Annotated in this window: 101 protein-coding genes (2 of these 101 cut by a window edge); 45 read left to right on the forward strand and 56 right to left on the reverse strand. The window is 67.6% G+C overall.

Going from position 1 to position 115,343, the window contains the following annotated elements; all coding sequences use genetic code 11:
* From mgtA to EZ304_RS01600, 4 genes are all read left to right on the forward strand, one after another.
* Positions 1–1,092, forward strand: the end of a protein-coding gene (mgtA, locus tag EZ304_RS01585; RefSeq protein ID WP_142806058.1) for a magnesium-translocating P-type ATPase. The gene continues 1,668 nt to the left of window position 1, outside the view; only the last 1,092 of its 2,760 coding nucleotides appear in the window; its start codon lies beyond the left edge, outside the window; its stop codon occupies positions 1,090–1,092.
* Between the two features lie 31 nt (positions 1,093–1,123).
* Positions 1,124–1,861, forward strand: coding sequence for an MgtC/SapB family protein (locus tag EZ304_RS01590; protein WP_142806059.1), 738 nt, complete (start codon positions 1,124–1,126; stop codon positions 1,859–1,861).
* Between the two features lie 198 nt (positions 1,862–2,059).
* Positions 2,060–3,115: a sensor histidine kinase gene (locus EZ304_RS01595; protein ID WP_142806060.1), complete on the forward strand. Its 1,056-nt coding sequence runs from the start codon at positions 2,060–2,062 to the stop codon at positions 3,113–3,115.
* Complete coding sequence (locus tag EZ304_RS01600; RefSeq protein ID WP_142806061.1) at positions 3,108–3,749, forward strand: response regulator transcription factor; 642 nt, start codon at positions 3,108–3,110, stop codon at positions 3,747–3,749. The genes EZ304_RS01595 and EZ304_RS01600 overlap by 8 nt, the downstream gene beginning before the upstream one ends.
* A gap of 13 nt (positions 3,750–3,762) precedes the next feature.
* Here EZ304_RS01600 and EZ304_RS01605 read toward each other — a convergent pair whose 3' ends face one another.
* From EZ304_RS01605 to EZ304_RS01620, 4 genes are all read right to left on the reverse strand, one after another.
* Positions 3,763–4,155 carry a DUF3224 domain-containing protein gene (locus EZ304_RS01605; RefSeq protein ID WP_099551058.1) on the reverse strand — a complete coding sequence of 131 codons (393 nt, stop codon included), beginning with the start codon at positions 4,153–4,155 and terminating at the stop codon, positions 3,763–3,765.
* Positions 4,156–4,188: 33 nt separating this feature from the next.
* Entirely contained in the window at positions 4,189–4,623 is a 435-nt protein-coding gene (locus EZ304_RS01610; RefSeq protein WP_071305278.1) for an EamA family transporter, read from the reverse strand.
* Between the two features lie 86 nt (positions 4,624–4,709).
* Positions 4,710–5,882 carry a low temperature requirement protein A gene (locus EZ304_RS01615; RefSeq protein ID WP_099551060.1) on the reverse strand — a complete coding sequence of 391 codons (1,173 nt, stop codon included), beginning with the start codon at positions 5,880–5,882 and terminating at the stop codon, positions 4,710–4,712.
* 9 nt (positions 5,883–5,891) lie between these two features.
* Positions 5,892–6,158, reverse strand: coding sequence for a hypothetical protein (locus tag EZ304_RS01620; protein WP_099551061.1), 267 nt, complete (start codon positions 6,156–6,158; stop codon positions 5,892–5,894).
* A gap of 202 nt (positions 6,159–6,360) precedes the next feature.
* Here EZ304_RS01620 and EZ304_RS01625 point away from each other — a divergent pair, with 202 nt between their 5' ends.
* The 4 genes from EZ304_RS01625 (at position 6,361) to blaL1 (ending at position 11,196) form a co-directional block, all read left to right on the forward strand.
* Positions 6,361–6,885, forward strand: a complete 525-nt coding sequence (locus tag EZ304_RS01625) for an RNA polymerase sigma factor (RefSeq protein ID WP_099550930.1) — start codon at positions 6,361–6,363, stop codon at positions 6,883–6,885.
* Complete coding sequence (locus EZ304_RS01630) at positions 6,882–7,730, forward strand: FecR family protein (protein ID WP_142806062.1); 849 nt, start codon at positions 6,882–6,884, stop codon at positions 7,728–7,730. Before EZ304_RS01625 ends, EZ304_RS01630 begins: the two co-directional genes overlap by 4 nt.
* 71 nt (positions 7,731–7,801) lie before the next feature.
* On the forward strand, positions 7,802–10,228 hold the full coding sequence (locus tag EZ304_RS01635; RefSeq protein ID WP_142806063.1) for a TonB-dependent receptor domain-containing protein: 2,427 nt from the start codon (positions 7,802–7,804) through the stop codon (positions 10,226–10,228).
* 95 nt (positions 10,229–10,323) lie between these two features.
* Positions 10,324–11,196 (forward strand): L1 family subclass B3 metallo-beta-lactamase, encoded by an 873-nt coding sequence (gene blaL1 / locus EZ304_RS01640; RefSeq protein ID WP_142806064.1) that lies wholly within the window; start codon positions 10,324–10,326, stop codon positions 11,194–11,196.
* Positions 11,197–11,263: 67 nt separating this feature from the next.
* Here blaL1 and EZ304_RS01645 read toward each other — a convergent pair whose 3' ends face one another.
* Positions 11,264–11,800, reverse strand: a complete 537-nt coding sequence (locus EZ304_RS01645; RefSeq protein WP_099550934.1) for a DUF411 domain-containing protein — start codon at positions 11,798–11,800, stop codon at positions 11,264–11,266.
* Positions 11,801–12,282: 482 nt separating this feature from the next.
* Positions 12,283–14,568 carry an FdhF/YdeP family oxidoreductase gene (locus EZ304_RS01655; protein WP_142806066.1) on the reverse strand — a complete coding sequence of 762 codons (2,286 nt, stop codon included), beginning with the start codon at positions 14,566–14,568 and terminating at the stop codon, positions 12,283–12,285.
* 244 nt (positions 14,569–14,812) lie between these two features.
* Here EZ304_RS01655 and fdhD point away from each other — a divergent pair, with 244 nt between their 5' ends.
* Positions 14,813–15,652: a formate dehydrogenase accessory sulfurtransferase FdhD gene (gene fdhD, locus EZ304_RS01660; RefSeq protein ID WP_142806067.1), complete on the forward strand. Its 840-nt coding sequence runs from the start codon at positions 14,813–14,815 to the stop codon at positions 15,650–15,652.
* Positions 15,653–15,795: 143 nt separating this feature from the next.
* Here fdhD and EZ304_RS01665 read toward each other — a convergent pair whose 3' ends face one another.
* Complete coding sequence (locus tag EZ304_RS01665; protein ID WP_142806068.1) at positions 15,796–16,332, reverse strand: carboxymuconolactone decarboxylase family protein; 537 nt, start codon at positions 16,330–16,332, stop codon at positions 15,796–15,798.
* Positions 16,333–16,444: 112 nt separating this feature from the next.
* On the opposite strand from EZ304_RS01665, the gene EZ304_RS01670 reads away from it, so the two are divergent.
* Positions 16,445–17,320, forward strand: a complete 876-nt coding sequence (locus tag EZ304_RS01670) for an AraC family transcriptional regulator (protein WP_142806069.1) — start codon at positions 16,445–16,447, stop codon at positions 17,318–17,320.
* A 129-nt stretch (positions 17,321–17,449) separates the two neighbouring features.
* On the opposite strand, the gene EZ304_RS01675 is transcribed toward EZ304_RS01670, so the two are convergent.
* The 8 genes from EZ304_RS01675 to EZ304_RS01710 all read right to left on the reverse strand — a co-directional run bounded on the left by EZ304_RS01675 (position 17,450) and on the right by EZ304_RS01710 (position 24,082).
* The gene (locus EZ304_RS01675) at positions 17,450–18,010 is read right to left on the reverse strand and encodes a TetR/AcrR family transcriptional regulator (RefSeq protein WP_099550940.1); all 561 of its coding nucleotides are present in this window, start codon (positions 18,008–18,010) and stop codon (positions 17,450–17,452) included.
* Positions 18,011–18,014: 4 nt separating this feature from the next.
* Entirely contained in the window at positions 18,015–19,547 is a 1,533-nt protein-coding gene (locus EZ304_RS01680; protein ID WP_142806070.1) for an MFS transporter, read from the reverse strand.
* A 153-nt stretch (positions 19,548–19,700) separates the two neighbouring features.
* Positions 19,701–20,447: a hypothetical protein gene (locus EZ304_RS01685; protein ID WP_142806071.1), complete on the reverse strand. Its 747-nt coding sequence runs from the start codon at positions 20,445–20,447 to the stop codon at positions 19,701–19,703.
* Positions 20,447–21,067, reverse strand: coding sequence for a DUF3299 domain-containing protein (locus EZ304_RS01690; protein ID WP_099550943.1), 621 nt, complete (start codon positions 21,065–21,067; stop codon positions 20,447–20,449). Before EZ304_RS01690 ends, EZ304_RS01685 begins: the two co-directional genes overlap by 1 nt.
* The gene (locus EZ304_RS01695) at positions 21,057–21,608 is read right to left on the reverse strand and encodes a DUF3299 domain-containing protein (protein WP_142806072.1); all 552 of its coding nucleotides are present in this window, start codon (positions 21,606–21,608) and stop codon (positions 21,057–21,059) included. The genes EZ304_RS01690 and EZ304_RS01695 overlap by 11 nt, the downstream gene beginning before the upstream one ends.
* A 2-nt stretch (positions 21,609–21,610) precedes the next feature.
* Positions 21,611–22,864 carry an ABC transporter permease gene (locus EZ304_RS01700; protein ID WP_142806073.1) on the reverse strand — a complete coding sequence of 418 codons (1,254 nt, stop codon included), beginning with the start codon at positions 22,862–22,864 and terminating at the stop codon, positions 21,611–21,613.
* Positions 22,857–23,552, reverse strand: a complete 696-nt coding sequence (locus EZ304_RS01705) for an ATP-binding cassette domain-containing protein (protein ID WP_142806074.1) — start codon at positions 23,550–23,552, stop codon at positions 22,857–22,859. Before EZ304_RS01705 ends, EZ304_RS01700 begins: the two co-directional genes overlap by 8 nt.
* A complete protein-coding gene (locus EZ304_RS01710) occupies positions 23,549–24,082 on the reverse strand; it encodes a ZrgA family zinc uptake protein (protein ID WP_142806075.1) in 534 nt (177 codons plus the stop codon). The genes EZ304_RS01705 and EZ304_RS01710 overlap by 4 nt, the downstream gene beginning before the upstream one ends.
* A 32-nt stretch (positions 24,083–24,114) precedes the next feature.
* Here EZ304_RS01710 and EZ304_RS01715 point away from each other — a divergent pair, with 32 nt between their 5' ends.
* Complete coding sequence (locus EZ304_RS01715) at positions 24,115–24,588, forward strand: MerC domain-containing protein (protein WP_142806076.1); 474 nt, start codon at positions 24,115–24,117, stop codon at positions 24,586–24,588.
* Positions 24,589–24,741: 153 nt separating this feature from the next.
* Here the strand turns inward: EZ304_RS01715 and EZ304_RS01720 are convergent, their stop codons facing one another.
* Positions 24,742–25,644, reverse strand: coding sequence for a LysR family transcriptional regulator (locus tag EZ304_RS01720; RefSeq protein ID WP_142806077.1), 903 nt, complete (start codon positions 25,642–25,644; stop codon positions 24,742–24,744).
* Positions 25,645–25,762: 118 nt separating this feature from the next.
* Here EZ304_RS01720 and dkgB point away from each other — a divergent pair, with 118 nt between their 5' ends.
* From dkgB to EZ304_RS01760, 8 genes are all read left to right on the forward strand, one after another.
* Positions 25,763–26,566 carry a 2,5-didehydrogluconate reductase DkgB gene (dkgB, locus tag EZ304_RS01725; protein WP_142806078.1) on the forward strand — a complete coding sequence of 268 codons (804 nt, stop codon included), beginning with the start codon at positions 25,763–25,765 and terminating at the stop codon, positions 26,564–26,566.
* A gap of 11 nt (positions 26,567–26,577) precedes the next feature.
* The gene (locus EZ304_RS01730) at positions 26,578–27,552 is read left to right on the forward strand and encodes a TIGR03571 family LLM class oxidoreductase (protein WP_142806079.1); all 975 of its coding nucleotides are present in this window, start codon (positions 26,578–26,580) and stop codon (positions 27,550–27,552) included.
* Between the two features lie 19 nt (positions 27,553–27,571).
* Positions 27,572–28,510, forward strand: a complete 939-nt coding sequence (locus tag EZ304_RS01735; RefSeq protein ID WP_142806080.1) for a cyclase family protein — start codon at positions 27,572–27,574, stop codon at positions 28,508–28,510.
* A complete protein-coding gene (locus EZ304_RS01740; protein ID WP_142806081.1) occupies positions 28,507–28,830 on the forward strand; it encodes a MoaF-related domain-containing protein in 324 nt (107 codons plus the stop codon). The genes EZ304_RS01735 and EZ304_RS01740 overlap by 4 nt, the downstream gene beginning before the upstream one ends.
* Before the next feature lie 126 nt (positions 28,831–28,956).
* A complete protein-coding gene (gene copC, locus EZ304_RS01745; RefSeq protein WP_099550953.1) occupies positions 28,957–29,334 on the forward strand; it encodes a copper homeostasis periplasmic binding protein CopC in 378 nt (125 codons plus the stop codon).
* A 10-nt stretch (positions 29,335–29,344) separates the two neighbouring features.
* Positions 29,345–30,229 carry a copper homeostasis membrane protein CopD gene (gene copD / locus EZ304_RS01750; RefSeq protein ID WP_142806082.1) on the forward strand — a complete coding sequence of 295 codons (885 nt, stop codon included), beginning with the start codon at positions 29,345–29,347 and terminating at the stop codon, positions 30,227–30,229.
* Positions 30,230–30,274: 45 nt separating this feature from the next.
* The gene (locus tag EZ304_RS01755) at positions 30,275–30,973 is read left to right on the forward strand and encodes a heavy metal response regulator transcription factor (protein WP_099550955.1); all 699 of its coding nucleotides are present in this window, start codon (positions 30,275–30,277) and stop codon (positions 30,971–30,973) included.
* Positions 30,970–32,337, forward strand: coding sequence for a heavy metal sensor histidine kinase (locus EZ304_RS01760; RefSeq protein WP_142806083.1), 1,368 nt, complete (start codon positions 30,970–30,972; stop codon positions 32,335–32,337). Before EZ304_RS01755 ends, EZ304_RS01760 begins: the two co-directional genes overlap by 4 nt.
* Here the strand turns inward: EZ304_RS01760 and EZ304_RS01765 are convergent.
* Positions 32,323–33,249 carry a LysR family transcriptional regulator gene (locus EZ304_RS01765; RefSeq protein WP_142806084.1) on the reverse strand — a complete coding sequence of 309 codons (927 nt, stop codon included), beginning with the start codon at positions 33,247–33,249 and terminating at the stop codon, positions 32,323–32,325. The genes EZ304_RS01760 and EZ304_RS01765 overlap by 15 nt on opposite strands.
* A 106-nt stretch (positions 33,250–33,355) precedes the next feature.
* Between EZ304_RS01765 and EZ304_RS01770 the strand changes: the two genes are divergently transcribed.
* On the forward strand, positions 33,356–34,099 hold the full coding sequence (locus tag EZ304_RS01770; protein WP_142806085.1) for an SDR family oxidoreductase: 744 nt from the start codon (positions 33,356–33,358) through the stop codon (positions 34,097–34,099).
* 132 nt (positions 34,100–34,231) lie between these two features.
* On the opposite strand, the gene EZ304_RS01775 is transcribed toward EZ304_RS01770, so the two are convergent.
* From EZ304_RS01775 to EZ304_RS01785, 3 genes are read right to left on the reverse strand one after another with little or no spacing between them, the layout of a single operon-like run.
* The gene (locus EZ304_RS01775; protein WP_142806086.1) at positions 34,232–37,309 is read right to left on the reverse strand and encodes an efflux RND transporter permease subunit; all 3,078 of its coding nucleotides are present in this window, start codon (positions 37,307–37,309) and stop codon (positions 34,232–34,234) included.
* Positions 37,306–38,478 (reverse strand): efflux RND transporter periplasmic adaptor subunit, encoded by a 1,173-nt coding sequence (locus EZ304_RS01780; protein ID WP_142806087.1) that lies wholly within the window; start codon positions 38,476–38,478, stop codon positions 37,306–37,308. Before EZ304_RS01780 ends, EZ304_RS01775 begins: the two co-directional genes overlap by 4 nt.
* Positions 38,475–39,722 (reverse strand): TolC family protein, encoded by a 1,248-nt coding sequence (locus EZ304_RS01785; protein WP_142806088.1) that lies wholly within the window; start codon positions 39,720–39,722, stop codon positions 38,475–38,477. The genes EZ304_RS01780 and EZ304_RS01785 overlap by 4 nt, the downstream gene beginning before the upstream one ends.
* Before the next feature lie 62 nt (positions 39,723–39,784).
* Between EZ304_RS01785 and EZ304_RS01790 the strand changes: the two genes are divergently transcribed.
* Both EZ304_RS01790 and EZ304_RS01795 read left to right on the forward strand, forming a co-directional pair.
* On the forward strand, positions 39,785–40,459 hold the full coding sequence (locus tag EZ304_RS01790; RefSeq protein WP_099550961.1) for a response regulator: 675 nt from the start codon (positions 39,785–39,787) through the stop codon (positions 40,457–40,459).
* Positions 40,452–41,834 (forward strand): sensor histidine kinase, encoded by a 1,383-nt coding sequence (locus EZ304_RS01795; protein ID WP_142806089.1) that lies wholly within the window; start codon positions 40,452–40,454, stop codon positions 41,832–41,834. Before EZ304_RS01790 ends, EZ304_RS01795 begins: the two co-directional genes overlap by 8 nt.
* A 245-nt stretch (positions 41,835–42,079) precedes the next feature.
* Here EZ304_RS01795 and EZ304_RS01800 read toward each other — a convergent pair whose 3' ends face one another.
* A complete protein-coding gene (locus tag EZ304_RS01800) occupies positions 42,080–44,431 on the reverse strand; it encodes a GH92 family glycosyl hydrolase (protein ID WP_142806090.1) in 2,352 nt (783 codons plus the stop codon).
* 133 nt (positions 44,432–44,564) lie between these two features.
* Between EZ304_RS01800 and EZ304_RS01805 the strand changes: the two genes are divergently transcribed.
* Complete coding sequence (locus EZ304_RS01805) at positions 44,565–47,039, forward strand: autotransporter outer membrane beta-barrel domain-containing protein (protein ID WP_185959210.1); 2,475 nt, start codon at positions 44,565–44,567, stop codon at positions 47,037–47,039.
* On the forward strand, positions 46,964–47,140 hold the full coding sequence (locus EZ304_RS01810) for an autotransporter outer membrane beta-barrel domain-containing protein (protein WP_260678446.1): 177 nt from the start codon (positions 46,964–46,966) through the stop codon (positions 47,138–47,140). Before EZ304_RS01805 ends, EZ304_RS01810 begins: the two co-directional genes overlap by 76 nt.
* Before the next feature lie 160 nt (positions 47,141–47,300).
* Here the strand turns inward: EZ304_RS01810 and EZ304_RS01815 are convergent, their stop codons facing one another.
* A complete protein-coding gene (locus EZ304_RS01815) occupies positions 47,301–47,717 on the reverse strand; it encodes a host attachment protein (protein WP_099550965.1) in 417 nt (138 codons plus the stop codon).
* 188 nt (positions 47,718–47,905) lie between these two features.
* On the opposite strand from EZ304_RS01815, the gene EZ304_RS21065 reads away from it, so the two are divergent.
* Positions 47,906–48,034, forward strand: coding sequence for a hypothetical protein (locus EZ304_RS21065; protein ID WP_254919678.1), 129 nt, complete (start codon positions 47,906–47,908; stop codon positions 48,032–48,034).
* Positions 48,035–48,295: 261 nt separating this feature from the next.
* Positions 48,296–49,783, forward strand: coding sequence for a glycine betaine/L-proline transporter ProP (gene proP, locus EZ304_RS01820; protein WP_142806093.1), 1,488 nt, complete (start codon positions 48,296–48,298; stop codon positions 49,781–49,783).
* Between the two features lie 84 nt (positions 49,784–49,867).
* Here proP and EZ304_RS01825 read toward each other — a convergent pair whose 3' ends face one another.
* The 10 genes from EZ304_RS01825 to EZ304_RS01870 all read right to left on the reverse strand — a co-directional run bounded on the left by EZ304_RS01825 (position 49,868) and on the right by EZ304_RS01870 (position 61,001).
* Entirely contained in the window at positions 49,868–50,485 is a 618-nt protein-coding gene (locus EZ304_RS01825) for a hypothetical protein (protein ID WP_142806094.1), read from the reverse strand.
* Positions 50,486–50,594: 109 nt separating this feature from the next.
* On the reverse strand, positions 50,595–51,221 hold the full coding sequence (locus EZ304_RS01830) for an AAA family ATPase (protein WP_142806095.1): 627 nt from the start codon (positions 51,219–51,221) through the stop codon (positions 50,595–50,597).
* Between the two features lie 3 nt (positions 51,222–51,224).
* The gene (locus tag EZ304_RS01835; protein WP_099553994.1) at positions 51,225–51,566 is read right to left on the reverse strand and encodes a type II toxin-antitoxin system prevent-host-death family antitoxin; all 342 of its coding nucleotides are present in this window, start codon (positions 51,564–51,566) and stop codon (positions 51,225–51,227) included.
* Positions 51,567–51,636: 70 nt separating this feature from the next.
* Entirely contained in the window at positions 51,637–53,232 is a 1,596-nt protein-coding gene (locus EZ304_RS01840; RefSeq protein WP_142806096.1) for a sensor histidine kinase, read from the reverse strand.
* A gap of 9 nt (positions 53,233–53,241) precedes the next feature.
* Positions 53,242–53,646 (reverse strand): response regulator, encoded by a 405-nt coding sequence (locus EZ304_RS01845; RefSeq protein ID WP_099554030.1) that lies wholly within the window; start codon positions 53,644–53,646, stop codon positions 53,242–53,244.
* Positions 53,647–53,790: 144 nt separating this feature from the next.
* On the reverse strand, positions 53,791–55,245 hold the full coding sequence (locus tag EZ304_RS01850) for a surface lipoprotein assembly modifier (RefSeq protein WP_142806097.1): 1,455 nt from the start codon (positions 55,243–55,245) through the stop codon (positions 53,791–53,793).
* A gap of 90 nt (positions 55,246–55,335) precedes the next feature.
* Complete coding sequence (locus tag EZ304_RS01855) at positions 55,336–56,100, reverse strand: Slam-dependent surface lipoprotein (RefSeq protein WP_142806098.1); 765 nt, start codon at positions 56,098–56,100, stop codon at positions 55,336–55,338.
* Between the two features lie 53 nt (positions 56,101–56,153).
* The gene (locus EZ304_RS01860; RefSeq protein ID WP_142806099.1) at positions 56,154–59,276 is read right to left on the reverse strand and encodes a TonB-dependent receptor; all 3,123 of its coding nucleotides are present in this window, start codon (positions 59,274–59,276) and stop codon (positions 56,154–56,156) included.
* A gap of 182 nt (positions 59,277–59,458) precedes the next feature.
* Entirely contained in the window at positions 59,459–60,415 is a 957-nt protein-coding gene (locus tag EZ304_RS01865) for a FecR family protein (protein WP_142806100.1), read from the reverse strand.
* An 82-nt stretch (positions 60,416–60,497) separates the two neighbouring features.
* Complete coding sequence (locus EZ304_RS01870) at positions 60,498–61,001, reverse strand: RNA polymerase sigma factor (RefSeq protein ID WP_099554007.1); 504 nt, start codon at positions 60,999–61,001, stop codon at positions 60,498–60,500.
* A gap of 185 nt (positions 61,002–61,186) precedes the next feature.
* Here EZ304_RS01870 and EZ304_RS01875 point away from each other — a divergent pair, with 185 nt between their 5' ends.
* From EZ304_RS01875 to EZ304_RS01890, 4 genes are read left to right on the forward strand one after another with little or no spacing between them, the layout of a single operon-like run.
* Positions 61,187–63,130 (forward strand): TonB-dependent receptor domain-containing protein, encoded by a 1,944-nt coding sequence (locus EZ304_RS01875; RefSeq protein ID WP_142806101.1) that lies wholly within the window; start codon positions 61,187–61,189, stop codon positions 63,128–63,130.
* Positions 63,131–63,171: 41 nt separating this feature from the next.
* The gene (gene cobN / locus EZ304_RS01880; protein ID WP_428999708.1) at positions 63,172–67,041 is read left to right on the forward strand and encodes a cobaltochelatase subunit CobN; all 3,870 of its coding nucleotides are present in this window, start codon (positions 63,172–63,174) and stop codon (positions 67,039–67,041) included.
* Positions 67,038–67,514, forward strand: a complete 477-nt coding sequence (locus tag EZ304_RS01885) for a MotA/TolQ/ExbB proton channel family protein (RefSeq protein ID WP_099554013.1) — start codon at positions 67,038–67,040, stop codon at positions 67,512–67,514. Before cobN ends, EZ304_RS01885 begins: the two co-directional genes overlap by 4 nt.
* Positions 67,514–67,837: a DUF2149 domain-containing protein gene (locus EZ304_RS01890; RefSeq protein WP_142806103.1), complete on the forward strand. Its 324-nt coding sequence runs from the start codon at positions 67,514–67,516 to the stop codon at positions 67,835–67,837. The genes EZ304_RS01885 and EZ304_RS01890 overlap by 1 nt, the downstream gene beginning before the upstream one ends.
* Before the next feature lie 26 nt (positions 67,838–67,863).
* Here the strand turns inward: EZ304_RS01890 and EZ304_RS01895 are convergent, their stop codons facing one another.
* On the reverse strand, positions 67,864–68,790 hold the full coding sequence (locus EZ304_RS01895) for a LysR family transcriptional regulator (protein WP_142806104.1): 927 nt from the start codon (positions 68,788–68,790) through the stop codon (positions 67,864–67,866).
* A 150-nt stretch (positions 68,791–68,940) separates the two neighbouring features.
* Between EZ304_RS01895 and EZ304_RS01900 the strand changes: the two genes are divergently transcribed.
* The 4 genes from EZ304_RS01900 (at position 68,941) to EZ304_RS01915 (ending at position 71,737) form a co-directional block, all read left to right on the forward strand.
* Positions 68,941–69,807 (forward strand): pirin family protein, encoded by an 867-nt coding sequence (locus EZ304_RS01900; protein WP_142806105.1) that lies wholly within the window; start codon positions 68,941–68,943, stop codon positions 69,805–69,807.
* A 72-nt stretch (positions 69,808–69,879) separates the two neighbouring features.
* Positions 69,880–70,560, forward strand: coding sequence for a hydrolase (locus tag EZ304_RS01905; protein WP_142806106.1), 681 nt, complete (start codon positions 69,880–69,882; stop codon positions 70,558–70,560).
* Between the two features lie 52 nt (positions 70,561–70,612).
* Entirely contained in the window at positions 70,613–71,254 is a 642-nt protein-coding gene (locus EZ304_RS01910; protein WP_099554024.1) for a hydrolase, read from the forward strand.
* A gap of 84 nt (positions 71,255–71,338) precedes the next feature.
* Complete coding sequence (locus EZ304_RS01915) at positions 71,339–71,737, forward strand: OsmC family protein (protein WP_142806107.1); 399 nt, start codon at positions 71,339–71,341, stop codon at positions 71,735–71,737.
* Between the two features lie 34 nt (positions 71,738–71,771).
* Here the strand turns inward: EZ304_RS01915 and EZ304_RS01920 are convergent, their stop codons facing one another.
* The 6 genes from EZ304_RS01920 to EZ304_RS01945 form a co-directional block, all read right to left on the reverse strand.
* On the reverse strand, positions 71,772–72,101 hold the full coding sequence (locus EZ304_RS01920) for a hypothetical protein (protein ID WP_005409871.1): 330 nt from the start codon (positions 72,099–72,101) through the stop codon (positions 71,772–71,774).
* Between the two features lie 98 nt (positions 72,102–72,199).
* Positions 72,200–73,945 (reverse strand): putative porin, encoded by a 1,746-nt coding sequence (locus EZ304_RS01925; RefSeq protein WP_142806108.1) that lies wholly within the window; start codon positions 73,943–73,945, stop codon positions 72,200–72,202.
* A 42-nt stretch (positions 73,946–73,987) separates the two neighbouring features.
* Positions 73,988–74,653 carry a cell envelope integrity protein TolA gene (locus EZ304_RS01930; protein ID WP_142806109.1) on the reverse strand — a complete coding sequence of 222 codons (666 nt, stop codon included), beginning with the start codon at positions 74,651–74,653 and terminating at the stop codon, positions 73,988–73,990.
* A 39-nt stretch (positions 74,654–74,692) separates the two neighbouring features.
* On the reverse strand, positions 74,693–75,106 hold the full coding sequence (locus EZ304_RS01935) for an ExbD/TolR family protein (RefSeq protein ID WP_005409874.1): 414 nt from the start codon (positions 75,104–75,106) through the stop codon (positions 74,693–74,695).
* A gap of 10 nt (positions 75,107–75,116) precedes the next feature.
* Positions 75,117–76,901, reverse strand: a complete 1,785-nt coding sequence (locus tag EZ304_RS01940; protein ID WP_142806110.1) for a DUF2341 domain-containing protein — start codon at positions 76,899–76,901, stop codon at positions 75,117–75,119.
* A gap of 38 nt (positions 76,902–76,939) precedes the next feature.
* A complete protein-coding gene (locus tag EZ304_RS01945; protein ID WP_142806111.1) occupies positions 76,940–78,556 on the reverse strand; it encodes a ShlB/FhaC/HecB family hemolysin secretion/activation protein in 1,617 nt (538 codons plus the stop codon).
* A 201-nt stretch (positions 78,557–78,757) separates the two neighbouring features.
* On the opposite strand from EZ304_RS01945, the gene EZ304_RS01950 reads away from it, so the two are divergent.
* Entirely contained in the window at positions 78,758–79,093 is a 336-nt protein-coding gene (locus EZ304_RS01950; RefSeq protein ID WP_099553499.1) for a hypothetical protein, read from the forward strand.
* A 100-nt stretch (positions 79,094–79,193) separates the two neighbouring features.
* On the opposite strand, the gene EZ304_RS01955 is transcribed toward EZ304_RS01950, so the two are convergent.
* The gene (locus tag EZ304_RS01955) at positions 79,194–79,643 is read right to left on the reverse strand and encodes a general secretion pathway protein (protein WP_142806112.1); all 450 of its coding nucleotides are present in this window, start codon (positions 79,641–79,643) and stop codon (positions 79,194–79,196) included.
* A gap of 115 nt (positions 79,644–79,758) precedes the next feature.
* Here EZ304_RS01955 and gspH point away from each other — a divergent pair, with 115 nt between their 5' ends.
* The 3 genes from gspH to EZ304_RS01970 are packed head-to-tail and all read left to right on the forward strand — an operon-like array spanning position 79,759 to position 81,175.
* The gene (gspH, locus tag EZ304_RS01960; RefSeq protein ID WP_134529343.1) at positions 79,759–80,205 is read left to right on the forward strand and encodes a type II secretion system minor pseudopilin GspH; all 447 of its coding nucleotides are present in this window, start codon (positions 79,759–79,761) and stop codon (positions 80,203–80,205) included.
* Entirely contained in the window at positions 80,202–80,564 is a 363-nt protein-coding gene (gene gspI, locus EZ304_RS01965; protein WP_142806113.1) for a type II secretion system minor pseudopilin GspI, read from the forward strand. The genes gspH and gspI overlap by 4 nt, the downstream gene beginning before the upstream one ends.
* Entirely contained in the window at positions 80,561–81,175 is a 615-nt protein-coding gene (locus EZ304_RS01970; protein WP_142808059.1) for a prepilin-type N-terminal cleavage/methylation domain-containing protein, read from the forward strand. The genes gspI and EZ304_RS01970 overlap by 4 nt, the downstream gene beginning before the upstream one ends.
* Before the next feature lie 310 nt (positions 81,176–81,485).
* Here the strand turns inward: EZ304_RS01970 and EZ304_RS01975 are convergent, their stop codons facing one another.
* From EZ304_RS01975 to EZ304_RS02050, 15 genes are all read right to left on the reverse strand, one after another.
* Positions 81,486–93,878 (reverse strand): filamentous haemagglutinin family protein, encoded by a 12,393-nt coding sequence (locus EZ304_RS01975; protein ID WP_142806114.1) that lies wholly within the window; start codon positions 93,876–93,878, stop codon positions 81,486–81,488.
* Between the two features lie 202 nt (positions 93,879–94,080).
* Positions 94,081–95,313, reverse strand: a complete 1,233-nt coding sequence (locus EZ304_RS01980; RefSeq protein WP_099553491.1) for a substrate-binding domain-containing protein — start codon at positions 95,311–95,313, stop codon at positions 94,081–94,083.
* 271 nt (positions 95,314–95,584) lie between these two features.
* Positions 95,585–96,784, reverse strand: coding sequence for a type II secretion system inner membrane protein GspF (gene gspF / locus EZ304_RS01985; RefSeq protein WP_099553488.1), 1,200 nt, complete (start codon positions 96,782–96,784; stop codon positions 95,585–95,587).
* A 7-nt stretch (positions 96,785–96,791) separates the two neighbouring features.
* Complete coding sequence (gene gspE, locus EZ304_RS01990; RefSeq protein ID WP_099553486.1) at positions 96,792–98,225, reverse strand: type II secretion system ATPase GspE; 1,434 nt, start codon at positions 98,223–98,225, stop codon at positions 96,792–96,794.
* Positions 98,222–100,603 (reverse strand): type II secretion system secretin GspD, encoded by a 2,382-nt coding sequence (gspD, locus tag EZ304_RS01995; RefSeq protein WP_142806115.1) that lies wholly within the window; start codon positions 100,601–100,603, stop codon positions 98,222–98,224. The genes gspE and gspD overlap by 4 nt, the downstream gene beginning before the upstream one ends.
* Entirely contained in the window at positions 100,600–101,127 is a 528-nt protein-coding gene (gene gspM, locus EZ304_RS02000; RefSeq protein WP_099553482.1) for a type II secretion system protein GspM, read from the reverse strand. The genes gspD and gspM overlap by 4 nt, the downstream gene beginning before the upstream one ends.
* Positions 101,124–102,287, reverse strand: a complete 1,164-nt coding sequence (gspL, locus tag EZ304_RS02005; protein WP_099553480.1) for a type II secretion system protein GspL — start codon at positions 102,285–102,287, stop codon at positions 101,124–101,126. The genes gspM and gspL overlap by 4 nt, the downstream gene beginning before the upstream one ends.
* Positions 102,284–103,189, reverse strand: coding sequence for a type II secretion system minor pseudopilin GspK (gspK, locus tag EZ304_RS02010; RefSeq protein WP_099553478.1), 906 nt, complete (start codon positions 103,187–103,189; stop codon positions 102,284–102,286). Before gspK ends, gspL begins: the two co-directional genes overlap by 4 nt.
* Positions 103,190–103,198: 9 nt before the next feature.
* A complete protein-coding gene (gene gspG, locus EZ304_RS02015; protein WP_005409890.1) occupies positions 103,199–103,636 on the reverse strand; it encodes a type II secretion system major pseudopilin GspG in 438 nt (145 codons plus the stop codon).
* A gap of 57 nt (positions 103,637–103,693) precedes the next feature.
* Positions 103,694–104,254, reverse strand: coding sequence for a hypothetical protein (locus EZ304_RS02020; RefSeq protein ID WP_239503792.1), 561 nt, complete (start codon positions 104,252–104,254; stop codon positions 103,694–103,696).
* 144 nt (positions 104,255–104,398) lie between these two features.
* Positions 104,399–104,950 carry a hypothetical protein gene (locus EZ304_RS02025; protein WP_142806116.1) on the reverse strand — a complete coding sequence of 184 codons (552 nt, stop codon included), beginning with the start codon at positions 104,948–104,950 and terminating at the stop codon, positions 104,399–104,401.
* 58 nt (positions 104,951–105,008) lie between these two features.
* Positions 105,009–105,989, reverse strand: coding sequence for a FecR family protein (locus tag EZ304_RS02030; protein WP_099553473.1), 981 nt, complete (start codon positions 105,987–105,989; stop codon positions 105,009–105,011).
* A gap of 69 nt (positions 105,990–106,058) precedes the next feature.
* Positions 106,059–106,589: an RNA polymerase sigma factor gene (locus tag EZ304_RS02035; protein ID WP_099553513.1), complete on the reverse strand. Its 531-nt coding sequence runs from the start codon at positions 106,587–106,589 to the stop codon at positions 106,059–106,061.
* Positions 106,590–106,605: 16 nt separating this feature from the next.
* Complete coding sequence (locus EZ304_RS02040; protein WP_099553470.1) at positions 106,606–107,286, reverse strand: STN domain-containing protein; 681 nt, start codon at positions 107,284–107,286, stop codon at positions 106,606–106,608.
* Between the two features lie 644 nt (positions 107,287–107,930).
* Positions 107,931–108,395 (reverse strand): Lrp/AsnC family transcriptional regulator, encoded by a 465-nt coding sequence (locus EZ304_RS02050; protein WP_005413654.1) that lies wholly within the window; start codon positions 108,393–108,395, stop codon positions 107,931–107,933.
* Positions 108,396–108,523: 128 nt separating this feature from the next.
* Between EZ304_RS02050 and EZ304_RS02055 the strand changes: the two genes are divergently transcribed.
* From EZ304_RS02055 to EZ304_RS02070, 4 genes are all read left to right on the forward strand, one after another.
* Complete coding sequence (locus EZ304_RS02055) at positions 108,524–109,255, forward strand: AzlC family ABC transporter permease (RefSeq protein WP_099553466.1); 732 nt, start codon at positions 108,524–108,526, stop codon at positions 109,253–109,255.
* Positions 109,252–109,566: an AzlD family protein gene (locus tag EZ304_RS02060; RefSeq protein WP_005409898.1), complete on the forward strand. Its 315-nt coding sequence runs from the start codon at positions 109,252–109,254 to the stop codon at positions 109,564–109,566. Before EZ304_RS02055 ends, EZ304_RS02060 begins: the two co-directional genes overlap by 4 nt.
* Positions 109,567–109,718: 152 nt before the next feature.
* Positions 109,719–110,147, forward strand: a complete 429-nt coding sequence (locus EZ304_RS02065) for a PAS domain-containing protein (RefSeq protein WP_010485321.1) — start codon at positions 109,719–109,721, stop codon at positions 110,145–110,147.
* Entirely contained in the window at positions 110,144–111,673 is a 1,530-nt protein-coding gene (locus EZ304_RS02070; RefSeq protein WP_142806118.1) for a diflavin oxidoreductase, read from the forward strand. The genes EZ304_RS02065 and EZ304_RS02070 overlap by 4 nt, the downstream gene beginning before the upstream one ends.
* 87 nt (positions 111,674–111,760) lie before the next feature.
* On the opposite strand, the gene EZ304_RS02075 is transcribed toward EZ304_RS02070, so the two are convergent.
* Complete coding sequence (locus EZ304_RS02075) at positions 111,761–112,567, reverse strand: TOBE domain-containing protein (RefSeq protein ID WP_142806119.1); 807 nt, start codon at positions 112,565–112,567, stop codon at positions 111,761–111,763.
* Positions 112,568–112,750: 183 nt separating this feature from the next.
* Here EZ304_RS02075 and EZ304_RS02080 point away from each other — a divergent pair, with 183 nt between their 5' ends.
* The 3 genes in view from EZ304_RS02080 to EZ304_RS02090 are tightly spaced (at most 2 nt apart) and all read left to right on the forward strand, a layout consistent with a single transcriptional unit that may run on beyond the window.
* Positions 112,751–114,736 (forward strand): TonB-dependent receptor plug domain-containing protein, encoded by a 1,986-nt coding sequence (locus EZ304_RS02080; protein WP_142806120.1) that lies wholly within the window; start codon positions 112,751–112,753, stop codon positions 114,734–114,736.
* A 2-nt stretch (positions 114,737–114,738) separates the two neighbouring features.
* Positions 114,739–115,281 (forward strand): DUF2478 domain-containing protein, encoded by a 543-nt coding sequence (locus EZ304_RS02085; protein WP_185959212.1) that lies wholly within the window; start codon positions 114,739–114,741, stop codon positions 115,279–115,281.
* On the forward strand, positions 115,278–115,343 hold the start of the coding sequence (locus tag EZ304_RS02090) for an ABC transporter substrate-binding protein (RefSeq protein WP_142806122.1). The gene runs 972 nt beyond the window's last position; the window shows 66 of its 1,038 coding nt (coding positions 1–66); it begins with the start codon at positions 115,278–115,280; its stop codon lies beyond the right edge, outside the window. The genes EZ304_RS02085 and EZ304_RS02090 overlap by 4 nt, the downstream gene beginning before the upstream one ends.

The raw sequence follows: 115,343 nt of genomic DNA on the forward strand, positions 1-115,343 counted from the left end.
ACCCTGGTCGGCTACGTGGCCTTCCTGGACCCGCCGAAGGAATCGGCTGCGCAGGCGTTGCAGGCGCTGGCTGCACATGGCGTGGAGGTGAAGGTGTTCACCGGTGACAACGAACTGGTGACCGCCCGTGTCTGCGCGCAGGTCGGACTGGACGCCGACACCATCCTGACCGGCCCGCAGATCGAGCGCATGGATGACGGCGCGCTGTCGCGTGCGCTGCACCACCATCGCGTGTTCGCCCGCCTGACGCCGCTGCACAAGGAACGCCTGGTGCGTGAGCTGCGCGCACAGGGCAAGGTGGTCGGTTTCCTTGGTGATGGCATCAACGATGCCCCGGCACTGCGTGCGGCCGACATCGGCATCAGCGTGGACAGCGCCGTGGACATCGCCAAGGAGGCCGCCGACATCATCCTGCTGGAAAAGAACCTGATGGTGCTGGAAGAAGGCGTCATCCAGGGCCGGCGCACGTTCAACAACATGCTGAAGTACATCCGCATGACCGCCAGTTCCAACTTCGGCAATGTGTTCTCGGTACTGGTGGCCTCGGCCTTCCTGCCGTTCCTGCCGATGCTTCCTCTGCAGCTGCTGGTGCAGAACCTGCTGTACGACATCTCGCAGATCGCCATTCCGTTCGACAACGTGGACGAGGAACTGGTGCGCAAGCCGTTGAAGTGGAACCCGGCGGACATCGGACGCTTCATGGTGTTCTTCGGGCCGATCAGCTCGATCTTCGACCTGACCTGTTTCGCGTTGATGTGGTACGTGTTCGATGCGCGCACCGCCACCGACCAGAGCCTGTTCCAGTCCGGCTGGTTCGTGGTCGGCCTGCTGACCCAGACCCTGATCGTGCACATGATCCGTACGCCGAAGGTACCGTTCCTGCAGAGCATCGCGGCGCCGCCACTGCTGCTGATGACCGGCCTGATCATGGCCATCGGCGTGGCCCTGCCGATGAGCCCGTTGGCCGGCTACTTCAAGCTGCAGGCCCTGCCGGCCGGCTACTGGCCGTTCCTGGTGGCGATCCTGTTCGGCTATGCGGTGCTGACCACTGCGCTGAAGCGGTTCTACATCCGTCGTTACGGCTGGCAGTAAACGTCCGCCGCTTTGTCCAGGGAGAAACACAATGGACATCAATCCCAACCTGCCGGCGTTCAACGCCGGCGCCACGCTCAGCTCGCTGATCAGCCTGTCGGTGGCGTTCGTGCTGGGCACGGTCATCGGCCTGGAGCGGCAGCTGCGCCAGCGCACCGCCGGCCTGCGCACCAATACGCTGGTGGCCGTGGGAGCGGCGGTGTTTGTCGACCTCGCGGTGCGCTTCCATGACCTGTACGGTGGCCCGCCATCGCCGCTGCACGTGGTGGCCTATGTGATCTCCGGCGTCGGCTTTCTCGGCGCCGGCGCGATCATGAAGGACGGGGCCCAGGTATCCGGCTTGAACACGGCGGCCACTCTGTGGGGATCGGCGGCGGTGGGTGCATGTGCCGGTATCAAGCTGCTGCCGGAAGCGGTGCTGGCCGCCATCTTCGTGCTGGCAGCCAACACCCTGCTGCGGCCGGTGGTGAACCGCATCCAGCGGCAACCGCTGCCGGAGGCGTTCAGCGAGGCGACCTATGCGATCAACGTGGTCTGCCAGCGCGAGCAGCAGGCCGAGGTGCTGGACCAGTTGTTGCTGCTGCTTGAGCAGGCACAGTACCCGGTGCGCGCGGTGGACCAGCGCCCGTTCGGCGAACGCGATGTGGAGATCGAAGCCGTGTTGTATGCCACCACGGTGGATGCCGGTGAACTGGATGCGGTACTGGCGACGCTGGCGACCACACCCGGCGTACTGCAGGGGTTCTGGAACGCCAGCCTGGAGGAGTAGTGCCGGCCGCTGGCCGGCAACCTCATGAATTCCGGCAACACCACGCATTTGCCGGCAAGCGGCCGGCACTACCAGGCATCGTTCTGGCTTGTGCCGACCAACGGTCGGCACCCACCCCACGAGAGCACGCCGACCAAGGTCGGCATCTACCGATGATGGCTTTGCTATCCTTTCCCCCCACGCCAGGGAGCTGTCCCGATGCCATCGCTGTCGCCTCGCCGCCCGCTGGTGCTGCTGGCCCTGATCGTCGTGATGGCGGCGATCTTCCTGATCGATACCGTCACCGACTACGCGGTCGCGGCAGCCTGCTTCTACGCCGCGGTCATCCTCGCCGCAGCGCGCGTGCTCAGCGCGCGCGGGTTGATCACGCTTGCCCTGGCCTGCATCGCGCTGACCGGGCTGAGCTTCTTCCTCACCCACTTCGGCACCTACCGCATCGGCCTGGTCAACTCGGTGATCGGCATGCTGGTGATCGGCATCACCACCTACCTTGCCCTGAACATGGAAGCGGCCAAGGCCGCCGTGCAGGAGGCACAGGGCCGCCTGCTGCGGGTGGCGCGCGCTTCCACCGTGGGCGAGCTCACCACCTCCATCGCGCATGAAGTGAATCAGCCGCTGGCGGCCATCGCCAGCAGCGCGGAGGCCTGCCAACGCTGGTTGGCCCAGGACCCACCGAACGTGGACAAGGCCCGCCAGACCGTGGCCCGCATCCTGGCCGACGCGCACCGCGCCGGTGACGTGATCGCCCGCATCCGCGGCCTGACCCAGGGCGCGGCACCAGAACGACGGGCCTTCGACCTGAACCAGGCGGTGGAGGAAATGCTGGCGCTGTCGCGCAGCGAGCTGGACCAGCATGGCGTGGCCGTGGCGCTGCTGCTGGACGCCGACCTGCCGCCGGTGCAGGCCGACCGCGTGCAGGTTCAGCAGGTGATCGGCAATCTGATCCTCAATGCGGTGGACGCAATGGAAGCCGTGCCGCCAGCCGACCGGCGCCTTTCGCTGCTGACCCGGCGTGACGGCCAGCGGGTCAGTCTCAGCGTGCGCGACCGGGGCGTGGGCCTGCCCGCCGATCATCCCGAGCGAGTATTCGATGCCTTCTGGACCACCAAGTCACACGGGCTGGGACTGGGCCTCAGCCTGAGCCGTTCGATGATCGAGGCCAACGACGGCCAGATCCGCGCCGAACGACCGGCAGGCGGCGGCGCCTGCTTCGTCTTCGACCTGCCCATCGCCACGGACGTTCAACATGCGTAAGCCCCCTGCCCCTGCCATCGATCCAGCACCCATCGTCTACGTGATCGACGACGACCCGTCGGTGCGCGCCGCGCTGGAGGACCTGCTGGCCTCGATGGGCCTGCAGGTGCGCGCCTTCGCTTCCACCCAGGCGTTCCTCGAACACGAACTGGAAGATGCACCGGCCTGCCTGGTGCTGGACGTGCGCATGCCAGGCCAGAGCGGCCTCGAGTTCCATCGCACGATGGGCAGCCACGGCCTGCAGCTGCCGGTGGTGTTCATCACCGGCCACGGTGACATCGCCATGGGCGTCAACGCGATCAAGGACGGCGCCATCGAGTTCCTGACCAAGCCCTTCCGCGACCAGGAACTGCTGGATGCCATCCACAAGGGCATCGAGATCGACCGCCAGCGCCGCCGCGACGGCGAGGCACTCGGCGCGCTGCAGCTGCGTTGGGACACCCTCAACGCCGGCGAACGCGAGGTGGTCGACGGCGTGGTACGCGGCCGCCTCAACAAGCAGATCGCCGGCGACCTCGGGGTGAGCGAGATCACGGTGAAGGTGCGCCGCGCGCAGGTGATGCGCAAGATGGGCGCGCGCACCCTGGTCGACCTGGTGCGGATGTATGACCGCCTGCAGGCGGGCAGCGCTTGAACCCGCAAGCAGCCTATTCCGGCTCCGGCAGCGCGTAGACCAACCGGTAATCGTGGCGGCCTTCACTGATGGAGATCTCCAGTGTGCCACTTAAGCCGAGCAGTCCTTCACTGCCCGAATCGGGCACCACCACCACGCTCAGCTCCGGCGTCCCCCGGGTCATCAGACCGTTGTGCTGCAAGGTGAAAGCACCCTGACGCCCAGCCAGCGTGGCCGTTACCCGTTCCATCGCCACATAGCCCGCCGAGCCCTGCACCGGGCTGCGGAATGCCAGCATCTGGCCGACACTGCTGCCCTGCAGGTCACCATGGAAGACCTTGTCGATCGACATCACCCCGATCGGGCCATCGTTGCCACCGATCGGCAGCAGGTTCACTTCAAAGGTACCGCGCGCTTCGCCCTGCATCCTGCTCTCCCTCGTCGATGGGTTTGAACGCTGCTACTTCTTCGTCGCCAGTACGATCACCCCGGCCACCACCAGGCCGATGCCGCTCCACTCCCGCAGGGTCGGACGTTCGCCAAGCAGCAGGTAGGCCAGCACGATCACCAGCACCACACTGAATTTGTCGACCACTGCGACCTTGGCCAGCTCACCACTCTGCAGCGCGCGGAAATAGAACAGCCATGAAGCGCCGGTAGCCAGTGCCGACAGCACCAGGAACAGCTGGGTGCGGCCCGGCAGCAGCAACGGATTGGACCATTTGCCGGTGACCACCACCAGCGGCAGGATCACCGCGGCCACCACCAGGGTGCGGATCGCCATGGCCAGGTCCGAGTCGACGCCCTTGACGCCAACCTTGGCGAACAGCGCGGTCAACGCTGCGAACACGGCAGACAGTCCGGCCCACAACAACCATTGCGGCAGGTTCTGCATGAAGTGCTGCTCCCGGTTCAAAGGGGGGTGCCGACAACGCTACTCCCATTGCCCGCCCGCGCAAGTACGGCAACGGCACGTGCAGATCATGCGCGCTGCAGGCGACGCTTCAACTGTGTATCCATCAGGCCCACCGCCAGCAGCACCGCGCTGGTCAGCCAGCCAGCGGCCAGCAGATGGGTGTGCGGCAAGACTACGCCCAACACCACCAACGCCGTGGCGCCGATCAGATGCGAATACGGTGCGCGCCCGTACACAATGCGCTTGTACAAGGCGCTGCCCAGCAGATAGATCAACGGCCCGGCAACCAGCACCGTGGCGTAGACCGGGGTCACCGCTGCGCCAGGATGGTCCATGACCAGGTCATTGCCCACCGCGGTGGCGATGATGCCGGCGATCAGCAACGCATGCACGTAGTGGAAGTTGGCGCCCATCCGGCCGGGGTCCTCGGAATGGGTGATCGCCGCAGTGGCGTCGCGGCTGGAGATGCCGAAATACAGCCACCACATGGCGATGGTGCCTGCGAAGGTGGCCAGCACCGCCGAGACCACATCGCCGCTCCAGTGCTCGACCTCGCTGAGCACGCCGCCAGTGGCCAGCAGCGTCTCACCCAAGGCGACGATGACGAACAACTGGCAACGCTCGGCCAGGTGCCCGCCTTCGATGGTCCACTCGCGGGTGTGTGAGCGGCCCAACCCAGGAAACGCGAAACCGAACATCGGCGAGATGTACTCGCAGGCCACCGCCACCGCCCACAATGCCAGGCGCAGGTTGCCCTCGGCGGCAGCGCCCGCCAGCCAGAAGCAGGCCGACACGCTCACCCACGCCAGCATGCGGCGGAAATTGGGCGCCAGCGGGTGGCGACGCCCGACCTCCAGCAGCACGAACACCGTGCGCCCGACCTGCATGGTGGCGTAGGCCCCCGCGAAGACCCAGGCGCGATCAGCGAAGGCCTCGGGAATGGACGAGGACATCAGCAGCGCCAGCAGCATGGTGACGAACAGCAGGCTGCGGATGCGTGGCGCCTCCGGATCGAACCAGTTGCTGACCCAGCAGGCGTACTGCCAGCCCAGCCAGACTGCGAACCACAGCACCAGCGTCTGCATCACGCCGACCAGGTCCAGGTGATGCAGCAGATGATGGCTTAGCTGGGTAACCGCAAATACGTAGACGAGGTCGAAGAACAGCTCTTCGTAGGTGACGCGGGCGTGGTGGCCATCGCGCTGGCGCAGGGCGGGCAGTCGCAGTCGTGTGCTCATGGCCGTCCTTCAGCGCGCCAGGCGCCAGTACAGCAGACCGGCCAGCAAGGCCGGCACGGCGAACACCAGCAGCAGGATCGGCAGCTCCTCGCGGACGGCGTAGCCTGCCTTGCTCACGCCCACCCACATGTTGGCCACCGTCACCAGCAGCCAGGTGGCGGTGAACGCAATCAGGGCCGCGGGCAGCTGTGACTGGCCTACGCTCCACAGCCGCCCGAACAGCAGGAATACCCCCAACAGCAGAACCCCACCCACCATCACCAGAAGCACGTGCATGGTCCATCTCCTTGAGCCTGCTGGCAGGCTAGCCGCGGCCGATTCTGCGCTCCAGCCGATGATCGTGGTTTCACCTTCCAGCCCCGACGAACAATCCGGGCCTGCGTGCCGCATGGCAAACGAGAACAGTTCCCATTAGTATTGCGTCATCGCGCAGGGATGCCCTCCCTGTGCCCGCCCTTTACCCCCACTGCCGTTCCGGATGTCCCGCCTGCCCTCTCCCTGCCCGCCTGCGCCGCCGCTGATGTCCTCGCTGGTGCGCCATTACGAGGAACTGGTGGAATATCTCCGCCGCCGTTTCCGCTCGCCGGGACTGGCCCGTGAGGTGGTGCACGATGTCTGCGTGCGCCTGCTGGAGCGCCCGGTCGCGCACGACGCACGCCAACCGGTCGCGCTGCTGCGGCGGATCGCACACGATGCCGCGGTGGACCGCTGCCGCGCCGAGGATCTGCGAAGGCACTGGGTGGAGGCACGTGCCGAGCTGCCCGATGACACCTGCCCGCGCCCCGGGCCGGAGCAGCAGGCGCAGGGACAGCAGGCAATGCAGCGACTGGGCGCGACCATTGAGCGCATGCCCTGCCGCCGCCAGCAGGTCTTCGTCCTGCACAAGATCCATGAACTGCCGCAGGCCGAGGTTGCCCGCCGCATGGGCATCGGCCTCAAGGCGGTGGAGCGCCACCTGCGCCTGGCCATGGCCGATTGCCAACTGTCGGCTGGCCTGCGATGAGTGCACAGCCGCCGCCGACACCGCAACCGCCGGTCCAACCCGCCACCACCGACCAGGTGCTGGACCAGCATCGGGATGCCCTGAAGGAACGCTTCCCCATGCCCAGCGCGGAGGCCCTGCAGCGTCGTCGCGGTGGGCGTGCGGCGAAGATCGTCCTGCCGCTGCTGCTGATCGCGGCCACTGGCGTGTTCATTGCCGACCCGGCATGGCAGGCGCATGACTATCGGACTGCGGTAGGCGAACGCCGCGACATCCGACTGCCCGATGGCAGCCATCTGCTGCTCGACGCCGGCACCCATCTGCAGGTCCGCAGGCACATTCGCTCGCGGCAGGTGTTGCTGGTGCAGGGCCAGGCCCGTTTCCAGGTGCAGCACTCGACCTGGCGCCCGTTCGAGGTCGAGGCCGGGCCGGTGCATGTGCGCAACTACGGCACGGTGTTCGACGTTGACCGGCAGGGCAACCTCAGCGAGGTAACCCTGTGGCGCGGCGAGGTGGGCGTGCGTGTGGATGGCGGGGGTACCGAGCAGCGCCTGAAGCCAGGGCAGCGTGTGCTGGCCCAGCCGGGATCGTTGTCGCCACCCGAGCCGGTCAGCCCGGATCGGGCCGACTGGACCCGTGGTCGCCTGCAGTTCGATCGCCTGCCGCTGGCCGAAGTGCTGCGCATCCTGCAGCGTTATCACGACCGCCCCATCGTGCTGGATGACCCGCAGCTGGGACCGCTGCAGGTCTCGGGCGTGTTCGATGCCGATCACGCCGAGACCGCCGTTGCGCTGCTGCCGGAGATCCTGCCGGTGCAGGTGCATACCGGCGCTGATGGCAGCCTGCATCTGCGCGCCCGCGATTGATTGCTCCCGCGAGGGTGGGTTGCGCGCCGTCCCATCCGGCAGGTGCTTGAACCCTTCCGAAGGACCCTTGCATGACCCGCCCTGTTCCGCCTGCCGCCCTGCGTCGGTTGGCCCCTGCCCTGCTCGCCGCCTGCCTGTGCGCGGCCCTGCCCGCCATGGCGCAGAGCGCTGCATCCGCGCCCGTCGAGCTTCACCTGCCCGCCGGCCCGCTGCATGCGTCGCTCAATGCGCTGGCGCGCCAGAGTGGCATCCAGCTGTTGTTCGCCGCCGACAGTGTGAGTGGCCGCAGCGCACCGGCAGTTGATGGCCGCTACACCCCGCGTGAGGCCCTGCAGCGGCTGCTGGCCGGGCAAGGCCTGGCGATGCAGGAACGTTCGCCGGGTGTGTTCGTGGTGAATGCCGCGCCAGCGCCGGCGAAGCCGCGCACTCCGGCCCGGGCTGCATCATCGGCGCCGTCATCCGCCACGACGACGTCGCTGGCCCGCGTCACTGTGTCGGCCTCGACCGCACGCATGCCGCAGGGCGAGACCGCCATGCCCAACACCATCACGGTGCTGACCCGCGAGGACATCGCCCAGCAGCTGGCGCTGGGTTCGGATGTGTCGCGGGTGCTGTCGTCACAGATCCCGGCGTTCGCCCCGGCGCGCGAGAAGATGTCGAACTATGGCGAAACCATGCGCGGCCGCGGCATCCTGTACATGGTCGACGGCGTGCCGCAGTCGACGCCGCTGCGCGATGGCTCGCGTGATTCGCACACCATCGACCCGGCGATGATCGAACGCATCGAGGTCATCCACGGCGCCAACGCGCTGCAGGGCATCGGCGGTACCGGCGGCATCGTCAACATCATCACCCGCAATGCACCCAGCGAGCCGGGCGCGTTCCTGCTCGATACCAATGTCAGCTACAGCGCTGCCCTGCCCAGCCGCCACGATGACAACGGCCAGCGCGGCTCCGCCCTGGTGGGCGTGCGCGGCGAGCAGTTCGACCTGGTCGCCGGCCTGGCCTATGAGAAGCAGGGCCTGTACCACGACGGCGAGGGCCGATCGATCGGCACCAATGCGCAGGGCGAGCTGATGGACTCGACCTCATCGAACGTGTTCGCCAAGCTGGGCTGGAACATTGCCGAGGGCCACCGCCTGCAGGTGATGGCCAACCGCTACGAACTGCGCGGGCTGGACAACTACCTGGCCATCAATGGTGACTACCGGACCGGTCGCCCGACCATTTCGGTCCCCGGCGATACGCCGCTCGATCCGCCGATGAACCGCTCGCGTTCGCTGACCGTGGACTACAGCGCCGACCTGCTCGGCGGCCGTTTCCAGGCGCAGGCCTTCGCGGTGGATTTCGAAGGACGCTACGGTGCCAGCCAGTGGGACCCGTGGGGCAACACCGGCGCCAATGCCGCCTGGGACCAGACCCAGAACGAATCGGACAAGCGCGGCTTCAAGCTGACCCAGAGCTGGGCCCGCATCGCCGATACCACGCTGGACGTGACCCTGGGCCTGGACGGCCTGCGCGACCGCACCCACCAGGTGCTGCTGGCCAGTGGCATGAACTGGGTGCCGCAGACCACCTACCAGAGCCTGTCACCGCTGCTGCAGCTGCACTGGTGGCCGACCGATCACCTGATGCTGTCCGGCGGCCTGCGTTACGAAAAGGGCGAGCTGGAAGTGGGTGACTACACCACCCTGCCCCGTTACGGCGCACGCAAGGTGGCCGGTGGCAAACCGACGATGAGCGAGACCCTGCCCAACTTCGGCGCGGTCTGGTACATCAACGATCGCCTGAACGCCTATGCCTCGTACTCGGAAGGCTACACCGTGGCCGACGTCGGCCGCGTGCTGCGTGCGATCAACCGCGACGGACAACGCGTGGACAGCCTCATCGACCTGTCACCGGTGGTGTCGGACAACCGCGAGATCGGCCTGGAGTACGACGATGGCCGCTTCAGCGGTGACATTGCCTACTACACCTCCGAATCCAAGCTCGGCTCGGTACTGATCTACGATCCAGGCATCGATGCCTATGCGGTGCAGCGCCAGGCCACCCGTGTGGAAGGCTTTGAAAGCAACCTGCGCCTGCGGTTGGGCGACAGCCGCCTCGGCCTGGGCTATGCACGCGCCAATGGCCGCTACGACGCCGACGTCGACGGTCGCCTCGACAGCGACCTGGCTGGTGTGAACATCGCACCGAACCGGCTGACCGCGTTCTGGGAACAGAGCTGGACGCCACAGCTGAGCACCCGCCTGCAGGCCAGCCATGCGTTCGACCGCGACTTCGACCTGCGTGGCGTGCAGGTGGCCGAGTTCAAGGGTTACACCACCGTGGATCTGGTCGCGCGCTACACGCTGGACAAGCATGCCTTCACGCTGGGCGTGCAGAACCTGGCAGACAAGCAGTACATCAGCTACTACTCGCAGACCACGCCGTCGAACCCGAGCTATTTCTCCGGCCGCGGCCGGGTGCTGACGCTGGGGTGGCAGTACCGGTACTGATCCATGGCGTCCTTATGGGAGCCATGAAATCTATGCGAGACGCGATGAAGGAGGCCCATGCTAGTTTCTGGGCCTCCTTCAAGCGGACGTGAATCATGCGTTCTACCCTGCTCGCCTTCGCCCTGGCCGTCGCTCTTCCGGCCGCCCACGCCAGCGCCGCCGAGGCACCGCTGCCACAACTGCGCGCCTATACCGTGGATGCATCCTGGCTGCAGCCGATGGCACCACTACAGATCGCCGACCACACCTGGCAGATCGGCACCGAGGACCTGACTGCGCTGCTGGTGCAGACCGCCGCGGGGGCTGTATTGCTGGATGGCGGCATGCCACAGATGGCCGGTCACCTGCTGGACAACATGACGTTGCGCGGCGTGGCTCCGCAGGACCTGCGATTGATCCTGCTCAGCCATGCGCATGCCGACCACGCCGGCCCGGTCGCCGAGCTCAAGCGTCGCACCGGCGCGCATGTGGCGGCCAACGCCGAATCGGCGGTACTGCTGGCACGCGGCGGCAGCGATGACCTGCACTTTGGCGACGGCATCACCTATCCGCCCACCAACGTCGACCGCATCATCATGGATGGCGAAGCGGTCACGGTGGGCGGCATCACATTCACCGCGCACTTCATGCCAGGGCATACCCCGGGCAGCACCGCCTGGACCTGGACCGACACCCGCGATGGCAAGCCGGTGCGCATCGCCTACGCCGACAGCCTGAGTGCACCGGGTTACCAGCTGAAGGGCAATCCCCGTTATCCGCGCCTGATCGAGGACTACAAGCGCAGCTTCGCAACGGTGCGGGCGCTGCCGTGCGATCTGCTGCTGACCCCGCATCCAGGCGCCAGCAACTGGAACTATGCCGCCGGCAGCAAGGCCAGCGCCAAGGCACTGACCTGCAACGCCTACGCGGATGCGGCCGAGAAGAAGTTCGACGCGCAGCTGGCCAAGGAAACGGCCGGGGCCCGCTGATTCTCTACAAAGAGCAAGTCGGCCGCGTGGAAAGGTGCCGGTCAGACCGACCGGCACCCACCGCCTATCAGCCACCCTGCCCGTGCTGGGCAAACGGCTCGGTGCTGCCGTCGGTGCGCACCAGCTCGACGGTATACGGCTGCACGTAGCCGTCAGGCATTTCCATTCCCGGCGAACCGGCCGGCATGCCGGGCAGCACCAGCCCGCGCGCCGCCGGTCGTTCGGCCAGCAGGCGCTTGATGTCCTCAGCCGGAATATGGCCCTCGACCACATAACCGCCGATCTCGGCGGTATGGCAGGACGCCTTGCCGACCGGTACACCCAGGCGGACCTTGATCGGGTTCATGTCATCGGTGTCGCGCACATCGACCTGGAAGCCGGCGGCCTTCAGGTGGTCGACCCAGATGCCGCAGCAACCGCAGCTGGCGGTCTTGTGCACGATGGCCACCGGCAAGGCCGGGTCGACCTTGGCCGGGCTGGCCTGGGCCTGGGCCGGTGCCTCGCTGGCGACCGGCGCCGCAGAGGATTCTTCGGCGGCACGAGCGCAGGCGGTGGTGGCCAGCACGGTGCCCAGCAGCAGGCCGAGGGAGAGAGTACGGTTCATTGAGTGATTCCTTTGCAGAGGCGGGGAACGTAGCCCGCCGCCCGCGCATCGAAGGCGCGGGCAGAGTCGAGAAGAAGGCGAGCAGCTACGGCAGGCGCGTGAGGCCTGCAGGAAATCACACGATCGGGGGCCGCATCGGGTCCGGCATCGGCGGCGGAGCGCGTTGCTGGGTACTGGCCGGAACGGGCGCCTCGCGCCATGGCGAGGCCGGCATTCCGTTCAATGTCGCCAGCATGCCCAGGCAGGCCGGTGGGCATTCGCACTCACCGCTCTGGCAGGCTGCCGGGACCGCATCATCGCAGCAGCCCGCCACAGCCATCGCGGCCGAGTGCGGCGCAGCGCAATGGTCCTGGCTGGCTGGACCGCTGTACGAAGACGCCGCGAGTGCCAGCGCTGGTGCATTCAGCACCAGGGCGACAAGCAACATCCATCGCAGCAGCAGGCCAGGCAGGTTCACCCGCCGATGATAGCCGATGCGCGCGTCACGCAGTCGCCGTCGCCATCGCACTCATCCGCACCGGGATCGACTTGGCGGCGGGCGTGCCGCTGATGCGGTCGTAATAGTCCAGCGGCAGCAACGGGTTCAGTTCGGGGTAGTAGCCGGCCAGCGCGCCGCGCGGCATCGGGTAGTCCAGCACGGTCAGGCCTTCGATGCGCCGCTGCACGCCATCGCCGCTGATCGTCTCCAGGCTGACCAGCGCTTCCTTGTCCAGCCCGCGCGCCAGCCGGTCCTCGATGTTCATGAACAGCACCATGCGATCGTTGTACACGCCGCGATAGCGGTCGTTGTAGCTGTAAATGGTGGTGTTGTACTGGTCATGCGAGCGCACCGTGGCCAACCGCAGCATGTCCGGATCATGCACGGGATCGTCCACGTCCAGGCCAGGCATCACCAGGATGTTGGCCTTGCCGTTTGGTGTGGGCCAGACGCGGCGGCGCGGCGGGATGTCCAGATGAAAACCATGCGGCTGCTGGATGCGCTCGTTGAAACCGGTGTAGATCTCCGGGTACACGGCCGCGATCAGTTCACGGATGGGTGCGTAGTCGTGCATGCAGCCTGCCCAGTCGACCTTGCTGCGTGGCAACGCGGCCATCGCCATGCGGCAGACGATCTCGACCTCGGGCAACACATCGGCACTGACCGGCTCGAGCACGCCGCGTGAGGCGGTCACATTGGACATCGCGTCTTCGATGGTGACGAACTGCTCGCCGGCCGGCGTAATGATGCGCTCCGAGCGCGCCACCACCGGCAGGATCAGCGCATCGCGGCCATGAACCAGATGACCGCGGTTGAGCTTGGTGGCGATGCCCACGGTCAGGTCCAGACCACGCATTGCCTCGTACGCGCGCGGCGTATCGGGCACCGCATGGATGAAGTTGCCGCCCAGGCCGATGAACACCTTGGCGCTGCCGTCCAGCATCGCCTCGATCGACTCGACCACGTGATGGCCGTGCTCGCGCGGCGGATCGAAACCGAACACCTGCTGCACGCGGTCCAGGTAGGCCGGCTTGGGCTTCTCGTCGATGCCGACGGTGCGGTCACCCTGCACATTGGAATGGCCACGGATCGGCCCGATGCCAGCACCGGGCTTGCCGAAGTTGCCACGGAGCAACAGCAGGTTGGCGACCTGCTGCAGCAGGCGTGAGCCGTACTGATGCTGGGTCAGCCCCATGCCGTAGCAGATCACGGTGGCATTGGAGCGGAGGTAGATCTCCGCACAGCGACGGATCTGCACCTGCGAAATGCCGGACACCTGCACGATCTGTTCCCAGTCCTGCGCCATCACGTCGTCGCGCAGCGCCTCCAGGCCCACCGTGTGTTCTGACAGGAACGCATGGTCGAGCACGCGCTCACCCTGCGCCTCGCGCTCGAACATCACCTTCATCATGCCCTTGATCAGGGCCAGGTCGCCGCCGATACGGATGTGCACGAACTCACTGGTGATTTCGGTCGAACCAAACGTGGCCATCTGCACCATGTCCTGCGGTTCGGCAAAGCGGATCAGCGCACGCTCGGGCATCGGATTGACGGCCACGATGGGAATGCCGCGTTTACGCGCCTCGACCAGGTTGCTCATCATCCGTGGCGAGTTGGTGCCGGTGTTCTGGCCGATCACGAAGATCGCCTCGGCGTGCTCGAAATCCTGCAGCACGATGGTGCCCTTGCCCACCCCGATGGCCGGTGGCAGGCCACGACTGGTCGGCTCATGGCACATGTTCGAGCAGTCCGGGAAGTTGTTGGTGCCGAACTCGCGCACGAAGATCGAATACAGGAACGCGGCTTCGTTGGGCGTGCGGCCGGACGTGTAGAACTCGGCCCGGTGCGGGCTGTCCAGCGCCTGCAGATGGCGGCCGATCAGCGCGAAGGCATCGTCCCAGCTGCACGGCACATAGTGGTCAGTCGCCGCGTCGTAGCGCATCGGCTCGGTCAGCCGGCCCTGCATCTCCAGCCAGTAATCGGTCTGCGCCATCAGTTCGGTCACGGTGTGCTGGGCGAACAGCTCACGACCGGCACGGAACTGCGTGGCTTCCCAGGCCAGTGCCTTCGCGCCGTTCTCGCAGAACTCCAGCTTCCTGCGTTCGTCGGCGTCGGGGAACGCGCAGCTGGGGCACTTGAAGCCGCCGGGCTGGTTCATCGCCAGCAATGCCTTCGACCCCTTGCCGATCACGCTCTGCTGCAGCAGCACCCTGGCCGTGGCGCCGGCGGCACCCCAGCCACCGGCGGGCTGGTTGTAGGGCTTGTAACGCGGCGGCTTCTGCTCGGACATGTTCGGGAACCTGGCGGGAGGAACGCGGCAACAATGGGCACAACGCGGTCCGGCGGCGCTTTCAATCGCACGGCCAGCCCCACAGTCAAACACGGCCTGCGTGGCTTCGCCAGTGGGTGCACGCTGTTTTCAGCGCAGCCTGCCATGACAACGGTTACACCTGCGTCAGCGCATGGCCACTGCGCTATTCTCGATGCCGTGGGTGGTCCACCACCTGCGTATCTCTCTTGTCCGGACGCGCTGCATGCCTGATTCGACCCCACCGCACACCCCGCCTGCCGGCACGGCCCAGCGCCCGTTGCAGCGCTGGCGCAGCGAGGGGCAACAGCCGCAGGTCGACGTGGTGGCCGAGGAAGTGCCGGTGGCGCTGCGCTACAACGGCGCCGCCTTCGCAGTGATGATGGCCACGCCCTGCGACCTGGAGGACTTTGCGCTGGGCTTTTCACTCAGCGAGGGACTGATCGCTACGCCCTCGCAGTTGCTGTCGATCGACATCCGCCCGCAGCTGGAGGGCATCGAACTGCAGATGACGGTGACCGACGACGCGCCCGGCGCCGACCTGGATCCGGCCAATGGGCGCCTGCTGCCCGGCCGCGGTGGCTGCGGCCTGTGTGGCACGCGGCAGCTGGAGGAAGTACTGCGACCGCTGCCCGAGGTGCGCGAACGGCGGACCTATCCGCCGGCGGCGCTGCAACGGGCGCTGGCCACGCTGGCGCAGCATCAGCCGATGAACGCGGTGAGTGGTTCGACCCATGCCGCGGCCTGGGCCGACGCCAGCGGTCGCATCGGCTGGGTGCGCGAAGACGTCGGCCGCCACAACGCGCTGGACAAGCTGATCGGCGCCCTGCATCACAATGAACACACGATCGAGGGTGGGCTACTGGTGATTTCCAGCCGCGCCAGCTACGAAATGGTCAGCAAGGCCGTGCGGGCCGGGGTCAGCGTGCTGGCTGCTGTCTCGGCACCGACCGCGCTGGCTATCGACCTGGCCCGCAGTGCAGGCCTGTGCCTGGTCGGGTTCGCGCGGGAGAGCGGGTTCAATGTGTATACCCATCCCGAGCGGCTGCAGGCGGACGACACGTAGAGTCGACTGTCAGTCGACTGCTCTTCGTTCAGCCCCCCGAGAACCCCACGCTGCGCGCGATGGATGACTGACAGTCGAGTCTACCCGGTCGGCTCCATTCAGACCGGCCCGGGCGGCCACTGCCACCCGGGCCAGGCCGCATCTCAGCGCAGCGCGACCTTCGGGAAGTCCACCGGCACGTCAAACGCTACGTTGACGTAGTTGGTGAACAGGTTGAGCGCCACGTGGGCGAGGATCTCGACGATCTGCTCATCATCGAAGCCGGCCGCACGCAGCGCTTGCACATCGCCGTCGGCGACCTGCGCACGCTGTTCGACCACCTTCAGCGCGAAGTCCAATGCCGCCGAGGTGGCCGGATCGCTGGACTGGCCGATCTGCGCGGCAGCCATCTGCTCGCTGCTGGCACCGGCCTTGCGGCCCAACGCGGTGTGCGCGGCCAGGCAGTATTCGCAGGCATTGCGGTTGGCGATGGCCACGGCGATCTGCTCGCCCAGCAGCGGCGACAGGCGACCGCCGCCCAGCGCGCCGAACGAACCCCACATGCTCTGCAGGGCGGCCGGCGAGTTGGCCACGGCACGGAACATGGCGGGGGTGGCGCCAAAGGCGGCGTGGACCTGGCCCAGCAGAGCCTGGCGGTCGGCGGTGGTGTTGGTGGCATCGATCAGGGGGACACGGGACATGGTGGATCTCCTTGGGAAAGCGCCCGGGATTGGACGACCCGCTCATCCTAGGTAGACTCTCCGGACGCATCACACGCAATCAGCCGAACATATTGTCCATTCGTCCACGAACATGCCCGCCGACACCTCCGCACCCGACCGCCTCTCCTCCCTGCTGGAACGCTTCCGGGTGCAGGCCGCGCTGTTTCACAGCGGTCCGCTGTGCGGGCGCCACGTCTTCGAACCGCAGCCCGGTCGTGCGTTCCTGCACATCCTGCGCCAGGGTGAAATGGAGGTCCGTCATCCCGGGGGTGATATTGCGCTGCCCCGGTTGAAGATCGACACACCCAGCCTGCTGCTGTATCCGCAGCCGCTGCACCATGTGTTCTTCAACGCACCGCTGGATGGCCCGGATTTCACCTGCGCCACGCTGGACTTCGATGGCGGCGCGCGCAATCCGATCGTGCAGTCGCTGCCGCCAGTGATGGTGGTGCCGCTGGCAGCGATCGGCGAACTGGATGACACCCTGCACCTGCTGTTTGCCGAGGCCGATCGCCAGCGCTGCGGGTCACGGCTGCTGACCAACCGGCTGTTCGAGGTGGCGCTGATCCAGATCCTGCGCTGGGTGGTCGATCACCCGGATGCGGCCGGCGTCAGCCATGGGTTGATGCGGGGGCTGTCCGATGCGCGGCTGGCCCGTACGCTGGTGGCGATGCACCAGGCGCCACAGGACGAATGGACGCTGCCGCGCATGGCTGCGACTGCCGGCATGTCGCGCAGCGCGTTCGCGGCAGTGTTCAAGGAGGTGATGCAGGCGACGCCGGCCGCTTATCTGCTGGACTGGCGGCTGAGCCTGGCCTGCGCGCAGCTGCGGGCCGGCGTGGCGGTCAAGCAGGTGGCGATCGAGGTGGGGTTTGCCGATACCGCCTCGCTGTCGAAGGCGTTCCGCAAGCGGTTGGGGGCATCGCCGAGGGCGTGGTTGGCCGCGAGCGCAGCGCAGGCTGGGTAAATAGGTGAGGGGTAGAGTCGACCGCTGGTCGACTATCGCGCGAAGCGCGGGGGTTTCGTTGTCTGACCGAAGGGCAGCCGACCAGCGGTCGGCTCTACCACGGCCGATGTCTGCGCGCCGGCTGGCCGCTCAACTGGACGTTCCGTCAGGCTTCGCCAACAACCCGGCGATGCGCTCGGCCACACGGGCGCGCACGCCTTCATCCAGCTGGCCTTCGTACATCGCTTCGTAGATCCACAGGCCATCGGCGGCCAGCCGCGCCACGAAATTGTCGAGCGCGGCGCTGTCTTCCGCTGCACCCGCCTCCGGCGGCAGCGGTGCCCAGCGACGTACGGCCGGCCCCCACGGGCGCTCATCGGCGTCCGGGTCGGCCGACTCGAGCATGAACATCAGCTCGGCACGGGTGGCACTCTGCGCCGAGACACGCACGAAGGTCTGGTAGCGCTCCAGTGCCGTCGCTTCGTCCGCGCGCTTGCCCAGCAGCGTTTCCATCGACGTTTCCCAGGCCTGCACCAGGTGCTCGTCGATGCCGCGCAGCAGCGCTTCGCGCGACGGAAAGTGGTACAGCAGGCCGCCGCGGGTCAGCTTGGCCTCGGCCGCCACCGACTCGAAGGTCACCGCACGCACGCCGTCACGATTGATCACGTTGACGGCGGCGTCGAGGATGCGGTCGCGCTTGCTGGTTCTCATCGCTTCATGTTACGCGATCGGCCGCGCCCTCGCGGCTGCCAACGCGGCCACGCAGCAGGCGCGCCAGGATCGTCGCGCCCATCGCCAGCACTGCGGTGATCACCAGCAGCACGATCTGGTAGCCACGGTCATACGCGGCCGCGGCCAGTGCGAACCACTCACCCTGCCCGCTCTCGCGCGCGGCATGCAGCGCCTGGGTGAAACCCTCGCGGGCAAGCGCGGGCATGTCGGCCGAGACCGGCAGGAACGCGCTGTACATCGCGGCGCTCAGGCTGCCCAGCATCGCCACCGCCAGCAGGCCGCCGAACTCATAGGACACTTCTTCCACCGACGAGGCCATGCCCGCACGGTGCGCCGGCACGTTGTTGAGGATGGCAGTGGACGCCACCGAGATGGCCGAACCCATGCCGAAGCCGGTGATGGCCATGCCGGCGACCACCCAGCCCAGGCCGTGCGGGAAGCCGAACGCCACCACGCCGACACCCAGCGCGCCTGCGGCCAGGCCACCGCAGATCAGCGGGCGCAGGCCCACCCGGTGCAGGATGCTGCCGCCCAGCAGCGCGCTGGGCAGGCTGCTCAGTGCCGCCACCGAGACCAGCAGGCCCGCCTGCAGCGGCGTGAAACCTGCCACCAGCTGGAAGCGCTGGGTGGTGACCAGCTGCAGGCCGGCCATCGCGAACAGGGTGAATACTGCCGACAGCGTGCCGGCCAGGAACGCCGGATTGCGGAAGATCGCGAAATCCAGCAGCGGGTACGGCAGCTGCTGCTGGCGGCGTGCGAACGCCGCACCGCTGACGACGGCCAGCAGCAGCGCGCCTGCGCCCAGCGCATACGACGGCGGCGTAGCGATCAACGACTTGATCGCCAGCACCAGGCCGGACAGTGCAGCCAATGCCAGAACTGAAGACACCAGGTCCCACGGCCGCGAGGTGTCGCGCTGGCCTTCCGGCGCCAGCAGCAGCGTGGCCACGAAGGCGACCACCACCACCGGCACGTTGATCAGGAACACCGAGCCCCACCAGAAGTGCTGCAGCAGCCAGCCGCCAATGATCGGGCCGAGCGCCGCACCGACGATGGCCACCGAACCCCAGATCGCGATGGCGATGTTGCGTTCGCGCTCTTCGTGGAAGCTCAGGCCGATCAGCGCCAGCGTGGCCGGCATCATCGCTGCGGCACCGATCGCCAGGAACGCGCGTGCGGCAATCAGCTGCGCTGCGGTGTCGGCGAACGCCGCTGCCAGCGAGGCGACGCCGAACACCACCAGGCCGATCAGGAACATGCGGCGGTGGCCGATGCGGTCGCCCAGCGTGCCCGCACCCAGCAGCAGGCCGGCCATCACCAGCGGATACGCGTTGATGATCCACAGCGCCTGGCCGGCACTGGCCGAGAGTTCCTCGGTCAGGGTGGGCAGTGCGGTGTAGAGCACGGAGTTGTCGAGCGTGACCAGCAGCAGGCCAGCGGCGACGGTGAACAACAGTGCCCAGCGACGGGCACGCGACAGGGCCGGAGCACCGGCCAAGGGCTGGGACAAAGCCATGGGAGAACCTGATGGGGGATGGAGTACGGCCATAACTATACAGGATGTCCTGTATAGTTATGGCCGTCGGAGCCAGCCGGTTCAGCTTTTGTAGAGGCTGCCTTGCTCGGCTGAACCGCCAGCCAGGCATGGCCTGGCTCTACTGTTGAACGCCTACCGGCAGTCTTCCGGCAGCGCGGCAATCGCCGACACCACCGCCGCCTGCATGCCCTGCCCCACGGCCATGTCCAGCTCCCCGCCCGTTGCCCCATGCTGGCGCCGCAGTTCGTCCTCGCACAGGCCGCGCACCCGCGCCCGGGCGTTCGCGCGCAGGCTGCTGCACCGCCAATCGGTGCCGCCCAACGGCAGCACCGAATACACCACGCTGTTGCAGGCGTTGCCGGCGCGCTGCTGCAACGACAGTCCGCCGAAATCCCGCGGTTCACTGCTGCGTTGCGGGTCGAAATAGCTGTCGGGGAAGGTGCGCGCGTACTGCTCGATGTCCACCGCCATGCTGCCTCCACCGGCCAACGGCATCTGCAGCGGCTGCCCGCACGACGTCGCATCGGCGCGGTGCTGGATGTACTGATAGATCGGCCGGTCCAGCGAAGGATCCTGCTGGGTCACCGCGCTGACCGCCGCCAGCACCGGCAGCGACGCACGATTGGCCATGCGCGCCAGCAGTCCCGCCTGCGCCGGCTGGCAACGGTCGCGCAATGTTGCTGCGAGCAGGAGCAGCACATCGTTGCGGAACGCGTGGTCGTCACCCAGGCGCTGTTCGATACGCTGGCTGGCATCGGACGCCGGTGCCGGAAACGCGACCGCCGGCGGCGCGATCGGTGCGCGCTGCCGCTGCCACCACACCAGCAGTACCACCGCGCCCAGCAGCACGCCGGCAGCCATGATCCATCGCCTGCGCATCAGTTGCGGATCGCCGTCAGCGTGGCTGCCGCGGCATCGTAGGACGCGCTGGCGATATCTGCATCGAAGCGTTTCACCTGCAGACGGCCGGCAAGCCGGTACGGATCCCACAGATCGCCCAGCGCGATCGGCGTGGCCAGGGTCACGTGGATGATCTGGTTTGGCGGCGGTGGTGGCACATGGATGCAGGCGCCGTAGAACGGCACGAACAGCAGTTCATCCACCAATCCTGCATCGTTGGTACCGAGCGGCACCACGTAGCCATCCAGATCCACCGCGCGACCATCGACAGCATCGACCACGCGCGAAGAGCCGAACTGCTTGGCGCGGTCCGGGCTGGAATGGTCGATCTCCAACCCCGGTGGCGTGCCCGAGCCGGTGTCGTCGATCAGGCCACCCACGCCGTCCATGCCATTGCGTGACAACCCGATCTGCGGAGGTGGACGCTGGTAGGTCACTTCGTCCGGCCGCAAGGCGTCCCAGCGATCAATGGCGGCTTCGGCCGTGGCAGAGGACGCCGGTTTGTCCTGCGGCGTTACCACCACCGCATCGCCGCCCGGCGCCGTACAGCCCGCCAACCACAGGCATCCCAACGCCAGTAACAGGTGACTACGGTTCATAGGGCCTCAGCTGTGCGTCACGCATGGTGTAGGCCGAACCGGCCAGATCGTCGTCCAAGCGTTCGGCCCGCAGGGTGCCGGCCAGGAAGAACGGCGAATACATGTCCGGCATCTCGATCGGGCGCGGCAGCACCACGTGCACGATCTGGTTCGGCGGCGGTGGTGGCACGTGGATGCAGGCGCCGTAGTACGGCACGAACAGGAACTCGGTCAACCGCCCGTCCTGCGCGTTGGCCAGTGGTACCACGTAGCCCGGCAGGCGCACCGGCCGCTGCAGTACCGTGTCCACGGTGCGGAAGGTGCCGAACTGCGGCATGCGCCGGTTGCCGTTGTGCTCGACTTCCGGGCCCTCGCCCCGCTCCAGCGCGGCCAGCTCGTCCCTCGGCATCATCTGCAGCCAATCCAGCTCCTGCTCCGCAGCAATTGCCGGGTCATCACGGTCGACCACCGGCGCGGGCGGCAAGGCCTGCACGCCGGTGTCCACCGGCCGCTCGCAGGCAACCAGGGCAAGCACCATCGGCAGCGACAGCATCCAGCGCATGCTCAGCCTCCGGGCGACAGGCCATCGGCCAGCGTTCGCCGGTAGGCCAGCCATGCCGGCACCAGCCCGGCCACGGCGCTGATCAGCAGCACGCCTGCCACCCACGCCAGCTCGCGGCCATCCGGCCAGACATGGGTGATCGACAGCCCGAAGGTGGCCAGCACCCAGCCGCGCCCGGCAATGCTGGCGACCACCAGCAGCGACAGGGCCAACACGCAGGCCACGGCACTGGTCGCCACCGCCTCCACCACCAGCAGGCCAGCGATGTAACCCGGTCGCGCGCCGGTGGCACGCAGGATGGCCATCTCGCGCCGCCGCTCCTGCAGGGTCGAGACCAGCAACGCCACCAGCGACACCATGCCCAGCAGCACCACCATCGCGCTGATCAGCTGCAGGGCGTGCTCGGCGGTGCCCAGCGACTGCCACAGTTGCTGCAGGGTCACGCCGGGCAGGATCGCCAGCATCGCCTCGTCCGGATACTCGTTGATCCTGCGCTGTACCGAGAACGTGGCGATGCGCGAGTTCAGGCCGAGCATGAAGGCGGTGATGCTGGTCGGGGTCAGGTCCAGGTGGCGCGCCTGCTCGGCGCTGACGCTCTGGCTGCGCAGCTGCACGCCCGATCGCCAGTCGACATGGATCGCCTCGATGGCTGGCAGCGAGACCAGCAGCGACGAATCCACCGGCGTGCCGGTGCGCTGCAGGATGCCGGCAACACGGAACGGCTTGTCGGCATGCGTGGCCAGGGTGACCGCGCCGGTGCCGTGCGCCAGCACGATCTCATCGCCGAGGCCGACCTTCTGCGCGCGCGCTACCTCCGCGCCGATTACCGCGTCGTACAGATCATCAAAGGGCCGCCCCTGTGCAAAGGCCAGCTCGTGGCCGGAACCATAGCGATAGTGTTCAAAGTAGCCGCCCGTGGTACCCACTACACGGTAGCCGCGCCAGGAATCGCCCAGCGACAGTGGCACCGACCACTTCACCTGCGGCAATGCGGACAGCTCCTGGTAGGACTGCCAGGACACGTTGTTGGTCGGGTCGCCGATATGGAACACCGAGTACAGCAGCAGGTTCACCGGCCCCGAGCGCGCGCCGACGATCAGGTCGGTGCCCGATACGGTGCTGGCGAACCCCTCGTGGGCCTGCGTGCGTACACGCTCGACGCCCAGCAGCAGCACCACGCTGAGAGTGATGACCAGCACGGTCAGGCCGACACTCAACGCACGGCTGCGCAGGCTGGCCCAGGCAAGCTCAAGCATGGCCGGCACCTGCCTGGTTGATCTCGGACAGTGAAATGGTGCGGTCGAACAAGGGCTGCAGGCTGTCGTCATGGCTGACCACCAGCACCGTGGTGCCGGCCGCCTCGCACTGCGCGGACATCAGCTTCAGGAAGGCGGTTGCCGCTTCGCGGTCGAGCGCGGAGGTGGGCTCATCGGCCAGCAGCAATGCCGGACGACCGATCAGGGCGCGTGCTGCAGCCACGCGTTGTTGCTGGCCAACACTGAGCGCACCCGCGGGCCGCTGCATAAGCTCAGGGTTGAGCTGCAGGGCCTGCAGCAGGCGGGCGATCTCGGCATCCAACGGCCCACTGATGCGCGCGCTGCGCAGGCGCGAGAAGCGCAGGCCCAGCGCAATGTTGTCGCGCACGCTGAGGAACGGCAGCAGATTGAACTGCTGGAAAATCACGCCCAGCTGGTCGGCACGGAAACGATCCCGCGCCGCGCCTCCCATGTCCTGCAGCGCCTGGCCGGCCACCTCGACACGGCCCTTGCCGGGCAGCAGTACGCCCGCCAGCAGGCCCAGCAAGGTACTTTTGCCGCCACCACTGATTCCGCGCAGCAGCACGCTGCTGCCCTGCTCGATCCACAACCGCGGGATGTCCAGCACCAGCTGCATGCCGTAGCCGAACTGCACGTCTTCCAGGGCGATCACCGGTGCCGCGCTCACGGTGCCAGCACCACGCGCAGGTTGTCGGGCGTCAGCACACTGCGGTTCTGGCCATTGGCGGTTGCACTGTTGACGATGACTTCGTGCAGGCCCGGGAACAGCACGGGCAGGCGTACGACAATGGCGCGCAGCTCGACCGGTTTGGCACAGTGGTACTGCAGCGTTGCGCTGAAACCTGCGTGCCGGTGCTGTCCCGGCGGCGGCGCGGCGGCTGTGGCGTCGAAGCCCTCTGCATCGGCTTTACTGATGGCCAGACGGCAGTCTGCAGCGGTGGGCAAGGTGACCCAGCTGCCGCCCTTCAGCACTGTGGTAGCCCGTGCCAGCGCGGCCTGCTCGGCTGCATTGGCCGGCGGTCGCTCGTAATCGAGGATGCCGATGCCGGGGGCCTGAAGGGCGAATTCCAGCGTTTGCTGGTCAAGCGCAACATCGACGGTCGCCTGGCCGTGCACGTGCGGTGCGTGCTGGCGGATGTCATGGGCCTGCGCGGCGCTGGCAGCCAGCAGCAGGAAAAGAGCAGCAGAAAGCTTCATGGGGGAGGCTCCAATTGTTACTATGTAACATTATGGACCACATCCCCACGACGCCCGCAAGGGCCCTGGCCCAGCCGCCAACTTCGGCACGCTGGCACCCCCGCTTCGATCTTGCCGGTGCCTGGCTGTCCCTCGCCTGCGCCGTCCATTGCATCGCCCTGCCCCTGCTGCTGGCCTTCGTGCCGGCAGCGATGATGGCGCTGCGCTCGTTCCAGCACCCCGGCCATGGCGCGATGACGGTGCTGCTGATGATGTCGCGCTGGGAGTGGCTGTTCGCGCTGCTGGCCTCGTCGCTGGCCCTGGCGAGTACCTCGGCCGGGGTGCACCGGCATGGGCGCTGGCGGCCTGTGCAGCTGGCCTGCGCCGGCGCCATCCTGCTGCTGTCGGCCTCGCTGTATCTGCCGCTGAAGGAATCGCTGCTCTGGCATGGCGTGGCGACAGCCAGTGGTGGCGTGCTGCTGGCATGCGCGCACATCGGCAACCGGCGCGCGCTGCGCACCCGGTAACACCTGCCGCGGGGCGGTTGGCACGCGCCATCCACGCATGGCGTGGATCTACTGAAACGTTCAACGCAGCCAGTGGTAGTGCCGGCCGCTGGCCGGCAGCTCCGGTGATCCCGCAGATGGGCAAAGCCGGCCATCGGCCGGCTCTACCGATCTCTATTCGTCGAACGGTCGCTGCCCCAGCGTCTGCGTCACGTGGTCGACGAAACAGGTGATGCGCGCGGCCAGCGCGGTGTTGCGGTAGTACACCGCGTTGATCGGCTGCCGCACCTCCTGCGTCTGCCTGGCGAACAGCTGCACCAGATGGCCGTCACGCCGGTCCTGGCGGGTCAGGAAATCAGACAGGCAGGCGATGCCCAGCCCGGCCACCGCCATCTGCCGCAGTGTCTCGCCACTGGATGAAGCGATGGCCGGCTCGATCACGAAAGGCCCGCCATCGGTATCGTGCAGCGGCCATTCGTTCAACGAACTGGGCTGGGTGAAGCCCAGCAGGTCATGCTCGCGCAGCTGCTCCACCCGAGTCGGCGTGCCATGCCGGCGCAGATACTCGGGGCTGGCTACCACGCGGATACGGCTGTGGCCGATCGGTCGCGCATGCAGGGTCGAATCGCGCAGCACACCGATGCGGAATGCTACGTCGGTGCGCTTCTCGATCAGGTCGGTGATGCCTTCATTGGAATTCAGCTCCAGCTCCACCTGCGGGTAGCGCTCACGGAACCCCTCAAGCAGCGGCACGATCACGTGCAGCATGAATGGCGTGGCCGCATCCACGCGCAGGCGCCCGACCGGCTGCAGCCGCCGCGCGGCCATCTGTTCTTCGGCCTCGTCCACCGTGGCCAGGATCGTGCGCGCGTACTCCAGGAACGCCGCGCCTTCCTCGGTCAGCTCCAGCCGCCGCGTGGTCCGCCGCAGCAGCGTGGTCTGCAGCTTGTCCTCCAGCCGCGCCAGGGTGCGGCTGGTGGCCGAGATGGTCAGATCCAGCGCCTCGGCCGCCGCCGTGATCGAACCACTGTCGACCACGGCCACGAAGGCCTTCAGCTCATCCAGGGTGGTTTTCATTTTTTACCTCGGCGCAAAAGCGTTTCCCGTATACACGGCTTAATCAACAAATGTAAAGCGCCCACACTTCGCCCTGTCCCGAGCCCACCGGCTCTCAACGAAGTCCCTGGAGTCCATCATGAGCGTTCCTTCCTTTGGCGTCGGCACCTTCCGCCTGACCGGCCAGACCGTCATCGACTCGGTGCGCAACGCCCTCGAGGTTGGCTACCGTGCAGTCGATACCGCGCAGATCTATGGCAACGAAGCCGAAGTCGGCCAGGCCATCGCCGAATCCGGCGTCCCGCGCGACCAGCTGTTCCTGACCACCAAGATCTGGGTGGACAACTACGCTGCCGACAAACTGATCCCGAGCCTGCGCGACAGCCTGGCCAAACTGCGCACCGACTACGTCGACCTGCTGCTGATCCACTGGCCGGCGCCGGGCAATGGCATTGAACTGCGCGAGTACATGACCGCGCTGGCCGAAGCCAAGACGCTGGGCCTGACCCGCCAGATCGGTGTGTCCAACTTCAACATCGAGCTGACCCGGCAGGCCATGGAGGTGGTCGGCGCCGGCGAGATCGTCACCAACCAGATCGAACTGAGCCCCTACCTGCAGAACCCGGCACTGACCGCCTTCCTGCAGGACCAGGGCATCACCGTCACCTCCTACATGACCCTGGCCTACGGCAAGGTGCTGAAGGATCCGGTGCTGGCCGCCATCGCCGACAAGCACCAGGCCACCGTGGCCCAGGTCGCGCTGGCGTGGGCACTGCAACTGGGTTACTCGGTCATCCCGTCCTCGACCAAGCGCGAGAACCTGGCCAGCAACCTGCTCGCCCAGGACCTGCACCTGGATGCCGATGACATGGCCGCGATCGCTGCGCTTGACCGCAACGGCCGCGAAGTCGATCCGCCGGGCCTGGCCCCGGCCTGGGACTGAGGAGCCTCGCCATGGGCAATGCGTTGGCGCGGCTGCACGCCGGTGGTTTCAGCATCGGCATCGAAGCACCGCTGGACAATGACTGGACGCCGCTGGGCGAACAGGCACCACGCGCCGCGCGACGCCTGCCCGGCGAACCGGACCTGCAGCGCCATGCAGAACTGGCACGGTTGGCCGACCGCCTCGGCTTCCGTGCGCTGTGGGTACGCGACGTGCCGGTGTACGACCCGGCCTTCGGCGATGCGGCGCAGGTGTTCGAGGTATTCAGTTACCTCGGCTACCTGGCCGGCATCACCGAGGACATCCTGCTGGGCACCGGTGCGGTGGTGCTGCCGATCCGTGAGCCGTTGCTGACGCTGAAGTCGGCGCGCAGCGTGCAGCACCTCAGCGGCGACCGCCTGTTGCTGGGCGTAGCCAGTGGCGACCGCCCGGTGGAATACCCGCTGTTCGGCCGCGACTTCGACAGCCGTGGCAGCCGTTTCCGCGAGCAGATCGCATTGCTGCGCGAAGGCGCCACCGCGCACCTGCCGCAGGGGTTGGACGTGCTGCCCGCGGATGGCCCGGCCTTGCCGCTGTTCGTGGCCGGCCTGGCCCAGCAGCAACCGGCATGGATCGGCCAGCACATGGATGGCTGCCTGGCCTACCCGGGCACGCCGCAGGACCATGTACAACGCGTGGCGGCCTGGCGCGCCGTGGCCGGCAACAAGCCGTATGCCAGCTTCATCCACCTGGACCTGGTGGCCGATGCCGATGCCCCCCTGCAGCGCTGGCGCTTCGGCCTGCGCGGCGGCCGCAACGCCCTGCTCGCCGAGCTGCACGCCATGCAGGCGGCCGGTGTCGACCACATCGGCCTGCAGTTCCGCCGCAACGAACGGTCGCTGGCCGAAACCTTCCACGAAATCGCCGAGTACGTGCTGCCGCACTTCCCGGCCCATGCCGGCGCCGCCGCGTCGCATGCCCCGATTGCCGCCCCCGCGACGGCCTGACAGTTACCGGAGCTTTGCCATGAAAATGAAGACCCTGGCCGCGCTTGCGCTGGCCACCCTGCCGCTGTCCTTCCAGGCCACCGCCGAGGACTGGTATCCCGCTGCCTACGGTGCCAACGACGAGATCGGCGCGGCCAACCTGCTCACCGCGGACGTGGTCAAGCACGCGGTATCGCTGGTCAGGACCGGCAAGACCTATCCGCTGGCGGTGCCGGTGGACAAGAACCTGCCCGCGTTCCGTCACCGCAGCTTCCGCCTGTACAACGTGCAGGTCGGCCAGCAGGCCGGCAAGTCGCTGGGCCCCAACACGTTCACCTTCAACGATGAACTGGTGAACGCCTGGACCGGCGTTGGCACCCAGCTCAACGGCATCGGCCATATCGGCATCGACAACGTCTACTACAACGGCAACAAGGCCGCCGACTTCGTCACCGTGGACGGCGTACGCAAGCTCGGCGTCGAGAAGGTGCCGCCGATGGTTACCCGCGGCGTCGTGCTGGACATGACCGCGTACTACGGCAAGGCGATCGTGCCCGGCGGCACCGAGTTCACCGTGGCCGACATCCAGGCCGTGCTGAAGAAGCAGGGCCTGAGCCTGCGCAAGGGCGACGTGGTGCTGTTCAACACCGGTTGGCTGGAACTGATCGGCAAGGACAACACGCAGTTCTTGGAAGTGGAGCCGGGTATCGGCATGGAGGCCGCGAAGTGGCTGGCCGACCAGGGCATCGTCGCCTTCGGTGGCGACACCTGGGCCTCGGAGGTCTACCCGAATCCGAACGGTGCCGAGGAGTTCCCGATCAACCAGTACATGCTGGCCAAGCGCGGCATCTACAACCTGGAGCTGATCGACAGCCGTGCCCTGGTGCGCGACAAGGCCTGGGAATTCCTGTTCGTGCTCGGCCAGCCGCTGTACGTCGGCTCGACCCAGGTCAACATCAACCCGGTGGCGATCCGATGAACACTGCCCCCGCCTTGCCGTTGTTCGCTGGCCGCCGCTTCCGCGTCAGCTATGACGACCTGGCCGCCGACAACGTCTACAGCGCCGATGGCCGCCATGTGCAGTACGCCATCGTCTCCGGCGCCTATGCCGGTGCGCAGGGCGAAGCCGCCTGCGAGTGGCAGCAGATCAGCGAAGGGGTCTATGCCATTTCGTGGCAGGAAGCCGATGGCGCAACGGTCGTGCATGTCGATGACTTCGTCGGCGGGCGTTCGCTGGCCTGGTTCACCGCCACCGATGGCAGTTTCCATCGCATGCAGGGGCCGTTGGCAGCACTGTGATGCCGGCCAGCGGCCGGCACCACCGGTGAGTGGACGGAACATTACAGATCGGTAATGTTCGGGTCAGGGCAGCGAAAGGCGCTGCCCTCCACCCTGTGGGCCACGTCTTCTACAGGTGTCCCGCGCATGACCCGTTCCCTGCTCCGCTCCGCTTCCCTTGCTCTTCTCCTGTCCGGCCTCGCGGTTGCGCCGCTGGCCCTGGCCCATCCCAGCCTGGTGCGTTCGACGCCGGCCGCCGACGCCACCATAGCTCCGGCGACCGAGATCACGCTGCAGTTCAGTGAGAAGGTGATGCCGCGCGCCACCCGTATCGAACTGAGCATGGACCATGGCCGCATGAAGATGGCCGTGCCCACCGCCGCGCAGGACCTCTCCGAAGATGGTCACACGCTGCGTGCGCGCTTCGCCAAGCCGCTGCCCGCCGGCAGTTACGCACTGCAATGGCGCGCGGTCGGCCAGGACAGTCATCCGATGACCGGCAACTACCGCTTCACCGTGAAGTAAGGCCGCCGCCATGGCCGAGCTCTCGCCGTATGCGTCGCGGCTGGCGCTGTACCTGGTGCTGATGCTGCTGTTCGGGCGGCTGCTGTTCGTCCGCCCCGGACTGCCACGCAGCATCTCGCTGACGCTCGCCGTGGTTGCGCTCATCCTGATCGTCATCGATGCCGTGAACCGGTTGTCCGGCGTGCTTGGCATCCCGGCAGCCGACATCGACCCAGCAACGGCGCACTGGTTCCTCACCGGCACGCCGGTGGGTAAGGCCGGCCTGCTGCGCACCGTGGCGGTGCTGGCAATGCTGCCCCTGCTGGCATCCGTTACGCCGCTGCGGGGCCTGCGCCGCCTGGCGCTGCTCGCGTTGTCCGCCATCGCCCTGGCCAGCCTGTCCTGGAACGGCCATGCCGCCGCCGGGGATGGCTTCGGTGGCACCTTGCGGCTGGTGGCCGGCATCGTGCACCTGCTGGCCGCCGGCGCCTGGGTCGGCGCGATCGCCGCCATCCTGCAGTTGGCGGCGCGACCGCAGGGCCTGCGCCTGCGCGAGCGCACCCACGAGCTGTGGCAGGCCGCCCACGGCTTCGCCCTGCCCGGCACGATCATCGTCGCCACCCTGACGATGACCGGGACCTACACCTATGTCGATCTTGGCGGTTCCGTGCAGACCCTCATCGGCACCGCGCACGGACGCTGGCTGCTGCTCAAACTCGCCCTGGTCGGTGGCATGCTGGGGCTGGCCGCCCTGCATCGCTGGCGGCTGGTACCGGCGCTGGCCAGCTCCATCCGCGGCGGCTGGCAACCACGGCCGCTGCGCTCACTGCGCCACAGCCTGGCCTTCGAATCGGTACTGGCCGTGCTGGTGCTGGCCTGCGTGGCCGTGCTCGGTACGCTGGATCCGCTGACATGAGCCTGCGCAGCCGGCCCACGCGCAAGCTGCGATGATGGGTGCATCATGAAACTGCTGATCGTCGAAGACGAACCCAAGACCGGCAACTACCTGCGCCAGGGCCTGATCGAGGCCGGCTACGTGGTCGATCTCGCCTGCAACGGTGTCGACGGGCTGCACCTGGCCGGCAGCGGCGAGTACCAGCTGGTCATCCTCGACGTGATGCTGCCCGGCCTGGATGGCTGGAACGTGCTGTCGCGGCTGCGCGAGGCCGGCTGGCAGGTGCCGGTGCTGTTCCTGACCGCGCGCAGCAGCATCGCCGACCGCGTGCAGGGCCTTGAGCTGGGTGCCGACGACTACCTGGCCAAGCCGTTCGCCTTCGCCGAGCTGCTGGCGCGCGTGCGCACCCTGCTGCGTCGCGGCCAGGCGCTGCCACAGACCGAGCGCATCGTCATCGCCGACCTGGTGGTGGACACTCTGCGCCGCCGGGTCGAACGCGGCGGCCAGCGCATCCCCCTCAGCCAGAAGGAATACACCCTGCTGGAACTGCTGGCGCGCCGTCGCGGCGAAGTGCTGCCGCGCTCGTTGATCGCCTCGCAGGTGTGGGACATGAACTTCGACAGCGACACCAATGTGATCGACGTGGCGATCCGCCGCCTGCGCGCCAAGATCGACGACGACTTCGATGCCAAGCTGATCGTCACCGTGCGCGGCATGGGCTATGTACTGGAGGCGCCGGACGACGGTGCAGCGCACAGCGGATGAGCCTGCGTCGTTCCATCGCGGTACGGCTGACGCTGCTGTTCGCCATCGTGGCCACGCTGGTGCTGGCCGCGTTGGGCGTAGCGATCTATGTCAGTGCCCGCCACGACCTTGTCGCCCAGGACTTCGTCGAACTGGAGAACAAGGTCGCGTTGATCCGTGACCTGGCCGATAACGGACCTGCGTCCGCACGCGGGCAGCGGTTGGCAGAGGCGCTGGGCCATCATCCGGATATCGCCTTCCACATTGTTGAAGGGCGTGGCGCGGTGCTGTTCTCGACCGCACCGGCACTGCTGCGCGAGCATGCACGCAGCCAGCCCATCGACGACGCGCCACGGCGACACGACTGGATCCTCGCCGATGGCCGCTGCATGCATGCCCTGCACCTGCGCCAGACCCTGGCCGACGGCAGCCACCTGGTCATCCTGCTGGCCATCGATGACGACCGCCATGCCGATTTCCTGCAGCGCTTCCGCCACCTGCTGGCGATCGCCATCATCGGCGCCGCCGTGGCCAGCAGCCTGCTCGGCGGCTATGTGGTGCGGCGCACGCTGCGGCCGCTGCGCACGCTGGCCGATGAGGCCCGGCAGATCACCGCCGGTCGGTTGCAGCGACGTCTGAGCGCGCGTGCTGCACCGGCCGAACTGGAGCAGCTGGCGCAGACGCTCAACGGCATGCTGGCGCGCCTGCAGCAGGATTTCGCGCGACTGACCGAGTTCTCCGGTGACCTTGCCCACGAGCTGCGCACCCCGATCACCAACATGCTGACCCAGGTGCAGGTGGTGCTGGCGCACCCGCGCAGCAACGAGGCCTACCGCGAGACGCTGGCGTCGTGTGCCGAGGAACTGCAGCAGCTGGCGCAGACCGTGGGCGACCTGCTGTACCTGGCGCAGGCCGAGTCGCCGGGCGCGCTGCCATCGCGCGAGCCGGTGGCGCTGGAGGGAGTGGTGGATTCGCTGCTCGAGTTCTACGACCTGCTGGCCGAGGACCGGCAGTTGACCCTGCGCCGCGAAGGCACCGCACGCGTCGAGGGCAACCGCTTGATGCTGCATCGGGCGATCGCCAACCTGCTGTCCAACGCGTTGAAGCACGCCACTGCCGGTAGCGAGGTGCGGGTGCGGCTGGCCGAGGCCGATGGCGTGTGCAGGGTCAGCGTGCACAACCTTGGCACGCCGATTGCCGCCGAAGCGCTGCCGCGCCTGTTCGATCGCTTCTACCGCGGCGAACGTGGCCGCCTCGAAGGTGCCGGGCTGGGCCTGGCGATTGCCCGCGCGATTGCACAGGCGCATGGCGGCAGCGTGAGTGTTGTGTCGGATGACACCGGCACCGTGTTCGAGCTGGTGCTGCCGGGCTCAGCCGCCCGGTAGTGCCGGCCGCTGGCCGGCAACCCCGGTCTGGTCGAACACCCCGGCCACCCAGTCGATGAACACCCGCAACCGCGGCGACGGCGTGCGGTTGCGAGGGTAGACCAGGCTCAACGGGCTCGGCGTCGGCGGCGCCTCAGGCAACAGCTCGACCAGCTGCCCGCGCGCGATATAGGGGTCCATCCGGTAGCGCGGCGCCTGGATGATGCCCAGGCCCGCCAGCGCGGCGCCAAGGAACGCATCCGCGCCTGAAACACGCACCCGCGCCGGCAGCGGCACATAGCGCACCTGTCCAGCCTGTTGGAACTCCAGGGGAATCAGCTGGCCGGTGGCGCCGGAGCGGTAGCCGACCATCTGGTGGCCTTCCTCCAGCGATTCGATGGTATCGGGCAGGCCATGCGCCTCCACATAACCCGGCGAGGCCACCGTGACCTCGCGCAGCATCGCCAACCGGCGCGCAGCCAGATCGCTGTCGGCCAGCGTCCCCACCCGCAACGCCGCATCCACGCCTTCGCGCAGCAGGTCGACATAGCGGTCGCCTTCGCTGACGTCCAGCTCGATCTCCGGGTAGCGCTGCAGGAACTCCGGCAGGTGCGGAAACAGCAGGTGCCGGCCCAGTGTGCCATGCACTTCAATGCGCAACGGACCGCGTGGCGGCACGTCACGGAACGCGGCCTCGGCATCGTCCATGTCGGCGATCAGGCGCAGGCAACGCCCATAGAACGCCTCGCCTTCCAGGGTGGGCACCACCAGCCGCGTGGTCCGGTGCAGCAGGCGCACGCCCAGCCGCTGTTCCAGCGCCTTGATCGCGTCGGTCACCGTGGCCCGCGGCAGGCCCAGGTCCTCGGAGGCACGGGTGAAGCTGCGGCGCTCGACGATACGGACGAAGGCGCGCATGGCCGTGAAGCGATCCATTGTTCGGCTATCCGGATGATGTTGGCGGATTATGCGGGATTATCCGGACCATCGATGTGGCGAAGATGGCTCTGCGCCACTCCGGCGTGCCCTGCTGGAAGCCACCATGACCCTCTCCCCCGCCCGCTCTGTCGCCCTGGTCACCGGAGGCTCCCGTGGCATCGGCGCCGCCATCTCCCGCCGGCTCGCCGCCGATGGCCACGCGATCGCCATCAACTATGCGGGGCGCCGCGACGACGCCGAAGCCTTGGCGGCCGAACTCAACGCGGCCGGTGCGCAGGCCATCGCGCTGCAGGCCGATGTCTCCGATCCGCAGGCGGTGCGGCAGTTGTTCGATGCCATCGAAGCCCGTTTCGGCGGCATCGACGTGGTGGTCAACAGCGCCGGCGTATTGCAGCTGGCGCCGCTGGCCGACACCGACGACGCATTGTTCGAGCGGGTGATCGGCATCAACCTCAAGGGGGCCTTCAACGTGCTGCGCGAAAGCGCGCGACGGGTGCGCGACGGCGGCCGGCTGATCACCCTGTCCACCAGCGTGGTCGGCATCAGGCTTGAGAACTACAGCGTTTACGCAGCCAGCAAGGCGGCGGTGGAGACGATGGGCGCGATCCTCAGCAAGGAGCTGCGCGGGCGCAACATCACCGTGAACGCGGTGGCACCCGGCCCCACCGCCACCGACCTTTTCCTGGACGGCAAGTCACCGGAACTCATCGAGCGGCTGGCGAAGATGAACCCCCTGGAGCGGCTGGGTACGCCGGACGACATCGCCGGTGCGGTTGCGTTCCTGGCAGGCACCGATGGCGGGTGGATCAATGGCCAGGTGCTGCGCGCCAATGGCGGGATGGTGTAGAACGCGCGAACGGCATCCACGCATGGCGTGGATCTACTGATCGCATCTCCGCGGAGCGCGGGAACTCGGTAGCGCCGGGTCATGCCCGGCGGCGGGGTCGCATCCACGCATGGCGTGGATCTACCGTGCGGATCATCCGGCGCGCGCCTCGCGGCGGCGATGTACCCAGTAGTACAGCGTGGGCAGTACCAGCAGGGTCAGCAGCATCGCCGACAGTAGGCCACCGATCACCACCACCGCCAGCGGTTTCTGGGTCTCGGCACCAATCGCATGCGAGGTGGCCATCGGCAGCAGGCCGAACATCGCCAGCAGCGCGGTCATCAGGACCGTGCGCAGGCGCTGCAGCGAGCCCTGTACCACCGACTGCAGCAGGTCCATGCCCTGCTCTCGCAGCTGCGCGAAGCGACTGAGCATCACCACCCCGTTCAGCACCGCTTGCCCGAACAATGCAATGAAGCCGATCGCCGCAGACACCGACAGTGGAATGCCGGTCAGCCACAGGGCGAGGATGCCGCCGATCATCGCCAGTGGCACGTTGGCCAGGATCAGCGCGGCGCTGCTGATGTCCTTGAAGGCATCGAACAGCAGCACGAAGATGATCAGCACCGACAGTGGAATCACCCAGCCCAGACGCTTCATCGCACGCTGCTGGTTCTCGAACTCGCCGGACCACTCCAGGCGGTAGCCTTCCGGCAGCTGCACGCTGGCGTCCACGCGCTTGCGCATGTCGGCCACCACGCTGCCCATGTCGCGGCCGGCGATGAAGATGCTGACCGCCTTGACCCGCTGCGCGTTCTCGCGCGAGATGTTGATCGCACCGCTGGCCATGCGGAAATCGGCCACGTCGGACAGTGTCACCGTGTGGCCATCGCCGATGCCCACCGGCACCGTGCGCAGCCGTTGCAGGTCCCGGTCGGCGTCGTCCAGGCGCAGCGTGATCGGGAACTTGCGGTCGCCCTCCCACAGTTCGCCTACCTGGCGCCCGCCCAGCGCGGTCTCGATCACCTCGTCGATGTCGCGCACATTGAGCCCATAGCGCGCAGCACGGTCGCGGTCGATCTCGATCTGCAGCTGCGGCAATGAGCCGTCGCGGTCGATGAAGGCGCTCTCTACGCCCTCCACGCCACGTACCTGCCCCAGGATCGCCTGTGCCTGCTGGTTGAGCACGTCCAGATCCGAGCCGCTGACCTTGATCACCACCTGGCCCTTGATCTGCGAGATGCTCTCCAGGATATTGTCGCGCACCGGCTGCGAGATCGAGAACTCCGGCCCGGGAATGCGCTGCTCCAGCGTGCGCTGCAGATCGCTCACCAGCTGTCGCTTGTCCACACCCTTCGGCCACTCCTTCTCCGGCTTCAACGCCACCAGCGCCTCGATCTGGTTGGCGCCCTTGGCATCGGAGCCGTCTTCCGGGCGCCCAAGCTTGGCCACGACCGTCGACACCTGCGGGAAGGTGCCGACCAGCTCACGGATGCGCCGCGACTGCTGCTGCGCCTCAGCCAGGCTGGTGCTGGGATCCAGCGTGGCGGTCAACCAGATCGAGCCTTCGTCCAGCTCGGGCAGGAACTCCGACCCCAGCCGGGTGCCCAGCGCCAGCGTGCCGACCAGCAGCGCAACCGCGGTCAGTACCACCGCACGCGGACGGGCCAATGCGCGCTCCAGGATCGGCCGGTACCAGCCGGTCAGGCGGTCCATCAACGGATTGCCGTCGCGCATGCGGTCGCGCCGCAGCCACCAGTAGCAGAACAGCGGCACCACGGTCAGCGCCAGGATCAAGGCACCGATCAATGCCGAGGTCACCGAGTACGCCATGGGCGCGAACATGCGGCCTTCCTGGCGCTGCAGGGTGAAGATCGGGATATGTGCGGCGATGATGATCAGCATCGAGAAGAACGTCGGTCGCCCTACTTCCGACGCTGCCGAAAGAATGGTCGAGAACCGTGTCTTCCGGTCGGCCGCAGGGGGCAGCTTCGACAATCGCGAGACGATGTGCTCGGTGACGATCACCGCGCCATCGATGATGATGCCGAAGTCCATCGCACCCAACGACAGCAGGTTGGCCGGCACGCCCCACAGATGCAGGCCCAGGAAGGTCGACAGCAGCGCCAGCGGCATCATCGCCGCCACGATCAGCGCGGCACGGGCGTTGTACAGGAACAGCCACAGCACCAGGAACACCAGCACCGCACCTTCCAGCAGGTTGCGGAAGACGGTTTTCAGCGTGGTCGAGACCAGCCACGAGCGGTCATAGAACGGCTCGATGCTGACCCCTGCCGGTAACTGATTGGCCTCGATCTCGGCGATGCGTGCATGCAGAGCGTCCAGCACGTCGGACGGATTTTCGCCCTTGCGCATCAGCACCATGCCGAACACTGCATCGTCGTTGTCGTCCTGGCCGACCAGGCCCTGACGCGGCAGGCCGGTGTCGGCGATGCCGGCCAGGTCGCGCACCAGGATCGGCGTGCCCCCGCGCTGCGCCACCACCACATTGCCGATGTCGGCCGGCGAACGCATCAGGCCCACACCGCGGATCAGGAACTGCTGCTGGCCACGCTCCACGTAGCCGCCGCCCGCATTCGAGCTGCCCTTTTCCAGCGCCTCGGCGAACTCACCCAGGCTGATGCCGCGGTCACGCAGCTTGTCCAGGTCCGGCTTGACCTGGAAGGTGCGCGCGAAGCCGCCGAAGCTGATCACATCAGCCACCCCGGGTACGGTGCGCAGACTGCGCTCCATCGTCCATTCCTGAACGGTGCGCAGCTGGGTTGGCGTCATGTGCGGGCCTTTCAGCACATAACGGTAGATCTCACCTACCGCCGAGCTCATCGCCTCCAGTTCCGGAGTCACCCCTTCCGGCAGCTCCACGCCCTGCAGGCGCTCCAGCACCTGCTGGCGCGCGAAGTAGTCATCGGCCTTGTCGTCGAAGGTCAGGATGATCATCGACAGCCCGAACTGCGTATGCGAGAACACCCGCACCGAATGCGGGATGCCGGACAACGCCACTTCCAGCGGCATCGTCACCTCGCGCTCCACCTCTTCGGCGGCCCGGCCCGGGTGCAGCGATACCACTGTCACCTGGGTGTCGGACACATCCGGGAAGGCTTCCACCGGCAGCACGCGGAACGCGGCAATGCCAGCGCCAACGAACAGCAGCAGTGCCAGCATCACCATCAATGGCTGGCGCAGGCAGTAGGCAATCAGGCGATCGATCATGGGGCGGCGTGCCCCGTGCCGGTGCTGGCGGCGGCCGGCGCGTTGTCCGCCAGCTGCTGCAGCAGCAGGCCGCCCTCGACCACTACCCTGGCGCCTGCTGCCAGGCCCTCACGCACCCACAGCCGGCCATCGCCCAGTTCCTCGGCATGCACGGCGTGGCGAACGAAGCGGCCCTTGCCCTCCTCGACGAACACCACCTGCTTGCCGTCGATCAACAGCACCGCGGCATCGGGCAGCGAGACACCGCCCTCGGCCGGCAATGCAACCCGCGCACGCACGTACTGGCCAGCCTTGAAACCCCGTGCACGGTTGTCCAGCTCGGCACGCGCCTGCACCACCCGGCGTTCGCTGTCGACGAAGTCATCCACGTGCTGCAGGGTCGCCTGAAGCGGCTGTCCATCGGTACCGGGCACGCTCACCTGCATCCCCGCCTTCAAGCGCCCGGCCAGGCTCTCAGGAACATCCAGCAGCAGCCACAAGCGGTCCGGATCGCCAATCACCGCCAACGGCTGTTCGCTGTCGGGGCTGACTGCCATGCCCGGGCTCATCCGCCGCTCCACCAGCACGCCGTCGATAGGCGCGCGCAGCGGCAGGCGCTGGTCGACGTGCTGGCCATTGCCATACGCCTTGGCGAAGGCGGTTGCACGCGCATGATCGGCCTGGCTGCCGGCGAAGTTGGCCTCGGCCTCGTCCAGTTCGCGGCCCGACGCCACACCCGCCGCATGCAACTCGCGGGTGCGCTCCAGCTCCTTGCGCGCCTGCTGCAGCTCGGCGCGGCCACGCACGCCGTCGGCCTGTGCCTGGCCGAACTCGGGCGAGGTGATCCAGGCGATCACCTGCCCAGCCTTCACCTTCTGCCCTGGCTGCGCCTCGATGCGCGCCACCTGCCCCGCCAACGGCGTGTGCAGTGCACTGGATCGGGTCTCGTCCCACACCACCCGGCCCGGCAGCTGCAGGCTGGCGCTGGCGCCGACGGTCACCGTCTCGCTGCGCAGCACGTCCAGCTGCCGGCTGCCGGCAGGAAACTGGATCTGGTCGACACGGACCTGCGGCGCATCCTCGGTGTAGGACGCCGGCTCACGGCCACAGCCGCCCAGCAGGGCCAGCGCCAGCAAGGCCGGCAGCACGGCGTGTCGCGCCCGCGGGCGATGGGCGACGGTGGACTTCATCGGGACTCTCCTTCAGCAACGGATGTGGCCGCTTCCCAGCGCGCCAGGGCAATGGCATGGTCGGCTCGCGCTTCAATCAACGCAGCCTCGAACTCGCGCCAGCTGCGGCGCGCATCCAGCAGATCGGTCAGGCTGGCGGCGCCGCGGCGGTAAGCCAGTTCGATGCCCTGCACTGCCTTGCGTGCAGCGTCGGACTGCAGTCCTTCGTATTCGCTGCGGCGCTGCGCGGCAGCCTGTGCGCTGGCCTGCAGCTGGTCCAGTTCGGCGCGTGCTTCGCGCTGCCGCGCCTGCAGCTCCAGCGCGGCGTTGTCGCGGTCGGCCTCGGCACGCTGGATCGCGCCGCGTGCACGCGACGGGCCGCCCAAGGGGATGGTCAATGACACACCCCAGGTGACGCCGCTGATGTCGGTCGGCTCGCGCTCGGCCTCCACGCCCAGCTGGATGTCGCGGTGGCGCTCACTGCGCGCCAGCGCCACACCGGCGTCGGCTGCGGCCAGGCGCGAACGTGCCGCGCGCAGATCGGCACGCTGCTGCGGATCGAACGGGCGCGCATCGGCCCTGCCCGCGGGGTCTGGCCACGGATCATCGGCACTGAGGCCATGGCTGTCGTCGCGGCCGAGCAGCAGGCCCAGTGCATGCCGCGCATCGCGCAGATCCAGCGCCGCCTCGCGCGCCGCGTCGGCCACCGCCAGGTCGTCCACCGCCAGTCGGGCACGATCAACCGGCGCCATCGCCCCTGTCGCAACCTGCTTCTCCGCCGCCGCCATCTGCTCGGTCGAACTCTGGCGGTTGGCATCGGCAATCTGCGCCCGCTCCTGGGCGCCCTTCAGGCCGAAATAGGCTTCATGCAGTGCCACCTGCTGTCGGCGTCTGGCATCGAGCATGTCCAGCCCGGCGACCTCCAGCAGCGCGTCGGCCTGGCGGATGCGCAGTGCGCGCTTGCCGCCGCGTTCCCAGGTCCAGCCCAGGCCAACGGTGCTGTCCACCCGCTTGTCCTGCCAGCGCCCAGGGCCGATACCATGCTTGGGGCTGATCTTGCTGGTGCCGATCGACAGTTCGGTGGCCGGGCGCAATGCCGCCGTCTGCGCATCGCCCTGTACACCGCGCAGCTCCAGTGCCGCCACACGCAGGTCCGGGTTGTGCGCTTCCATTGCGCGCTGCGCTTCCTGCAGGGACAGCGCCGAAGCCGCAGGCGCGCACAGAAGGGTGGCCACTACGGCCGCAAGGCGAGAGGAGAAATTCATGCACGTCACGGTAAGGTGATGCACTTGCGCCAAACTTGCCCCAACCTTGCACGAAGCTTGCAATGCGAATCCTGCTGATCGAAGACGATGCCGCTCTGGCTGATGGACTGATCCGCGCCCTGCAGGGTGCCGGTCATCTGTGCGACCACCTCTCGCGTGGACTGCACGCGCCGGCGGCACTGGCCAGCGCACCGTATGACGTGATGGTGCTGGACCTTTCATTGCCCGACGTCGATGGCCTCGATCTGCTCTCACGCCTGCGCAACGACGGCGCCACCCTGCCGGTGCTGATCCTGACCGCACGCGATGGTGTGGAGGACCGCATCCTCGGCCTCGACCGCGGTGGCGACGATTACCTGGCCAAGCCGTTCGCACTCGGTGAGCTGGAAGCCCGCCTGCGTGCACTGTCGCGCCGCCGCAGCGATGCACCGGCGCAGAAGCGGCTGGGTCGGTTGTGCTTCGACAGCATCCGCAATGAAGTGCAGGTTGAAGGCCTGCGCATCGAGCTGACCGCGCGCGAGCTGTCCCTGGTCGAGGCACTGATGCAGCATCCGGGCCGCACGGTTACCAAGCAGCGCCTGTTCGACGCGCTGTACAGCTGGGACCACGAGGCCAACCTGTCGGTGATCGAAGTGCATGTCAGCCGCCTGCGACGCAAGCTGGAACAGGCGCATGCCGGCGTCGGCATCCGCATGCTGCGCGGGCTTGGATACCGCCTGGAGGCCGTGGGTGACTGAGCGCGTGCACAGCCTGCGCGGCCTGCTGCTTAGGCGCCTTTGGCTGCCGCTGCTGGTACTGTTGCTGTGCAGCGCAGTGGGTTCATTTGCGCTGGCCCGGTTCTATGCCGGCCAGGTCTACGACCGCTGGCTGCTGGATTCGGCGATGTCGTTGTCCGAACTGGTGACGGTGCAGGATGGTCGCGCTTCGATCGAGATTACCCCAGCGGTCTCGCGCATGTTCACCTGGGACACCGCCGACGAAGTGCATGGCGAGGTGGTCGACGCTGCGGGTGGGCGTTTGTATGGTGACCTGCCTGAAGCCCTGCCACGCCCCACAATCGCTGCAGGAAATGATGACGACGCCGTGTACTACGATGCACGGGTGCGTGGTCAACCGGTGCGCATGGTCGAGGTGGTGGTCAGCGCAGGGCCGGGCCATGACATCCGGTTGCGCGTGGCTGAGACGCTTCGCAAGCGCCACCGGCTGGAGCGCAAGCTGCTGCTGACCAGCGTTCCCTTCCAGGCCGCGATCCTGGCACTGGCGGCGTGGCTGGCCTGGTCCGGTACAGGCGCTGCCGCTCGCCATGCCAACCTGGTTGCGCGGAAGCTGGCCAGCCCGCGGCCGGATCCGTTGGCACCGCTGGATCCGGCGCAGGAGGCACCGCGCGAACTGTGGCCGGCGGTGGAGGCCTACAACGCGTTGCTGCAGCGCCTGGACGCGATGCAGGCAGCGCAACGGCGCTTTGTCAGCAATGCCGCGCACCAGCTGCGCACGCCCTTGGCGGCAATGCAGGTGGAGCTGGAGAGTTCATTGCGCCAGCACGACCCGCAGGCCCAGCAGCTGGCGCTGTCCGGCACGCTGGCCGGGCTGGCCCGCTTGCAGCACCTGGTCAACCAGCTGCTGATGCTCAGCCGCTCGGAGGATCCGAATGGCAGTGCACTGCCACTGCAACCGGTGGATCTGGCTGCGTTGGCACGCGGCGTGGTGGAGCGCTATGCCGACCGCGCACTGGTGGTGGGCGTGGACCTGGGTTACGACGGGCCCGACGACGGCGTGCAGGTACAGGGCGATCCGCAGCTGCTGCGCGAGGCGTTGGGCAACCTGCTGGACAACGCACTGCGCTACGGTGCCGTGCCCGGTGTGATCACCCTCGGCGTTCGGCAGGGGGCCGATGGCGTGCAGGCATGGGTGGACGATGACGGCGCCGGCATTGCCGAAGCCGAGCGCACGCGCGTCACCGAACGCTTCTACCGGGCCTGCAGCGAGGGCGATGGCTGCGGGCTGGGCCTGGCGATCGTGGCCGAGATCGCGCAGCGGCATGGCGCGACCCTGATGATTGATACCGCCCCGATCGGTGGCGCGCGGGTGGGGTTGCGGTTTCGTTCCCGCTGATCTGCCGCGTGCCAACCGAGGTTGGCACCTGCCAAAGGCGCCCCGGCCGGCAGATTCCGGTAGACGCCCACCCTGGTGGGCACCGTTGATGTCCCCCGTGCCAACCAAGGTTGGCACCTACCAAAGGCGTGCCGACCCACGGATTCCGGTAGTCGCCCACCTTGGTGGGCGCCCTTGACGTCCCCCGTGTCAACCAAGGTTGGCACCTACCAGAAGCGGGACCCCGTACGCCAACCAACAACCCGTCACCGGCTCATCGAGTACGGCGCCTGCGCGCCCTGCCCCGGCCAGTCCTTGTTCGGCTCGGCCTGCATGCTGAAGCGCAGCTCGCCGCCGGCCAGGATCTCGTCGTGGCGCAGGAAGGTGCGCTGCAGCGGCTTGCCGTTGAGGCTCACGCTGCCCACATAGGTGTGCTTGTCATCCAGCCCATCGGCCACGATGGTGAACGTCTTGCCGTTGGGCAGGCGCATCGCGGTCTTCGGCAGGAACGGGCGGCCGAGGATGTACTCGCCCGAGCCCGGTGCCACCGGGTAGAAGCCCAGCGCGGTGAACACGTACCACGCTGACATCTGGCCGACATCATCGTTGCCGGCCAGGCCATCCGGACGGTCGGCGTACTGGGTGTCCATGATCTGCTTCAGGCGCGCCTGGGTGCGCCACGGCTGGCCGGCATACGAATACAGGTAGGCCACGTGGTGGCTGGGCTCGTTGCCATGTGCATACCAGCCGATCAGCCCGGTGATGTCTTCCATGTGCTCGAAGATGGACGGATCCACCTTGGCGTTGAACACCTCGTCCAGCCGCGCCAGCAGTCTGTCACTGCCACCATGCGCTGCCGCCAGGCCGGCCACGTCCTGCGGCACGTACCACGAATACTGCCACGCGTTGCCCTCGGTGTAGTCGGTACCGTAGCCGCTGGCGCTGGGGTCGAACGGAGTGCGGAAGCTGCCGTCGCGCTTGCGTGCGCGCATGAAGCCGGTGTCCTTGTCGAACGCGTTGCGCCAGTTGCCCGCGCGCTTGTCGAAGGTCGCCGTGATATCGCCCTTGCCCATCGCCTGCGCCATGCGTGCGATGGTCCAGTCGTCGAAGGCGTATTCCAGCGTCTTGCTGGCCGCTTCACCTTCCTCGTCAATCGGCACATAGCCCAGCTCGCGGTACTGCGCGATGCCGTCATAGGGGCCGTAGTTGGCGGTCTCGACCATTGCCTTCAGCGCCTTGTCGGCATCGAAGCCACGGATGCCCTTTACGTAGGCGTCGGCGATCACCGGCACGGCGTGGTAGCCGATCATGCACCAGTCCTCCAGTCCATGGAACGACCACACCGGCAGCATGCCGTAGGGGCTGTGCTCATGGTGCGCCAGCATCGAATTGACGAAGTCGCTGTTGCGCTTCTCCGGCTGCACCAGCGTCAGCAACGGATGCAGCGCACGGTAGGTGTCCCACAGCGAGAACGTGGAGTAGTTCGTGTACCCGTCTGCCTTGTGCACCGCGTTGTCCGAACCGCGGTACTGGCCATCGGCATCCATGAACAGCGTCGGCCCCAGCATCGTGTGGTACAGCGCGGTATAGGCACTGCGGCGAGCGTGCTCGGGTGCATCGATATCGAGCACCGACAGCGCCTGCGTCCATTCCTGCTTCGCCTGGGCACGTACCCGCTCGAAATCGAAGTCCGGCACTTCGGCATCGAGGTTGGCGATGGCGCCAGCCTCGCTGACGGGTGAGATGGCGACCTTGACCACCAGCGGTGCGTCCAGCTTGCCGAATGCGAAGGTACCGACCAGCTGACGGCCCTCGATCTGTGCACGCTGCGCCGGATCCTTCTCGCCCGGCGGCGGGAAGCCCTTGTAGACAATGTCCTTCTCGGTGCTGTGCAGCTCGTGGCTGGCCAGCGGCCGCGAGAAACGCATGGCGAAGAACACCTGGCGGCCCGGCGCCCAGCCACGGGTTTCACGGAAGCCGGTGATCGTGCCGTCAGCACGCACCCGCACCCTCGACCACAGCACCTTGCCCGGGTAGTCGTACATGCTGGTGCGCATGTCCAGCAACACCTTGGCGTCGATGCCCTTCGGGAAGGCGTAGCGATGCACACCCACGCGGGCACTGGTGGTCAGCTCGGCGCGCACCTTGTAATCGTCCAGGGTGACGGCGTAGTAGCCCGGCTCGGCTTTCTCGTCGTCATGGCGGAACCGGGAGGCATAGCCGCTGCCCGGCTTCTCCGGATCTCCGCGCTCGAGCCCGGGATTGCCGGTGAACGGCATGACCAGGATGTCACCCAGGTCCGAATGGCCGGTGCCGGAGAAATGGGTGTGCGAGAAGCCGACAATGCTGCTGTCGTCGTAGCGGTAGCCGGCCGCCCAACCGTAGGCCTTTTCGCGCGGCTGGATGCGCGTATCCGGGCTGAGCTGGACCATGCCGAACGGCACCGTTGCACCCGGATAGGTGTGGCCTTCCCCACCGGTGCCGATGAACGGGTCGACCGAGGCGTAGGCCTTGTCGGCGGCGGTTTTCGGCGTGGCAGCCAGAGCGGCACCGGAAGCAAGCATGGCGGTGGCGGCGAAGGCGATCAGGAGGCGACGGTCCAGCGTGGGCATCGGCATTTGGATCGATTCATATGATGGCCGGATGCTAGCACCCGGCTACCGGCACCGCATGTTGCGGCGCAGCTGAATGGATCCAAAGGCGACAAAAGTTGTCCTGTCTTATCTGCAACTAATTGCATGTTCCCGCGCCTTGGCGATCACCAGACTCTGCGCAAGCCCAATGCGGCACAAAAGAGGCGTCTTGCAAGATGCCCGTTTGCGATGTGACGGCTATCGCAATACGCCTCGCGCGGGCCAGGAACAGCACCTTATTCACTTCACTTTCACACCATGTGAGCGTTTGATTCACGCCGACGAAGTGAATGCGGTTTCTGTCCTGAAGTTCGATACCCACAGGAGTCCGGTCATGAAGATCGCCGTTCGTCGTTCCCTTGCGCTGGCTGTCGCCAGTTCCCTTGCCCTCGGACTTCCGGCTTACGCGGGTATCCTCACGCCGGGGCAGTCCGCCACCGTGCAACCCGGGGATACTGCCGAGACGTGGAGCCTGTCTGGTGCCCGCATTGATGTGCGCCCCGGCGGGCAGACGTTGTCGATCTTTGCACGCGACTCGTCCAGCGTGATCCTGGATGGGGCGCAGGTTTCTTTCTCAGGGTCCGACGCTGCTGTTCGGCTGACCAACAGCCATGCTGAAATCAGTGATACCTCGATCGCCAGCAGCGGGGAACGAGCACTGTTGCTGGCCACGGGGGTGACGGGCGACACCGGCCCAGCTTCCACAGCGATGGTTCGCCGCAGTACGCTGCAAGGACTTGGGGTGGGTGTCAGTGTCGCCACCAGCGGTCCGAGCCAGCGAGCGTCGCTGGTGCTGGACGCAACGCGTGTCGAGGCACTGGCTGATGTCGGCAACGTTGAGCCACTGGCCGGCAACGGGCTGCTTCTGATCGGAACCGCCGATGTGTCCATCGAGAACGGCAGCACCGTCATCGGTGCACAGAACGGCATCTACGCCATTGATACGGACGTGGGTGGCCCTTCGGAAGTGAATATTGACAGCTCCCGCGTGGAGGGCCGTACCGCAGCCGCCATCCGGGTCGCTCCCTCGCTTGATCCAGCGAGCCCCCGATCCAACGTCGTCTTCAACGTGCGCAACAACAGCCAGATTGTCGGCGGTGACGGCAATCTCCTCTTCGTCGAGGCACCCGATGCGACGGTCGGCTTCAATGTCGACAACAGCCAGCTGACTGGCAGCATTCTCAACACCGTCGGCAGCACGCTTGACGTTGCCTTGCGCAATGGTGCCAGCCTGAAAGGCACCACGCGCGACATCACTTCAATGGCGCTCGACAATGCCCGTTGGCAGCTGAGCGGCGACAGCAGCACTGGCACGCTGGCGCTGGGCAGCAACAGTGAGATTTCCCTGGGCGACGGCTCCGCCTTCCACACCCTCAACGTGGCCGGCAACTTCACCGGCAATGGCGGCACCCTCGCCTTCAACACCGTACTGGCCGGCGACGATGCCGCCACCGACAAGCTGATCATCGGCGGCGACACCAGTGGCAGTGCCAACGTGCGCGTCAACAACGTCGGCGGTGCCGGGGCGCAGACCAGCCAGGGCATCCAGTTGATCCAGGTTGGCGGCGCGTCCAATGGCCAGTTCAACCTGGCCGGCCGCGCGGTGGGCGGCCAGTACGAGTACTTCCTGCACAAAGGCACCGGCGCCGACGGCAACTGGTACCTGCGTTCGCAGCTACCGACCGTGCCGGACCCGTGCGTGGTCAATCCTAGCCTGCCCGAGTGCAAGCCGGTTGATCCTGTTGATCCGGTCGATCCGGTCGATCCGGAGCCGGTGCTGCGCCCCGAACCCGGCGCCTACCTGGCCAACCTGCAGGCTGCGCAGAGCATGTTCCGCGTGGGCTACCACGACCGCCATGCCGGCCAGAATTCCGGCCGCGCCTGGGCCCGCGTGGATGGTTCGCGCAACGGCTTTGATGCCATCAGCCGCCAGCTCGACATCCACGGCAACAGCCAGGCACTGACCGTCGGCGCCGACGTGTGGCGTCACGAATCGGGCAGCGGCGTGGGCGTGACGCTGTCCAGCGGCAATGCCACCAGCACCTCCACCAATGAACTGACCGGCTACTACGCGCGCGGCAAGGTGAAGGGCGAGGCGCTCGGCGTCTACGGCACCTGGCGCGGCGGCAACGGCGCCGATCCGTATGCCGGCTTCTATGTGGATGGCTCGGTGCAGCGTGCGCAGTTCCGCAACCGGGTGGAAGGTATCGGCCTGGACACGGAACGCTACGACAGCCGCGCTTGGCAGGGCGCAGTGGAAACCGGCTATGCGTTCCGCGTGGGCGGTGCCAGCAACGGTGGCATCTACCTGGAGCCGCAGTTGCAGGTGGGCTACAGCCGCTGGGACAGCAACCGCCACACCGAGGCCAACGGCACGGTGGTCAGCGCCGAGAATGCCAATGGTGTGTTCGGGCGCGCGGGCCTGCGCCTGTCCGGTGTGACCCGCTGGGGAACGGTGCCGCCGAGGTGCAGCCGTACCTCGCCGCCAACTGGCTGCATACCCGCGCCGAGTCGCAGATCCGCGTGGATGACGAGATCGCCGATGCGCGCGTGCCGCGCAGCCGTGGCGAGTTCAGTGGCGGTGCGTCGGTGAAGTTCGGCAACGGCCTCGGCGCCTGGGGCGGCCTGTCGCTGCAGAGGGCCAGTGGCTATCACCAGACCCGTGCGCAGGTAGGTGTCAGTTACAGCTGGTAGTCGGTCGCCTTTTCCTGGGCTTCCCTGGAGTGGAACCGCGCAAGGTGAACGCCGACAGGGCAGCGTCGGCTACGCCTTGCGCGGCGCAGAGATCCCACGCTTCCCACGATGGCCGAGCATGCGCTCGGCTCTGGCCTCTGGAGGAGATCGATCGGTCTTTCTACGCCGCCAGCACCTTCTGGATATCGGCCAACGGTGCGTTGGTCAGGTCCTTGGCGATGTCGCCCAGCAGGCGGGCCTGCGTTTCCTTGTGCAGCAGCGGGCGGATGCGCCCCAGCGTGGTCGGATCGGCCACCAGCACCAGGTGTGCGTAGCGGTTGTTCAGCGCATCCTCGTTCAACTGCTCGGCAACCTGCTTGGCGAAGGTCGCTTCGTTGAGCTGGGAAATGGACATGTCCTTCGGCACTGCCCCCGACGGCCCCTGTCCCGACACGCCCTGCTCGCTGATGTCCTGCAGGCGCAGTTCGCCTTCCTGCTTCAGCGTCAGCTGATGATCGCTGCCGACGTTGGTGAACACGCGGGCCGAACCACCATCGGCGACAATGATCAGCGTACCTTCGGGAATGCGACGGGTCATGCGATGCTCCTTCTCGATTGCGTTATTGCGTTCACCACCACCGTAGACAGGACCATGTGAGCGCTACGGCCAGAGTTCGTTCAATGCACGTCATCGCGTTCAGTGCAGATGAACAGGCGTGATGGAACACAGCGTGCAGATCAGTCCGCTTCGCTGCACGCTCACGCCGATGCCGTTATGATGAATCGATGATCGACAAGACCCACTACGTGACGGGCGCACCTGTTACGTGGGAAGCACTGCCGACCGGCGCTTCGCTTGCCACGAATGCTCCCGCCCTGCATTTCCATCGCCTTGCGCTGGATCCCGGCGGATGACGCCCGCAGGCCCTCTTGCCTGCACCCCTACGCTGATGTGATACCCGGCCGCTGACTGCGCGGTCGTTGTGATCCCGTTGTCGCGTCTCCGCCCCTGCGGCGGTGCTTTGCCGTGCGCGTGGCGTTGCGCCTGCACACACTCCCCGGCCCCCACGCCACCCATCGATGCCCCCGCGCCACTTGCGCCTGCATCGCCGTTTCCGATTTCCGGGACACACCACACCGCTCATTCCCCTATTCCATACCTACAAGGGAGACCCCATGCAGGACACGCCCGAGGCACATGCCCATTTCGGCTGGTTCAAACGCCGCCGCCACCTGAAGGTCGATGAGATCACCGTCGTCGACAAGCCCATGCTCAAGCGCGCCGTGGGCGCCGCCGCACTGGGCAATGCCATGGAGTGGTTCGACTTTGGTGTCTATGGCTATCTCGCCGTCACCATCGGCCAGGTGTTCTTCCCGTCCAGCAACCCCACCGCGCAGGTGATCGCTGCCTTCGCCACCTTCACCGTGGCGTTCCTGGTGCGGCCGCTCGGCGGCCTGGTGTTCGGCCCGCTCGGCGACCGTTATGGGCGCCAGAAAGTACTGGCGTTCACCATGATCCTGATGGCGCTGGGCACGTTTGCGATCGGCCTGATTCCTTCCTATGAGCGCATCGGCATCTGGGCGCCGGTGCTGTTGCTGCTGGCGCGCGTGGTGCAGGGCTTCTCCACCGGTGGCGAGTATGGCGGTGCGGCCACCTTCATCGCCGAGTATTCCACCGACCGCAACCGTGGGTTGATGGGCAGCTGGCTGGAGTTCGGCACGCTGGGCGGCTACATCGCAGGCGCCGGTACCGTGACCGCGCTGCACATGCTGCTGAGCAGCGGGCAGATGCTGGACTGGGGCTGGCGCATTCCGTTCCTGGTGGCCGGCCCACTCGGCCTGCTTGGCCTGTACATGCGCATGAAACTGGAGGAAACGCCGGCCTTCCGCGCCTTCGCCGAGGAAGCCGAGAAGCGCGAGCACGATCGTCCGGGGCTGGGCGCGCTGTTCCAGGTGCACGGCCGCCAGCTGCTGGTATGCATGGGCCTGGTGCTGGTGTTCAACGTCACCGACTACATGCTGCTGACCTACATGCCCAGCTACCTCAGCGTCACCATGGGCTATGCCGAGAGCAAGGGGCTGTTGCTCATCATCATCGTGATGCTGGTGATGATGCCGCTGAACATCGTCGGTGGATTGTTCAGTGACAGGCTGGGCCGCCGCCCGATGATCATCGGCGCGTGCATCGCACTGCTGGTGCTTGCCATTCCGTGCCTGCTGCTGGTCGGCAGCGGCAACGACTGGATGATCTTCCTTGGCCTGATGCTGCTCGGCCTGGCACTGGTGTGCTTCACCAGCTCGATGCCATCCACGCTGCCGGCGCTGTTCTACACCCCGGTGCGCTACAGCGCGCTGTCGATCGCCTTCAATGTTTCGGTATCGCTGTTCGGCGGCACCACCCCGCTGGTGACCGCGTGGCTGGTGGAACGCACCGGTGACCCGCTGGTGCCGGCCTACTACCTGATGGGCGCGGCGGTGATCGGCCTGGTGACCATGCTGTTCGTGAAGGAGACCGCCGGCCTGCCGCTGCGTGGTTCACCGCCGGCCGTGGGCAGCGACAGGGAAGCGGCTGCGTTGTTGAAGAGCGATGTGCCGGTAACGGTGGACCCGAGTCTGCCGCCACTGCCGGACGCTGCGGAGCCCGAGCAGGTGAAGCCGGCCTGAGGCCGGGCGCAGAACGCGATCCACACATGGCGTGGATCTACGGGGCCAGAGGCGCCGGGTGGATACGCCCGGCGCTGCCTGGCGCTACGTCTTGATGCGGGCCAGCTTCCCCGGCGTCCAATGCAGCGTCCAGGTGTAGTTTCCGTCCGGCGGACAGACGTGGCGGTTCGGGCTCTTCCATTCGCAGACGGTCGCCCCGGCACTGACGGTGAAATCGACAATGATGCGATCACCCTGGATGCGAATGGCACGGATGGCGCCTGGAATCTGTTCAGCCGCGTCGTCACCGTAGCCATACCGGCGGATGGCGGCATAGTCTTCTGCTTCCACCGGCGACAGGCTGTTCGGGTTCTCCTGGCCGCGCGGATCGTTTGCCGTCAGCGCCGTCATCACCGCCACCACATTGCGTTGCGCGAAGCTGCCGCCGGTGTAGGTGGACGTGTAGAAGTACACGACCTCGGCACGGCCATCACCATCGAGGTCGGCAACAGCGGTCCACACCGGACGGAAATCGGATTCAATGTCGTCGCCGGGAATCAGCCGCAGGTTGGCTTCGGCGGCCCGGTAGGCCTGTACCAGGCTGGGCGGCAGCACCACCCGCTTGGACGCGGCAGGCGCGGCCGTCGCCGTCAGGCTGGGCAGCGCCAGCGCAACAAGCACCAGGCAGATCGAAGTGGAGCGAAACGTCGCAGGTCCGTGCATGTCGTCCTCCATGATTGTGCGGTCAGTCTAACCGCAGCTCCGGTGGCGCCCAGTCGTGCACGGCACGGGTTCGCGCAATGTGTGGAAGGCGTCCATGCATGGGATGGATCTACTGCGGCCTGTCCAACTCCATCGCACGCATTACGATGGGTTTGGCCCAGTCCGGCGTATGCAGCAGTTCGGCCACCGAGACCGGGTACTGCAGCTGGCCATGCGCCATCGCCAACACCGGCAGCGGCTCAACGCAGCCGTCGGCGTCGGCCGGCGCGCTGTTGTCGTAGACATGCAGCTCGGCCAGGTGTGGCAGCAGTTCCAGCAGGTTCTCGCGCGCCGAATCGAAGCGGGCGTGGATCTTCTCCACCGGAATATCATGACCGCCGGCGGCCACCCGCGCTGCAACGCGGGCAATGTGCAGGTCCACCGTGGCCAGCCCGCAGAACCAGATCGCAACATGATGGTGTTCGCAGGCCCCGCGCAGCAGGCGCGGAATAGTGTTGCCGCCCAGCGTGGTCTCGAAGGCGAAGTCCGTGCCATCGGCCATGGCCTGGCGCAGGCGGCGGGTGCCTTCCAGCCAGGCCTCGGCATTGGCGTCGGGCAGCGGCCAGCCGGCCTCCACCAGGCGGCGGGTGAACGAATCGGGATTGAACCAGCTCAGCCCTTCGGCTTCCAGCCAGGTGCCCAGCAGCGAACTTTTGCCGGCGCCATTGACGCCGGCCAGCACCAGGATCCGCCCCATCGGTCAGAGCGGACGGCCGAGGGTGACCTTGCGGCCGCGGCGGATCGGCTGGCCCAGCACCTTGCCCAGCCCCTCACCGCGCTGCAGGCTGGCCAGGGTCTGGTCGAACTCACCGCGCAGGCGCAGCAGTTCTTCGCTGCGCTCACCGGCATCGCTGCCAGCGGCCTTGGCCAGCAGTTCCTGATACGTGCGGATATCCACGATCACCGCTTCGGGGTGGTTGTGGTTGGTGATGACCAGCGCCTGCTTCTCGCGCACGGTGCGCATCAGGCTCGGCCAGCCACGGGTCTTCACCGACGACGCGGGGGCCTTTTCGAGGCCAGGCAGATCCAGCGGCAGGGTCATGGCACGGCTCCAGACGTGGACAGTTGAGGCCATTATGCCCAATTTGGCCCAATTGGGGATAAATGGACCTTTACCTGCCGGAACCGTCCGCCGCCGCGCCCGGAGCATCGGTCTGCAGCAGGCTGTCCCGCTCGCGCAGCGGGAAGCGGATCCAGGCATCCAGGCCTTGCGGCGCGAAGCGCAGTTCGCCACTGCCGGCCAGTTCGTAGGGGACGCGCTGCTCGATCAGGGCCCGGCCCAGGCCGCGCTGGTGGGGTACCTCCCAATCCTGCACCTCGGCATGCCGCTCGCACCAATGCAGCCCCAGCCATGGCTGCCCCTGCTGGATCTGCAGGTTCCAGGACACCACGATCCGGCCGTCCTCATGGGTCAGCGCGCCATGCCGCAGCGCATTGCTGGCCAGCTCGTGGATCGCCAGTGACAGCACTTCGGCAGCCTTGGGTGGCAGCAGCACGTCCTCACCCTGCAGGTGATAGACCGCGGCAGCCGGTGTCTGCGCTGCAATCTCCTCATCCAGCATGCCGCGCAGGCAGACCCCTGCATTGGCGCCACGGGTCAGCAGGCTCTGCGTGCGTGCCAGCGACATCAGTCGCCCGCATAACCGTTCAGCGTATTCATCCACGCTGCTGACCGACTCGCGGGTCCGCCAGGCAATGGCATGGATGGTCGACATGATGTTGCGCACCCGGTGCTGCAGTTCGGCCAGCAGGACCGCCTGGCGCTCGGCGGCACGCTTGAGATCGTCGATGTCCACGGCGATGGCGAACACCCCGCTGACCCCTCCATCGGCGTCACGCAGCGGCGCTGCGGCAACCCGCGTCCAGCGCACCCGGCCATCGTCGTGCAGGTACTGGAACTCCAGCCCCGGCACCACGGTTTCGCCGCGCATCGCACGGGCAATGGCGAAGTCCTCGGGCCCGATGATGGAGCCATCCGGATGCCACCCCCGCCAACGATGCTGGTTCTCCGCATCGGTCGAAGGCACCTTGCCACTGGGCAGGTACGCACGCATCTGGTCATTGGACAACACCATGCTGCCCTCCAGATCGACGATGCACAGACCCACCGGCAGCACCTTGAAGGCCAGCTCCAGACGCCGCTCGCTTTCACGCCGGCGTTGCTCCTCGCGTTCGCGCGCGGCCTGGGCCACGTGCGCAGGGGTGGTCTCGAACATCGTCACCAGCACGCCATTGATGCGCCCTTCCTCGCCCCGGATCGGGCTGTAGGTGATGGTGAACCAGATGTCTTCCAGGCGACCCTGCCGCGCCAGCGGGTACAGCTTGTCCTCGAAGGTGAGGGTCTCTCCCTGCCAGACGCGGGCATAGAGCGGGCCGTTGATGTGCCAGACCTCGGGCCAGCACTCGCGGGTCGGCTGACCGAGCCCCCCGGGGTGCCTGTCGGCCAGGATCTCGGCGTAGCCATCGTTGTAGAGCTGCACCAGCTGCTCGCCCCACAGCACGATCATCGGGAAGCCATGGGCCAGCATCAGGTCGACGGTAGCGCGCAGGTGCGGCGGCCAGCGCTCGATCGCGCCCAATGGCGTGGACGACCACTCGTGGCGGGCGATGCGCGCGGCCATGCCATCGTGCCGGGCATGCATGCGCAGTGCAGGAGGCGCGGACCCACGCATGTCGGCAGCGTGGAGACCTTCAGTCGGGCGGGCCATGCCGCGCAATCAGGCGGCGCCCGCAGAGGCCCGTGGGACCGCCACCAATCCGGCCAGTTGCTGGACCAGGGCCTCGATGTGGTAAGGCTTGGTGCAGCGAGGAGCCGCAGCAAAGCGGCTGGGCAGGTTCTCATCGTAGCCGGAGGTGAGCAGGAAGGGCGTGCCCGCCTCGGCCAGACGATCGGCCAGCGGATAGACCTGCTCACCGCCCAGGTTGATGTCCAGCAGTGCCACATCGATGGGATGGGTATCGACCAGCTGCCCCAGCGCCTGCAGGTCACCGGCAGGCCCCACCACCTGTGCGCCTTTCAGTTCCAGATAGTCGACCAGGAACATCGCGATGGCGAATTCGTCTTCTGCCACCAGTACGCGCAGCCCATTCAGGCCATCCGGTTTGCTACCTGCCTCCAGCACGCCCTGCACTCCTCGGTACACGCGGCCTGCTTGGCCGCAATGCTGGCAGGATGCGCGATCCGGGCTACAAGGGCGCGTGACGACCGATGAAGAACGCTGCCACGTCGCATTCACTCCGATGATGCAGGCGTCGCGGGCGGCGATTCAGAAGGCGCGCTCCCATTTGAGGCTGAGCAGGCTGCGGTCGTGGCTGTACAACCAGCCAACGTTGCTGTCGATGCGCGCGTAGCGCAGGCTCAGGCTGGGTACCAGCCCGGCCACCGCGAGGCGCTCGCTGCGGACGACGGCGATCAGGTTCTGTTCGCTGTCCTCACGCCGCGCCTCCAGCAGCGGGCTCCACGCGTCGTAGTCGCGCTCGCGCAACGACACGAATACGGTGGCGGTGGTGCCCGTCCACTGGCGTGCCGCCCCCAGGCGCAGGCCACGCTGGCGGTAACCGTTGGCCGGATTGGCAGCACTGCTGTCACTCAGGTCCAGCCCGGCAAAGAGGGTCCAGCGCGGGTTGAGCGCATGGAACCAGGTGGCATACACCGCGGCCAGCTCACCGTCGTAATTGCTGGCCAGGCCGCGCTGACGATAGCGCTGGCGCTTCCAGTCGGCCTCCAGCTTGAGCAGGCTGCGCGCGTCCAAGGCATATTGCCATTCGCCATGCAGCCCGCTGCCGCCCTGCAGGGCCCGGTTGCCCAGGCCCTGGTAGTCATAGCTCGGCGCGATCTGCAGGGCATGCCGTGCGCTGCGCCAGCTATAGCCCGCCTGCACGCTCGCATTGAGCTCGTTGTAGGCGCTGTGCCCGCGCCATGCCTGGCCGAACGCAAGCCCGCGCACATAGACGCCGTGATGTCCGGCCAATGCCCAGCGACGTTCGAGGTTGCCGTCGTAGTCCAGGCCCATGGCGCGCTGGGCATCGGGAAGATTGCGCTGGATGATGCAGGTGTCGCCCACTCCGAACAGGCAGGTGCGGCTGGCCGAGCTGCGGTTGATGTTGTCGCTCCATGCCGGGCCGGCTGCCAGCGCTCCTTTCCAGCGTTTGCGGGCCTGCAGCGCAGCCAGGTAGGCGTCCACCCGGCCGCGCACACCTGCGGTGGCGGGGTCGTCGGCATTGATGCCACCGGCGATGGCCGTGAACAACACCACGGCATCGCGGTCGCGCTGGTCCTCGGCATAGACACGTGCAAGCTCAAGGCGGGCCGGCAGGAAATCCGGCTGCGCCGCCAGCAGTGCTTCGTACTCGTTGGCCGCGCGGTGGTGATTGCCGGCCACCCGCGCCAGGCCGCCCTGCGCGTAGTGGCGCAGCAACGGGTCGTGGCCGGGCAGTTCGATGTATTCGTCCAGGAAGCGCTGCGCTGCGCCCCATTGCTGATGCTGCAGCGACAGGTACAGCGCCTGGCCCAGATCGTCGACCGTGCGCTCCACGCGCAGGGTCTGGCCGTCGATGGTGATGGTCGGTCGCGCCGACTCGGCCTGCTGCAGGCGCTGCTGGTCCTGCTGCTGGTGGCGCAGCTCGCTGCCCTGCTCCAGCACACGACGAAGATCATCCTGCTGGGCGCGCACATCGGCAGCCGCCAGCAACAGGATCACAAGGAAGATGGGATGGCGCATGGTCGATCCGTGGTGATGCATGCAGCGGGCCGAAGCAGGGACTGGCGGATCGCGGCTTGTCCCTGCCCTGCCCCGTCAGGGGCGTGGCAATCAGTTCTTGCTGCCGCCGAAGGCGGTGTCGTACTGGCTGTTGCCGGCGAAGGTGGCGATGCCGGCCAGGGTGGCGGCGTTGGCGCCGAAGAACTGGCCCTGGGTGGTGCCGTTGACGCTGCCATTGGCGTTGGCCGAACCGGCGAACGATGCATCGGCACTGTTGATGTTGGCAACGATGGCCAGGGTCAGGCCATTGCCGGACAGCGCACCGTCCAGGGTGCCGGCGCCGAAGTCGGCGTCGAAGGTGCCGCTCAGCAGGTTGCTGCCGTTGAACTTGTTCAGGCCGGCCACGGTGTAGGACGCCACGCCGGCGGGCAGCGTGGTGCCGGCGCGGTCACCAACGAAGTAGACCTGGCGGTTGTTGAAGCCACCGGCGGCGCCATCCTTGGACCACTCACCGAACCAGACATCGCCACTGCCGACCTTGACGAAGTTGAAGTGGCCCATGCCGGCGTGGCTGCCCGGTGCGCCGGTGATCGGCATGGCCAGGGTGCGAACCGTCACGCCATTGACGGTGGTGGGTGCCGAGTAGGCGCTCAGGCCCTGGAAGTCCACCGGCTTGGCCTGGGACACGGTGCCGACACCGACACCGGCCTTGCCAGCGCGGTGCGGGCCGCCATTGACCTGCGATTCGCCAACCGCGACGTACAGCTCGGCATCGGTCCTGGCACTGGCGGCACCAACGATATCGGCAGCATGCGCGGCACCGACCAGAGCCAGCGAGGCGGCAACGGCGAGCACCGAACGGGAGATCATTTTCATGGTATTGCTCCTTGGTTGAGGGAACTACGGGTACAACGCTTGAAGGTGGGAGATCAGAAGCGCGCGGTGACGCCGAGCTTCAGGGTGCGACCCGGGGCCGGCAGCGTGGACCGCGTGGCTGGATCGACGTAGTAGCGGTTGCCGAGGTTGCTGCCGACCAGCTCGACGCTGGCATGCTCGTTGAAGCGCCAGCGCGCATAGGCATCGACGGTGGTGATGTTTCCCCAGGTGAACGGCACGTTCTGCCAGAGCAGGCCGCTGCCACCGCTCAGCAGGCGGTCACGGTAGGCCTGCAGATCAGGGTTCTCGTGCCGCTGGTAGTGCACGATGCGGCTGCCCAGTTCCAGGCGCTCATCGAACAGGCGCGTGCCCAGCGACCAGTTGATCGACAGCTTGGGAATGGCCTGGGTCAGCAGGTAACCACCGACGAAACCATCCTGCACGCAGTTCGGGACCAGGCCGCGGTTCGCGTCCAGGAGGACCGCCATGCTCTCGTCACACACCTCGTTTTCCAGCGTGCGGGTGATGCCCAGATCGGTGAAGAAGCGCCGGTTGTCGAAGCGCGCCTGCAGCTCGATGCCACGGATGGTCTGCTTGTCGATGTTGTCGAACAGGAAGTTGCCATCGCGCTCGATCACGTCACGGGTCTTGTGCACGTAGTACGCCAGCTTGACGTCGGCATCGGCGGTGTTGCCGAACAGGGCTGACAGGTTGTGCACGTAGCCCACCTCGTAGTTGTAGGCGTGCTCGGGCTTGAGCGCATGCAGCGGATTGAGGCTGCCGGAGAAGGCGATGGTGCTTTCGAACATGCTCGGGAAGCGCACCGCTTCGCTGTAACGCACGTAGGCACGGGCGGCCGGGGACAGGTGTGCAGTGGCCGAGAAGGTCGGCAGCCAGGCGTGGTCGCGGCGACGGCTGTTGCGACCATCGACCCGCTGCGACTGTACGCTGTTGCCGATGCTGCAGACCTGGTCGCTGCCGGCAAACACCGGCTGCACGCCGGGAATGGCCGCCACTTCGCCATTGAGGCAGGGATTGCCGGCGCGGGTGTAGTTGCCATCGGCATCGGGCAGCCAGGGCCGCGTGTACCTGACCGGACGCGGCGTCTCGTACGGCGCCAGCAACGCACGGATGCTGTCATCGATGAACCAGCCCATGCCGCGCTTTTCCCATACGGCGCGACGTGCTTCCAGAGCGTCGATGCGGGCCTGCAGATTGGCCGGACGCGGCGGCAACTCGTTTACGGTGTACTGCGCTTCCTTGCCACCTACGCCCTTGGTCAGCAGCTCGGGGTGCGCCTCGAGGAAATCGTCGAAGGCCCAGTAGCGGCTGTAGCGCACGCCTGCATTGAGGGTGAGGAAGTCGACCGGCCGCCACTCCAGGGTGAGGTAGCCTTCGCCCTCCTGGCGGCGCCCGGCACGCGGGAACATGCGCCAGCCATCGGTGGTGCCGAAGTACGGATCGCCGGACCCCAGTTTCTCGTACTGCCAGTTGCCGCCCACGGTCAGGTCCAGGGTCGAATGCAGCGCGAAGCGGTTGCTCAGGATCAGGCCGGTGCGGTCGTTGCGTGCATTGGCCAGTGCGGTGTTGCGCAGGATCGGGCTGGCGTCCGGATTCCATGCCGGATTACCCACCGCGAAGTTGGGAAAGCCGCCGGCGGTGTAGGTATCGCTTGCCGTTTCCGTGCGCCACAGGTTGGCGTACAGGTCCAGCCAACGACTGCCGGCGGGCTGGAAACGGTACTCCAGGTTCCACGCGTCCGAATCGACCCGGCTGAGCGGCCACTGGATGCGACCGTAGTCCGGGGCCGACAGGATGCGCGACGGCATGATCTCGCCGTAGTGCGACAGCGTGCGCCGCCAGGTCGCCTTCAACTGCTGGTCATCGTTGATCTGCCAGCTGCCCTTGACCAGCCAGGACTCCTGTTCGCTGGAGGTGTTGGGCACTTCATCGCCGGGCTTGAAGTAGCGCGCCAGCGTGGTGATGTAGTCGATGCCCTGGTACTCGAACTGCTCGCGCCGGTCCTGTTCGTAGTAGCCGCTGCCCTTGGTCCCGGAGAAGTAGTTGCCGCGCTTGCGCCACGCGTAGGCAGCCATCAGGTCGACGTTGTCACCACGCACGCCCAGCGCCAGGCGCCAGGCCTGGTCCTCGCCATCGAAGGGATTGTTGCCACTGCGCGACTTCACGGGCACCACCAGGGTGCGGTCGTCGTAGGGTGAGTTCGGCGAGCCCTGCGGGAAGCCCGGCACGGTGCGGTAATCCTCGCCGGTGTGCAGCCGCGGCAGGCGCGGCGCCACCGCGTTGCTGCTGCCTTCGATCTTCAGCTCCCCGCCGAAGCGCTCGCCGGCAGCGACGATGTCATCGACGTCGATGGTCTTGATCACCAGCGCGCCACCGATCCCGCTGTGCACATCGCGCACCAGCCCTGGCCCCTTGATGACCTGGATGCCACCAATCAGGTTGGGATCGATGTAATTGCGGTTGCTGACGCCGTTGTAGCCGCGCCAGACCGTGAGCGCCTGTTCGCCGCCGTCGATGCTGACCGGCACCCGCCCGGGCCCCTGGATACCACGGATGTTGACGTCCAGCGCGCCGCTGTTGCGCGCATCGCCACTGAACACACCGACCAGATCCTTGACCACGTCGGCCGGATTGGAGCCACGGTAGCGCTCCACCCGGTCGCGCCCCGAATACGCCGTGGTCAGGTCCAGCGCGAACACATCGTCGTAGCCACGCCGATCGCGGGCCTCACCCCCTTCCGACTGAAGGCGACCGGCCACGTCCAGTGTTTCGGTCACCCGCACCCCTTCCCCCTCACCCGCCTCCGCTGCGGCCCGCAGGCTCCAGGTACCGTCCATGCCGCGCTGGGCACGCACGCCGCTGCCGCGCAACAGCTGCTGCAGCGCCTGCATCTGGCTGTACTCGCCTTTCACTGCACTGGAGCGGCGGCCTTCCACCAGGTCGCTGCGGAACACCACCTGCACATCGGCCTGGCGGCCAAAGGCGCGTACGGCATCAGCCAGTGGCTGCTCCGGAATGGTGTACTGGCGCACCGGCGCGACGATCGCCGGTTGCGCCTGTACGGCCGGCACCCAGGCCAGCGGCAGCAGAGCGGTGGAAACAGCCAGGGCCAGAACGGTGGCGCGACGATGACAGGCGGATGCCGTGGACGGCATGGACAGGAACTCCTCAAGCGTGGCGGAACCACGGGCACATCCGGTGCCGGTGGCATGTCTGGCTTGAGGAGAAACGGTGTTTCGCTCTGGCTATACCTCTATAGACAGCGGGGCACTGCGGGTGCCCACGGTTTTTTCATGTTTTTTTCATCTGGCGGGCCGTGCGCTGCGCCGCAGGCACCTCACCACACCACCAGCACGCCACCGGGCAAGTGCTGCACGCGCAGTCCCGCCTGTGCGGCCACCGCTTCAATAGCCGTCTCCGGCTGCTGCAGATGGAACAGGCCACTGACCCGTACGTCCGCGCCCTGCCCGCCCAGTACCCACACCGGTGCACGGCGGTAGCGCGCCAGATCGGCGATGGCCTGCGCGGCCGACCGGTCGTCGATCACTATCTCGCCACGCCGCCACGGCGCCAGGGTCTCGGGATCTTCCAGCTGCACCGGCTGCAGCCAGCGACCGTCACGGAACGTCCGTGCCTGCCCGGCATGCAGGCGCTGCACGCTGCCATCGCCGGGGCGCACGTCCACTGCGCCTTCGCTGACCCGGGTCATGACCGTGGTGTCCTGCATCGACACGCTGAAGGCGGTGCCGATGTCACGGACCAGGCCGCCCGCCACCTCGACCTGGAACGGCCGCTGCTCATGCGCCACCTGGAACCAGGCCTGGCCGCGCAGCAGGCGCAGGTGCCGCTGCTGGCCATCGAACTCAACCGCCAATGCGGTGCCCGCATCGAGTACGGCGGTGCTGCCGTCCTCCAGCTGCACCACGCGCGGTGCATCGCTGCTGCGCAGGTCACTGCGTGCCAGCAGCAGCGCGTGTGGCGCAGCGGCAACCATCAGCACCACTGCGGCGGCACTGGCCAGCAGCCACGGCAGGCGCCGACGCGGTGCGATCGGGCGCAACCCTTGGCAATCAGCCGTCAACCCGGGCAGCGCGGCCAGCACGTCGGGCCCGGCGGCATCCAACCCTTGCCAGAAGGCCTGCTGCTGGCGCCAGGCCAGCGCATGGCGGGGATCGGCCTGCAGCCAGCGCTGCAGGGTTCGTTGCTGGCGTTCCGGCAGCGGGCCTGCACTGCACTGGATCACCCAGCGCAACGCCTGCCTGGCCTGACGCGGCGAGGGTTCGGACGTGGTCATGGTTGTGGCCTGCCGCACCACGAACGGGTGCGCCTTCCTGTTGTGACAACGGCGGGCGTGATCTGCCCACGGCAATCGCCGCTCATCGATGCATTCCCTGCTGGTGCTGCTGGATCAACAGCGCCGCGCGCAGCACATGCTTGCCCACCAGGCTCTTGGAAATACCCAGCCGGGCGGCGATTTCGCGCTCACTCAGGCCCAGGTAGCGGTTGAGCACGAAGCACTCGCGCACCTGGGCCGGCAGCGCGAGGATGGTCTGGGTGATCTCGCGCAGCTGCGCCTGGTCCAGCGCCTGCGCCTCGCCATCGCGACTGGCCTCGGCCATGTCGAGGGCGTACTCGGCCATCGCACGCCGCTCGCGGGCGTCGGACTGGCTGCGGTTGAGCGCGTGGTGGTAAGCCATCCGGTACAGATAGCCGCGCGGCTCCAGGATGGGCGGATCGCCGGGCACGCTGCTGGCCTTCAGGTACAGGTTCTGCAGGGTGTCCTCGGTACTGGCCGGGTCGAGATAGCGCGCGATGAAGCGAGACAACGCACGGCGCTCGCGGATCAGCAGCTCGACCAGCGCCAGGGCATTGGGAGACATAGGTGCCAAGGCCGGACCGGGGAATGATGGGCGTGATGGCGACGGTCCGAGCCGGAATTGTAGGCGTCCGGCCGCGATACCGCACCCCCGTTCAGCGACGTCGCCACAGGCAGGACCTTCGGCCTATGAAGATTTCGTGAAGGCGATGCTATGTTATATCGTCACATTCGTAGCGACCCCTTCCCATGTCCCGTTCCCTCCCCGCCCGCTGCCTGTCCGGCGCGATCCTCCTTGCCCTGGCGCCCGCACTGGCAGCGGCGGCCGAAGCCCCTTCGCAGCTGGATCCGATCGTGGTGACCGCCACTGCCACCGATCGCCTGGCCAGCGACGCGCCCGCCTCCATCAGCGTGATCACCCGCGAGCAGATCCAGCTGCGGCCGGTGCTGGACCTGGCCGACGCACTACGCGGCAGCCCGGGCGTGACCGTGGCCGGGGTCGGCTTCGGTCGCCGCGGCATCCGCATCCGCGGCATGGATCCGGGCTATACGCTGGTGCTGCTGGACGGCCAGCGCGTCAGTGCGTCGGCCGATGCCATCGCCCACTCGGATTTCGATCTGGGCTGGCTGCCTGCCGCCGCGATCGAACGCATCGAAGTGGTACGCGGCCCGATGTCCTCGCTGTACGGATCGGAGGCACTGGGCGGCGTGATCAACGTGATCAGCCGCCGCGCCACCGACGATTGGCAGGGCAACCTGGTCTACAACGCCGGTGTGGTTGGCGGTGACCGCGGCGGCAATACCGCACAGGCCGGCTTCTATGCCGGCGGCGCGCTGCTGCCGGGCACGCTGGGCCTGAGCGTGTTTGCCGAACACCGGCAGAAAGACGCCACCCGCGATCCGACCGACGACCGGCTGGACGAACAGGAGGGCCGGCGGGTCAATACTGGCCGCGCGGTGCTTACCTGGACCCCGGACGCGCACCAGCGCATCGACCTGTCACACCTGCAGGGCAGCGAGGAGCGCCGCCGCCATGCGCTGCAGGCCGGCGCCGCACCCTACGTCTACGAGACCATCGACGACATCCGTCGCCGCCAGACCACGTTGAGCCACCAGGGCGAGTGGGACTGGGGGCAAACCCGGGCAAGTGCCTACCGTGCCACGCTGGACCGCGACAACCGTCGCGACCGCGGCGAGGCCTCGCGGCCGCAGCAGCTGACCGACCAGATCGTCGATGCACGCGCGACGGTTGCACTGGGTGCACGCCACCGCGTCAGCATCGGCGGCGAATGGCGGCGCCAGGAACTGGACGATGCTGCGGGTGCGCGCTCCGGCCATCTGCAGTCCGACCAGAGCGCGGTGTTCGTGCAGGACGAGATCCAGGTCAGCGACGCACTGTCACTGGTGTTCGGCAGCCGCGGCGACCGCCATCCCGAGTTCGGCTGGCACCACAGTCCGCGCGCCTATGCGGTGTGGCACGCCAGCGAAGCACTGACGATCAAGGGCGGCATCGGCAGCGGCTTCAAGGCGCCGAGCCTGAAGCAGCTGTCGCCGGAATACTCCGCGGTAGGCGGCGGTGGGCGTTTCACCATTGTCGGCAACCCGCAGTTGAAGCCGGAGCAGAACACCAGCGCCGAGCTGTCGGTAGCCTGGCAGCAGCAACGCTGGTCGCTGCAGGCCACCGCCTTCCAGAACGACCTCAAGGACCTGATCCAGACCACCTGCGTGCGTGCCTGCGGCGTGCGCGGCCGTGAACTGCGCAACTACACCAATGTGGCCCGTGCCCGAATCCGTGGCCTCGAGCTGGCCGGTACCGCGCCGATCAGTGAGCACCTGTCTTTCGAGGCGAACTGGAGCTGGCTCGACCCACGCGACCGTCAGACCGACCAATGGCTGCCGGAGCGTCCGCGCCGTAGCGGTGCAACTGCGCTGAACTGGCAGCGCGGACCGCTGCAGGCTGCGGTACGTGGCGAGTACATCGGCCCACAGCAGCAGGTGGCCGGCAGCAGCCAGGTGACCCTGCCCGACTACTGGCTGTGGTCGCTGGACGCGCGCTGGCGCGTGACCGCGGCGGTGAGCGTGGTGGCCGGCATCGACAACCTTGCCGACAAGCGGCTGGACGAAACCGGCGCGCTGTACCCGTACCCGGAAACCGGCCGCTACGTGCATGCCGGCATCGAACTGGCCTTCTGACCATGCGCAGCGGGTGGACATGGCTGCTGCTCGGGTGGCTGATGCTTGCCGCATCGGCCCGTGCCGAGCCCGAACCCTTGCGGGTGGAGGTGGTCAGCAGCAGCTTCGTGTTGCCTGGCAGGATCGCCCGCCTGGATGCGCTGGGCGCGCCCGCAGGGGTGCGCTTCCAGCAGCGCGTGGTGGACCCGGCGGCCACGCTGCCCGCTGACTGGCCGGCAGGCGCCGACCTGGTACTGCTGGATACGCCGCGACCGACCGATGTCGAACAGGTCATGGCGGTGGTCGACGGCCCCCTGCAGAAGGGCAAGGTGCCGTGGCTGCGCGTGGGCGGCGGTGCACCGGCCTCCGGCCACCTGCCCGCCGAGGTGGCGCGCAGGATCGCCGGTTACTACGGCAACGGTGGCGAGGCCAACATCCGCACGCTGGCGGCCTACCTGCAGGCGTGGCGCAGCGGTGCCGGGACCGACGCACTGCCACTGCCCCAAGTGCTGCCGGTCACCGGCTACAGCACGGGCGGCAGCCAGTGGTTGGACACCCCGCAGGCGTTGCAGGCGCAGTGGCAGCACCGCGATCAGGCGACATGGCCGAAGGTGGCCGTGCTGATCTCCGGCAGCATGCTCAGTGGCATGCAGACCCAGGTGCTGGACGCGCTGATCGAGGCAGGACGCGCGCGCAGGATTGCGCTGTTCGGGGTCTGGTTCGACGCCGCCGCCGACAACGGCCTGCAGCAGGCGCTGCGCGGCATCGAGGTGGATGCGCTGGTCAATCTGACCCATCTGCAGAACGGCAGCGCGCGTGCCACCGAGTTTTCCGCGCTGGACGTGCCGGTACTGCAGACACTGAACCATCGGCAAAGTGATGCCGATGACTGGCGCGCGGCGAACACCGGCATCCCGATGGCCACGCTGGCGACCTTCGTCGCCGTGCCCGAAGCCTGGGGCGCCAGTGATCCAATCGTGGTCTCGGCCAATGCGCGCGGTGAACTGCAGCCGATTCCCGAACAGATCGATGCGCTGGCTGCCAAACTGCAGCGGCTGGCCGCGCTGCGCCACACCGCCGCGGCCGACAAGCGCCTGGCACTGCTGTTCTGGAATGCGCCGGATGGCGAACGCAACCTGTCCGCCTCGCATCTCAACGTGCCGCGCAGCATCGAGGCGCTGCTGCCACGGCTGGTACAGGCCGGGTATTCGACGCAGCCGGTGGATGAGACGACCCTGATCGAACAGCTGCAGGCGCTGCTCGGTGGTTACTACCATCCGGAGCGATTGGACGCGCTGCTCGATGCCGGGTTGGCCGATACCCTGCCGGTGGCGGACTACCGCCGCTGGCTGGCCACCCTGCCCGCTTCGCGCCGCAACGAACTGCGCGCACAGTGGGGCGATCCTGCACACCACCCCGCGGTACGCCAGCGGCACGGACAGGCCGTGTTCGTGCTGCCGCGCCTGCGCCTGGGCAACCTGCTGCTGATGCCGCAGCCGCCACGCGCGGGCCGCGTGGGCGAGGCCACCCACGATACGGCGTCGGTGCCGAGCCACTACTACCTGGCGGCGTACCTGTACCTGCGCCAGCAGTGGAAGGCCGACGCGCTGATCCACTTCGGCACCCACGGCACGCAGGAATGGACCCCGGGCAAGGATCGCGGCCTGTGGGCCGCCGATTATCCGTGGCTGGCGGTGGGCGAGCTGCCGGTGTTCTATCCGTACATCCAGGACAACGTCGGCGAGGCGATCCAGGCCAAGCGCCGTGGCCGTGCCGTGGTGGTCAGCCACCAGACTCCGCCGTTCGCACCGTCCGGGCTGTACGACGAACTGCGCGACCTGCACGCGGTGGTGCACGAACTGCAGCAGCTGGACCAGGGGCCAGTGCGTGATGCCACCGCCGCACGCCTGCGCACCCTGGCCACCGATAGTGGCATCGCCGCCGACCTGGGCTGGAGCGCGGTGGACATGCAGGCGCGCTTCGACAGCTTCCTGCCGGTGCTGCACGACCATCTGCATGAACTCGCCCGGCGCAACCTGCCACTGGGGCTGCATACCTTCGGCCAGCCGGCCTCGCCCGAGCACCGCCTGCTGATGGTGATGCAGCAGCTGGGTCCGGACTATCTGAAAGCGCTGGGCGAGGATCCGATGGAGGCCACTGCGGTGGACTACCGGCAGATCCAACAGGGCCTCGGCTATCGCACGCTGCTGCACCATCTGCGCGAAGGTGCGCCGATCAGCAGCGTCGCCAACCCCGATCTGCGCGCAGCGCTGCAGCATGCCGTGCAATTGGATGCTGCTCTGGCCGATACGCAGGAGATCGAATCACTGCTGCACGGCCTCGCTGGCGGCTTCGTGCGGCCCGGCGCCGGCGGCGATCCGATCCGCACGCCGGAACTGCGCAGCGGCCGCAACCTGTTTGCGTTCGAGCCGGACCGCATTCCCACCCGCGCAGCGTTCGACACTGGCGAGCTGGCCCTGCAGCAGCTGCTGCAGGCCTATCGTGATGATCACGATGGCCAGCTGCCACGCAAGCTCGCCATCAGCCTGTGGTCGAGCGAGGCGATCCGCCATCTCGGCGTGCTGGAGGCACAGGTGCTGCACGCGCTGGGCCTGCGCCCACGCTGGGACAGTGGTGGCAAGGTGATCGCGCTGGACATCGTGCCCGACGCGGAACTACAACGCCCGCGCATCGATGTGGTGATCCAGGCCACCAGCGTCTACCGCGACCAGTTCGATCCGTTCCTGCGACTGCTGGCTGGCGCCATCGAGCAGCTGGCGGCGATGCCGGCCTCGCCCGGCAACCCGATTGCCGGCAATGCACGGGACGTGCAGCAGCGCCTGCAGCGCGACGGCGTCCCTGCGGAGCAGGCGCAACGGCTGTCGCGCCTGCGCATCTTCAGCAATGCGCCGGGCGAATATGGCAGCGGCCTCAATCATGCCGTGCTGGCGCGCGGCGGCACGGCGGGCAAGGACGATGCGGCGCTGGCCAGCGGTTTCCTCGATCGCCTGCAGCACGGCTACGGCAGTGACGGTCAGGCCACCACCCTGCCCGGCGGCAACCTGTTCGCCGAACAGCTGCGCGGTGTGCAGGCGGCGGTGCTGTCGCGCTCCTCCAACACCCATGGTCTGCTCAGCACCGACCACCCCTTCGAGTATCTGGGCGGGCTGGCGCTGGCCGTGCGCCACCTCGACGGCGCCAGCCCGGCACTCTACGTCTCCGACCTGCGCGAACCGGCACCGCGCACGCGTAGCACCGCACGCTTCCTTGCCGATGAGCTGCGCGCGCAGACGCTCAACCCGCAATGGATCGGTGCGATGCAGGCCGAAGGCTATGCCGGCACGCTGGAGGTACTGAAGAACGTCGACAACCTGTTCGGCTGGCAGGTGACCGCGCCAGACACCGTCCGTGCCGACAAGTGGCAGGCGGTGCATGACACCTTCGTGCGCGACAGCCGGCAGCTCGGGCTGGCGCAGTGGTTCGAGCAGCACAACGCCAGCGCGCAGGTGCAGATGATCGAGCGCCTGCAGGAAGCGATCACACGCGGCTACTGGCAACCCGATGATCGCACCCGTGCGGAGCTGCAGGCGCGGCTGCAACAGCTGCAGGCCTCGTCAGCGCCGGAACCGGCACCGCCGCAGGCACATGCCGGCTATGGGCTCGGCCGCGCGGCGGCCGCCACACCGGCATCCGCTGCTGCCGCCACCGCTGCCCAACAACCCGCCACCGTCGAACCGGCCGCCACCCCAGCGCCCAAAGTGCGAGGCCAGGTGATGCGGCGGGTACCGCCGCCGACGCCGCACTCGCCTGCCACGCACTGGGCACTCGCCGTGCTGCTGGGCCTGCTTGGCGCAGGCGCCGCGCTGCAGGCACGCCGCAACGCTCGGCGCGCCAGCCCTTCCCATTCCCCTTCCAACACGGCTTCCGCATGAACGCGCTTGAATCCACGCTCTACGATCTCTCCCACCTGTTCCTCGCTCCGGTCCTGCTGCTCATCCTGCTGTCGCTGGCCTACGCCTTCCTCAGCTTCGGCGCCTTCCTTTGGGAAGGCCTGCAGCGCCGGCGCGGCCGCCACCGGCCCGAGCTGCTGGCCTGGCAGGCCCGCCACGGTGGCAGCAGTGACGACCTGGAACTGCATATCCTCAAGCGCCTGGAAGGCCTGCGCATCGTCTCGCGCACTGCGCCGATGCTGGGCCTGGTGGCAACCATGATCCCGATGGGCCCGGCGCTGCTGGCGCTGACCCGCAGCGACGCGCAGGGCGTGGGTGAGAACATGGTGGTGGCCTTCTCGTCGGTGATCCTGGCCCTGGTGGCTGCCAGCCTGACCTATCTGGTGCTGACCGTGCGCCGGCGCTGGCTGCTGCAGGAACTGCGCATGTTCGAGCGCTTGCAGGAGGCGAACTGATGCGCTTCCTGGATGACGACGAAGCCGACGACCCGATCCTGTCGGTGGTGAACCTGATCGACCTGTTCCTGGTGGTCACCGGCATCCTGATGATCGTGATCGTGCGCAATCCGCTCAATCCATTCACCAGCCAGGACGTGACCGTGATCGAGAACCCCGGGCAGGCCAACATGCGCATCACCGTCAAGCAGGGTGAGGAACTGACCCGCTACCAGTCCACCGGCGAGATCGGCGAGGGTGGTGGGCTCAAGGCCGGCGTGACCTATCGGTTGCCGGACGGACGCATGGTGTACGTGCCCGAGGGTGCTACCCCGGTCCAGTAGATCCACGCCATGCGTGGATGGAAAACCTAGGGTTCCTCCAGCGCCTCGAAGCGTTCGGCGAGGTAATCGATCAGTGCACGCACCGCCGGCAACAGGCCGCGTCGCGACGGGAACACCGCGTGCACGATCCCGTACTTCGGTTGCCACTCCGGCAGCACGGGCACCAGCGCGCCACTGGCCAATTCGTCGCTGATCATCATCCGCGGCAGCATCAGCAGGCCCACCCCGGCCACCGCGGCGGTGCGCAGCGCGATCATGTCATCGCTGACCAGTCGCGGGCGATGGTGCACGCTGGCCAGCACGTCGTCCGGTCCGGTGTATTCCCAGACATGCTGCTGGCTGGGCGATGCCAGATCTACGGTGGGCATCATCGCCAGGTCGGCCGGCACCTGCGGCGTGCCCAGCCGCTGCAGCAGCGCCGGACTGGCACTGGTACACCAGACCCGGCGCGCCAGCACGCGCACCACCAGGTCGCTGTCCTCCAGTGGCGGCGGCCGCACCCGGATCGCCACGTCCACGCCCTCGCCCACCACGTCCACGCGTCGGTTGGTGGCGTCCAGCTGCACCGTCACCTGCGGGTGCAGGGCGAGGAAGTCGGCCAGCATCGTGCCGATGCGTGCATGCAGGATCGCGATCGGGCACGCCAGGCGGATCGTGCCGCGCGGCTCCGCACGTGACATCGCAATCGCTTCTTCGGCCGCCTCGGCCTCGACCAGCATTGCCTTGCAATGGCGGTAGTAGTCCTGGCCGACCTCGGTGACCGAAAAACGCCGGGTCGAGCGCTGGATCAGGCGCACGCCCAGTCGTTCCTCCAGCAGCGCGATGCGCCGGCTCAGTTTCGACTTCGGCATGGCCAGCGCCCGGCCGGCCTGCGAGAAGCCGCCGTGCTCGACCACCATGGCGAAGTAGAACAGGTCGTTGAGGTCACAACGGCGGATATCTGCGATGAACACGGGGCGATCTCCTGCGGCCCATGGCCTGCGACCATTGTTCACCAGATAGGACTATGACGGCAAATACTGGCGTCTACCGGCCTTATTGTCGCGGCGATATCGTCTTCCCAACGAAGAACAGCGGTCGGCAGCCCCGGCCAGGAGATCGCCATGAAGCGTGTCACCGGTACCTACAGCGCCCCCCGCCCGCACTGGGTGGGTGACGGATTCCCCGCCCGCTCGATGTTTTCCTACAACACCCACGGCCAGCACCTGAGCCCGTTCCTGCTGCTGGACTATGCCGGCCCTTATAACTTCCCCCCCAGCGACACCCCGCGTGGCGTCGGCCAGCATCCGCATCGCGGATTCGAGACCGTCACCATCGTCTATGAGGGCGAGGTTGCCCACCGCGATTCAACCGGCGCCGGCGGCACCATCGGCCCGGGTGACGTGCAGTGGATGACCGCGGCCTCCGGCATCCTCCACGAGGAGTTCCACACACCGGAGTTCAGCAAGCGGGGCGGCACGCTGGACATGGTCCAGCTGTGGGTGAACCTGCCGGCGCAGGACAAGATGGGTGCACCGGGCTACCAGACCCTGCTCGACGCACAGATCCCCTCGGTTGAACTGCCTGATGGCGCCGGCCGCGTACGGGTCATCGCCGGCCGCTTCGACAGCCACGCCGGTCCGGCGCGTACCCACACGCCGATGGATGTCTGGGACATCCGCCTGCGGCAGGGCCACCATGCCGAACTGCCGGTGGCCGATGGCCGCACGCTGGCGCTGGTGGTGCTGAAGGGCACGGTGCGGATCAACGGCGGCCAGCCGGTCGGCGAAGCACAGCTGGTCACCTTCGACCGCAGCGGCGAGGACGTGTTCGTCGACGCCGACAGCGACGCCACCGTGCTGCTGCTCAGCGGTGAACCGATCGACGAGCCGGTGGTGGGCTATGGACCGTTCGTGATGAACAGCCAGGCCGAGATCGCGCAGGCGGTCAACGACTTCAACAGCGGCCGTTTCGGCCAGATCGCGCACTGATCGTTTCAATGCGGCGGGCACCGGCCCGCCGCACCTTCCGGGCCATCGCCCACCTTCTCCAGGAGACTGACCATGAGTACCCCCGCCAACTTCAACGGTGCCCGCCCGGTGATCGATCCGGACAACGCCGCGATGCTGCTGATCGACCATCAGAGCGGCCTGTTCCAGACCATCGGTGACATGCCGTTCACCAGCGTGCGCGCCCACGCCACCGCACTTGCCAGGATGGCCACGCTGGCAAAGATGCCGGTGATCACCACCGCCTCTGTTCCGCAGGGCCCGAACGGCCCGTTGATCCCGGAGATCCACGATGCGGCCCCGCATGCCCAGTATGTGGCGCGCAAGGGTGAGATCAACGCCTGGGACAACCCGGAATTCGTTGCCGCGGTGAAGGCCACCGGCCGCAAGCAGCTGATCATTGCCGGCACCATCACCAGCGTGTGCATGGCCTTCCCGTCGATCGCCGCCGTTGCCGATGGCTACCAGGTGTTCGCGGTCATCGACGCGTCGGGTACCTACTCGAAGATGGCCGAAGAGATCACCCTGGCCCGCGTGGTCCAGGCCGGCGTGGTGCCGATGGACACCGCCGCAGTGGCCTCGGAGATCCAGCGCACCTGGAACCGCGACGATGCCCAGCAGTGGGCCGAGGTCTACACGAAGATCTTCCCGAACTACCAGCTGCTGATCGAAAGCTACCTGAAGGCGCAGGACGTGCAGAAGAACCACGAACAGCTGGATTCGCAGCGCAGCTGAGCTGCCCCGGTTGCCAGCCGATCCTCGGCACTCCCCGAACAGGAGACCCACCATGTCCAGTGAACCGATCCGCGACCCGGCCAGCGATCATCTGCTGACCCCGCAGAATTCCGCCTTCATCATCATCGACTACCAGCCGGTGCAGGTGAACTCCATCGCCTCGATGGACCGCCAGCTGCTGGTCAACAACATCGTCGGCACCGCCAAGGCCGCGGTGGCCTATGGTCTGCCAATCGTGCATTCGACGGTGAACGTCAAAACCGGCCTGAACAAGCCGCCGATTCCGCAGCTGCGCAAGGTGCTGGGTGACTACCCCACCTACGACCGCACCACCATCAACGCCTGGGAGGACGTCGAGTTCCGCAGGGCGGTGGAAGCCACCGGGCGCCGCAAGCTGATCATGACCGCGCTGTGGACCGAGGCCTGCCTGACCTTCCCGGCCCTGGATGCGTTGAAGGAAGGCTATGAGGTGTATGTGGTGGTTGACGCCGTCGGCGGCACTTCGCTGGCGGCGCACGATGCAGCACTGCGCCGCATCGAACAGGCTGGCGGCCAGCTGATCAGCGTGCCGCAGCTGTTCTGCGAACTGCAGCGCGACTGGGCCCGTTCGGAAACGGTGCCGGCCTTCATGAACCTCTTCATCGAAACCGGTGGTACGGCAGGTATCCAGTTCTCGTACGATCGTACCGAGTGATTGCGTGGCGGCGTCGGCCCTGGCTGGCGCCGCCGTTGGGATTGGTCGAGCATGGCTCGACACTACAGACAGATGGAGAACGCGATGGCCTACGCACGCATTGTTTCGACCGCCGACAACTACCTGCACCACGTCAGCAATGGCACATTCGCTGTGGCTGCGGACGAGCCCGCCTCGCTGGGCGGCCAGGGCAAGGGTTTCGCACCGTTCGACCTGTACCTGGCCTCGCTGGCGGCGTGCACCACCATTACCCTGCGCATGTATGCGCAGCGCAAGGGTTGGGAACTGGGCGAGTTCCATGCCGAGCTGCGCTCGGAACGTGACGCGGACGGTCGCTTCCATGTGCACCGCGTACTGCATGCCAGCGCCGAGCTGAGCGATGCGCAGTGGCAGCGGTTGCTGGAGGTGGTGGAAAAGACCCCGGTGACCCTGGTGATGCGCGAAGGTGCGCGCATCACCAGTGAACGTGGGAGTGCAGCGTAACCCCATCCACGCATGGCGTGGATCTACATAAGGCTCAGCGCCGTGAATGCAGCACGGTGCGCTGGCGCATCGCGTTGAACTCCTGCTCCACCTGCTGGATATCCTCGGCCTGGAAACCGGCCGCATCCAGCAGCTGGTCGGCGGCGGCGGCCGCCAGCGGATCATCGTCACGCTGGCGCCAGCAGCGCGCCGGCAGGAAATAGCCCACTTCGCTGCGCCCGCGCATGATCACCACCGGCCGGCCTGCATACAGCAGGAATTCGGCCAGGTGCTGGCGCAGGCCTTCCACGGAAACATAGGCCGGTCCAACGCCCAGCATCTGGCTGGACGGTTCGGGACTCTCGAACAGCTTGCGACGGCTCATCCATTCCTCCTTTTGAACAACGCATGGTCTCCTTTCCTTAGACGGGCGCATCGCTGCGCCCCCGCCACGCACTACGTGATCCGCATCACGCCCGCCACTCAGAACCCGGTGTTGAACTCCAGCTGGAAGACATCGATCGACAGCGGCGCACCGGACACTTCCCTGGCCGCCATCCACTTGCCGCTGATCCAGCTGCGTGCGTCCAGCGCGTAGGCGCCGCCCACGTAGTAGCCGCGGGCGTTGGTGCCACCGAGGTGGAAGTTCGGATCGTTGTAGGCATCCGGCAGCGCATCGGCCTCGATGTGCTTGTAGCCCAGCAGCGCCTGCCACTGGCCCTTCTCCTTCAGGTCGGTGGCACCGAAGGTGGCCTGCACCATCCATGCGGTGTCGCCGCTGCGGAAGGTATCGATGCCGACGGAATCGCCGGCGCCGTAGTTGTTGACGATGCCGTTCTGGGCGCGACTGAACATGGCCTGCTTGTCGTAGGCCAGGTTGCGGATGTAATCGCCGTCCAGGCGCAGACCGATGCCCTGCGCCAACTGTGTATCCCAGCGCAGGTTGAGCGTGGCCAGGCGGAATGCCGAAGCCAGGCCAACATACTGCGGCGTCGGCGTACCGGCCGGGTCCTCCGGATTGCGCGCGATGTTGCGGATCAGCATCAGCGTGTTGCCCTTCTGCATGAACGCCGGGCGCGACCAGTCGGTGTCGCAGCCTACCGCGCCCGAATACAACGAGCACGTTGAGGACAGGCGGCCGCTGATGTTCTTGAAGTCGTAGTAGCCCAGCGCGGCACGCAGCGCGTTGTCGTCATTGAAGCGCCAGTTCACGCCCACCTGGGCACCGGACAGCCACTTGTTCTCGTTCGGGGTCTTGACCTTGCTCTGGCTGGGCGAGCTGTCGGAGGTGTACTCCAGCGGCACAACCGCGAGGTTGCCGAACAGGTCGAGGTTCCCCCCGTTGAAGTCGTACTTCAGGTTGGCGGCCAGGCCATCGAAGTTGAGGTCGTTGGAGAACAGCGTGTCGCTGGTCCAGAACGGATTGCCGAAGCGGCCACCACGCACCGTCACCCAGTCGGCCGGGCTGTAGGCCAGCCAGGCCTGGTCCAGCCACACGTCCTTCTTGCTCAGGCCGCCGCCCAACTGTTCGGTGGTCGACACCGGGCCATTGCTGCTGCCGCTGGCCAGGCGCACGCCGGCCGTGGTGTGCTGGCCAATGGTGGCCTCGATGCCCAGGCGCGCGCGGATGCGCCACAGGTTGCGGCGGTCCTGGCGGGTGTTCAGCAGCGGCGGCAACTGCAGGTTGGTGTTGGTGTTGGTGTCGAAGCCGTTGCCGGAATTGATCGACGCCCAGTTGCTGACGATGTCGCTGTTGCGTTCGGAGAAGAAGCGCGACTCGCTGCGCACGCGCATGTCACCGGTGACCTTGATGCGTTTGGTCCATTCGGCCACTTCGTTCGGTGCCGCCCAGCCCTCGGCCTTGGCCTGCGCCATCACGTCCTGGCGCACTTCGTCACGGATGCCGTCGCGCACGCTCTGCGGCACGTAGGGCACACGCACGTCTCCGGCTTCCAGGGCCACGCCACCACTGGCGGTCGAGGGCGCGGCGGCTGTACTGCGCTGGGCGGCCGCTGCTTCGGCCTCGGCCTGCACCAGCAATGCCTGGCCGTCTTCGGGTTTCAGTGCACCGCTGGCGATCAGGCCCTTGATCAGCTTGACCATGGTGGTTTCGGCGGCCATCGCACCGGCCGGGGCGGCCAGGCTGAGCAGCACGGCGCAGCACAGCAGCGCCCGTCGGGCCGGCCGCGGGCGGCGGGAGTCGGTTCGTGCGCGGACGTGGTCGTTCATCACGGTTCTCATCGAAAGAAGGGAAATCACGGAGGTCGGGAATCAGGCCCCGGGCCGGCGGCCCTGGATCAGCAAGCGAGCGGGAAAATCGAGCGACGGCGGCGGTGCCTGGTCGACCTTGCCGATGCGACGCAATGCATCGAGCACGGCCGCGTCGGCCTCCTCGTTGCCACTGCCGCGCACCAGCTCGACCTTTTCCAGGCGGCCATCGTTGGACAGCCACACATTCACCTGCAGCTGGAACGCCAGGCGCTTGACCTTGTCGTCGCGCGAGATCGCCTGCTGCATCAGGTAGCCCAGGTAGCGGCCGTAGGTAGCGTTGCCGGCGCCACCACGGCCAACGCCGGACGAACCGCCACCACTGCCGGACTGGATGCCGAAGTTGTCACCACCGGCCTGCGCATCGGCGTTCATCGTCACCGGATCGGCATTGTCCGGCGTCGGCGTCGGCTCTTCGGCCGGCGTCGGCTGATCCAGCGGCTCCGGTTCGGGCATCGTCTCTTCAGGCGGTGTTTCCGGTTCCGGCGGCTTCTCCGGCGGCGGCGGTGGCGGCGGAGGGGGCGGCGGCAGTGCCAGCATCGGCGGCTGCACCACCGGCCGACGGGTGCTGGCGGTGTCCTTGAACAGCATCCACCACACGGCGATGCCGAGCACCAGCAACGCGGCCAGCACCAGCGCGACGGTCACCAGCAACGGGCGACCGCGCATGCCGGGCTCCGGCCGAGGGGGTTGATGGGCCGTCATGCCTCAGCCCTGCGCCTTGCCGGTGACCAGGCCGACCTGGGCCAGCTCCAGCCGCCGCAGCAGGTCCAGCACCTCGACCACGCGGGCGTACTGCACCTGCGCATCACCGCGCACGATCACCGGGAAATCCGGCGTGGTCGCGCGTTCGGTGCGCAGGCGGTCTTCCAGTTCGGCCATCGTCACCGGGTAGGCATCCAGGAACACCTGTCCACTGGGGTCGATGGTGATCGCCTTGGTCTTCGGCTTCTCCAGCGCGACGCTGTTGCTGGCCTTCGGCAGGTTGACCTCGATGCCGGGGATGGAGGCGTTGCTGGTCAGGATGAAGATCACCAGCACCACCAGCAGCACGTCGACGAAGGGCGTCACGTTGATGCCCTTCTCGCGCTTCTTGATGCCGAACTTCGCCTTCTGGCCCATGGCGCGCCCCTCAGCCCTGGACCGCGGCCGGGCCGCGCCCGTCCTGTTCTTCGGCCAGGCGCGCGGCGAACTCGTCGATGAACACCGCCATGTCCGCGCCGATCGCTTCGGCGCGTGCGCCCAGGTAGTTGTAGCCGAACAGCGCCGGGATCGCGACGCCGAGGCCGGCTGCGGTACACAGCAGCGCCGCGGCCATGCCCGGCGCCACCGAGTTGATGTCCACCGCGCCAGCCATCGCCGCCACCACGAACACCAGCATGATGCCGATCACGGTACCGAACAGGCCCACGTACGGCGCGCCTTCGATGGTGGTCGACAGCCAGTTCATCCGCCGCGCCATCGCTTCCTGCTCGCGCACCATCACCGCATCCATCGAAGCGCGGATCGCCGCAATGGTGGCGCCACTGAGATAACCACTATTGCCGTCGCGCTGGTGGCGCTGCTGCATTTCATCGATCGCCACCTGGTAGATGCGCCACAACGAGCCGTCATGCATCGCGGTCGGTGCCTTGCCCTGGCGGTCCATGTCGGACAGGGTGCGCAGCGGCACACCAGACAGCTTGCCGAAACTCTCGGTGAACACTGCATTGGCCTTGCTGGTACGGCCGAAGTGCCGCCCCTTGGCAATCATGATCGCCCACGACAGCAGCATCATCAGGCCGAGGATGGCGACCACCACCCAGGCGTCGAACGGCATCGCCTTGAGGATGAAGGCGAAGTGGCTCTGCCCGGCGGATTGCTCGTCCGCGCCGTAGCTGATCAGGCGCGAGTCGGCGCCCTGGGCGGTGGCATCGGCCAGCAACAGTGCCGCCGGTCGTGCCACGCGCGAGATACGCAGCTCGTCCAGCGCGCCCTCGAAATTGGCGAGCGGCTGTACCGCGCCAGGAGCATCGGCGCCCACCACCGGGGCGGTGCCCAGCGCCGGCAGCTCGCCGCTCAGCTGGGCGACCACGCGGCCATTGAGGTACAGCTGCAGCGCGCCCTTCTCCGCGGTCAGTGCCACGTGCGCCCACTGCCCTTCCGGAATCGGCTGCGCCGGCGTGCTGCGCTGGCCATTGAGCTGCACGAACGGCACCCGGTTCTCGATGCCCAGCACCAGTTCGGACGCACCGTCACGACGCGCATAGATGGCCTGTGCGGCGTTGTTGCTGCCCGGCTTGATCCAGGCCGAAACGGTGAGCGGCGCGCCCGCCTCCTGTGCAAGCGATGCACTGGCCGGCAGCGGCAGCGGGCCTGCACCCAACTGAACGCCGCGGCCGATCACCGAACCTTCAGACGGCGGCGCCACGGCACCGGCGTTGTTGCCATAGGCGGTGGTGTCGCGTGCCGGCGCATTGGCCTCGGCGAAGTGGTAGACCAGCGTGTAGTCCGGATCGAACACCTGCTGGCCGTTGCCGCTGGCCGGGGCCTTTTCGTTGCCGTAGTACATCCAGATCAACTGCGGTGCCGCAGCGCTGACCGCCGGCACGTCCACCCAGACCAGCGCGAGGCCAAGCTTGGGATCAAACTGTTCGATCTGGTGGGCCAGCACGGTGCGACCATCACCCGAGACAAAGCGCAGGTCGTTGCCCGCGTCCTGGGTACCGTCGAAACCGAAGTTGCCGGTATGCAGGCGCAGCAGCAGCGGCGTGCGGCCGGGGTCACCGGCCAGGCCCGCGCCCTGCGGGCCGGCATCGACGGTGATCGGCTTGCGGTACTTCCATTCGGCCTGCCACCAATTGGCATCGGCCGCAGCCGCCGGCAGCGCAACCAGCGCGGCCAGCAGCAACAACACTCGGGAAAGCAAACGGTCCATGCGAAGGGTCTCCGGAGAACGCATGTTCAAGGGAAGGGTCAGTAACTGGTGCTGATGTTGAAGTGCAGGCGCGGGTCGTCCTTGCGCGTGACCGGGCCATCGGCATAGGGCCAGGCGTAGTCCAGGCGCAGTTGCAGGTGTTCGCCCAGGCGCAGCTGCGCGCCCAGGCCGACCGAGGCCAGGTTGTACTTGTCACGCTGCTCGGGCAGCGGCTGACGCAGGCGCAGGTAGGCTGCGTCGGCAAAGCTGTAGACACGCAGGTCGGTGCCGCTCCACAGCGACCATGCCGGGGTGCGCCATTCCAGGCTGGCCAGGCCGCCGTAGTCGCCGATCGCTTCGGCCGACAGATAGCCGCGCACGGTATACATGCCACCGGCGGCGAACTGCTCGGCCGACACCAGCGGCGCATCGGTCAGCTGCAGCGAGCCACGCGCATACCACTGCCAGTCATTGCCAAAGGTGTGGGTGTTGGCCACGTCGGCCTTGAACGCCACGAAGCTCGGATCGGCCCAGAAGCGCTTCTGGCCGAAGGCGGTCGCGTTGCTGCCGTAACCGAACAGGCGGCGGGTACCGGCCACCAGCTGGGTGTTGATGCTCAACTGATCCTGCTCACCCTGGCGCACACCGACGAAGGCAAGCGTGATCGGCGCGTACTTCAGCGGCGTCTTCAGGTTGTCCTTGCCCATCCAGGTGTCCTCCTCGGTGTCCTTGAAATCCACACCGAGGCTGAACTGGCGCCACCATTGGCTGCTGCCGGCCACGCGATAATTCAGCTTGACGCCGATCGAATGGCCGTTGCCGATCACGTTGGTGCCGCCGCCGGCGCCGCCCTGCCCGCCCGCGTTCAGCACTCGGCTGTCGGACTTGTAGCCGGAGGCTTCCAGGCTCCACGGCGTGCCTTCGAACGGCATCGTGTACGAGGCCGAGAACACCTTGGCCTGCTTTGTATCTTCGGGCGCCAGGTACACGCCGATGTTGGCGCTGTGCCCGCGCTTCCACAGGTTGTCGTAGGCCAGCGATGCACTCAGGCGCAGCTTCTCGGTGTCGGCGCTGTGGTCGTTGTTGAGTGACGCGCTGGCACGCCACGGCGACTTCTCTTCGACCTGCAGGTCCACATCCATGGTGCCCGGCACCTGACCCTCCCGCACCAGCGGCATGACCTGGCGTCGTCCGCCCTCATTCAGCGCGGTCAGTTCCTTCTGCGCCTGGTCGAAGTCCGGCACCTTGCCCTCGGCAAGTGCCGGTACGCGTTCGCGGATGCGTTCGGGCGATTCGTGCTTCGTGCCCACGACCCGCAGCTGTCCGATCGGCGTCTGCTGCACCTTCAGCAGCACCACGCCACCACTGACCTGCTGCTCGGGCAGCTCGACGTAGACCGACTGGTAGCCGGCCTGCTGGTACAGCGCATTGACAGCATCGCGTGCCTTCTCGACGTCGGCCAGGGTCTTGCCCGGGCCCAGGAAGGGCTCCACCGCGCGTTCGATCTGGCGCGGATCGAGCACGGTGTTGCCGCGCACGATGTATTCATTGATGTTCACGCTGGGCGCAGGCGCCGCCTCCTGCGCGAACAGCGGCAGCGGCAGCGCCACCAGGGCCAGCACCAGCGGATGCAGGCGCAGCGGAAGGCAGACGGCTCGGCACGGAACAGGAGTCATCGAAGGCATCGCGTCGTATCGAAGGGAATGGCCAGGGAGCGGCGCGTGGGTCTACCAACAGGACGTGTACGTCGCGTCAAAGCCGCCAACAGTTTTGTGACAGCACTGTCATCTTTTGACAGCGCCGCAACGCCAGCAGGCGGACCCTGCCTTCGCCACACGTCTTCATTGCAGAACGTCGATTGCTGCGGGAGATTCAAGATGCGTGAATCCTTGCGGGCGGGCCTGCGCGCCGCCCTCGCGCTTGCGCCACTACTGGCGTTGTTCCCGGTTCGTGCCGACGAGGCGAAGAAACAGGAGGACGCCGCGCCCTGCATCGAAGTACAGGTCAATGGCGAGCGCATTCCGGCCTGGGACTGCCTGCAGCGCAAGTTGGCGCCGGCATCGAAAGCGGCGAAGTCACCGGCATTGCCGGAGGCCGAACGGCTGATGCGGCAACCGGGCAACCAGCTGATGCAGTACAACCTGGAAGGCACGCGACAGCGCATGGGCGATGCCTTTGGTCGTTCGGTGGTACCGCAGCGACCGGCGCGATGAGCCTGCGCGACCGTAGAGCCGAGCCCGCGCTCGGCAGGATTCCATAGCGTCGAGTCATGCTCGACTGTTCTTCCAGATGCAGCCGAGCGTCGGCGCGGCTCTACGGGGCAGCCGGCACGATGCCATCGGTCGGCACCGGTGGCAGCTCGGGCACCGGCAGGCTGCGCGATTGCCCGGCCTGGTTCAGTTCCACCGCACTGGCACTGATGCTGGCCAGCACAGTGCATGGTCCGAGGCGTTGGCCTGGCGCATACGCCTCCGCGGGCCGGCCGTCTACCGACAGCAACGCCAGCGGCGCGTGTTCACCGGCCATCACACCGAGCACCACCACCTCGGTCTGCACCGCCCCGGGGGACAGCAGCCGTACCAGCGGCAGGCTGGCCACTGCATCGAACATCGGCCGTACCGGCGCCTCGGCTTTCGCCTCGCTGGCCGCGGCCGCTGGCGCCACCGCAGACAGGGTGACACCCCAGTAGGTCACCACGGCCAGCAGCAGCGTCGCCGCCAGCAGGGTCAACATTCGATTGCGATCCCAGCGCCTGCCATCCATGTTCCGCACCACCGCCACGTTCGTGTCCGCCTACGCTAGCAGCTGTGGCTGACGCTTTTGTTTCATCATGCCGGCCTACGCTGGCAGGTATCGACCCGGACAGGAGGCAACGTCGATGCAGCGCGTACCGCGTGGTTTCACCCTGCTGGAACTGATGGTGGTGCTGGTGATCATCGGCATCTGCACGGCCGGGATCGGGCTGGGCCTGGGCAGCCTGCTCGACCCGAGCCGGCAGCTGCGACAGGAAGCCGAGCGGTTGGCGCAGCGCCTGCAGGTGGCGCGCGATGAGGCGCGCATCGATGGTCGCACCCTGCGTTGGCAGGCCGACGCCAACGGCTATCGTTTCAGCCGCCGCGAGGGCAACCGCTGGGTGGCCGTTGAACGCGATGATCTGCTACGTCCGCAGAAGTGGCAGGCAACGGGCATCGCGGTGCAGCCCGCCAACCCCATCGAGCTGAGCCCGGAGTGGATCGGTATCGCCTGGGAGCTTGGATTGTCGCTGGATGGCCGCAAACTGCGTCTTCGTGATGATGGCAGCGGACAGTTGCAGGTCGTGCAATGAAGCAGGCGGCACGCGGGTTCACCCTGATCGAAGTGCTCATCGCGCTGGCGATCGTGTCGATTGCACTGGCGGCGGTGATGCGCTCGGTGGCGGTGGCGACCGACGATCAGTCGCGGCTGCGGGATCGCCGCCTGGCATTGATGTGTGCGCAGGACCGATGGCAGGAACTGCGCCTGAGCGGACAGGCACCGCAGGATGCGCGGCAGCGCTGCGTGCAGGGGCGCAGCAGCTTCCTGGTGCTTCAGCATCTGGGCACAGGCAACGACGGGCAGCCACAGCTGGAACTGAGCGTGGTTGCCGAGGACGCGCCGCGGCAGTCACTCGCGCGAATGCAGCTGCCGTGGACAGCGACGCGATGAGACGCGCAGCGAGAGGCTTCACCCTCATCGAGGTGATGATTGCGATCACCATCATGGGCGTACTGGCACTGATCTGCTGGCGGGCGCTCGACAGCGTGGCCAGCAGCGACCAGCGCCTGCGCCGGGCAGATGCCGAGACCACGACGGCGCTGCGCGTGCTGCAGCAGTTCCAGCGCGATATCGAAATGCGCGCAGACGATGCGCTGATGAATGGCGCAGTACGCCCCGCGGACCAGCCTCAGCGCCTGCTCCCCCCTTCACTGGTGAGCGAACGGCATACGGATGGAAGCTTCGCGCTGGAGATCACCCGCAGCGTGGGCAGTGATGGCCTGCGCTGGCAACGGGTTCGCTGGTGGCGGCAAGGCAATACGCTGTGGCGGGCCAGTGGTGCGGCCACGGACCGGTATCCGCTGCCGGCGCCGGATCTGTCGAAGGGAATTGCGGTTGCGCGCGATGTGCAGCGGTTCGACGTGCGGGCGTGGCAGCCGGGTGCCGGGTGGGCGGTGTTGCCCAGCGACGACGACGTGCTGCCGGCCACCGGACTTGAGCTGCGGCTGGGGTTGCGCGATGGGCGCGGGCCCTTGAGTTACCGGCGGGTGCTGGAGCTTTAGGCATCGTTCGTGGCACCACATCCACGCATGGCGTGGATCTACTGCCGACCAGGGTCGGCACCTGCCGGGGCGCGTTGGCATGACCCGGCGCCCCCTCCTGCCGCCGGGCGCCCTCCTGCACCCGGCGGCGCCGTGTCGGTGATCCTCACCGCTGATGGCCGCTCCCTGCCCTCCGTGCCGTCCTGGCTGGGGCCGCCACCGTTCCGTGGCGGCTGGCCCGATGCTGTTCGTTCTTCCCGCCCGATCGCATCCACGCATGGCGTGGATCTACGGTGGGTGCCGACCGTTGCTCGGCACGGCTGCAAGAGGCCTACCGGCGCTGCTTGCCCTCGTCGCGGCTCGCCTGCGGGAACTGGAAGGCACTGTTGGCGTCGTAGCCGCTGTTGGCGGTGTCGCCACGCGCCGGTGGCGCGATGCTGCTGGTGCCACTGCCGAAGCCGAGGATCTGCACGCTGATCACCGAGGGCTGGTTGCGCCGTGCGTCGTCCTGGCTCTTGCGCATCACGTCCTGGGCGGCCTGGCTGGCACTGTTGGCCGCCGCACTGGCCGATGCCAGTGCGTTGACATTGACGGTGGCCAGCACCGGCAGGCCCTTGCTTTCGCCCTGCACCTGGATGTTCGCGGCATTGAGCACCTGCAGCGCGGCCAGATTGATGTTGCCCGACACCCGGATGCCAGCCTCGCCGGCATCGATGGTACCCAGCGGAGCAACCAGATCGACGTCGCCCGGCGGCACCTCGGCGATCGGGTTCAATGTCGCGATACCCGCACCGCTGGCCGGTGCCTGCGGCGAAAGGATCACATTGCCCCAGGTGTCGTACAGGCGGCGCGGCGGCGTGTACAGCAGGCTGGTGCGCGAACCGCGGCCAGCATTGATGTCGCCCTGCTCCGACCACGCCAGGATGTCACCACCAAAGGTGGTCATCACCCGCGACAAGCCCAGCAGCACGCTGTCCTGGCTGAACAAGCGGACGTCGCCCTGCCCCTGGGTGACCAGGCCGGCGCTGGCCGGTGGCACCACGCCCTGAACGCCTACAACGATCCGTCCACCCGGTGCCATCAGTTCGATGTTGCCGCCGGCCTCGGTGCGTACGCCGGAACCGCCGTACATCAGGATATCGCCGGTACGGTCAATGGTCGCCCCACTGGCGTCCTTGTCCGGCATCAGCGTGGCGATGGCTTCACGCCCGCGCAGGTACGAACCGAATCGCGGGCCCTGCGCATCGGTGTACTCGCGGCCACCTTCGCGCAGCTCGGCGTAGTAGACCTGGCGCAGGAAGATGCGTTGCTGTTCCTTCGGCAGCGCGTCGAACAGGGCCAACGCCTCTGCACCGTCGGCAGTCCTGCCGAAGCGCTGCTGGAGCCACTGCTTGAGTTCCCTATCGTAGATCTTCACCGCCTTGCCCGGCTGCGAGGCCAGCGACTGCTCCGGGTCGGCCTGGTTGGCCGGATCCAGGTAGCGCGTCCGCACTGCATCGAAGTCGATGTGCTGGTTGCCGGCGGTCAACGCGATGCTCGCGCCCGGGCGGGTGTCACCCTGCACGATGCCGCCCAGGCTGACGATGCTGCCGGCCTCTTCCTGCCGCAACTGGCGGCCCGCACTGACCTCGGCGTTGCCCGGGCCGGCCACGGTCATGCTGCTGCGGACGATATCGCGGCCAGCGCTGATCATGCTGATGTCGGTGCCGGTGGTATTGAGCGATGTGACGTCCGATTCGAGCACATCGCGACCGGCGCGCAGCTGCACCGGCGCGCCGGCTTCGTACCAGTTGACCACCGAGCGCCCAGCACCCGCCGAAGAAAGGTCCAACGTGCGCTGGCTGCCCACCGTCAGGGAGCTGATGTCCCCTGCAGCCGCATAGAAGCGGCTGATTGCCGTCGGCTGCCACACCAGGCTACCCGCCAGCGGCGTGTTGGGCCCGAAGGCGAACAGGGGCAGTGATGCCTGCACCGAAGCACCGGTCGCATCGACCGACACGTTGCTCCGCACCGTCGCACCCGACGCATCCATTGCGATGAACGCCGGATCGAAGGGGCCCGGCAGGCGCACGTCGGCACCCGATCGGGTGACCTGCAGGCCATGCTTGGTGGAGAAGATCGACCCGCCAGCCAGAATGTCGAGGCGGCCACTGGCCGAGGGGGCCAGCAGCAGCACGTCCTGGGTGGTCCTGTCGGTCTCCTGAACGCCTTCCAGCCGCGGCAGCGAAATGTCACCACTGGCCGCGACGGCGCTGAAGCGGGACGGATACAGCCAGTAGTTCAGCCGGTCCATGGCACCGGTCACCCTGACCTGTTCCGCCCTCAGGTTGCTTCCGGTGAAGTGCATCGTCCCGGCCAGCGAAGGCGCCAGGCCTCCCCCTGCCGAGAACAGGTCCAGAGCAGTATTGGCCGTCCACAGCGAGAACCAGCTGGTACCGGACGCATGTCGCCCATTGTCCAGCAGCATATCGGTGTAATTGGCCACCGGTACACGACCCGGATCGGCCGCCCCGCCCAGCACCAGATCACCACGCGCCTGCAACTGCGCGGTGGCATCGCCCAGCAGGACCACCGGCCCACCCATCGCAACCGCGGAGCTGACCTTGTACGGTTCCAGCGAGGAATAGCTGTTCAGGGTGGCAGTGAGTCCGCCGATGCGCGCCGCATCCACCCGGGCACTGCCACGCAGGTTGACCAGCGCACCGTTCAGATCCAGGTCCTGCTGGTAGTCGCTCGGCTGCAAGCTGCTGGCACGCAGGCCCGGATTCAATGCCCCTCCTGTGCGCACGCTCAGGTCGCCACCACCAGTGAGGTGCAACTCGCCGTCACTGACCCGCCCCGTAGAGCCGACCGCCGCCACCACCGCACTGGAATGTGGCGCCGCGAAGAAGCCCAGGGCATTGCCCATCGGATCACGCACACCGGCATCGCGCCCCGCCTCGATCGCCAGGTTGCCACCACCCAGCGTGCCGAAGCCGGTGAAGCCAACCATGCGTGGCGACTTGTTCGGCCCCCCCTGCACCGCGCTGTAGGTGCCGAAATTGATCCACCAGCTGGTTGCCGTCGGCTGTACGCCGGCCGCAGCGGACGTACCCTGCCGCCACAACCAGTTGCCGACTGCGGCACTGGCATGGTCGGCCGGGTCGCGGTCCGGCGTTCCCGATTCCGCGCGCGCACTCCACACGTCGCCGATGATGTCGCGGCCCGCTTCGATGCGAAGGTTGCCACCATGATCGGGATACCAGGCCTGGTAGTTCGCCAGCGCGGCATCATAGGCGCCGGGGACCAGATTCGGGCCCAGCAACGAGGCACTGCCGGGCGCCGCCGAGCGGCCCGGGTTGAACGCCGCGTCCTTGCCGTCGCCGAGCGCGGTGGGCGCACCGGCGGTGTAGACGCCGAACGCAGAGCGCATGTGTACGTCCCGCGCGGCCAGCAGTTCCAGATCGCCCTTGCCGGTACGCAGAACACTCCAGGCCGGTGTGCCCAGGCGCTTGCCATAGGTGGTCACTTCGGTCAGCGTGCCGCCGCCATAACAGTAGCCGACGGTGGCGCAGAACGCCTCCTCGGTCATGCCCATCATCTCGGCGAAATCCTTGGCCGACGTCCCCACATAGGTCTCGTCACCCCAGAAGTCCATCGACCCCTGCTTGTCGACCAGACGCGGCGCGGGACCACAGTAGGGACCAGCGGCGCAGAAATCGTCCTCGCTCATGCCGAAGAATTCGGCCACCTCCTTGGCCGGCTTGCCCACCAGGCTGTCATCGCCAGCCCAATCCATCGACCCGTCCACCGAGACTACGCGGTCGCCCTTCCATTCGGTCGTCGTGGTAGCCGTACCGATCGTGGCGTAGTGGCTGTCGGCCAGCACGATGCTGCCCTCACCACCCCAGCGCCGCGTGCGTGGATCGGCCGCGTCAGCGTCGGCACCTGCCACTGCGGTCAGGTCCCATGAGGTGGTGCCCTCCGGCAGCATCGATGCCAATGCCCAGTTGCGCCCCTGGTTGCCCGCGGCGTCCGCCGGCCGCAGTTTGACCGGCTCCCCCCCGGCCAGCACCACCTTGGTCATCGTGGGAATGAGCGACCCGGCGCGCAGGTTCAGGGCAGTGGCGAGGGTCAGTCTTGCCGGCAGCGGAACGTTGGCCGGCCAGAGCTGCGCCGCCATCGGCGCCTCGCTGCGCAGGCGGAAGCCCGCACCCAGCTGGTCTCCGGTCCCCAGGGTGATCGGTTGCGCCAGCACCGTACCCGCCGCAATCACCTGGCCGCCGTGGATGACTGCCGCACCCAGCACGGTCCCTGCAGGCAGCAGCAGTTCGCCGGACAGCACCATCGCTGCCGGCAGCACCGTGCCTGCCGGCAGGCTGATGGCGCGGAACGGCAGGTCATAGTTGAGACGGGCACCCTGCTGGAACTCGGTGCCCGGCTGCAGCTGCACACCTTCGCCCGGCACCACCAGGTCGCCGCCGAATGCCGTGTTCGCCGAGTTGAGGCTGCGGCCCTGCACCAGGACCCAGCCACTTTCGTCCGGATTCGCAGGCGGCGGCGCGAAACCGTCATTGATGCTGCCGTAGACGTTTATGTCGCCCTCGGCACGCAGCACCAGCGCCGCAGACTCGCCGAAGCCACGTCGTGCCGGATCATTCCGGTTGGACTGCGGCCCATAGCGATAGCCAGACAGGTCGATGTCACCGGCCACGACCAGGTCGCCGCGTGGATTGTCGGCGCCCTTGCGGGCGACGACCTGCACGCCCGGGCGCAGGTGATGCTCGCCCAGCGCGGCGATGCGCTGCTGCAGGTCCGTGTTGGCGAATGCGGCGTTGAACCACGCGCTGCTGTCCGGATCGACCACGGTATCCAGCCAGCGCTGGTTGATCATCTGCGGACGGTAGCCATGGACATCCGGTGCGCTGGTCTGCGGCGCGTTGTCGTAAGTGCGGAAGCCGTTGACCTGGATATCCCCCGCACCGGCAATGCGCACGCCGGCCGCCACATTGATGGCCGCATCGTCGCCTCCGACCCGCGGCACGTTGAGCTTGATCGTGCCGCGCGCACGCCCATCGTTCTGGCCGGCCGCCTTGCCCAGCGCTACGCCGCTGCCCGCACGCAGATCCATGCCTGCCGCGTTGCCCAGCACCAGTTCACCCTGCGTGGAGGTCAGTTCGATCATCGCCCGGTTCGGGCTGTCGATGATCTTGCCGTAGCTGTCCACGCGCAGGCCGCTGCCATGTGCGTCCAGCGTTCCGTCCACCCGCAGCCCATCCCGTGCGGACAGACGGATGCTGCCCACCTGTTCGCCACTGGCGTCTATACGGCCATCCACCCGCAGGCTGCCGCGATCGACACTGATGTCGACATTGCGCGCCTTCACTTCATCGCCCACCCGCAGATCGCCTTCGGCAAGCTGGAAGGTACGGCCACCGGTGACGCCACCTGCAGTCAGGCGCATGTTGAGGCCGGTGAAATCCTGCAGCTGGCGCGCGCGGATGACCGCCTCGCCAGCGTCGAACGGCACCATCGTGCCACCCGCATCGTATCGGCCACTGGCGCTGCCCAGCACGCTGCCGGCCAGGTCGACGCGGCCGCCCAGCTCGCCCAGCGCCGTCACTGTCAGGCGACCACCACGGTTGTCCCGTGCAGACAGGTCGATGCGCGAGGCCGCGTCGGTGTGGATGTCACCGGCGGCCGAAGACAGCAGTACGTCGCCACCCCAGCTGTACTTGTCCACGTCGAACAGGCTGACCTTGCGCCCGGCCAGGTCCAGCAGCGCATTGGCGCCCACCGTCAGCCCGTTCTGCGCCGCCGCGTCCAGCCGTCCGGACGCCAGCGCAATGCGGCTGTCCAGTACGATCCGGTCGGCCTTCAGGCTCAGCTCCGCGCCCAGCGCATCGCTGCCCGGGGTTGCACCCGCGCCCTGCACGCGCAGCGTTGCGCCACTGCGCACAGCCAACCGCGCCGCCGCATCGCCGGTCAACAACGGCGTGTTGATATCCAGCGCACCGCCGCTGTACTGCCAGCCCTGCCCGGTGACGTAGCCACCCTGCGACTGGTAGACATCCAGGCTGCCCTTGGCGGAAAACACCATGCGCTCGGAGGCGCTCAGGTTCACCCCGGCAAAGCCAAGTACCTGGCGGTCGGCAGCCACTTCGGAACTCGGGCGGGTGAACGGCGCGCGCCCCAGGGTCAGCGTGCGGGTGACCATGTCCAGCTGGCCGCTGCCGAGGCGGCCCACCATGGCCTCGCCCGGCCCCTGTGCCTGGCTGCTGCCCGGCACCTGGTCGACCGCCAGGGTACCGTCCCACACCAGCGTGTCGGCGAAGATGCGCGCACGGTCATCCGCGCTGCCATAGCCATGAATGGCCGGTGCACCCAGCACCAGGCTGCGCAGGCTGCTGCGCCCGGTGACCGCATCGCGCGTATCCAGATCGACGCTGCCGAACACATTGATGGAATCGCGGGCGGACAGGCTGAGCGTATCCATCGCCGGCGCGCCGATCGCCGTATTGCCGCGCAGCAGCTGCTGCAGCACCTGCTGGTTCATGGTCATGCCCTGCGGCAGGCCACCCGTCGCAGCTGCCGCAGCGATGGCCTCGGCCGTGCCCAGGTTCAGCGCAGACATGCCCAGGCCGAGTTGCCGCGTGCCATAGCTCACGCCGTCGCGGATGTTCAGCGCGCCATCGGTGGCGATGGTGATGCTGCCATCGGACACCAGACGAGCCTGACCGGTGCAGTCCTGCTGGCAACCTCCCAGGTCGATCGCAACCGGTCCTGCCGATGAAGAGTCTGACGTGGTAACAACGTTCAGGCGCCGATTGGAGACCGCCAGCAGACCACCTCGGGCGAAGTAAGGCTCGACCGTTTCGCCCGCCCGCGACACCGTCGCTGCGGACAGAGTGTCGATCGACGCGCCCTGTTCCAGCAGGATGCCGCTGCCCCCGAACGCAGCAGAAACCAGCACCTCCTGCGCGGCCAGCGTCACACCCGAGCGCAGCACCACACTCCTTGCATTGCCGGTAATCGAGCTGCTCGCCAGAGCGGCGCGGCTGAAACTGCCACCGATCAGCAACGTGGCAGGACGGAACGCATTCAGTGCTGCATCGGTGATGGTCGCGCCAGGGCCGGTGGCTGCCGCGCCGTCCTTTCCGATGACTTCCAGGTCCCTGCCTATCGCAGTGGTCAGGTTGACCGACAGGATGCCGTCGCGGCCCTGCGCGCTACCGGGATTGAACCGTGCAAGCCCGGCGAACGCGACGGCCGCCGTGCCGGTGCGTCCCGCGCCGTCACCCAGCACAAGATTGACATTGCCGGCGTCCAGCGGACGCCAACGCATCGGCTCGCCGCGCCGTTCCGCCGTTCCCTGTACGAAGGCGTTGTAGCTGGTTTCGTTGTAGCCCGAGTGGCGCCGTACCACCTCGGCCGGGGTCACCACCATGTCGGTCAGCAGTGGCGAGGTACTCCCCCCTAGGCCCTGGCCCTGATGCCCGGACAGCCGCCAGGAACCGGTTCCCGTCGACAGCGGCTGGCCCACGCCAGTCGCGCCGGTCGCGCCCACTTCCACCCGGAACGCGCCTGACTGCAGCGCATAGCTGGCCGGAAGCAGGGTGTAGGTCCCGGCCGGAAGGCCCGGCACGCCGGCCGGCACCGTGATCTGTTGACCGATGCGGGGGTCGGCCGTGCCATCGGCCATGCCCGCTGGTGCCGGTACCTGTGCCCGGCCCGGCATGATCGCGTACACGGCGCTGCCCGATTGGCTGAAGCCATAGCGTGGATTGGCATCGGCGAGCGCCGCACGCAGCACATCCACCGAACCACCACGGCCGGCAACGAAGGCGCCACCATTCAGTTCACCGCCGCCGGAAACATCCAGCACACTGCCCGGTGCAGCATCGACCACGTTGGCGGTGATCGTGACGCCAATCGGATTGCTGATGCCGCCGGGCCCCGACAGGTCGAAATCGGCGCCACTGAAGCGCCAGGTGACACCGTCGACCGTGCCGCCAAACGGCAGGCTCAGGCCCGCACCGCTGATCGAGGTCACACTGCCCGGCAGCAACTCCACCCGGCCGGCACTGCTGCGGCCCGACTGGCTGCCGCCGATCAGGATCTGGCCCCAGGGCGCCTGCACGGTGCCTCCCTGTTGCACTGTTGCGCCCAGCAGGGCAAGGCTGCCGAAGGCCGAGTCCGGCGGTGGCAGTGCGGCGCCGCCACTGTTGCTGATGCGTAGCACCGCATCCGGGTTGACCCAGCCAGAGAGGCGCGTACCAAGGTCGGTGGCCGACGCGCCGGCCATCAGCCGTCCGTTGGCACGCAGCGTGGGATACAGGCGTGCCGCGTGCACATCCATCGAGCCCGGCACCAGCACCGACGATTCCTGCGCGCGCACGGCACCGGGCGCCAGGAAGCGGATATCGCCGCTGCTGTGCAGGCTGGCCTGATCGAAACCGGCCAACCAGTTCACGTCACGGATATCGAGCAGGTCCGCCTGCACGGAGAGCGCGTGCCCTCGGCCGATGGCCATCGCCGCCACCCCGGGCAACGACAATCTGTCGGCACTCACCTGTGGGCCGGTGCCCTGCGCCAGGCGCAGATACGGTGCTGCCAGTGACACGCGGCTGCCCTGCGCCGCATCAGGCAGCAGGCCCAGCGCGTTGGCCTGGATGCCGTGCAGGCGCAGGCTCTGCCCCATGCGCAGGTCGACATCGCCGCTGGCACGGATATCACCCAGCAGCGACAGGTGTTCGAAACCACCGGCCTGGATCTGCTGCACGGACAGCGGCGCATGCCCGTACTCGAGGCGCCCGCCCTGCCGGCTGGGATCTGCCGTCTGCTGACTGAGCAGGATCGCGCGGCTGGCCAGCACGTCCTTCTTGTCCTTGTCGACGTTCTCGCCGTAGACACCGCCGACGAAGGCGACGCCCAGAGTGCCGCCGCGTGCGCCTTGGCCTCCGGCCCTGGCATCCAGAACTCCCTCCAGGTACAGGCCGTTGGCCGAGCGCAGCGCGATGCTGCCACCGTCGCTGTCGACCTGCGTGCGACCTTGTCCATCCACATCCAGCGTGGCCGACGTACCGGTGGCCAGTAGGCGTGCCCCCTGCTCCACGACCACGAACGCATCGGGCGCACGCACGACGGCATTGGCGGCCTCCCAGTCCAACGGGCCACCTATCTCGATGCGGCCGCCGCCCTGCACCTTGCCCTGCAGCCGCCCGCTGGCGTCCGCCAACGCAACGGAGGTGCCGCGCACGTCCAGCTCGGCGCCCTCGGAAATCCGCCAGGTGCGGCCATTCGGCTGGCCGGCGTACAACCCGATCGGGGTGAATGCCTCGTTCAAGGTGATGCGTCCACCCAGCGCACGAACGGTACCCCGCACGTCGATGCTGCTGTTGCCCAGCAACGCGACGGACTGGCCCGGATCGACCGCGACCAGCGCGCCTTTGCCGATCTGCACATCACCGCCCTCGGCATTGCGGCCCGAACGCAGGGTCACACTGGCACCTGCGCGCTGGCTGACCCGCCCGCTGATCGGGTCGGCTGTGTACAGCGGCGCATCCCAGGCCTCCAGTGCCTCTGCGGCACTGCCGGCCCGGCGCGCCGCATCGGTCATGCGCAACCCGGGTGCCGCCACCACCAGCTGAGTGCCATCGGCGACGGTCAGGCCCTGATGGCCATTGATGTCGTAGCTTCCGAAGCCACTGCTGAACAACGAGGCCTGCAGCTTCAGCGCCGCATCATCCGCCCCACCCTCGCCGATCTGCACGCGTCCGCCGCTGGCGAGACTGAAACTGCCACGACCACTGCCGCCACGGCCACTGAAGTGGCTACCCTCGCCAAGTACGACCCGGCCACTGCCATCAGCGCTGACCTTCGCGCTGCTGGCCGTCAGGCTTGCACTGCCGCCCTTGCCGATCTGCCCCTTGCCCTTGGCGTCGATCAAGCCGCCGGCGTCGGCCAGGATGGCGGCGCCGTCACCCAGCACCACGTCGTGGCTGTTCTGAAGCTCTACGCTGCCGCCGTCGATCCACGCCTGACGCGCACCTTCGCCGGGCTGGGTGAGGGCATTGCTCCAGCCCCCGCCCACGTCGATACGTGCGCCTTCGCCGATCCGCACCGCGCTGCGGCCTTGGACCAACAGTGCCGTCGTCGTTGCCAGCACATCCAGCAGGTTGCCTGCGCGCACCTGGCCACCGGCGATGCGCACGTCGCCAGCGAAGTTCACCTGGCTGCCGAGCAAGGCAAGCTGGCCGCCGTCCTGCAACTGCAGCATGCCCTGCAGATCCACGGTTGCCGACGTCGCCAGGTCGAGCCGGCCCCATTGCTGTGCGCTCAGGCGCGAACCATCCAGCCACACCGTGTTGCGGCGTGCCTCGTCGATCGGCGCCTGCAGTGTCCAGTCGGTCGCGGTCGCCGCTGGCGTACCCACACGGATCTGCGAGTCGAACAGGCCGGTGCGGCCGGTGCGGCCGGTGCTGTCATAGCGTCCCACCCACAGCTGCGCGTTGCGCGCCACGGCAGTCTGCGCCTGCGCGTAGCCATCCAGCGCCTGATCGGGGCGACGCACCTGCTGCGCGCCCTGGAAGGTCTGGGTATCGACCTGGCCGTCCAGCACGGCCGTGGGTGCCGACACCAGCAGCCGGCCCGCATCACGGCCGACCGTGTAGCCATTGTCCACGCGCTGGTCGGGAGCAATGAGCGGGTTGCGGAATGACTCGGTGACACCCCAGCGTTCCTGCTTGACCTCGAAGCCCTTGTACAGACCGTCGTAGAGCATCTCCGCCGGCGCATCATCAAGGCGATACAGCTGCCCGTCGCGCCCGCGCAACCAGCTCTGCTGGATGGCGCCGGACTGCACGTCCAGGCTGCCGCCGGCCAGGTTGATGCGCGAACCAGCGTGGCTGACCACGTCCTTGCCTGCCAGCTGCACGGTGCCACCCTGGGCCGCCCATTCGCCGATTGAATGGCCCTGGTTGTCGAGGTAGCCACCCACCTCCAGCAGCCCGCCACCGGCATACCAGCGCTCGCCTTCATGGCCTCCCGTTCCCGCGGCCACGTGGGTCAGCAGGCGACGATCGATCCAGACCTCGCTGCTGATCAGCTTGCCGCTGTCACGGTTGTCCGGCGAATCGCGCAGTTCGTTGCCCTGCACTTTCACCTTGACGTTGTTGCTTTCCATCGCCACCTGCACGCCCACCGCGCCGGAGACATCGACGCGGGCGCCATCGCCGACATAGCTGCGCCGCGCCGCGTCCGCGATCACCTGGCCGCCGGTCGCCACCGCCAGCGAGCCGGCCTGGAAATCCACGTCGCCACCGGAGACAACCTCGATACGCGACTGGTCCCGACGGTCCTGCAGCCGCGACAGGTTGTCGAAGGTACCGCTGTTGCTCCTGCCGCGCAGCGCGTCCTGTTCAGCCGATTCCTTGATCACGGCGTCGCGCTGGCTGTCCAGCACCGTGCTCTTGCCATCGTCCTCGATCAGCACCGCGGTCGTGGAGCCCGTCGCCAGGGTGACGCTGCCCTTCGTATCGGAGGCCGAGTTCAGCAGATGCACGGTGCCGCGCTGATTCAAGGTGGTCGTGGCCACCGCCACGCCCGCCTGCTCGACCGCGCGCCCGGCCAGGGTGATATCGCCTTCGCGCGCCTGGATCAGGCCGCTGTTGCGCACGCTGCCGGCACTGCTGTCGGCAATGAAACGCGGCGCGACTTCGTTGCCTCGGGTAGTGGAGGCGGTGTTCTGCGCGGTGCCCACGCCGCGCCGGATCACGAAACTGTCACCGGCCGCCAGCTGGGCCTGGCCCTTGCGGGTCTCGATCTGGCCAGCGTTCTCCACGCTGTGGCCAGCCAGCAGCACGTAGCCGCCGCCACGGGTGGCGGTGGTGGGCTCGTGGGTACTGATGCGCGCGCCCTGCTCGACCATCACCTTGCCGAAGGCATCGGTCAGTGAGGCCGTGCTGGCATCGGCGCTGTACAGGCCGTTGTCGCGGAACTGCGCATCACTGATGCGTGTTGCCGCCGCGACCAGATTGCGCACGTTGACCTGGCTGTTGTTGCCGAACACCACGCCGTTGCGGTTGGCCACGAACACCGTGCCACTGGCCTTGAGCTGGCCGAGGATCTGGCTGGGCCGGGCGTTGGGATCATTGACCCGGTTCAGCACCGCCCAGTCGGGGTTCTGCAGGAAGTTCAGCGTGGTATTGCCGCCCACGTTGAAAGTCTCCCAGTTGAGGATCGCCTTGTCCGCGGTCTGCTCGATGCTGACCTGGACCCGGCCATCGGCCCCTTGCGACTGGATGGCTTCACGCGCGTTGATCCAGCCGCGCGTGAGTGGGTTCTCGTCCGCCTTCAGGCCGTCCTTGCCCAGGCCGTCGGCGATCACCAAGCCACCGTCGCGGCGCACCTGCCGGGCCTGCTCCTGCAGGCGCTGCTGCAGGGCGATCGCCTGCGCTGCGGTGCCGAGGTTGTCGATCGATTGCTGCAGCTTCTGCCGCGCCGCGTCCTGCTGCTGTGCCGGCAGCTGGAACTGGATCGGCACGCCATTGGGCATGCGCCCGCTCTGTGCCGCTGCCCCCTGGGCCGCACCGCGATCGGCGAACCATGCCGGGCTGAATGCCTGCTGCGCCTGGCTGGCCGGAGCAACGACAGAGCCCAACGCCACCGCAATGGCCCAAGCCATCGGGTGATTGCGGCGCAGCAGCGCGGCCGGACGAACAGCGGACGTGAGCGGGTGCGACATCGGGACCTCGGCAATCGGGTGGGCCGCGGCGGCGGCAGCAATCGGAAGGCACGTGCAACGCGTGCCCTGCCCTTGATAGACGGTCTACGTGACGTGAAGCCGACAGGAATCTGCGGTCCCCACAGGCGACTGACCAGGGAAACGAAGACGCCGGCCCAAAGGGCCGGCGTCGGGTCAAACAGATATCAGCAAGCGGTCGCGATTACAGCGGGCGACCGATGTTGGCGCAGGTGCTCGGGTTGTTCAGCGCTGCAGCGTTGCCGGCCAGCACGAAGCGGGCACGGATGGCTTCACGCCAGGTCTTGGTCAGCGGGATGAAGCCGTGGGCACGGACGGCGGCATCGTTGGTGCCGTTGGTGCCGGCGTTGTAGTGGTTCATCAGGAAACCACGCAGGCTGTTGGCAACCGCGGTGGCCTTGTAGCACTGGCCGAACACCAGGTTGGTGTAACCGGCGATCGGGTAGCCATTGGCCGGATTGCCGAACACCGGCACCCACTTGGCCGGGTCGCTGGCGTCGGCACCGGACGGCGGAGCTGCGGATTCCAGGGTAGCCTGCACGTCCACTTCGTTCGGCGAATAGCCCTTCACCTTGGCGACCTTGGTCGCATCGCTCAGGGCAGCCTGGCGAGCAGCTTCGGTGTTGTCGGCAGCCGGGATGGCGTCCGGGCTGACGTAGCCGATGCGGCCCACGGCAGCCTGCACGGTGCTGTACAGCGCGCTGCCGCCGGTGGCGCTGGCCGGGATGAAGTTGGCCGGCGCGGTGTTGTTGACGAACAGGTTCTTGAAGGTCGACTGCACCGCGAACTTCGGAGCGGCGGTTTCGCCCGTTGCCCAGGCAACCTGCTTCAGGGTGGTGCCTTCGACGTCGGCCTTGGTGCAGGCGGTGGTCAGGAAGCGGGTCAGCAGTTCGCTGGTGCCGCTGCTTTCGTCGCGGTAGACGACAACGAGGTCACCGCTACGGCCCGACCCGGCAATGTCTTCCCACTTGGTGATCTTGCCCGAGAACACGCCGCAGATCTGGGTCACGTTCAGGTTCAGGGCGCCACCGGCCTTGTTGAACGGAACGGTGACGGAGGTCGCGACCGACGGCACCTGGATCAGCGCGCCGTAACGGTTGGCATCGCCAGCAACGTTGTAGGTGGTGTTGTAGGTGGTCAGTTCGGTGCCGCTCAGCACCGAGTCGCTACCGGCGAAATGCACGGTGCCAGTCGCCTGGAACAGCGCCGAGTTGTTTTCAAGGAAGGCCTTCTTGCCGGTGCCCGAGCCGGTCACGGCGTAGCTGAAGCTGGCCGGCAGGATGCTGTCCGGCTTGCCCTTGTACAGGTCGGCCGGCAGCGAAGCGCCGCCGCCGGTGACAGTCTGCGCCGAAGCGGCACCGGCGGTGGCCAGCAGCGCGGTGGCAACCAGCGCGGCCAGGGTCTTGTACTTGTTCATGATCTTCTCCTGAAGGGTTTACTGCGAAGGGAAACGCCAAGGGAGGAACGGTCACTACACGCCTGCTGCCGCCGAGGGCCTCCCAGCCCACTCTGCGGCGACGTGTCCATGCTGGTCCGTGCCGATGACAGGCCGCTTAAGAAACCTGTGGAAGATCGAAAAAAGGTATGGAGGATTGTGTGGAGAAATCCAGGTCTCAGTAGATCCACGCCATGCGTGGATGCGCCGCCCAGGGTGCGCGTCGGTTGATCCATCCACGCATGGCGTGGATCTACTGCACCAGCTGATTCATTTCCATGATCGGCATCAGCACCGCCAGCACGATCGTCAGCACTACGCCGCCCATCACCAGGATCATGGTCGGCTCCAGCAACGCAGTCAGTGCCATCGCGCGACGCTCGAGCTCGCGCGAGATCGTCTGTGCGGCGCGATCCAGCAGCGGTGCCAGCGAACCGGTCTTCTCGCCACTGGCCACCAGATGCACCAGGATCGGCGGATACACCTTCTGCACCTTCAGCGCAGAGCCAAGCGCGGCACCTTCGCGCACGCGCGCGGACACATCGTCGGCACAGCGCGCCAGCAGCGCATTGCCCAGGGTCTGCCGCGCCGCCTCCAGTGCACGCAGCAGCGGCACACCGGCATCCAGCAGGATCGCCAGTGTCGAGGCGAAGCGCGCACTGTTCACACCCAGCACGAATCGCCCGACCATCGGCACCCGCAGGAGCATCGCGTCCCATCGCAGGCGCAGCTCGGGCTTGCGCAGGGCCAACCGCCAGGCCACCACCAGCGCAGCGATACCGAGCCCCATCCACATGCCCCAGCTGCGCACGAACGCGCTGGCGGCCAGCATCACCTGCGTGAGCATCGGCAGCGTCTGGCGTGCCTGCACGAACGCGGTCACCACCTGCGGCACCACGTAGCTGAGCAGGAAGATCACGATCGCCACCGACACCAGGCTGATCGCCGCCGGGTAGATGAAGGCGGTCAGTACCTTGGCCTGCAGCGCATTGCGCTCTTCGATGTAGTCGGCCAGGCGCTCCATCACCCGTGCGAGGTCGCCGGAGTCTTCACCTGCACCCACCAGCGCCCGATAGATCGGTGGAAAATCGCGTGGCCGCGCTGCCAGCGCCACGGTCAGTCGCTGGCCGGCACGAACGTCGGCGCGTACCGCGGTGAGTGCCTGGGCCACGTGCGGGCGCTCGGCCTGCTCGATCACCGCGCTCAATGCGCCTTCCAACGGCAGGCTGGCAGCCAGCAGGCTTGCCAGCTGACGCGTGGCCCAGGCCAGCTCGCTGGCAGACAGCCTGCGGGCGCCCCAGCCACTGCCCGCACTGCGCGCCGCACTCACCTGCACCGGTGTCAGCCCGCGACCACGCAGCAGCTGGCGCGCACCGCGCGGGCTGTCGGCATCCAATTGGCCCTTCTCGATGCGGCCCTGCGCGTTGGCAGCCTGGTAGTCGAACAGTGCCATGCAGGCCTCAATCGTCGCCGGTGACGCGCAGGATCTCTTCCAGCGTGGTCACCCCGCTGTCGACCCAACGCTGGCCATCCTGCCGCAACGTCCGCATGCCGGCGCGCCGTGCGGCCTCGCGCAGCGCGGGCTCACCCTGCCCTTCATGGATCAACGCACGTACCCGGTCGTCGACCACGAACAGCTCATGGATGCCGGTTCGCCCCCGGTAGCCGCTGTTGGCGCAGGCTGCGCAGCCCACCGCGCGCCATACGGTGCGACCCTCGCCATCCACCTCGGCACGCCGGCACTGCGTACACAGCCGCCGAACCAGCCGCTGCGCCAGCACACCACGCAACGAGGACGCCAGCAGGAACGGCTCCACGCCCATGTCGGCCAGGCGGGTCACCGCCGAGATCGCATCGTTGGTATGCAGCGACGCCAGCACGCCATGCCCGGTCAGCGACGACTGCACGGCGATCTGTGCGGTTTCCAGGTCGCGGATCTCGCCGATCATGATGGTGTCCGGATCCTGGCGCAGGATCGCGCGCAGCGCGGTGCCAAAGCTCATGCCGATGCGCGCGTTGACCTGGATCTGGCCGATGCCGGCGAAGTCGTACTCCACCGGGTCTTCCACGGTGAGGATGTTGCTGGTGCTGCTGTCGAGCTGGCCCAGTGCGGCGTACAGCGACGTGGTCTTGCCGCTGCCGGTCGGCCCGGTGACCAGCACGATGCCGTGCGGCTGCCGGATCAATCCGGTGAACGTGGCCAGTGTGTCATCGGCCATGCCCAGGCGCTGCAGCTGCAGGCGACCGGCATCCTTTTCCAGCAGGCGCAGCACAGCACGCTCGCCATGCCCGGTCGGCACCGTGGAGACGCGGATATCCAGCGGCCTCCCGCCGACGCGGATCGCGATGCGCCCGTCCTGCGGCAGGCGCTTCTCGGCAATGTCCAGGTGCGCCATGATCTTGATGCGCGATACCAGCGCGGCGTGTAGTGCGCGCCGTGGCTGCACCATGTCGCGCAGCGTGCCGTCCACCCGGTAGCGCACCACCGAATGGGTCTCGAACGGTTCGATGTGCAGGTCGCTGGCGCCATCGCGTGCAGCCTGTGCCAGCAGTGCATTGATCATGCGGATCACCGGTGCATCGTCCTGTGCATCCAGCAGATCGGTGACCTCCGGCATGTCCTGCATCAGCCGGTCCAGATCGACCTCGCTTTCGGCGGCACCGACCACGGCAGCGGCATCACCGCCGTCACGGTACTGCTCACCCAACCGCTGCTGCCAGGTCGCGGCATCCAGTGCCTGGAACGGCAGCGGTCCATGCCGGCGGCGCAGCTCGGCCACGGCCCACGCCGCGGTGTCGGCGGTGCCCAGCAACACGGGCTCGCCGCCCGCTTCGGACAGCATCACGCCATGGCTGCGCACCCAGGCGTACGGCAGCGGTGCGGCGGTGCTCACGGCCCGATCACCAGTTCCGGCGTGTAGCCCAGCCCGCGCAGCTGCTGCAGTGCCGGGTCCAGCGTTGCCGGATCGCGCGGCAATCGCACGCGCAGGCGCTGCCCACTCTCGCCCGGCGTCGCTTCGGCATAGGCCTGCAGGCCCAGTGCCCGCACCTGCGCCACGCCCTGGCTGGCACGCGCCGGGTCCAGTCCCTGTGCGAACTGCACCAGCTGGGCATCGCCCTCACCGGCCGGATACAACGCCGCCAGGCTGGTGTTCTGCAGCGGCTGGCCCTGTCCATCGCGCGCATTGCCCTGGCCGAGCACAGACAGGTCCTGCGGCGGCAGCTGCGGTGCGGACAACGCCGGCAAGGCCCAGCTCTGTACGGGCTGCGCGCCGGCCTGCGCGTTGCGCATGTAGTCATAGCGGTCGCGGGTCAGGCGCTGGCCGGCGGCGGGATCGCGCACCACGTGCGGGCGCAGGAATACCATCAGGTTGGTCTTGGAACGCTTGCGCGTATCACTGCGGAACAGCGCCCCCAGCACCGGGATCTTTCCCAGCCCCGGCACCGCATCACGGCCGTGGCTGACGTTGTCCTCCAGCAGGCCACCCAGGACCATGATCTGGCCATCGTCCAGCAGCACGCTGGTATCCAGCGCACGCTTGTTGGTGATGATGCCGGCGGCACTGTTGGCACTCTGCGCGTCGATGCTGCTGACTTCCTGGTAGATGTCCAGTTTCACCGTGCCACCTTCGGAAATCTGCGGGCGCACCCGCAGCTTCAGGCCCACGTCCTCGCGCACGATGGTCTGGAACGGATTGTTGCTGCCACCGCCACCGTCGGTCACGTAGCGGCCGCTGACGAACGGTACGGTCTGGCCGACCATGATGCTGGCCGCCTCGTTGTCCAGCGTCATCAGGTTCGGCGTGGACAGGATGTTCGCGCCGCCCTTGCTCTGCAGCGCGTTGGCCAGCGCTTTCATGTTGAGGATCTGACCGACACCGGGCAGGTTGATGGTGCCGTCGATCACACCGATCTTCAGGCCGTCCTTGGGCAGCACGTCCAGGGTGGTGCGCGCGGTGGTGCTCAGCCCGCTGCCGCCGGTGGCGCCACCGAAGTGGGTGCCGCCAAAGGTACGGCCATTGCCCAGCATCCATTGCACGCCCAGCTCGGCCGCGTCGGTCTGGTTGACCTCCACGATCAGGCTCTCGACCAGCACCTGCGCACGGCGCTGGTCGAGCTGGTCGATCACACGCCGCAGGTTGCGGTACACCGGCTCCGGCGCCGAGATCAGCAGCGTGTTGGTGGCCACGTCCGCCTGTACCGAAATGCCGTTCTGGCTGAAGCCGGTGCTTCCCGCATCGATCGGGTCACGGCGGCTCGGGTCCAGACGCTGTGATTCCAGCGCATTGCCTCCGGTCTTGGCCTGCTGCGGCTGCGACGGCTGCGCGGGGGTGGAACGGTTGGCGTCGCCGGGCAGTGGTGTGATGCCTTCGTTGCTGCCCATTGCCGGTGCATCGCTCTGCCCGGCCACCACGCCTCGCAGCACACCGGCCAGCTGGTTGGCCTGGGCATTGCGCAGGTAGACCACATGCAGGTTGCCGGATTCATCCTGGGCACGGTCCAGCTTCTCCACCAGCTGCCGCGCCAGGCGGGTGCGCCCGGGGCTGCTCGACCGCAGCAGCACGCTGTTGCTGCGCGGGTCAGCCATCACCACCACCTTCTGGGTGGGCTCGGTGCCCTGCGCATCCAGCAGCGGCGCGACCATCGCCGCGACGTCAACGGCAATGCCCTGCTGCAGCTTCACCACGTCGGTGTCCATGCCGGCCGGTGTATCCACGCTGGCGATCACCCGCGCGATGCGCTCCAGGTTGTCGGCGTAGTCGGTGATCACCAGGGTGTTGTTGCCCGGATTGGCGGTGATCGGATTGTCGGGGCTGATCATCGGTCGCAGCACCGCCACCAGCGCGGCCGCGTTCTCGTAGCGCAGCGCGAAGGTGCGCGTGGCCACCTCACCGCCGGCACCACCGGTGCCGACGCGCCCTCCCAACAGCTTGGCATCGGCCTGCGGCACCACCCGGCTGACGCCGCCGTTCTCGACCACCGCGAAGCCACGCATGCGCAGTGCACCGAGCAGCAACTGGTAGGCCTGGGTACGACTGACCGGGCCATCGGAAACCACCGTCATCTTGCCGGTCACCCGTGGGTCGACCAGGAACTGGCGCCCGGTGAAGCGCGCGGCCATGCGCAGCACGCCGCCGATATCGGTATCCACCAGGTTCAACTGCACCGGCTCGTCGCGGGTGTCCTGCGCCAGTACCGGCGCCGGTGCGTGGGCCATGCACACGATCAGGGCCAGTGCGGTACTGCAGGCAAGGCTGCGCATCGCCCTCATGGATGGGCACCCACGTTGAGCGCCATCACGATGTTTCCGGAAATCCGTGCCGCCGGCATGTTCGCATCCCCTGTGCGTGTCAGTTGCAGCTGCTTCAGTTCGATGGCCGGGTCGGCCAGCAGCGGCAGCAGCCAGTTCCATAGCGCGTCGGCGGGCACCGCCTGCACCTGCAGGTGCCAGCGCCCGTCGCGCGCTTCGATATGCAGGCCGTCGGCAAGGCCGGCGGTCCTGATGCCATCGCGCAGCCCGGCCAGTGTCGGGTGCTGGCCCTGCGCCTGCTGCTGGCGCTCGCGGGCGCGCAGCAGCGGTGCCAGTAGGCGGGACTGCGCCTGCAGCCGGGGTAGCTCGGCCTGCCAGTGCGTACGCTGCTTCAGCAGGGGCTCCAGCCACAACGACCACAGACCCGCCACCAGCAGCGCCACCACCATCACCCACAGCATCAGCCGGTCGCGCGGTGGCAGGCGTTGCCAGCGCAGCTGCAGGCCCGCCAGCCCCTCGCCCAGCCGTAGGGTGCGGGTCGTCACTGTCCAGCTCCGCTCACCCGCAGGTGTCCACCAGCTTCGCGCGCCAGTTGCAGGCCCTGTGCCTGCACCGCCTGCTGCCAGTGCTCAAGCCGCTGCGGATCGTCGGCCAATGCCTGGGCATCGGCATCCAGCTCCATGTCCAGCTGCCCGGGTTGGTAATGCAGGCTGCGCACCTGCCCTGCCAGCTCCGGGACCGCCTGCAGCGTGCTGGCAACCTGACGCTGCAGCACCGGCAATGGCGGCGCCGGCGGTGGCACTGCAAGTGCTCGCCTCGCCTGCAACACCGGGTCCACCACATCGGTGATCTCCGGGAAGCGCGCGCTGAACTGCCGTGCCATGTCCTGCTGCAGCGCTTCACCCTCGATCCGCCAACGCGAGACCTGCAGCTGCAGGCCGAGTGCAGCCAGCAGCACTGCTGCCAGTGCCAGGCCGATCGCCAGTCGCGGTGCTTGCCGGCCTGCGCCGGGCAGCGGCAATGACCAGCCTGGCAAGGGGCCACAGGCCTGCTGTTCATGCGTGACGGCGGTGGCCGGCAGGCTGTCCGGCCACGTCTGCGGCACACTATCGATCCACTGCACGGCCTGCACGCCGGCCTGTTGCAGGCGCACGGCCAGCGCCTGCATCACCGCACAGGCGTCACGTCCGCCATACCATTGAACGAAAGCCCGATCGCGCCCGCTGCGTACCAGCAGGTGCTCGCCGCTGACCTGCAGCGTGGCATGGCCGTCCTGCCAAGGCAGCAGCAGCGGCGTCGGATACAGTGCCTGCAGCCGCAGGGCACACGAAGCCAGCAGCTGCTGCGCCTGCACTATCGCCTGCTGGCCGAGCCAGGCCACCGGAACCGTGCCGTCTGCCGCCTGCGCACCGTGGGCCAGCGCCACCTCCTGCAGGTCATCCAGCAGCATCGCCTCCACCTCACCCTGCAGCGCCGACTGCAGGCGGCGCCCGGACAGCGGCGGCAGCTGCAGTTCCAGCAGGATCAGATCCTGGGGATCGAGGCAGGCCAGCACCCCGGCCTGTGGATGGCGGCGCCCCAGCACAGCCAACGCTTCGCGGCCGTGGGCCTGCATGCCCCCCTTGTGCAGCAGCGCCCACTCGACCTCGCTGTCGGCGCGCAGGTATTCCAGTGGCGGCAGGCGCACCCTCAGCTGCACGCTCATGCACCGATCCTCGTCCATACGCGCTGCACACGCACGCTGTCGTCGCGGTACTCGCGCCAGATCAGCGCGCGGAAGTCGACCGTACTGCCATCGGCCTGCACCTGGCCGAGGGCGAGGAACCATTCGCTATGGATGCCAAGCGGCACTACGGCCATCTGTGCGTCGCTCAGTTGGAGTCGATGGGCGATGTCGCCGCGGTTCAGCAGCCATTGGCCGCCGTCACGTTCACCGAGCAGCGCCCGCAGGCGCGCCGGTTCTACACTGGGTACGACGGCCTGCAGCACGCTGATGTCACTGGTATTGGCATTGACCAGGGTCTGCGCCGGCAGCACCACGGTCCGCCGTGCCAGCGCCTGCAGTGCCACCGGATCGGCGCCGGGAAGGGCCTGCTCGATCATGGCGTCACGCGGCAGCGGCGCCTGCGCCTGGATGTCGCCATCGCGCAGGCGTGCCTGGATATGGTCCGCCGCGGAGGCACAGGCACCCTGCCCCAATCCCTGCCCGGTGCACAACGCAACGAAGGCGCGTCGCGCCTCCGGGTCCACCTGACCATGGGCCAGCAGATTGCGCAGGTTGAACATTGACTGGGCATCGACCAGCTGCAGCTGCACCGGTAACGGTGCCTGCAGCTGCAAAGGACGCGCCCAGCGCCCGCCACGCACCGTGGTCAACTGCTCGCGCACATCCTCTCGCAGCTGCTGCGCTGCACGCTCCAGCGTTGCGTCCACGGCCATGCGCACCTGTGCGCGCAGCTGGTCGCCACGCAGCGCACGCAGCTGGGCCGACTGCCGGGTCAGCAGTGCCGTGGCAATCACCGCCACCAGCGCCACCACCAGCAGGGCAACGATTACCGCCATGCCACGTTGACGGACACTCGAAACAGAACGCATCCGGGCTGACATCGGCCTGCCTCACAGCTGCCAGGAGCCGATGTCCGCGTTCCCGGCGTCGCCACCGGGCTTGCTGTCCGCACCCAGCGAGAACACATCGATGTCGCCGTGGGTGCCTGGTATCTGATACTGGTACGGATGGCCCCACGGGTCATTGGGCAGGCGATCCAGATAGGGCGTGACCGGCATCGCGCCACCGCCCTGCGGTGGCTTCACCAGTGCCTGCAGGCCCTGCTCGGCACTGGGATAGCGTCCGTTGTCCAGCTTGAACAGTTTCAACGCCTGCATCAATGCGGCGATGTCCTGGCGCGCCGCCACTACGCGCGCCTGGTCGGGACGGTCCATCAACCGCGGCACGATCAATGCGGCGAGGATGCCGATGATCACCACCACCACCATGATCTCGATCAGGCTGAAACCCTGCTGCCGAGCCCTGCGACCACGAACCTGCCTTGCCATTGTTCCGCCCTCGTCATCCTGGAAGAGACCGCTGCGCCATGGTCAGCGGTGCATGTGTCAGTACGATAAACATCCGCCGGAAATCCGCTGCGCGTGTGCCTGTGCAGGCGCAACACGTGCAGCCGGGGCACATGCAGACTCGAACAGGTGCTGCGGCACGCCGGCCAGCGCATCGTCGATGCAGCCGCGCAGCAACGGGTGCGCGCAGGCCTGCAGCAGGCGCACGCACTGCATCGGCGACCACGCTGTTCCATGATCCAGGCCGATGAACATCCGATAGGCCTGGTGATAGCGCAGGTCGTCGTACACGCGCTGGGCACTTTTCAGATCGCGCACGACCACCAGCAGGGCCGCGCGTTGCAGCAGCCGGGCATCGCCTGCGTCAAGCGGCAGCGCGCTCATGGCCGCCTCGGGCCAGGGCCGCAGCTGCAGGTCGAGGGCTCTTCGCAGCGCCACCAGTGGGTGCGCACTACCATCCAGTGCCGCCCAGCGCGCCGCATCCGCCCAGGCGTCACTGGACAGCACCCAGACCCAGGAGTGCCCGTAACGGTGCACATTCAATGGCGTATGCCGTGCCTGCTCCAGTGACTGGCTGAGGTGACGATCCAGCTCCAGCATGCTGATCCTGCGACTGTCTGCCATCGGCGCCGCCCGTGCTCCGCGACGCGTGGTGCGTCGTACTCTGGAGAAGACGTCAGCAAGGCAGGTGAAGCGACAGCGCGCATGCAGCTCTGTGCACTGCGTGGCGCTTCATCGGCAACGTCATCGCAGCGTCATCCGGCTGCAGGCTTCGCGCTCCAGTCGCGGCGCTTCGCCACCACAACGGCGTGCCAGTGTCGCCACGTCGCTGCGCGCGGCGAACGCGACCAGCGCATCGGTCATGTCCACGTCATCGCCCCATGACGCCATCGCAACACGCAACGCAGACAGTTGCCAGCCGTCCATCACACCGTGGGTTCCCGCCACGAACCAGTGCCACAGCCGATGGTGCAGCACCTGCTCATGCAGCTGCGCCAGATCGTCAAGGCCGTGCATCCCCGTCAACAACAGCGCACGCGCGAGGGCCGCAGGTGACAATGCACCGGCTTCAGACAGGGGGAGTGCCTGTTGCTGCAGGCGCAGCAGCATCGCCAACGGGTGCGACTGCGGATCAAAGTCCAGCAGCACTGCCTGTTGCTGCCACTGCGCATCGGACACCACGCACACCCATGGCGAGCCATAGCGATGCACCATCAAGGGCCGTCGCTGTGTGGTTTCCAGCAGCGCCGACAGATTGCGACGCAGATCCAGCACACCGATGGTCTCGTTGCGCATCCTTGGCTTCTCCTTGCTTGCAACAGCCCTGCACGGTGCGCACGGCCAGCGTCTTCATCTATCCAAGGACGGCAATGCCACCCGGAAAGCGACGCAGATCCAGCGACATCGTCAGCCGCAGCTGCTCAAGCGCCGCATCCGGGTCATCAATGCGGAAGCGACCGCTGACCGGGGCACGCGCCAAGGCCGATTCGCCCAGCAATACCTTGCCGCGGCGGTAACGGTTGATCTCCTCGACCACCTCGCGCAGCGGTGCGCGACGGAACACCAGCATGCCTTCGGTCCAGGCACTCACTTCCGAGGCCACAGCCTCGGCCACAACGCCACTGAGGCGCTCGTCATAGCGGGTCTGCTGGCCCGCCTGCAGCTGCAGGCGGCCCTGCGGGTGCTCGATGCGGGCGCTGCCCTGCAGGCAGGTAACGCGCACCTGCCCCTGGGTGTTGCGTACGTCCAGGCGCACCGCGCCCTCATCGGCAATCACGCAGCCCGGGCCCGCGAACAACGCCAGGTGCAGGCCCGGCCGGGTCTCGATCGCGGCCTGGCCCTGCACCAGCTCGAAGCCTTCGCCCTGCGCGTCCGCGCGGCGGCGCAGGCTGCTCTGCGTATCCAGTTCGATCTTCAGCTGTGGCGAGGGCGCGATCTGCAGACGTTCACCGGTGCCGGTGTGGAAATCGGCCGCCATGGCTGTCACCGAAGGCCACAGCCCCAGCGGCGGGCGGATCGCCGCCACCACTGCCAGGCTGGCCGGGGCGGCAATCGCGGCACCGAGGAAGGCACGGCGACTCCAGCGCTGGGCTGGCGTCGGCGCGACCGGTTGGCGCGTGGCCGCGGGCAGCTGCTCGCCGGCCAGCCGTACCTGCTCCCATTGCCGGCGCGCACGGCCGAACGCTTCACGATGACGGGGATCGGCCTCGCACCACGCGCGGAACCTGCGCCCGTCTGCGGCGGTCGCCTCGCCCGAGGTCAGCCGCACCACCCACGCGTGGGCCTGACGCTCGACGGCATCCAGCGGGCGTTGCGGGCGATCGTCAGGATCCATGGGGGCTCATGCCGGACCCGCACACTGCGGGGTTCTGTTCGGCGTCAAAGTGTAGACGGATGCCGTCGCTCAGAACCGCACCTGGCGCCCCTGCCCGCTGCGCTCGGCCAGGTAGTCCTGGGCCGCCTTCAGCTCACGCTGCACCAGCCGCAGCGACACGCCGAGATGCTCGGCCACGTCGCGCTGCTGCAGGCCATCGACGCGGATTGCCAGCAGGATGCGGCGACGGCGCTCGGGCATGCGTTGCAGCAGGCCGACCATGTCTTGCAGCGCGAAGTCCAGTTCGGCCGCCTGCGCCGGGCCCGGTGCCGGGTCGGCCATGTCCATCAGCGTATCCACCTCCTCCAGGCTCAGCAGGCGGTGGTCTGCACGTTGGCGGTCGATCACGGTGTTCATCGCCATGCGCAGCAGGTAGGCCGCGGGGTTCTGCACGGCGTCCAGGCGGTCACGGCGCGCGCTCAGGCGCATCCAGGTGTCCTGCAGCGCGTCGCCGGCCAGCTCTTCCGAGCCCAGCTTGCGCACCAGCCGGCGCTTCAGCTCATCGTAGGCGCCCAGAAGGTGCTCCATCAGGTCAACTGCCCCAGCCGTACCGTTGCTCATGTTCGAATCCTTGAAGTCATGGAAGGGGCGCACGCCGGCCACAGTCGTGGTCGGTGCCGGAAGGACGGATCTGCAGTGTTACCGGCTGTGGCAGCGCGGCGGCCTCGGTCGCCAGCACCAGGCCCTGCATCGCCTGCAGCAGGCGTGCATCGCGGCGATCACTGCCACTGCCGGACAGCAGCTCGGGCCGGCTCACCTGACCCGCGCCGTCGATGCGGAAGCGCAGCGTCGCGGCATAGCGGCCGGGCGCGATCTCCGGGTCGTCACAGAACACCGCACGCAGGCGCTGCTGCAGCCCGCCGTAGCGACGCCGACGCTCGGTATCGGGAAGATCGACGCCAACAACGGGTTCGGCGACGGAGGACATGCCCCGGCGCAGCACCACGCGCTGCTCGCCGATAACCTCGGCCTCGATACCGGAGTCCTGCAAGAGCATCCGCAGTGCGGGCAGCGGCGGCAGGCTGGCGCGCAGCGCATGGCTGCTGCGGCCCGCGGCAAGATCGCCCGGGTACATCACCGACCACCCGCTGATGACGCTGAAGCGCTCGACCGCCTGTTCCAGCGGCTGCGCGGGGATGTCGTAGGCATGAACACCATCCTGCGCGGCAGCGGCAAAGGACAGCAGCAGCCATGCGGCGATGGCCACCTTCCAAGTTCTGACCGCATGGTGTCCATTCAGCCCCCTGACGTAGAACACATGACCCTCGGCAGCGACAGCAGCTGCAGTGGACGCGCACCACGACCGGAACCCCGGCCCGCGCGCGACCAGCAAGCGGGCTCAAACCGTACCGGGGCCACATGTCATTGCGATGACCGCCGCCCACAGCCTGCCGTCGAGGCAGGCTCGGTAAAGCCAGTCATGCATCAGGAATCAATGAATCGAACAGACATGATCATCTGCGCACGGGGTCGGATCACGTGCCGACCCGAACGTGTCGACCAAGGTCGACACCCACCAGGAGCAGCTCGTGCCGTTCCGACAGATCGTGGAAATCTGTCGAAGGCGGGGTGGGTCCGGTTGCAGGGGTGTCCGCGGCATGGATGCCGCGGCCAAGCCCCCATGGGTGAGGGCGCTTTGCTTGCGAAGCACTGCTTCGCAAGCGCCCGAACGCACAGCCGCCAGCGGCTGGGCCGGACCGCGGAGCGGGGTTTACGGCGTCCCCTGCAACCGGACCCACCCCGCCATCCCTCGGAATGCAAGCTGTTGCTTCGGCTGTTGCTTCGGCTGTTGCTTCGGCTGTTGCTTCGGCTGTTGCTTCGGCTGTTGCTCCTGAGGTTGCCGGCCAGCGGCCGGCACTACCCGCGGGTGCCGGGTGCAACCCGGCCGCAACCACCCATCCCTCAAAGCGGCAGCTGGGTCGTCTGCTTGATCCGCTGCATCGGAATCTCGGTCTTGGTGTTCTGCACGCCGGCAATCCGGTTCAGGTGCTGCATCTGGAACTGCCGGTAGGCATCAAGATCGGCCACCGCCACCCGCAGCAGGAAGTCGCAGTCACCGGCCATCAGATGGCATTCAAGGACTTCCGGAAAAGACTTGATGCTGTTGATGAAGTGATTGGTGGTGTCCTCGTCCTGCCCGCGCAGCCACACCCGCACGAACACCGTGAAGCCCCGGCCCACCTTGGCCTCGTTCAACAAGGCCACATAGCGGTCGATGTAGCCGCCCTCCTCCAGCAGCCGCACCCGCCGCAGGCAGGCCGAGGGCGAAAGGCCCACCAGCCGGGCCAGCTCCAGGTTCTGCAGGCGACCGTCACGCTGCAGGGCATCGAGGATGCGCCGATCAAGGTTGTCGAGCTGGTACTGCATGGAATTTCACCAGTGGCGACATTGGCCGCATGTAATCTCAATATTCTCGGATTCAATGGCATCAACGCAACCCGATTTCGCGATCGGACCGCTAGCATGGGCCACCCCCACCTTAGTTGTGCCGTTCGATGGACGCCCGTACCACCCTCCCCCTGCCCGACACCTGCGACACCGCGCCGCGTGCCGAATTCCTGCGCGGCCTGCGCGCCGCCGTGCCGGTGATGATCGGCTTCATCCCCTTCGCCCTGGTACTCGGCGCACAGGCGGCCCAGAAGGGTCTGAGCGTACTGGAAGTGCCGCTGATGACCGGCCTCAACTTCGCTGGCGGCTCGGAGTTCGCTGCCGTCGAACTGTGGACCTCGCCACCGCACATCGCACTGATCGTGGCCATCACCGCGCTGGTCAACAGCCGCCACCTGCTGATGGGCGCCAGCCTGGCCCCGCTGCTGCAGCACCTGCCGCGCCGCCGGGTGCTGCCGGCCTTGTTCTTCATGTGCGACGAAAGCTGGGCGATGGGCGTGGCCGACGCGCGCCGCCGTGCACTCGGCTTCAGCCTGGCCTACTACCTGGGCGTCTCGGCAGGCCTGTACACGGTCTGGGTGGCCTGCACCGCGCTGGGCGCGGTCGTCGGCCCGATGCTGGGCGACATCCACGCCTACGGCTTCGACATGGCCTTCCCCGCCGTGTTCCTGGTGCTGCTGCGTGGCATGTGGCAGGGCATGAAAGCCGCGCGTCCGTGGCTGGTCAGCCTGGTGGTGGCCGCTGCCACCTACCTGCTGGTGCCGGGTGCCTGGTACGTGGCGAGCGGCGCACTGGCCGGCCTGGCCGCGGCCTGGCTGCTGGCGGAGGACGCAGCATGATCTTCAATGGCCTGATCCACTGGACTTCGGTACTGACCATCGTGCTGATGGCCGCCGCCACCTACCTGACCCGCATCGTCGGCTTCCTCGCGCTGCGCAACCGCACGTTGAGCAAGCGCGCAGTGACGGTGATGGAAGCCGCGCCGGGCTGCGTGCTGATCTCGGTGATCGCCCCGGACTTCGTCGCCGACAAGCCCGCCGACCTGGCCGCGCTGGCGATCACCCTGCTGGCTGCCACGCGGTTGTCGATGCTGCCGACCGTGCTGATCGGCGTGGTCTCGGCTGGCGTGCTGCGCTATCTGATGGGCTGACGCGCCTTCGCCGGGCACGACCCCTGCGACACCCGGTCGCAGGCCATCGCGTCACCCGCTTGATCAATGTCAAACCGCCCGCCGCCGCGCGGGCGTATTTCTATGCAGGACCCGAACACGCCGGCGTTACCGGCATCCACAAGGACCCTGCGATGAGCTACACCCCCGACAACGTCCAGCTTCTGAACGCCATGCAGAACGTCATGGTGATCTCCACCACCGACCTGCAGGGCAACATCACCTACGCCAACGACCTGTTCTGCACGCTCACCGGCTTCGCCCGCGAGGAACTGATCGGCCAGCCGCACAGCATCGTGCGCCACCCGGATGTACCCAAGGCGGTCTACAAGGACATGTGGGACACCATCAAGGCCGGCAAGACCTGGACCGGCATCGTGCCCAACCTCGGCAAGGGCGGCGTGCTCTATGTGGTCGATACCACCGTGCAGCCGCTGTTCGACGCCGACGGCAACATCACCTCGTACATCAGCATCCGCCGCGTGGTGAATGACCTGATGCAGAACTACGACCTGGTCGAGTTCAGCAAGGAAAAGTTCGACGACTTCTACGAGGCCGCGTGAACGCCCTCCCGACCAGTACGCCCTTCAGCCGTCTGCTGGTGGGTTTCGCGTCCGAGTCGGGCAATGCCCGCGCCCTGGCCCAGCGCTTGGGCGCGGACCTGCAGCCACATGGGCCGCAGGTGCTTCCATTCAACGACATCGACGTGGCCAGTCTCGGCCAAGGCGATGTGCTGCTGGCGATCTCCAGTTCCTTCGGTGACGGTGAGCCGCCAGCCAATGGCGAGCAGTTCTTCGAAACGCTGCGCCAGATCCCGACGCTGAGCGGCCTGCGCTATGCAGTGTTCGGCCTCGGTGACACCGGCTACCCCAGTTTCTGCGGCTTCACCAAGGCGCTGGATGCCGCGCTGAGCGAGCGCCAGGCGCAACCGCTGCTGCATCGGGTGGATGCCGACCTGGGCTACGAGCAGTTCTTCCAGCAATGGCAGCCGGTGCTCGGCCAGGTGCTGGATGGCGACCTCAGCGCTGGCCAGGACCTGCACCTGCAGGTCACCGCCTATGGCGAAGACAATGCCTTTGCCGCCCCCATTCTCGAACGCCGCCGCTTGAACAGCAGCAACCCGGCAGCGTGGCACCTGCAACTGGACATTGCCGGCAGCGGCATGGCCTACCGCGCGGGCGACACCCTGCACGTGGTGCCGGAGAACGACCCTGCCCTGCTGCAGGCATTGGCCACCTGGTACGGCGACACCGCCGCCGTGGCCGCCCTGCATGACCGCGAGCTGCGCCTGCTGAGCAAGGGCGTGCTGCGCGAACTGGCCAGGCTCGGTGGCAGCGAGGTACTGAAGGGCCTGTTGAAGGTCAGCCAGAAGCGCGAGCTGGAAGCCTACCTGCACGGCCTGGACCTGCTGGACGTGCTGCAGGACCACGCCACGCCGGACAGCGTGCCGCTGGCCCGGCTGCGCGAACTGCTGTCACCGCGGCTGCCCCGCGCCTATTCGATTGCCTCGCACCCGTGCGACGACCAGCTGAGCCTGTGCGTGCGCGAAGTGCGCTACACCCTGCGCGGCCGCGAGCGCTTCGGCACAGCCACCGGCAGCCTGCTGCATGGCGGCGACCATGCCCGTGTGTACTGCCGCTCCAACCCCGGCTTCCACCTGCCCGATACCGGCGAGGCACCGCTGCTGCTGGTCGGCACCGGCACCGGCATCGCACCCTTGATGGGCCTGATGCAGGAGCTGCAGGCCAGCGCCTGCGAACGTGAAGTGCACCTTGTGTTCGGTGAAAAGCACAGCCAGCACGACTACCTGTATCGCGACCAGCTGCAGGACTGGCACACGCGTGGCGTGCTGGCCGGCCTGCATACCGCGTTCTCGCGCGATGGCGCCGAAAAGGTCTATGTGCAGCACGTGCTGCAGCAGCGCGCCAGCGAGGTGCGTGATGTGCTGGCCCGCGGCGGGCATCTGTACCTGTGCGGCAACAAGAGCCACCTGGAAGGCGCGGTCCGTGAGGCCATCGATGCCATCGGTGGCGAAGGGCACTGGGACGCGTTGCGGGGCGAAGGCCGCACGCACTGTGAGTTGTATTGACCTGTCCATGGGGTAGCGCCGGCCGCTGGCCGGCTGCGCTTCGCACCACGCGCTGCCGGCCAAGGGCCGGCACTCCCCAAGACCCCTCTACATCGGCACGCCCACGATCACGCTCGACGCCTTGAACAGCACCGTCGCCGCGGCGCCCTCCTGCAGCTCCAGCGCTGCTGTGCTGGCCCGAGTGATCACCGCCACCACGCTGCAGCCATGGCCGATATCCACCACCACCTCGTCGTTCACCGCGCCCTCGGTGATCCGCTCCACCGTGCCGGCGAACTGGTTGCGTGCCGAGTAACGCGCCCCCTCACCCTGCGCCACGATCACCGACGAGGCCTTCACCAGCGCGTAGGCCGGCACGCCCACCGCCAGGCCCAGCGATTCCACGCTGCCATGGGTGATGGTGGCGACCAGCGCGAGGCCCGGCGCCACTTCAATCTGCACTTCATCGTTCACTGCGCCGGTGGCCAGCCCACTGACCCGGCCATGGAACTGGTTGCGTGCACTGGTGATCATGCCGATTCTCCGGATCAGGGCCAGATCCTCGTCCAGCCCAGGGGTGGCCTGCAGCGACTGCAGGAACGTACGGTGCGCGCGCTCGACCTCCTCGAACCGGGCGATCAGCTGGTGGCCGCGCTCGGTCAGTCGCGCACCGCCACCACCGCGGCCGCCCACACTGCGCGCGACCAGCGGCTCGCCGGCCGCGGTGTTCATCGCGTCCACTGCGTCCCAGGCGTTCTTGTAGGTCATGCCCATGCGCTTGGCGGCCTGGCTGATCGAGCCACAGGCGTCGATCAGGCCCAGCAGCGCGAAGCGTCCGCGGCCACCCAGGCTCTGACCGGCAATGCTCAGCCACAGGTTGCCCTGCAGCTCCAAAGGCGGTTCGGCCTCGCTCATCGTGCTCGTTTCCCTGCGTTTCGCGCGAACGGCCAGTGTACGGCGTCGCCCCCCTGCACCGGGCTTGATATGGATCAAGGTGGCCGCGCCGACCAGCAACGAGAATCCCCGGGTCGGTCATCAAGTTGACCCCTGCCAACCGTTATATCATCTTGGATATAACGAACCCGAGGACTCACGAGGATGCGTACCTGTCGTTTCGTTCTACCCCTGTCCGCCCTGCTGCTCCCGCTTGCCGCCACTGCGGCCGACGCCACCTCGCCGCCCCCGGTGTTCACCCTGGGCACGATCGACGTGCATGCCGCGCGCGGCACCTCGCCCACCGTCGCCGAACGCAGCCTCGATGCCGAACGCATCCAGCAGCTCGACCGCACTACGGTCGGTGATGCGGTCAGCGTATTGCCTGGCGTGAGCCTGGCGCGCAACTCGCGCAACGAGGACATGGTCTACCTGCGCGGCTTCGACGCACGCCAGGTGCCGGTATTCCTCGACGGCATCCCGCTGTACGTGCCCTATGACGGCTACGTGGACTTCGGCCGCTTCACCACCTTCGACCTCGCCGAGATCCAGGTCGCCAGCGGTGGCGCGTCGCTGTTGTACGGGCCGAACATCCTCGGCGGTGCGATCAACCTGGTCAGCCGCCGCCCGGAACGTGCGCTGGAAGGCGACGTGCGGCTGGGCATCGCCGAGGGTGGCGAGCGCAAGGCAGCGGTCAACCTCGGCGGGCGTCGTGGCGACTGGTACTTCCAGCTCGGTGCGTCGATCCTGAAGGCCGATGAATTCCCGCTGCCGAAAGGCTTCGTCGACTACAAGCGCGTGCCCACCGATACCGGCAAGGACCGCCGCAACGCCTCGCGCGACGACCGTCGCCTGTCGTTCAAACTGGGCTATGCCCCGCGCGAGGGCGACGAGTACGCGATCGGCTACGCGCGCCAGGACGGCGAGAAGGACAACCCGGTCTACACCGGCACCGCGCGCAGCGGCATCCGTTACTGGCGCTGGCCGTGGTGGGACAAGGACAGCCTGTACTTCATCGGCAACACCCGCCTGGGCGAGCACACCACGCTGCGCACCCGCGTCTACCGCGATACCTATGGCAACGGACTGGACGCCTACACCGACGGCACCTACCAGGTGGCGATGGACAACAGCAGCTTCCCCAGCATCTACGATGACCGCACCGTGGGCGGCTCGGTGACCCTGGCCACCACGGCGCTGCCGCGCCAGGAACTGCAGTTCGCGATCCACTACAAGGAAGACCAGCACAGCGAGCGCAACCCGCACTCGCCGACCAAGGACTTCCGGGATGTGACCACGTCCGTGGCGATCGAGGACCGCATCGCGCTGACCGACACCTCGCACCTGCGCGTGGGCATCGGCCATGACCGCCGCGACGCCAAGCGCGTGTACTTCTGGCCGACCGGCAGCACCGATGCCACCAATGCAGTGCTGGAGTACGTGCAGCAACTGGCGCCGGACCAGCAGTGGTATGCAAGCGCCGCGCGGCGCACGCGTTTCCCGACCATCAAGGATCGCTACTCCGCGCGCATGGGCGCGGCGCTGCCCAACCCGGATCTGAAAGCCGAGCATGCCACCCACCTCGAAGTGGGCCTGCGTGGCCGCTGGTGGGAAGGCGGCCAGCTGCAGGCGGCGCTGTTCCAGAGCCGTATCGATGACCTGATCCAGAACGCGGTGGTGGCCTCGCGCGAATGCGGCGGCAGCACCTGCAACCAGGCGCAGAACATCGGCAAGGCCCGCCACCAGGGTGTCGAACTGGGCCTGCGCCAGCGCATCGGCGACGACTGGGACCTGCAGACCAGCTACACCTGGCTGCGCCGCACCAACCTGGAAGACCGCAGCGTGGCCCTGCTCGACAGCCCGCGCCAACGGCTGTTCATGGCGGTGGGCTGGCAGTTGCTGCCGCAGTTGAAGCTGCAGGCCACGCTGGAAGCCGAACAGGGCCGCAAGGTCAGCTACGCCGATGCGGCACGCCCGGTGCGCGACCTGCCCGGCTATGGCATCACCGGCTTCAAGGCCAGCTGGAGCCCGCGCGAGGCCTGGGATGTCGACCTCGGCGTACGCAACATCGGTGACAAATGGTACGAACTGGCCGACGGCTACCCGATGCCGGGCCGCACCTGGTTCGCCAATGCCAACTGGAGGTTCTGAACATGACCACGTCCCAGCCGCCACGCATCGCGGCCATCGTGCATGACCACAGCGGCGAACCCGATGGCTTGCTGGCCGCATTCGCCGCACGCCAGCTGGCCGCCGGCCACCGCGTGCGCGGGCTGGTACACCTGCCACACGAACCCACCGCCAGCGGCAGGAAGCGCATGGCACTGATGGACGTGACCGATCCTGGTTCGCGCTACCCGATCATCCAGGCGCTGGGCCCGGCCTCCTGCGGCTGCAACCTGGACCCCGGTGGCATCGCCGATGCCAGCGTGGTGCTGCGCCGGGCCTTGCAGGACCATGCCGAGCTCGCCATCGCCAACCGCTTCGGCACGCTGGAATCGGAAGGCGGCGGCATGGCCGATGAGCTGCTGGCGCTGATGCTGGCCGGCATCCCGTTGTTGACCGCGGTGAAGCTGCCCTACCTCGACGCGTGGCGCCAGTTCACCGGCGGCATGGCCATCGAGCTGCCCGCCGAGGACGCGGCGCTGCAGGCCTGGTGGGATGCCTGCCGCAACGCACCCGAGGCCGCAGCATGAGGCGGCGCGCCCTGCTGCAGGCGTTCGCACTGGCGCCGTTGCTGGTTGCCAGTGCCGAGCTG

Origin of the sequence: Stenotrophomonas maltophilia (assembly GCF_006974125.1) — a bacterium.
Lineage (GTDB): Bacteria > Pseudomonadota > Gammaproteobacteria > Xanthomonadales > Xanthomonadaceae > Stenotrophomonas > Stenotrophomonas maltophilia_O.

Coding starts and splice junctions, on each gene's coding strand:
- gspH (WP_134529343.1), top strand. CDS start 79,759: ATGCAGCGCGTACCGCGTGGTTTCACCCTGCTGGAACTGATGGTGGTG.
- EZ304_RS01710 (WP_142806075.1), bottom strand. CDS start 24,082: ATGAAGCTTTCTGCTGCTCTTTTCCTGCTGCTGGCTGCCAGCGCCGCG.
- EZ304_RS01690 (WP_099550943.1), bottom strand. CDS start 21,067: ATGAACCGTAGTCACCTGTTACTGGCGTTGGGATGCCTGTGGTTGGCG.
- EZ304_RS01775 (WP_142806086.1), bottom strand. CDS start 37,309: ATGATCGATCGCCTGATTGCCTACTGCCTGCGCCAGCCATTGATGGTG.
- EZ304_RS01695 (WP_142806072.1), bottom strand. CDS start 21,608: ATGCGCTGGATGCTGTCGCTGCCGATGGTGCTTGCCCTGGTTGCCTGC.
- EZ304_RS01760 (WP_142806083.1), top strand. CDS start 30,970: ATGAGCCTGCGTCGTTCCATCGCGGTACGGCTGACGCTGCTGTTCGCC.
- EZ304_RS01595 (WP_142806060.1), top strand. CDS start 2,060: ATGCCATCGCTGTCGCCTCGCCGCCCGCTGGTGCTGCTGGCCCTGATC.
- gspK (WP_099553478.1), bottom strand. CDS start 103,189: ATGTCAGCCCGGATGCGTTCTGTTTCGAGTGTCCGTCAACGTGGCATG.
- EZ304_RS01615 (WP_099551060.1), bottom strand. CDS start 5,882: ATGAGCACACGACTGCGACTGCCCGCCCTGCGCCAGCGCGATGGCCAC.
- EZ304_RS01815 (WP_099550965.1), bottom strand. CDS start 47,717: ATGACCCGTCGCATTCCCGAAGGTACGCTGATCATTGTCGCCGATGGT.
- EZ304_RS21065 (WP_254919678.1), top strand. CDS start 47,906: ATGATCGACAAGACCCACTACGTGACGGGCGCACCTGTTACGTGGGAA.
- EZ304_RS01900 (WP_142806105.1), top strand. CDS start 68,941: ATGAAGCGTGTCACCGGTACCTACAGCGCCCCCCGCCCGCACTGGGTG.
- dkgB (WP_142806078.1), top strand. CDS start 25,763: ATGAGCGTTCCTTCCTTTGGCGTCGGCACCTTCCGCCTGACCGGCCAG.
- EZ304_RS01720 (WP_142806077.1), bottom strand. CDS start 25,644: ATGAAAACCACCCTGGATGAGCTGAAGGCCTTCGTGGCCGTGGTCGAC.
- EZ304_RS01885 (WP_099554013.1), top strand. CDS start 67,038: ATGAACGCGCTTGAATCCACGCTCTACGATCTCTCCCACCTGTTCCTC.
- EZ304_RS01850 (WP_142806097.1), bottom strand. CDS start 55,245: ATGCGCCATCCCATCTTCCTTGTGATCCTGTTGCTGGCGGCTGCCGAT.
- gspD (WP_142806115.1), bottom strand. CDS start 100,603: ATGAGGGCGATGCGCAGCCTTGCCTGCAGTACCGCACTGGCCCTGATC.
- EZ304_RS01890 (WP_142806103.1), top strand. CDS start 67,514: ATGCGCTTCCTGGATGACGACGAAGCCGACGACCCGATCCTGTCGGTG.
- EZ304_RS01860 (WP_142806099.1), bottom strand. CDS start 59,276: ATGCCGTCCACGGCATCCGCCTGTCATCGTCGCGCCACCGTTCTGGCC.
- EZ304_RS01715 (WP_142806076.1), top strand. CDS start 24,115: ATGGACCACATCCCCACGACGCCCGCAAGGGCCCTGGCCCAGCCGCCA.
- EZ304_RS01840 (WP_142806096.1), bottom strand. CDS start 53,232: ATGGCCCGCCCGACTGAAGGTCTCCACGCTGCCGACATGCGTGGGTCC.
- EZ304_RS01800 (WP_142806090.1), bottom strand. CDS start 44,431: ATGCCGATGCCCACGCTGGACCGTCGCCTCCTGATCGCCTTCGCCGCC.
- fdhD (WP_142806067.1), top strand. CDS start 14,813: ATGCCTGATTCGACCCCACCGCACACCCCGCCTGCCGGCACGGCCCAG.
- EZ304_RS02065 (WP_010485321.1), top strand. CDS start 109,719: ATGAGCTACACCCCCGACAACGTCCAGCTTCTGAACGCCATGCAGAAC.
- EZ304_RS01905 (WP_142806106.1), top strand. CDS start 69,880: ATGAGTACCCCCGCCAACTTCAACGGTGCCCGCCCGGTGATCGATCCG.
- EZ304_RS01945 (WP_142806111.1), bottom strand. CDS start 78,556: ATGACTCCTGTTCCGTGCCGAGCCGTCTGCCTTCCGCTGCGCCTGCAT.
- EZ304_RS01875 (WP_142806101.1), top strand. CDS start 61,187: ATGTCCCGTTCCCTCCCCGCCCGCTGCCTGTCCGGCGCGATCCTCCTT.
- EZ304_RS01605 (WP_099551058.1), bottom strand. CDS start 4,155: ATGCAGGGCGAAGCGCGCGGTACCTTTGAAGTGAACCTGCTGCCGATC.
- gspL (WP_099553480.1), bottom strand. CDS start 102,287: ATGAGCGTGCAGCTGAGGGTGCGCCTGCCGCCACTGGAATACCTGCGC.
- EZ304_RS01825 (WP_142806094.1), bottom strand. CDS start 50,485: ATGCACGGACCTGCGACGTTTCGCTCCACTTCGATCTGCCTGGTGCTT.
- EZ304_RS01625 (WP_099550930.1), top strand. CDS start 6,361: ATGTCCCGCCTGCCCTCTCCCTGCCCGCCTGCGCCGCCGCTGATGTCC.
- EZ304_RS01910 (WP_099554024.1), top strand. CDS start 70,613: ATGTCCAGTGAACCGATCCGCGACCCGGCCAGCGATCATCTGCTGACC.
- EZ304_RS01955 (WP_142806112.1), bottom strand. CDS start 79,643: ATGGATGGCAGGCGCTGGGATCGCAATCGAATGTTGACCCTGCTGGCG.
- EZ304_RS01730 (WP_142806079.1), top strand. CDS start 26,578: ATGGGCAATGCGTTGGCGCGGCTGCACGCCGGTGGTTTCAGCATCGGC.
- EZ304_RS01670 (WP_142806069.1), top strand. CDS start 16,445: ATGCCCGCCGACACCTCCGCACCCGACCGCCTCTCCTCCCTGCTGGAA.
- EZ304_RS01600 (WP_142806061.1), top strand. CDS start 3,108: ATGCGTAAGCCCCCTGCCCCTGCCATCGATCCAGCACCCATCGTCTAC.
- EZ304_RS01940 (WP_142806110.1), bottom strand. CDS start 76,901: ATGGACCGTTTGCTTTCCCGAGTGTTGTTGCTGCTGGCCGCGCTGGTT.
- EZ304_RS01665 (WP_142806068.1), bottom strand. CDS start 16,332: ATGTCCCGTGTCCCCCTGATCGATGCCACCAACACCACCGCCGACCGC.
- EZ304_RS01920 (WP_005409871.1), bottom strand. CDS start 72,101: ATGAGCCGTCGCAAGCTGTTCGAGAGTCCCGAACCGTCCAGCCAGATG.
- EZ304_RS01870 (WP_099554007.1), bottom strand. CDS start 61,001: ATGTCTCCCAATGCCCTGGCGCTGGTCGAGCTGCTGATCCGCGAGCGC.
- EZ304_RS01980 (WP_099553491.1), bottom strand. CDS start 95,313: ATGAACAAGTACAAGACCCTGGCCGCGCTGGTTGCCACCGCGCTGCTG.
- blaL1 (WP_142806064.1), top strand. CDS start 10,324: ATGCGTTCTACCCTGCTCGCCTTCGCCCTGGCCGTCGCTCTTCCGGCC.
- EZ304_RS01970 (WP_142808059.1), top strand. CDS start 80,561: ATGAGACGCGCAGCGAGAGGCTTCACCCTCATCGAGGTGATGATTGCG.
- EZ304_RS01735 (WP_142806080.1), top strand. CDS start 27,572: ATGAAAATGAAGACCCTGGCCGCGCTTGCGCTGGCCACCCTGCCGCTG.
- proP (WP_142806093.1), top strand. CDS start 48,296: ATGCAGGACACGCCCGAGGCACATGCCCATTTCGGCTGGTTCAAACGC.
- EZ304_RS01925 (WP_142806108.1), bottom strand. CDS start 73,945: ATGAACGACCACGTCCGCGCACGAACCGACTCCCGCCGCCCGCGGCCG.
- EZ304_RS01590 (WP_142806059.1), top strand. CDS start 1,124: ATGGACATCAATCCCAACCTGCCGGCGTTCAACGCCGGCGCCACGCTC.
- EZ304_RS02075 (WP_142806119.1), bottom strand. CDS start 112,567: ATGAGCGAGGCCGAACCGCCTTTGGAGCTGCAGGGCAACCTGTGGCTG.
- cobN (WP_428999708.1), top strand. CDS start 63,172: ATGCTTGCCGCATCGGCCCGTGCCGAGCCCGAACCCTTGCGGGTGGAG.
- EZ304_RS01635 (WP_142806063.1), top strand. CDS start 7,802: ATGACCCGCCCTGTTCCGCCTGCCGCCCTGCGTCGGTTGGCCCCTGCC.
- EZ304_RS02050 (WP_005413654.1), bottom strand. CDS start 108,395: ATGCAGTACCAGCTCGACAACCTTGATCGGCGCATCCTCGATGCCCTG.
- EZ304_RS01935 (WP_005409874.1), bottom strand. CDS start 75,106: ATGGGCCAGAAGGCGAAGTTCGGCATCAAGAAGCGCGAGAAGGGCATC.
- EZ304_RS02080 (WP_142806120.1), top strand. CDS start 112,751: ATGCGTACCTGTCGTTTCGTTCTACCCCTGTCCGCCCTGCTGCTCCCG.
- EZ304_RS01755 (WP_099550955.1), top strand. CDS start 30,275: ATGAAACTGCTGATCGTCGAAGACGAACCCAAGACCGGCAACTACCTG.
- EZ304_RS01770 (WP_142806085.1), top strand. CDS start 33,356: ATGACCCTCTCCCCCGCCCGCTCTGTCGCCCTGGTCACCGGAGGCTCC.
- gspI (WP_142806113.1), top strand. CDS start 80,202: ATGAAGCAGGCGGCACGCGGGTTCACCCTGATCGAAGTGCTCATCGCG.
- EZ304_RS02055 (WP_099553466.1), top strand. CDS start 108,524: ATGGACGCCCGTACCACCCTCCCCCTGCCCGACACCTGCGACACCGCG.
- EZ304_RS01620 (WP_099551061.1), bottom strand. CDS start 6,158: ATGCACGTGCTTCTGGTGATGGTGGGTGGGGTTCTGCTGTTGGGGGTA.
- EZ304_RS02035 (WP_099553513.1), bottom strand. CDS start 106,589: ATGAGCAACGGTACGGCTGGGGCAGTTGACCTGATGGAGCACCTTCTG.
- EZ304_RS01785 (WP_142806088.1), bottom strand. CDS start 39,722: ATGAATTTCTCCTCTCGCCTTGCGGCCGTAGTGGCCACCCTTCTGTGC.
- EZ304_RS01780 (WP_142806087.1), bottom strand. CDS start 38,478: ATGAAGTCCACCGTCGCCCATCGCCCGCGGGCGCGACACGCCGTGCTG.
- EZ304_RS01675 (WP_099550940.1), bottom strand. CDS start 18,010: ATGAGAACCAGCAAGCGCGACCGCATCCTCGACGCCGCCGTCAACGTG.
- EZ304_RS01630 (WP_142806062.1), top strand. CDS start 6,882: ATGAGTGCACAGCCGCCGCCGACACCGCAACCGCCGGTCCAACCCGCC.
- EZ304_RS01680 (WP_142806070.1), bottom strand. CDS start 19,547: ATGGCTTTGTCCCAGCCCTTGGCCGGTGCTCCGGCCCTGTCGCGTGCC.
- EZ304_RS01700 (WP_142806073.1), bottom strand. CDS start 22,864: ATGCTTGAGCTTGCCTGGGCCAGCCTGCGCAGCCGTGCGTTGAGTGTC.
- gspG (WP_005409890.1), bottom strand. CDS start 103,636: ATGGCAAGGCAGGTTCGTGGTCGCAGGGCTCGGCAGCAGGGTTTCAGC.
- EZ304_RS01950 (WP_099553499.1), top strand. CDS start 78,758: ATGCGTGAATCCTTGCGGGCGGGCCTGCGCGCCGCCCTCGCGCTTGCG.
- EZ304_RS01610 (WP_071305278.1), bottom strand. CDS start 4,623: ATGCAGAACCTGCCGCAATGGTTGTTGTGGGCCGGACTGTCTGCCGTG.
- EZ304_RS01975 (WP_142806114.1), bottom strand. CDS start 93,878: ATGTCGCACCCGCTCACGTCCGCTGTTCGTCCGGCCGCGCTGCTGCGC.
- EZ304_RS01865 (WP_142806100.1), bottom strand. CDS start 60,415: ATGACCACGTCCGAACCCTCGCCGCGTCAGGCCAGGCAGGCGTTGCGC.
- EZ304_RS01765 (WP_142806084.1), bottom strand. CDS start 33,249: ATGGATCGCTTCACGGCCATGCGCGCCTTCGTCCGTATCGTCGAGCGC.
- EZ304_RS02025 (WP_142806116.1), bottom strand. CDS start 104,950: ATGCGCAACGAGACCATCGGTGTGCTGGATCTGCGTCGCAATCTGTCG.
- EZ304_RS01915 (WP_142806107.1), top strand. CDS start 71,339: ATGGCCTACGCACGCATTGTTTCGACCGCCGACAACTACCTGCACCAC.
- EZ304_RS01855 (WP_142806098.1), bottom strand. CDS start 56,100: ATGAAAATGATCTCCCGTTCGGTGCTCGCCGTTGCCGCCTCGCTGGCT.
- EZ304_RS01830 (WP_142806095.1), bottom strand. CDS start 51,221: ATGGGGCGGATCCTGGTGCTGGCCGGCGTCAATGGCGCCGGCAAAAGT.
- EZ304_RS01655 (WP_142806066.1), bottom strand. CDS start 14,568: ATGTCCGAGCAGAAGCCGCCGCGTTACAAGCCCTACAACCAGCCCGCC.
- EZ304_RS02020 (WP_239503792.1), bottom strand. CDS start 104,254: ATGCTGGAGCTGGATCGTCACCTCAGCCAGTCACTGGAGCAGGCACGG.
- EZ304_RS02085 (WP_185959212.1), top strand. CDS start 114,739: ATGACCACGTCCCAGCCGCCACGCATCGCGGCCATCGTGCATGACCAC.
- EZ304_RS02030 (WP_099553473.1), bottom strand. CDS start 105,989: ATGGATCCTGACGATCGCCCGCAACGCCCGCTGGATGCCGTCGAGCGT.
- EZ304_RS01835 (WP_099553994.1), bottom strand. CDS start 51,566: ATGACCCTGCCGCTGGATCTGCCTGGCCTCGAAAAGGCCCCCGCGTCG.
- EZ304_RS01930 (WP_142806109.1), bottom strand. CDS start 74,653: ATGCGCGGTCGCCCGTTGCTGGTGACCGTCGCGCTGGTGCTGGCCGCG.
- EZ304_RS01645 (WP_099550934.1), bottom strand. CDS start 11,800: ATGAACCGTACTCTCTCCCTCGGCCTGCTGCTGGGCACCGTGCTGGCC.
- copD (WP_142806082.1), top strand. CDS start 29,345: ATGGCCGAGCTCTCGCCGTATGCGTCGCGGCTGGCGCTGTACCTGGTG.
- gspF (WP_099553488.1), bottom strand. CDS start 96,784: ATGGCACTGTTCGACTACCAGGCTGCCAACGCGCAGGGCCGCATCGAG.
- copC (WP_099550953.1), top strand. CDS start 28,957: ATGACCCGTTCCCTGCTCCGCTCCGCTTCCCTTGCTCTTCTCCTGTCC.
- EZ304_RS01790 (WP_099550961.1), top strand. CDS start 39,785: ATGCGAATCCTGCTGATCGAAGACGATGCCGCTCTGGCTGATGGACTG.
- EZ304_RS02060 (WP_005409898.1), top strand. CDS start 109,252: ATGATCTTCAATGGCCTGATCCACTGGACTTCGGTACTGACCATCGTG.
- EZ304_RS01685 (WP_142806071.1), bottom strand. CDS start 20,447: ATGCGCAGGCGATGGATCATGGCTGCCGGCGTGCTGCTGGGCGCGGTG.
- EZ304_RS01740 (WP_142806081.1), top strand. CDS start 28,507: ATGAACACTGCCCCCGCCTTGCCGTTGTTCGCTGGCCGCCGCTTCCGC.